The sequence below is a fragment of the Olsenella kribbiana genome (assembly GCF_036408795.1).
Taxonomy (GTDB): domain Bacteria; phylum Actinomycetota; class Coriobacteriia; order Coriobacteriales; family Atopobiaceae; genus Olsenella_L; species Olsenella_L kribbiana.
In genome coordinates, this window is sequence record NZ_JAZGJP010000002.1 from 107,268 (window position 1) to 222,610 (window position 115,343).

Annotated in this window: 99 protein-coding genes and 1 tRNA gene (1 of these 100 only partly in view); 61 read left to right on the plus strand and 39 right to left on the minus strand. The window is 59.9% G+C overall.

Translation table 11 applies throughout. The features are described 5' to 3' along the window. Positions 1 to 83: 83 nt before the first annotated feature. The 12 genes from VXJ24_RS02060 to VXJ24_RS02115 all read left to right on the plus strand — a co-directional run bounded on the left by VXJ24_RS02060 (position 84) and on the right by VXJ24_RS02115 (position 17,722). Positions 84 to 1,235 (plus strand): Mu transposase domain-containing protein, encoded by a 1,152-nt coding sequence (locus tag VXJ24_RS02060; RefSeq protein ID WP_330971252.1) that lies wholly within the window; start codon positions 84 to 86, stop codon positions 1,233 to 1,235. Continuing rightward, positions 1,219 to 1,989, plus strand: a complete 771-nt coding sequence (istB, locus tag VXJ24_RS02065) for an IS21-like element helper ATPase IstB (protein ID WP_330971253.1) — start codon at positions 1,219 to 1,221, stop codon at positions 1,987 to 1,989. The genes VXJ24_RS02060 and istB overlap by 17 nt, the downstream gene beginning before the upstream one ends. 616 nt (positions 1,990 to 2,605) lie before the next feature. Continuing rightward, positions 2,606 to 3,586, plus strand: a complete 981-nt coding sequence (locus VXJ24_RS02070; protein ID WP_330971254.1) for a 3-hydroxyacyl-CoA dehydrogenase — start codon at positions 2,606 to 2,608, stop codon at positions 3,584 to 3,586. A 493-nt stretch (positions 3,587 to 4,079) separates the two neighbouring features. Beyond that, positions 4,080 to 5,498: a glucuronate isomerase gene (gene uxaC / locus VXJ24_RS02075; RefSeq protein ID WP_330971255.1), complete on the plus strand. Its 1,419-nt coding sequence runs from the start codon at positions 4,080 to 4,082 to the stop codon at positions 5,496 to 5,498. A gap of 24 nt (positions 5,499 to 5,522) precedes the next feature. Continuing rightward, on the plus strand, positions 5,523 to 7,046 hold the full coding sequence (locus VXJ24_RS02080) for a tagaturonate reductase (RefSeq protein WP_330971256.1): 1,524 nt from the start codon (positions 5,523 to 5,525) through the stop codon (positions 7,044 to 7,046). A gap of 9 nt (positions 7,047 to 7,055) precedes the next feature. Then, positions 7,056 to 8,540, plus strand: coding sequence for a UxaA family hydrolase (locus VXJ24_RS02085; protein WP_330971257.1), 1,485 nt, complete (start codon positions 7,056 to 7,058; stop codon positions 8,538 to 8,540). Between the two features lie 70 nt (positions 8,541 to 8,610). Then, the gene (locus VXJ24_RS02090) at positions 8,611 to 10,203 is read left to right on the plus strand and encodes a glycoside hydrolase family 28 protein (RefSeq protein WP_330971258.1); all 1,593 of its coding nucleotides are present in this window, start codon (positions 8,611 to 8,613) and stop codon (positions 10,201 to 10,203) included. Between the two features lie 909 nt (positions 10,204 to 11,112). Further along, positions 11,113 to 12,666: an MFS transporter gene (locus VXJ24_RS02095; RefSeq protein WP_330971259.1), complete on the plus strand. Its 1,554-nt coding sequence runs from the start codon at positions 11,113 to 11,115 to the stop codon at positions 12,664 to 12,666. Between the two features lie 93 nt (positions 12,667 to 12,759). Continuing rightward, on the plus strand, positions 12,760 to 14,901 hold the full coding sequence (locus VXJ24_RS02100) for a pectinesterase family protein (protein WP_330971260.1): 2,142 nt from the start codon (positions 12,760 to 12,762) through the stop codon (positions 14,899 to 14,901). Next, positions 14,901 to 15,560 (plus strand): SGNH/GDSL hydrolase family protein, encoded by a 660-nt coding sequence (locus VXJ24_RS02105; RefSeq protein WP_330971261.1) that lies wholly within the window; start codon positions 14,901 to 14,903, stop codon positions 15,558 to 15,560. Before VXJ24_RS02100 ends, VXJ24_RS02105 begins: the two co-directional genes overlap by 1 nt. A gap of 42 nt (positions 15,561 to 15,602) precedes the next feature. After that, a complete protein-coding gene (locus VXJ24_RS02110) occupies positions 15,603 to 16,838 on the plus strand; it encodes a glycoside hydrolase family 88/105 protein (RefSeq protein ID WP_330971262.1) in 1,236 nt (411 codons plus the stop codon). After that, complete coding sequence (locus VXJ24_RS02115) at positions 16,835 to 17,722, plus strand: sugar phosphate isomerase/epimerase family protein (protein WP_330971263.1); 888 nt, start codon at positions 16,835 to 16,837, stop codon at positions 17,720 to 17,722. Before VXJ24_RS02110 ends, VXJ24_RS02115 begins: the two co-directional genes overlap by 4 nt. A gap of 94 nt (positions 17,723 to 17,816) precedes the next feature. Here the strand turns inward: VXJ24_RS02115 and VXJ24_RS02120 are convergent, their stop codons facing one another. The 4 genes from VXJ24_RS02120 to VXJ24_RS02135 all read right to left on the minus strand — a co-directional run bounded on the left by VXJ24_RS02120 (position 17,817) and on the right by VXJ24_RS02135 (position 20,347). Beyond that, on the minus strand, positions 17,817 to 18,188 hold the full coding sequence (locus VXJ24_RS02120) for a hypothetical protein (protein WP_330971264.1): 372 nt from the start codon (positions 18,186 to 18,188) through the stop codon (positions 17,817 to 17,819). 67 nt (positions 18,189 to 18,255) lie between these two features. Continuing rightward, entirely contained in the window at positions 18,256 to 19,437 is a 1,182-nt protein-coding gene (locus VXJ24_RS02125) for an RNA-guided endonuclease TnpB family protein (protein ID WP_330971265.1), read from the minus strand. A gap of 2 nt (positions 19,438 to 19,439) precedes the next feature. Further along, positions 19,440 to 19,832 (minus strand): IS200/IS605 family transposase, encoded by a 393-nt coding sequence (gene tnpA / locus VXJ24_RS02130; RefSeq protein WP_330971266.1) that lies wholly within the window; start codon positions 19,830 to 19,832, stop codon positions 19,440 to 19,442. A gap of 29 nt (positions 19,833 to 19,861) precedes the next feature. Beyond that, positions 19,862 to 20,347, minus strand: a complete 486-nt coding sequence (locus VXJ24_RS02135; protein ID WP_330971267.1) for a class I SAM-dependent methyltransferase — start codon at positions 20,345 to 20,347, stop codon at positions 19,862 to 19,864. A gap of 216 nt (positions 20,348 to 20,563) precedes the next feature. Between VXJ24_RS02135 and VXJ24_RS02140 the strand changes: the two genes are divergently transcribed. After that, complete coding sequence (locus VXJ24_RS02140; RefSeq protein ID WP_330971268.1) at positions 20,564 to 20,968, plus strand: arsenate reductase/protein-tyrosine-phosphatase family protein; 405 nt, start codon at positions 20,564 to 20,566, stop codon at positions 20,966 to 20,968. A 1,108-nt stretch (positions 20,969 to 22,076) separates the two neighbouring features. Beyond that, positions 22,077 to 23,465 (plus strand): MATE family efflux transporter, encoded by a 1,389-nt coding sequence (locus tag VXJ24_RS02145; RefSeq protein ID WP_330971269.1) that lies wholly within the window; start codon positions 22,077 to 22,079, stop codon positions 23,463 to 23,465. Between the two features lie 101 nt (positions 23,466 to 23,566). Here VXJ24_RS02145 and VXJ24_RS02150 read toward each other — a convergent pair whose 3' ends face one another. Beyond that, a complete protein-coding gene (locus VXJ24_RS02150) occupies positions 23,567 to 24,364 on the minus strand; it encodes a DUF1295 domain-containing protein (protein ID WP_330971270.1) in 798 nt (265 codons plus the stop codon). Positions 24,365 to 24,463: 99 nt separating this feature from the next. Between VXJ24_RS02150 and VXJ24_RS02155 the strand changes: the two genes are divergently transcribed. Together VXJ24_RS02155 and VXJ24_RS02160 are read left to right on the plus strand one after the other, a co-directional pair. After that, a complete protein-coding gene (locus tag VXJ24_RS02155) occupies positions 24,464 to 24,976 on the plus strand; it encodes a hypothetical protein (RefSeq protein WP_330971271.1) in 513 nt (170 codons plus the stop codon). 130 nt (positions 24,977 to 25,106) lie between these two features. Further along, the gene (locus VXJ24_RS02160; RefSeq protein ID WP_330971272.1) at positions 25,107 to 26,240 is read left to right on the plus strand and encodes a GNAT family N-acetyltransferase; all 1,134 of its coding nucleotides are present in this window, start codon (positions 25,107 to 25,109) and stop codon (positions 26,238 to 26,240) included. Here VXJ24_RS02160 and VXJ24_RS02165 read toward each other — a convergent pair. Both VXJ24_RS02165 and VXJ24_RS02170 read right to left on the minus strand, forming a co-directional pair. Next, positions 26,216 to 26,539: an AzlD domain-containing protein gene (locus tag VXJ24_RS02165; protein ID WP_330971273.1), complete on the minus strand. Its 324-nt coding sequence runs from the start codon at positions 26,537 to 26,539 to the stop codon at positions 26,216 to 26,218. The two genes, VXJ24_RS02160 and VXJ24_RS02165, sit on opposite strands and share 25 nt — an antisense overlap. Continuing rightward, positions 26,536 to 27,243: an AzlC family ABC transporter permease gene (locus VXJ24_RS02170; RefSeq protein ID WP_330971274.1), complete on the minus strand. Its 708-nt coding sequence runs from the start codon at positions 27,241 to 27,243 to the stop codon at positions 26,536 to 26,538. The genes VXJ24_RS02165 and VXJ24_RS02170 overlap by 4 nt, the downstream gene beginning before the upstream one ends. 168 nt (positions 27,244 to 27,411) lie before the next feature. Here VXJ24_RS02170 and VXJ24_RS02175 point away from each other — a divergent pair, with 168 nt between their 5' ends. After that, positions 27,412 to 28,185, plus strand: a complete 774-nt coding sequence (locus VXJ24_RS02175) for an energy-coupling factor ABC transporter ATP-binding protein (protein WP_330971275.1) — start codon at positions 27,412 to 27,414, stop codon at positions 28,183 to 28,185. Here the strand turns inward: VXJ24_RS02175 and VXJ24_RS02180 are convergent. Further along, on the minus strand, positions 28,182 to 28,694 hold the full coding sequence (locus tag VXJ24_RS02180; protein ID WP_330971276.1) for an NUDIX hydrolase: 513 nt from the start codon (positions 28,692 to 28,694) through the stop codon (positions 28,182 to 28,184). The genes VXJ24_RS02175 and VXJ24_RS02180 overlap by 4 nt on opposite strands. Next, positions 28,694 to 29,671 (minus strand): glycoside hydrolase family 25 protein, encoded by a 978-nt coding sequence (locus tag VXJ24_RS02185; RefSeq protein WP_330971277.1) that lies wholly within the window; start codon positions 29,669 to 29,671, stop codon positions 28,694 to 28,696. Before VXJ24_RS02185 ends, VXJ24_RS02180 begins: the two co-directional genes overlap by 1 nt. A 930-nt stretch (positions 29,672 to 30,601) precedes the next feature. Between VXJ24_RS02185 and VXJ24_RS02190 the strand changes: the two genes are divergently transcribed. Both VXJ24_RS02190 and VXJ24_RS02195 read left to right on the plus strand, forming a co-directional pair. After that, complete coding sequence (locus tag VXJ24_RS02190) at positions 30,602 to 31,711, plus strand: putative NPN-dependent ornithine cyclodeaminase (RefSeq protein WP_330971278.1); 1,110 nt, start codon at positions 30,602 to 30,604, stop codon at positions 31,709 to 31,711. A gap of 66 nt (positions 31,712 to 31,777) precedes the next feature. Further along, positions 31,778 to 32,554: a radical SAM protein gene (locus tag VXJ24_RS02195; protein WP_330971279.1), complete on the plus strand. Its 777-nt coding sequence runs from the start codon at positions 31,778 to 31,780 to the stop codon at positions 32,552 to 32,554. A 77-nt stretch (positions 32,555 to 32,631) separates the two neighbouring features. On the opposite strand, the gene VXJ24_RS02200 is transcribed toward VXJ24_RS02195, so the two are convergent. Next, a complete protein-coding gene (locus VXJ24_RS02200) occupies positions 32,632 to 33,780 on the minus strand; it encodes an NAD(P)-dependent malic enzyme (RefSeq protein WP_330971280.1) in 1,149 nt (382 codons plus the stop codon). Between the two features lie 4 nt (positions 33,781 to 33,784). Beyond that, positions 33,785 to 35,155: a class II fumarate hydratase gene (fumC, locus tag VXJ24_RS02205; protein WP_330971281.1), complete on the minus strand. Its 1,371-nt coding sequence runs from the start codon at positions 35,153 to 35,155 to the stop codon at positions 33,785 to 33,787. Positions 35,156 to 35,689: 534 nt separating this feature from the next. On the opposite strand from fumC, the gene VXJ24_RS02210 reads away from it, so the two are divergent. After that, on the plus strand, positions 35,690 to 36,400 hold the full coding sequence (locus VXJ24_RS02210) for a gamma-glutamyl-gamma-aminobutyrate hydrolase family protein (protein ID WP_330971282.1): 711 nt from the start codon (positions 35,690 to 35,692) through the stop codon (positions 36,398 to 36,400). Between the two features lie 181 nt (positions 36,401 to 36,581). Continuing rightward, the gene (asnS, locus tag VXJ24_RS02215) at positions 36,582 to 37,991 is read left to right on the plus strand and encodes an asparagine--tRNA ligase (RefSeq protein WP_330971283.1); all 1,410 of its coding nucleotides are present in this window, start codon (positions 36,582 to 36,584) and stop codon (positions 37,989 to 37,991) included. 80 nt (positions 37,992 to 38,071) lie between these two features. On the opposite strand, the gene pth2 is transcribed toward asnS, so the two are convergent. The 3 genes from pth2 to VXJ24_RS02230 all read right to left on the minus strand — a co-directional run bounded on the left by pth2 (position 38,072) and on the right by VXJ24_RS02230 (position 40,502). Beyond that, positions 38,072 to 38,524 (minus strand): aminoacyl-tRNA hydrolase, encoded by a 453-nt coding sequence (gene pth2, locus VXJ24_RS02220; RefSeq protein WP_330971284.1) that lies wholly within the window; start codon positions 38,522 to 38,524, stop codon positions 38,072 to 38,074. 23 nt (positions 38,525 to 38,547) lie between these two features. Next, complete coding sequence (locus VXJ24_RS02225; RefSeq protein ID WP_330971285.1) at positions 38,548 to 39,732, minus strand: cation diffusion facilitator family transporter; 1,185 nt, start codon at positions 39,730 to 39,732, stop codon at positions 38,548 to 38,550. Between the two features lie 167 nt (positions 39,733 to 39,899). After that, on the minus strand, positions 39,900 to 40,502 hold the full coding sequence (locus VXJ24_RS02230) for an MBL fold metallo-hydrolase (RefSeq protein WP_330971286.1): 603 nt from the start codon (positions 40,500 to 40,502) through the stop codon (positions 39,900 to 39,902). A gap of 199 nt (positions 40,503 to 40,701) precedes the next feature. On the opposite strand from VXJ24_RS02230, the gene VXJ24_RS02235 reads away from it, so the two are divergent. Then, positions 40,702 to 43,137, plus strand: coding sequence for an acyltransferase family protein (locus VXJ24_RS02235; protein WP_330971287.1), 2,436 nt, complete (start codon positions 40,702 to 40,704; stop codon positions 43,135 to 43,137). A gap of 78 nt (positions 43,138 to 43,215) precedes the next feature. Here VXJ24_RS02235 and VXJ24_RS02240 read toward each other — a convergent pair whose 3' ends face one another. Beyond that, positions 43,216 to 43,644 (minus strand): FKBP-type peptidyl-prolyl cis-trans isomerase, encoded by a 429-nt coding sequence (locus tag VXJ24_RS02240; RefSeq protein WP_330971288.1) that lies wholly within the window; start codon positions 43,642 to 43,644, stop codon positions 43,216 to 43,218. A gap of 155 nt (positions 43,645 to 43,799) precedes the next feature. Then, on the minus strand, positions 43,800 to 44,525 hold the full coding sequence (gene larD / locus VXJ24_RS02245) for a D/L-lactic acid transporter LarD (protein WP_330971289.1): 726 nt from the start codon (positions 44,523 to 44,525) through the stop codon (positions 43,800 to 43,802). Between the two features lie 586 nt (positions 44,526 to 45,111). Here larD and VXJ24_RS02250 point away from each other — a divergent pair. Beyond that, complete coding sequence (locus tag VXJ24_RS02250; protein WP_330971290.1) at positions 45,112 to 45,309, plus strand: hypothetical protein; 198 nt, start codon at positions 45,112 to 45,114, stop codon at positions 45,307 to 45,309. A 281-nt stretch (positions 45,310 to 45,590) separates the two neighbouring features. Here the strand turns inward: VXJ24_RS02250 and VXJ24_RS02255 are convergent, their stop codons facing one another. The 3 genes from VXJ24_RS02255 to VXJ24_RS02265 form a co-directional block, all read right to left on the minus strand. Then, on the minus strand, positions 45,591 to 46,577 hold the full coding sequence (locus VXJ24_RS02255; RefSeq protein ID WP_330971291.1) for an Abi family protein: 987 nt from the start codon (positions 46,575 to 46,577) through the stop codon (positions 45,591 to 45,593). Between the two features lie 747 nt (positions 46,578 to 47,324). Beyond that, complete coding sequence (locus tag VXJ24_RS02260; RefSeq protein WP_330971292.1) at positions 47,325 to 48,329, minus strand: GGGtGRT protein; 1,005 nt, start codon at positions 48,327 to 48,329, stop codon at positions 47,325 to 47,327. Positions 48,330 to 48,350: 21 nt separating this feature from the next. Next, positions 48,351 to 49,043: an iron-sulfur cluster assembly scaffold protein gene (locus tag VXJ24_RS02265; protein ID WP_330971293.1), complete on the minus strand. Its 693-nt coding sequence runs from the start codon at positions 49,041 to 49,043 to the stop codon at positions 48,351 to 48,353. Between the two features lie 206 nt (positions 49,044 to 49,249). Between VXJ24_RS02265 and VXJ24_RS02270 the strand changes: the two genes are divergently transcribed. After that, positions 49,250 to 49,831, plus strand: coding sequence for a DJ-1 family glyoxalase III (locus VXJ24_RS02270; protein ID WP_330971294.1), 582 nt, complete (start codon positions 49,250 to 49,252; stop codon positions 49,829 to 49,831). Between the two features lie 145 nt (positions 49,832 to 49,976). Continuing rightward, positions 49,977 to 50,909 carry a DMT family transporter gene (locus VXJ24_RS02275; protein ID WP_330971295.1) on the plus strand — a complete coding sequence of 311 codons (933 nt, stop codon included), beginning with the start codon at positions 49,977 to 49,979 and terminating at the stop codon, positions 50,907 to 50,909. Between the two features lie 49 nt (positions 50,910 to 50,958). On the opposite strand, the gene VXJ24_RS02280 is transcribed toward VXJ24_RS02275, so the two are convergent. Continuing rightward, the gene (locus VXJ24_RS02280) at positions 50,959 to 51,627 is read right to left on the minus strand and encodes an AAA family ATPase (RefSeq protein WP_330971296.1); all 669 of its coding nucleotides are present in this window, start codon (positions 51,625 to 51,627) and stop codon (positions 50,959 to 50,961) included. 722 nt (positions 51,628 to 52,349) lie between these two features. Beyond that, positions 52,350 to 52,787, minus strand: a complete 438-nt coding sequence (locus VXJ24_RS02285; protein ID WP_330971297.1) for a hypothetical protein — start codon at positions 52,785 to 52,787, stop codon at positions 52,350 to 52,352. Positions 52,788 to 52,947: 160 nt separating this feature from the next. Here VXJ24_RS02285 and VXJ24_RS02290 point away from each other — a divergent pair, with 160 nt between their 5' ends. Then, on the plus strand, positions 52,948 to 53,856 hold the full coding sequence (locus VXJ24_RS02290) for a DMT family transporter (RefSeq protein ID WP_330971298.1): 909 nt from the start codon (positions 52,948 to 52,950) through the stop codon (positions 53,854 to 53,856). A gap of 128 nt (positions 53,857 to 53,984) precedes the next feature. On the opposite strand, the gene VXJ24_RS02295 is transcribed toward VXJ24_RS02290, so the two are convergent. The 4 genes from VXJ24_RS02295 to larE all read right to left on the minus strand — a co-directional run bounded on the left by VXJ24_RS02295 (position 53,985) and on the right by larE (position 57,824). Continuing rightward, entirely contained in the window at positions 53,985 to 54,701 is a 717-nt protein-coding gene (locus VXJ24_RS02295) for a hypothetical protein (RefSeq protein WP_330971299.1), read from the minus strand. A gap of 139 nt (positions 54,702 to 54,840) precedes the next feature. Beyond that, positions 54,841 to 56,193: a nickel pincer cofactor biosynthesis protein LarC gene (gene larC, locus VXJ24_RS02300; RefSeq protein ID WP_330971300.1), complete on the minus strand. Its 1,353-nt coding sequence runs from the start codon at positions 56,191 to 56,193 to the stop codon at positions 54,841 to 54,843. Between the two features lie 8 nt (positions 56,194 to 56,201). Beyond that, positions 56,202 to 56,966: a nickel pincer cofactor biosynthesis protein LarB gene (gene larB / locus VXJ24_RS02305; RefSeq protein WP_330971301.1), complete on the minus strand. Its 765-nt coding sequence runs from the start codon at positions 56,964 to 56,966 to the stop codon at positions 56,202 to 56,204. A gap of 3 nt (positions 56,967 to 56,969) precedes the next feature. Further along, entirely contained in the window at positions 56,970 to 57,824 is an 855-nt protein-coding gene (gene larE, locus VXJ24_RS02310; protein WP_330971302.1) for an ATP-dependent sacrificial sulfur transferase LarE, read from the minus strand. 147 nt (positions 57,825 to 57,971) lie between these two features. Here larE and VXJ24_RS02315 point away from each other — a divergent pair, with 147 nt between their 5' ends. From VXJ24_RS02315 to nudC, 6 genes are read left to right on the plus strand one after another with little or no spacing between them, the layout of a single operon-like run. Then, a complete protein-coding gene (locus VXJ24_RS02315) occupies positions 57,972 to 59,927 on the plus strand; it encodes a BMP family ABC transporter substrate-binding protein (protein WP_330971303.1) in 1,956 nt (651 codons plus the stop codon). A 3-nt stretch (positions 59,928 to 59,930) separates the two neighbouring features. After that, positions 59,931 to 60,650 carry a metallophosphoesterase family protein gene (locus VXJ24_RS02320; protein WP_330971304.1) on the plus strand — a complete coding sequence of 240 codons (720 nt, stop codon included), beginning with the start codon at positions 59,931 to 59,933 and terminating at the stop codon, positions 60,648 to 60,650. 16 nt (positions 60,651 to 60,666) lie between these two features. Beyond that, positions 60,667 to 62,172 (plus strand): MBL fold metallo-hydrolase, encoded by a 1,506-nt coding sequence (locus VXJ24_RS02325; RefSeq protein WP_330971305.1) that lies wholly within the window; start codon positions 60,667 to 60,669, stop codon positions 62,170 to 62,172. 35 nt (positions 62,173 to 62,207) lie between these two features. Continuing rightward, positions 62,208 to 63,032, plus strand: a complete 825-nt coding sequence (locus tag VXJ24_RS02330; protein ID WP_330971306.1) for a Cof-type HAD-IIB family hydrolase — start codon at positions 62,208 to 62,210, stop codon at positions 63,030 to 63,032. Continuing rightward, on the plus strand, positions 63,029 to 63,754 hold the full coding sequence (locus VXJ24_RS02335) for a DUF554 domain-containing protein (RefSeq protein ID WP_330971307.1): 726 nt from the start codon (positions 63,029 to 63,031) through the stop codon (positions 63,752 to 63,754). Before VXJ24_RS02330 ends, VXJ24_RS02335 begins: the two co-directional genes overlap by 4 nt. Positions 63,755 to 63,774: 20 nt before the next feature. After that, entirely contained in the window at positions 63,775 to 64,659 is an 885-nt protein-coding gene (nudC, locus tag VXJ24_RS02340) for an NAD(+) diphosphatase (protein WP_330971308.1), read from the plus strand. Between the two features lie 83 nt (positions 64,660 to 64,742). On the opposite strand, the gene VXJ24_RS02345 is transcribed toward nudC, so the two are convergent. Next, on the minus strand, positions 64,743 to 66,443 hold the full coding sequence (locus VXJ24_RS02345; protein WP_330971309.1) for an OPT/YSL family transporter: 1,701 nt from the start codon (positions 66,441 to 66,443) through the stop codon (positions 64,743 to 64,745). Positions 66,444 to 66,577: 134 nt separating this feature from the next. On the opposite strand from VXJ24_RS02345, the gene VXJ24_RS02350 reads away from it, so the two are divergent. Beyond that, positions 66,578 to 67,417, plus strand: a complete 840-nt coding sequence (locus tag VXJ24_RS02350; RefSeq protein ID WP_330971310.1) for a type III pantothenate kinase — start codon at positions 66,578 to 66,580, stop codon at positions 67,415 to 67,417. A 51-nt stretch (positions 67,418 to 67,468) separates the two neighbouring features. On the opposite strand, the gene nrdG is transcribed toward VXJ24_RS02350, so the two are convergent. Both nrdG and nrdD read right to left on the minus strand, forming a co-directional pair. Next, entirely contained in the window at positions 67,469 to 68,038 is a 570-nt protein-coding gene (nrdG, locus tag VXJ24_RS02355; RefSeq protein WP_330971311.1) for an anaerobic ribonucleoside-triphosphate reductase activating protein, read from the minus strand. 140 nt (positions 68,039 to 68,178) lie between these two features. Then, on the minus strand, positions 68,179 to 70,401 hold the full coding sequence (gene nrdD / locus VXJ24_RS02360; protein ID WP_330971312.1) for an anaerobic ribonucleoside-triphosphate reductase: 2,223 nt from the start codon (positions 70,399 to 70,401) through the stop codon (positions 68,179 to 68,181). Between the two features lie 1,337 nt (positions 70,402 to 71,738). Here nrdD and VXJ24_RS02365 point away from each other — a divergent pair. The 17 genes from VXJ24_RS02365 (at position 71,739) to VXJ24_RS02445 (ending at position 93,179) form a co-directional block, all read left to right on the plus strand. After that, positions 71,739 to 72,077 (plus strand): hypothetical protein, encoded by a 339-nt coding sequence (locus VXJ24_RS02365; RefSeq protein WP_330971313.1) that lies wholly within the window; start codon positions 71,739 to 71,741, stop codon positions 72,075 to 72,077. Positions 72,078 to 72,758: 681 nt separating this feature from the next. After that, a complete protein-coding gene (locus VXJ24_RS02370; RefSeq protein WP_330971314.1) occupies positions 72,759 to 74,294 on the plus strand; it encodes a 2-isopropylmalate synthase in 1,536 nt (511 codons plus the stop codon). A gap of 47 nt (positions 74,295 to 74,341) precedes the next feature. Then, positions 74,342 to 76,030 (plus strand): biosynthetic-type acetolactate synthase large subunit, encoded by a 1,689-nt coding sequence (gene ilvB, locus VXJ24_RS02375; protein WP_330971417.1) that lies wholly within the window; start codon positions 74,342 to 74,344, stop codon positions 76,028 to 76,030. A gap of 4 nt (positions 76,031 to 76,034) precedes the next feature. Beyond that, a complete protein-coding gene (gene ilvN / locus VXJ24_RS02380; RefSeq protein WP_330971315.1) occupies positions 76,035 to 76,541 on the plus strand; it encodes an acetolactate synthase small subunit in 507 nt (168 codons plus the stop codon). Between the two features lie 155 nt (positions 76,542 to 76,696). Continuing rightward, positions 76,697 to 77,716 (plus strand): ketol-acid reductoisomerase, encoded by a 1,020-nt coding sequence (ilvC, locus tag VXJ24_RS02385; protein ID WP_330971316.1) that lies wholly within the window; start codon positions 76,697 to 76,699, stop codon positions 77,714 to 77,716. 169 nt (positions 77,717 to 77,885) lie between these two features. Continuing rightward, complete coding sequence (gene ilvB, locus VXJ24_RS02390) at positions 77,886 to 79,589, plus strand: biosynthetic-type acetolactate synthase large subunit (RefSeq protein WP_330971317.1); 1,704 nt, start codon at positions 77,886 to 77,888, stop codon at positions 79,587 to 79,589. A 10-nt stretch (positions 79,590 to 79,599) separates the two neighbouring features. Continuing rightward, complete coding sequence (ilvA, locus tag VXJ24_RS02395) at positions 79,600 to 80,799, plus strand: threonine ammonia-lyase (protein WP_330971318.1); 1,200 nt, start codon at positions 79,600 to 79,602, stop codon at positions 80,797 to 80,799. Between the two features lie 51 nt (positions 80,800 to 80,850). Beyond that, positions 80,851 to 82,506, plus strand: a complete 1,656-nt coding sequence (ilvD, locus tag VXJ24_RS02400) for a dihydroxy-acid dehydratase (protein WP_330971319.1) — start codon at positions 80,851 to 80,853, stop codon at positions 82,504 to 82,506. A 6-nt stretch (positions 82,507 to 82,512) separates the two neighbouring features. Further along, on the plus strand, positions 82,513 to 83,787 hold the full coding sequence (locus VXJ24_RS02405) for an ATP-binding protein (protein WP_330971320.1): 1,275 nt from the start codon (positions 82,513 to 82,515) through the stop codon (positions 83,785 to 83,787). A 20-nt stretch (positions 83,788 to 83,807) separates the two neighbouring features. Beyond that, a complete protein-coding gene (leuC, locus tag VXJ24_RS02410; RefSeq protein WP_330971321.1) occupies positions 83,808 to 85,073 on the plus strand; it encodes a 3-isopropylmalate dehydratase large subunit in 1,266 nt (421 codons plus the stop codon). An 18-nt stretch (positions 85,074 to 85,091) separates the two neighbouring features. After that, a complete protein-coding gene (gene leuD, locus VXJ24_RS02415) occupies positions 85,092 to 85,598 on the plus strand; it encodes a 3-isopropylmalate dehydratase small subunit (RefSeq protein WP_330971322.1) in 507 nt (168 codons plus the stop codon). A gap of 3 nt (positions 85,599 to 85,601) precedes the next feature. Next, a complete protein-coding gene (gene leuB, locus VXJ24_RS02420; protein ID WP_330971323.1) occupies positions 85,602 to 86,744 on the plus strand; it encodes a 3-isopropylmalate dehydrogenase in 1,143 nt (380 codons plus the stop codon). 308 nt (positions 86,745 to 87,052) lie between these two features. Further along, positions 87,053 to 88,876, plus strand: coding sequence for an NAD(P)-binding protein (locus VXJ24_RS02425; protein ID WP_330971324.1), 1,824 nt, complete (start codon positions 87,053 to 87,055; stop codon positions 88,874 to 88,876). After that, positions 88,870 to 90,603: an NADH-dependent [FeFe] hydrogenase, group A6 gene (locus VXJ24_RS02430; protein WP_330971325.1), complete on the plus strand. Its 1,734-nt coding sequence runs from the start codon at positions 88,870 to 88,872 to the stop codon at positions 90,601 to 90,603. Before VXJ24_RS02425 ends, VXJ24_RS02430 begins: the two co-directional genes overlap by 7 nt. A gap of 234 nt (positions 90,604 to 90,837) precedes the next feature. After that, positions 90,838 to 91,995 carry a pyridoxal phosphate-dependent aminotransferase gene (locus VXJ24_RS02435; protein ID WP_330971326.1) on the plus strand — a complete coding sequence of 386 codons (1,158 nt, stop codon included), beginning with the start codon at positions 90,838 to 90,840 and terminating at the stop codon, positions 91,993 to 91,995. 11 nt (positions 91,996 to 92,006) lie between these two features. Next, positions 92,007 to 92,591, plus strand: coding sequence for a nitroreductase family protein (locus VXJ24_RS02440; RefSeq protein ID WP_330971327.1), 585 nt, complete (start codon positions 92,007 to 92,009; stop codon positions 92,589 to 92,591). Between the two features lie 132 nt (positions 92,592 to 92,723). After that, complete coding sequence (locus VXJ24_RS02445) at positions 92,724 to 93,179, plus strand: PTS sugar transporter subunit IIA (RefSeq protein WP_330971328.1); 456 nt, start codon at positions 92,724 to 92,726, stop codon at positions 93,177 to 93,179. A gap of 54 nt (positions 93,180 to 93,233) precedes the next feature. Here the strand turns inward: VXJ24_RS02445 and VXJ24_RS02450 are convergent, their stop codons facing one another. Next, on the minus strand, positions 93,234 to 94,145 hold the full coding sequence (locus tag VXJ24_RS02450; protein ID WP_330971329.1) for an ROK family protein: 912 nt from the start codon (positions 94,143 to 94,145) through the stop codon (positions 93,234 to 93,236). Between the two features lie 199 nt (positions 94,146 to 94,344). Between VXJ24_RS02450 and VXJ24_RS02455 the strand changes: the two genes are divergently transcribed. The 9 genes from VXJ24_RS02455 to VXJ24_RS02490 all read left to right on the plus strand — a co-directional run bounded on the left by VXJ24_RS02455 (position 94,345) and on the right by VXJ24_RS02490 (position 101,128). Then, entirely contained in the window at positions 94,345 to 95,634 is a 1,290-nt protein-coding gene (locus VXJ24_RS02455; protein WP_330971330.1) for a coiled-coil domain-containing protein, read from the plus strand. A 98-nt stretch (positions 95,635 to 95,732) separates the two neighbouring features. After that, positions 95,733 to 95,808: transfer RNA gene (locus VXJ24_RS02460), tRNA-Phe, on the plus strand. Between the two features lie 565 nt (positions 95,809 to 96,373). Next, positions 96,374 to 96,874 carry a hypothetical protein gene (locus VXJ24_RS02465; protein WP_330971331.1) on the plus strand — a complete coding sequence of 167 codons (501 nt, stop codon included), beginning with the start codon at positions 96,374 to 96,376 and terminating at the stop codon, positions 96,872 to 96,874. A 232-nt stretch (positions 96,875 to 97,106) separates the two neighbouring features. Continuing rightward, positions 97,107 to 97,436, plus strand: coding sequence for a hypothetical protein (locus tag VXJ24_RS02470; RefSeq protein ID WP_330971332.1), 330 nt, complete (start codon positions 97,107 to 97,109; stop codon positions 97,434 to 97,436). A gap of 131 nt (positions 97,437 to 97,567) precedes the next feature. Beyond that, the gene (locus tag VXJ24_RS02475) at positions 97,568 to 98,527 is read left to right on the plus strand and encodes a 2-hydroxyacid dehydrogenase (RefSeq protein ID WP_330971333.1); all 960 of its coding nucleotides are present in this window, start codon (positions 97,568 to 97,570) and stop codon (positions 98,525 to 98,527) included. A gap of 519 nt (positions 98,528 to 99,046) precedes the next feature. Then, positions 99,047 to 99,256 (plus strand): CAT RNA binding domain-containing protein, encoded by a 210-nt coding sequence (locus VXJ24_RS11475; RefSeq protein ID WP_430623807.1) that lies wholly within the window; start codon positions 99,047 to 99,049, stop codon positions 99,254 to 99,256. Continuing rightward, on the plus strand, positions 99,192 to 99,890 hold the full coding sequence (locus VXJ24_RS02480; protein WP_330971334.1) for a PRD domain-containing protein: 699 nt from the start codon (positions 99,192 to 99,194) through the stop codon (positions 99,888 to 99,890). The genes VXJ24_RS11475 and VXJ24_RS02480 overlap by 65 nt, the downstream gene beginning before the upstream one ends. A gap of 111 nt (positions 99,891 to 100,001) precedes the next feature. Continuing rightward, a complete protein-coding gene (locus VXJ24_RS02485) occupies positions 100,002 to 100,631 on the plus strand; it encodes a PTS transporter subunit EIIB (RefSeq protein WP_330971335.1) in 630 nt (209 codons plus the stop codon). Then, complete coding sequence (locus VXJ24_RS02490) at positions 100,565 to 101,128, plus strand: PTS sugar transporter subunit IIC (RefSeq protein ID WP_330971336.1); 564 nt, start codon at positions 100,565 to 100,567, stop codon at positions 101,126 to 101,128. The genes VXJ24_RS02485 and VXJ24_RS02490 overlap by 67 nt, the downstream gene beginning before the upstream one ends. A 401-nt stretch (positions 101,129 to 101,529) precedes the next feature. Here the strand turns inward: VXJ24_RS02490 and VXJ24_RS02495 are convergent, their stop codons facing one another. The 7 genes from VXJ24_RS02495 to VXJ24_RS02525 form a co-directional block, all read right to left on the minus strand. Then, positions 101,530 to 102,492: a CPBP family intramembrane glutamic endopeptidase gene (locus VXJ24_RS02495; protein ID WP_330971337.1), complete on the minus strand. Its 963-nt coding sequence runs from the start codon at positions 102,490 to 102,492 to the stop codon at positions 101,530 to 101,532. Between the two features lie 410 nt (positions 102,493 to 102,902). Next, complete coding sequence (locus tag VXJ24_RS02500; protein ID WP_330971338.1) at positions 102,903 to 103,655, minus strand: tyrosine-protein phosphatase; 753 nt, start codon at positions 103,653 to 103,655, stop codon at positions 102,903 to 102,905. Between the two features lie 209 nt (positions 103,656 to 103,864). Continuing rightward, positions 103,865 to 105,160, minus strand: coding sequence for a solute carrier family 23 protein (locus tag VXJ24_RS02505; protein ID WP_330971339.1), 1,296 nt, complete (start codon positions 105,158 to 105,160; stop codon positions 103,865 to 103,867). A gap of 915 nt (positions 105,161 to 106,075) precedes the next feature. Beyond that, complete coding sequence (locus VXJ24_RS02510; RefSeq protein ID WP_330971340.1) at positions 106,076 to 108,151, minus strand: ABC transporter permease; 2,076 nt, start codon at positions 108,149 to 108,151, stop codon at positions 106,076 to 106,078. Continuing rightward, positions 108,141 to 108,953: an ABC transporter ATP-binding protein gene (locus VXJ24_RS02515; RefSeq protein ID WP_330971341.1), complete on the minus strand. Its 813-nt coding sequence runs from the start codon at positions 108,951 to 108,953 to the stop codon at positions 108,141 to 108,143. The genes VXJ24_RS02510 and VXJ24_RS02515 overlap by 11 nt, the downstream gene beginning before the upstream one ends. 87 nt (positions 108,954 to 109,040) lie before the next feature. Next, on the minus strand, positions 109,041 to 110,108 hold the full coding sequence (locus VXJ24_RS02520) for a sensor histidine kinase (protein ID WP_330971342.1): 1,068 nt from the start codon (positions 110,106 to 110,108) through the stop codon (positions 109,041 to 109,043). Then, on the minus strand, positions 110,105 to 110,785 hold the full coding sequence (locus VXJ24_RS02525) for a response regulator transcription factor (protein ID WP_330971343.1): 681 nt from the start codon (positions 110,783 to 110,785) through the stop codon (positions 110,105 to 110,107). The genes VXJ24_RS02520 and VXJ24_RS02525 overlap by 4 nt, the downstream gene beginning before the upstream one ends. A 211-nt stretch (positions 110,786 to 110,996) precedes the next feature. Between VXJ24_RS02525 and VXJ24_RS02530 the strand changes: the two genes are divergently transcribed. Then, the gene (locus tag VXJ24_RS02530; RefSeq protein WP_330971344.1) at positions 110,997 to 111,692 is read left to right on the plus strand and encodes a TetR/AcrR family transcriptional regulator; all 696 of its coding nucleotides are present in this window, start codon (positions 110,997 to 110,999) and stop codon (positions 111,690 to 111,692) included. Here VXJ24_RS02530 and VXJ24_RS02535 read toward each other — a convergent pair. Beyond that, positions 111,689 to 112,510: an alpha/beta hydrolase gene (locus VXJ24_RS02535; protein ID WP_330971345.1), complete on the minus strand. Its 822-nt coding sequence runs from the start codon at positions 112,508 to 112,510 to the stop codon at positions 111,689 to 111,691. The two genes, VXJ24_RS02530 and VXJ24_RS02535, sit on opposite strands and share 4 nt — an antisense overlap. After that, positions 112,507 to 113,295, minus strand: coding sequence for an SGNH/GDSL hydrolase family protein (locus VXJ24_RS02540; protein ID WP_330971346.1), 789 nt, complete (start codon positions 113,293 to 113,295; stop codon positions 112,507 to 112,509). The genes VXJ24_RS02535 and VXJ24_RS02540 overlap by 4 nt, the downstream gene beginning before the upstream one ends. 206 nt (positions 113,296 to 113,501) lie before the next feature. On the opposite strand from VXJ24_RS02540, the gene VXJ24_RS02545 reads away from it, so the two are divergent. Then, positions 113,502 to 114,176 carry a copper homeostasis protein CutC gene (locus VXJ24_RS02545; RefSeq protein ID WP_330971347.1) on the plus strand — a complete coding sequence of 225 codons (675 nt, stop codon included), beginning with the start codon at positions 113,502 to 113,504 and terminating at the stop codon, positions 114,174 to 114,176. A gap of 64 nt (positions 114,177 to 114,240) precedes the next feature. On the opposite strand, the gene VXJ24_RS02550 is transcribed toward VXJ24_RS02545, so the two are convergent. After that, a protein-coding gene (locus VXJ24_RS02550; RefSeq protein ID WP_330971348.1) for a cation diffusion facilitator family transporter crosses the window boundary here: on the minus strand, positions 114,241 to 115,343 show its 3' portion. It continues 31 nt past the right edge of the window; the window shows 1,103 of its 1,134 coding nt (coding positions 32-1,134); the start codon falls outside the window, past its right edge; its stop codon occupies positions 114,241 to 114,243.

Consider the following 115,343-nt stretch of genomic DNA (forward strand, 5'->3'; position numbering starts at 1 on the left):
CAGCTCGAGCTCCTTCGGCAGCGCACCCCTGACGAGGACGCGCTCGAAGGTAAGGGAGTGTTTCGCCGTGTGTGTGCCGCTTTGTGAGGGAATGGAAGCTCGCGCAGGAGCAGTCCCCACGCGACGGCTTCCTCGAGCTCGACTGGGCGCCGGGCACCATGCAGGCCGACTATGGCACCTTCATCGCCACCGTCGCAGGCGAGAGGCTCGAGCTGAAGCTCCTCGTCGCGACGTTCCCGCATTCGAACGTCCGCTTCTGCATCGCGATGATGTGCGAGAAGGCAGAGTGCTTCTGCGAGGGGCTCGTCGAGATATTCGAGATGGCAGGGCGCGTGCCGCGCCTCGTCGTGCTCGACAATGCCACCGAGGCGGGGCGGATGCTCTTCGGCAGGGTGACGGAGTCCAAGCTCTTCTCCCAGCTCAGGGCCCATTACCGCTTCGAGGCCAGGTTCTGCAACCCCGATTCCGGAAACGAGAAGGGATCGGTGGAGAATGCCGTGGGGTTCCTGCGCCGCAACCTCCTCGTCCCCGTGCCCTCCGTGCCGAGCCTCGATGCGCTGAACTCGATGCTGCTCTCCGGCTGCAGGAGGATCAACGCCACGGCGAAGAGCAGGCTGCACGGACCTGCGCCCAAGGCCTTCGCCGAGGACCTCGCGGCGATGATGGCCCTTCCGGGCGTGCGCTTCGACTCCGTGAGATGGGTGCATGTCCGCTCGGACAAGAGGGGCTACATACAGCTGGACGGCGTCTCCTACTGCGCAGGCCCTGCCTGGCACAGCCGCGACCTCCTTGCGGGCGCCAGAGCGCGCACGGTCGAGATCATGGACATGCACGGAAGGCATGTGGCATCCCTTCCGAGGTCGTGGAAGCAGGGAGAGCTCGTGAGGAATCCTGCATCGCTCGTGCCTGCGCTGGTGGCGAGGCCGAGGGCGTTCGGCGAGTCGGTCATACGCAGGGACATGCCGGAAGCGCTCCTCTCCCATATGGACCGGCTGGAGAAGGATGACCTCAGGCGTGCGCTCAGGGCCATAGGGAGGGCATCGGACGCATCCGGCTTCGATGCCGCATGCCAGGCCGCGGAGCGCCTCTTCGCAGAGGGCAGGGTCCCGGACGATGCCTCGTGCGACGTGCTTGCGAGGAGGATCGCCTCGGGCGGCGCGGAAGGCGCGGGGGTCGACCTTGCCGCATACGACCGCCTTGCAGGGAAGGGAGGCTCCCATGGGGAGCAGCGCTGAGGCCCTTGCCGAGCGCGTCGCCGCTGCCGGCGCGAGATGCTCGCTCACGAAGTCGCTCCTCGCCGACTGGGGCGTGCGCGGCACGCCGAGGCAGGTGGAATACCTTGCCGAATACCTCGAGGCAGAATGCGCGAGCAGGGATGCCTCGAGGAAGGCATCCCTGCTCAGGAGGTGCGCGCTTCCGCAGGCGAAGACGTTCGACGGCTACGACTGGACATCCGTCTCCTGGCCGGAAGGCTTCGGCCGGGCGGACCTGCTCTCGCTCTCGTTCCTCGGGAGGCGCGAGGACCTCGTGCTCATGGGCGATGTCGGCACCGGCAAGACCCACATGCTCGAGGCGATCTGCACGCTCTGCTGCCAGCAGATGCGCCCTGCAAGGTTCTTCACCGCATCGTCGCTGGTCATGCGCCTGAGGCGCGCACGCGATGCGGGATCGCTCGACCGCGAGCTCGCCCAGCTCGCGAAGGCCGACATCCTGGGGATAGACGAGCTCGGCTTCCTCCCCCTCGACACCGACGGGGCGAGGCTGCTCTTCCAGGTCATATCCGAGAGCTACGAGCGGCAGTCCCTCGTGATCACCACGAACCTCGAGTTCGCGCGCTGGGGCGCCGTCTTCGGGGACGACCAGATGGCTGCTGCCGTGATAGACCGCATCTGCCATCACGGGAGGCTTCTGAAGTTCAGCGGCGAGTCCTGGCGCATGAGGCATGCCCTCATATCGGGAGAGGGCGCGCCTGAAGGGCAGCTGGCCTAGCAGTCTCCATGCGGCGCATTCAGGCACAGGAATTGAACACCGGATGTCCGGTTCCCGTGCCTGCAGCGTTCAATTCCTGGTGATATTACCGTTCACTTCTGCTTGACAAAACACAACCCTACAGCTCGGAGAGAGGTCCTCAGGGGCCATCTCTGACTGTAATGGGCGGTCTCAAGCATCTCTTCCAGAGCTTCTATGGGAGCCTCGATAGCGAGGGCAGGATGGAGCTTAGAAACGGCCTCTGCTTCGCAGGGATTCTCCGGATGCACAAGCAGAGGATGCACAGGCACGCCAGTGCATCTTTGAGGAAGACTGCGACGGGAAGAGGGGACGAGTTCGCGCAAGCGGATCTCAGGCGCACGAGGGATGGGCCGGATTCGATGGCGGGGACCCTGTCTTATCGCAGGATTCGGCACGCACCCTTATGAAGTGCCTGAAGAGGCTCCAGGGACAGAGGGCTTTGCCCCATGCTCTGCCACGGCGGGAGGGCCGATAGGTGCCCCTCGCCGCTTTCTGCTGGATGGCGGCTTTGCGGGTCTCATATACTTGATGGCAGTATGCAGGAATTCCAGCCCCATGCAGGGGCATATGCCCCTGCGATGACAGGAGGTTCTACATGGCTGAAATCAAGAATGTCGTGGTTGCCGGAGGCGGCGTCCTGGGGTCGCAGATCGCATTCCAGTGCGCCTATACGGGACACAACGTGACCATCTGGCTCAGAAGCGAAGGCTCCATCGGGCGCTGCCAGCCGAAGCTCGATGCTCTGCACAAGAGCTACCATGAGGCAATCGAGGGCATGAAGAGTGCCAAGAGCGCAGCAGATCCTGCCTGGTGCCCGGGCATCGCAGACTTCGGCAGCTTCGATGCGGATGCCTGCGCAAAGCGCGTCGATGAGGCCTATGCGTCGCTTACGCTTGAGCTCGATCTCGGCAAGGCGGTAGCCGATGCCGATCTCGTGATCGAGTCCATGGCAGAGGTCGCAGACCAGAAGTCTGCCTTCTTCAAGAAGCTCGCTCCCTTGATGCCTGAGAAGACGATTGTCGTCACGAACTCCTCGAGCCTTCTGCCCTCGCAGTTCACGAAGGACGTGGGCAGACCCGACCGCTATCTTGCGCTCCACTTTGCCAATACGATCTGGAAGCACAATGTCTGCGAGGTCATGGTCCAGGAGAAGACGAGCACCGAGTCCTTCGATGCGGTCTTCGATTTCGCAAAGGCCATCCGCATGATTCCGCTTCCGGTGAACAAGGAGAAGGCAGGCTATCTCCTGAACTCCATGCTCATCCCTTGGATGCTTTCGGGCCTGGACCTTCTGGCCAATGGCATCTCCGACCCTGCTTCCATCGACCTTGCCTGGACGTCTGGCACGGGCGCCCCGAAAGGCCCCTTCCAGGTCTTCGATACCGTTGGCCTCACGACGGCCTACAACATTGTCGAGCAGTATCAGAAGGTGCCTGGCATCGCGACCCCGCTCCTCAAGAAGATGATGCTTCCCTACAACTTCAAGGGCATGGAGAAGGTACTCAAGAGCTACATCGACGCCGGCAAGCTGGGCATGGCGGCAGGAGAGGGCTTCTACAAGTATCCGAAGGACTAGTCGGCATACCTATATATGAGAGCGTCTTGGGCGGCCTTCCGCAGGGAGGGCCGCCCTGCTGCTATCTGGTGGCATTCTTGGTGCTTGCAGACATGCTAGTTTTCTGATTGGTCAGAGATGCTTGCGCAAGCATGGCTCTGAGGGGCCCCAGAGTACGGAATTCTTGGCCTTAGTGTCTGAGATGGGCATCCAAAGCTCTATCAGATAGCCTGTGACCTGCAAAGACTCTTTCTTGTGGGAACGTTAGCAGTGTGTCGGGATTGTGGTTGGGGTAACGTTCACCGAATCGTGAACGGTTCTCGTCCAGCTTTCGTGAAATTTCACTTGCGTGGGCTCCTGAAAAAGTAATACGCTCTTCACAGCTTGAAACTAACATGCTAGATTGAGGCATGGGACAGGGTGTCATTCGGTGTGCGTACCAGGAAGGGCACATATCGGATGACGCTTCCCACCCTGTCCTGTGTCCGGGATGTCCGAAGAAGGGATACAGCCGATGAAGAACTTTATGGACGACAAGGACTTCCTGCTCTCCACCCCCACGGGCGAGCAGCTCTTCCATGACTATGCAGAGAACATGCCTATTCTCGACTATCACTGCCACATCTCCCCGAAGGAGATCTGGGAGGACAAGTCCTTCTCTTCCATCACGGAGGTCTGGCTCGGCGGCGACCACTACAAGTGGCGCCTCATGCGTGCCAACGGCGTGGATGAGCGCTATGTCACCGGCGATGCTCCTGCCCGTGAGAAGTTCCAGAAGTGGGCAGAGACCCTGTCCCGCTGCGTCGGCAACCCGGTCTTCGAGTGGAGCCACCTCGAGCTCAAGCGCTTCTTCGGCTATGAGGGCGTGCTCAACGGCGATACCGCAGAAGAGGTCTGGCAGCTTGCCAACAGGAAGCTCGCCACGCCTGAGTTCTCCTGCAGGAATCTCATCCGCCGCTCCAACGTGCGCCTGATCTGCACCACAGACGATCCTGCCGACTCTCTTGAGTGGCACAAGAAGATTGCTGCAGATGACTCCTTCGATGTCCAGGTCATCCCGGCCATGCGTCCGGACAAGGCTCTCGGTATCGAGAAGGAGGGCTTCGGTGACTATGTGAAGAAGCTCTCTGAGGTCGCTGGCATGGAGATCAACTCCTTCAACGACTTCGAGCGTGCGCTCTCCAAGCGCTTCGACTTCTTCGCAGAGATGGGCTGCCGTGCCTCCGACCATGCCCTCGACTACGTCGTCGATGTTCCAGCAACGGACGACGAGCTCGAGCAGATCTTCCAGGCCCGTGTCGCAGGCAATCCGGTCTCTGCGGAGGACATCCTCAAGTACAAGACTGCATTCATGAAGTTCGCAGCAGCTGAGTATGTGCGCCTTGGCTGGGCCATGCAGATCCACTTCGGCTGCAAGCGCGACAACAACCAGACGATGTTTGCGAAGCTCGGCCCAGACACCGGCTATGACTGCATCAGGAACGGCCAGAAGGCCGCAGACCTTGCGGACTTCCTGAACGATGTGAACGAGACTTCTGGCCTCCCCAAGACGATTCTCTACAGCCTCGACCCGAACGACACGACCATGATCGATACCGTCATGCAGTGCTTCCAGGAGGCGCCATGCGCAGGCAAGCTCCAGAACGGCTCCGCCTGGTGGTTCAATGACTGCGAGACCGGCATGAGGGCACAGATGACGACACTTGCCAATGAGGGCGTCCTCGGCAACTTCATCGGCATGCTCACGGACTCCAGGAGCTTCCTGTCCTATCCGCGCCACGAGTACTTCCGCCGTGTCCTCTGCGGCCTTCTCGGCGAGTGGGTCGAGCAGGGCAAGTATCCGAACGATCCGAAGATGCTCGCAAAGCTCGTCCGCGACATCAGCTACAACAACGCAGTCCGCTACTTCGGCTTCGATCTCGACGAGCAGTAAGAGATATAGGGGAGATACATTCCAATGGAAAAGCTCAGCTACAAGACGCTTCAGGATATGGGCTACAAAGGCTACCTCGTGCCGAGGGATGCCCCAGAGAAGGTGCTCCAGTTCGGCGAGGGCAACTTCCTCCGCTCCTTCGTGGACCGCTACTTCGACTATGCAAACGAGAAGACGGGCTGGAATGGCAAGATCTGCATCCTGCAGCCAATCGATGATGCGGCACATGACTATGGCTTCATCAAGGGCCTGAATGCCCAGGACTGCCTCTACACCGTCCTCGAGCGCGGCAAGCTTGACGGCAAGACCTACGACGACGCAAGGCTCGTGAGCTCGGTTTCCCGCTGCCTCAACCCGTTCAGGGCAGAGGACCTCGAGGAGCTCAAGAAGGTCGCCACCTCTGACGACCTCGAGCTTGTCGTCTCCAATACGACTGAGGCTGGCATTGCCTACGATCCGACCTGCAAGGCAGAAGACGCCTGGCCCTCGAGCTTCCCGGCGAAGCTTGCCAAGACCCTGCGCTTCCGCTTCGATGCCGGCAAGGGCGGCCTTACGATCCTTTCCTGCGAGCTCATCGACCATAACGGCGCAGAGCTCGAGAAGATCGTGAAGCGCTACGCTTCCGACTGGGGCTGGGAGAAGGAGTTCACCGACTGGCTCGACAAAGAGTGCCTCTTCTGCACGACGCTTGTCGACACCATCGTTCCGGGCCGTATCCGCGACCCCAAGGAGGCAGCAAAGGTTGCAGAGCGCCTCGGCTATGAGGATCCATTCCTGGCCGTGCGTGAGCCGTTCCAGATGTGGGGCATCGAGGGCGACGACAAGCTTGCTGCCAAGCTGCCGTTCATCCAGTCCAAGGAGCCGGGTGTCTTCGTGACTCCGGATGTCACGCCGTACAAGAAGCGCAAGGTCCGCATCCTCAATGGTGCACACACGGGCTTTGTCCCGGGTGCCTGGCTTGCCGGGTTCAATATCGTCCGTGACTGCATGCACGACGACACGATCCGTGGCTTCATGAACACGATGCTCGAGTGTGAGGTCATCCCGACGCTCTCGAAGGAGCTCGACCGTGCCGACCTCGAGGCATTCGCTGCGGCTGTCGAGAACCGCTTCGACAACCCCTTCATCGATCACCAGCTGCTCTCGATCTGCCTGAACTCCACGTCCAAGTGGCGTGCCCGCGACCTGCCGTCCCTTCTAGACTATGTCGAGCAGGAAGGCAAGCTCCCGAAGTGCCTCACGATGAGCCTTGCTGCGCTCATGGCATTCTATACGACGGGCACCGAGGGCCTTGCAGACGATGGCCTACACCTCAAGCGTGCTGACGGCACCGAGTATGTCGCCCAGGACGATGCTTCCGCTCTTGCCTTCTTCGCAGAGCGCAAGGATGCCTCCACGGAGAAGCTTGTCGACGATGTCCTTGCCAACACCGACATGTGGGGTCAGGACCTGCATGAGGTGAAGGGCCTTCGTGACGCCGTCGTCGCAGACCTCGGTCTCATCCGCCGCGAGGGCACGAAGGCTGCCTTCGCAAGCTGCCTGAAGTAGGTATACGTTATGGCACCTATCGTACATATCAATCCGGAAGACAACGTCGTCGTGGCGCTCCGTCCCCTCAAGAAAGGGGAGACCTTCTCCTTCGAGGGCAGGGAAGTCACGGCCACAGAGGACATCCCGCAGGGTCACAAGATGGCCGTGGCAGAGCTCGGCGTAGGCTCCACGGTCGTGAAGTATGGCCAGGCTATCGGGCACGTGACGGCAGACGTCCATCCTGGCCAGTGGATCCATACCCACAACATGAAGACGAACCTTTCGGGCGAGGTGGAATACACCTACGAGCCGACGCATCCTGAGCTGGCTCCAGTTGAGCCCCAGACCTTCATGGGCTACCGCACGAAGGATGGCCGCGCCGCCACAAGGAATGAGATCTGGATCATCCCGACTGTGGGATGCGTCAATGGCATCGCGCAGACGCTCGAAGCGCAGTGCCAGGACCTCGTCCAGGGTACGGTAGAAGGCATACATGCCTTCACGCATCCTTTCGGCTGCTCCCAGACGGGAGCAGACCACGAGCAGACGAAGAAGCTGCTCGTCGCACTTTCACGCCACCCCAATGCAGCCGGTGTGCTGTTCCTTTCCCTGGGGTGCGAAAACTGCACGCACCAGCAGATACTGGATGAGCTGGGGGAGTACGACCCCCAGCGCGTGCGTTTCCTCACCTGTCAGGACGTCGAAGATGAGCTGGCCTCGGGCCGTGCCATCATCGAGGAGCTTGCCGAGCTGATCTCCCATAACAAGAGAGTCCCCATCCCAGTGTCCGAGCTTGTTGTCGGCATGAAGTGCGGCGGCTCTGATGGCCTCTCTGGCATCACGGCAAACCCGACAATCGGCCGTGTGAGCGACATGGTCGTGGCCCAGGGCGGCACGTCCGTCCTGACCGAGGTGCCCGAGATGTTCGGCGCCGAGAGCTTCCTTCTGGGACGCTGCGTCTCGAAGGAGGTCTTCGATGCAGCCGCTGGCATGCTCAATGGCTTCAAGGACTACTTCCTGAGACATCATGAGGTCGTCTACGACAACCCGAGCCCGGGCAACAAGCAGGGTGGCATCACGACGCTTGAGGACAAGAGCTGCGGCTGCGTCCAGAAGGGCGGCAAGGCTCCTATCGTCGATGTCCTGAAGTACGCCGACCAGGTGAAGAAGCAGGGCCTCAACCTCCTCTGCGCTCCTGGCAACGATATGGTCTCTTCGACCGCGCTTGCTGCTGCCGGCTGCCACGTGATCATGTTCTCGACCGGACGCGGCACGCCCTTCGGCGCTCCTGTGCCGACCATCAAGGTCTTCACGAACACGGCGCTCTCGAAGAGGAAGCCCAACTGGATGGACTTCAATGCTGGCGTGATTGCTGACGGCGATGCCACGATCGACGAGGCAGCGAAAGACCTCTTCGACCTCGTGCTCAAGGTTTCCTCGGGCGAGAAGACCTCGACTGAGCGCAGGAACTGCCACGAGATCAGCATCTGGAAAGACGGCGTCGTCCTCTAGGACGAACGCTTCAATGGGGCCCCTGGATACCTTTTTGTCCAGGGGTCCTCTCTATCGGGGAGGGATAGGCATGGATATCAAGACAGTCTGGCGCTGTGCCCGTGCTGCCGTGATCGAGCTCGATGACGGCGGACTCTACGACACATTCTTCAGCTGGGAAGTCTATGTGAATGGCCAGCGCCAGGGCACGACGAAGAAGGTCGAGACCTATGTGGATGGCCTCGTCCCAGGCCAGCGCAATGTCGTGAAGTTCGTGAACGGCGACGAGGTCTACGAGGCAGGCGTCACGACACCCCTGGAGTCTGCAACGATCGATGTGCGCGACTGCGGCGCCAAGGGCGACGGCAAGCACGACGATACCGTGAACATCCAGGCAGCGATTATGGCATGCCCGAAGGATGGCCGCGTGCTCGTGCCGGCAGGCAAGTACCTCGTGAAGTCGCTCTTCCTGAAGTCCGGGTGCTCGATCGAGCTCCAGGAAGGCTCACAGATTCTTGCCCGCCACGACCGCGACCAGCTTGCCTATATCCCAGGCACGCTCAAGGGCACAGAGGGCCTCGGCAAGGATGCGACGGACCTCTTCCCGCTGGGACGCTGGGAAGGCGAGTCCATCTCGACCTACTGCTCGCTCTTCACGGGCCTCTCTGTACATGATGTCAACATCTATGGCCGCGGCACGATCGATGGCCAGACGGACTTCGCCGATGACAACTGGTGGCACAACGTGAAGGACCTCTACCGTCCGGAAGAGGGAAGAGACATCGCCCGTCCGCGCATGGTCTTCCTCTCCGAGTGCTCCCATGTGTCTCTTGCCGGCATCACGGTCCAGAACTCGCCTGCCTGGAACATCCATCCGGTTCTGTGCGACCACTTCGATGCCCTGTGCCTCAAGATCTGCGGTCCCAAGAACTCCCACAACACGGATGGCTGCGATCCTGAGTCCTGCTCCTTCGTGCGCATCCTCGGCTGCGAGTTCTCGGTCGGCGACGACTGCATCGCCATCAAGTCCGGCAAGCTCGGCATCGAGCGCACGCTTCGTCCTGCCACGCACGACATGCTCGTGGCCCACTGCCTCATGCATGATGGACACGGCGCGGTCGTCTTGGGTTCTGAGGCGGCAGGCGGCATCAAGGACCTTGTGGTCCGTGACTGCGACTTCCGCCGTACGGACAGGGGCCTGCGCGTCAAGACGCGCCGCGGACGTGGCAATGACGCCGTGAACGAGGGCATCCTCTTCGAGAACATCCACATGGACCATGTGCTGACGCCCTTCGTCGTCAATGCCTTCTACTTCTGCGACAAGGATGGCAAGACAGACTATGTGCAGTCCAGAAAGCCGCTTCCGGTCGATGAGCGCACCCCGGGCTTCGGCATGCTCGAGTTCCGCGACATCGTGGCAGAGAACTGCCAGGTGGCTGCTGCCTGGATCACGGGCCTTCCTGAGCGCAAGATCTCCGAGCTTGTCTTCGACGACGTGAAGATCTCCTTCGACCCGGATGCCGAGCCAGGCGTGCCGGCTATGGCATCAGGCGTGGAAGCAATGGCACGAAAGGGCATCATTGCCCAGAACGTCGAGAGGCTCGTGCTCCGCGCGGTCACGATGGAGGGCCAGGACGGCGACGAGCTGGTGCTCGACAATGTCGACGAGGTTGTCCACCTCTAGCTTCCTTCCGGCAGCCTGCTCCTTTGCATATCGGCTGCCATTCCATAGAGCTCCTCTGCACCATCCCACCCAGCAGAAGAGAGCGTACACACGAGGCGCCAGATGCCTTCGGGCATCCAGCGCCTCTTTGCTGTCGCACTATAGAGGCTCAGAAAAGCCTGATGGCCGTCCTGCGCTGTTTTGGGCACAAGAAGATATGACGCGCACCCTCCATGCATCAGAAGGGTGCCAGGCAGTATGCCTGACGAACTTTCTCTGTCCGTACGATTGGCATCGGAAAAGCTCGGCCACGAACCATGCGGTGAGAGCCTCTATGCTCGAGGCGTCGCTGTAGCTCATGATGGGGCAGCATATAGAGCGAAAGCCCCGGAAGGTCACTCATGCAAAAGATCATGATGCCCCGGGGTTGCTTTTTGTCTGCGGCACCCAGCACTCGGCGTCAGCTCGCGTCTCCAGCTATTGGCCATCTCCGGACGTCTCTTCTGGCCTGAAGCTGCATGGGCGATCTGCAGGGAAACCAGTTTGCATCGATCTCTGGAAGCCAGCTCTGCGAAATTCAGAGTTGAAGACTGGCATATCAGAGAAATGCATACTTCTGCATAGACTGGCCGAAGAGTGTACGTTCACCCTGAAAAAGTAACCGTTCACCCGAACCTGAACGAAAAATAACTGACATGCCAGTGTAAGGGCTATGCAACGTGCTATAACTATTCGCGTCAGATAAACCTGTTTAGAGACGGCGAAATCGCAAAGAAGACAGGAAATGTGGCATGCCAGATGGTATTAAGGAACAGCAAACGAAGTTCCACACATTTTTTCTGAATCTTCGGCGCAGGGGAGCAGTTGCAGGTGCATCTGGAATGCACGCAGCCTATGGGGGATGGGACCCTTTGAGAGGAGTGAGACGGCGTGTCAAAGATAGGTAAGAAGCGCAAGATAAACTTCTGGACAAGGCTCGGTTTCGGTATGGGAGGCATGGCCAACTCTGGTGCTTTGACCTTCACGCACAGCTACATGGTCATGTTCCTGTCCACGCAGTGCGGCCTGTCTGCAACGGAAGCAGCACTCATTGCTTCTGCGGCCATCTACATCAATGCCTTCCTCTGCCCGATCATGGGATTTGTGGCAGACAACTTCTATGCCACGAAGGTCGGCCGCAAGTTCGGACGCAGGCGCTTCTGGATCCTGCTTGCCATTCCTATGATGCTTGCTGAGCCGTTCATCTTCCTCGTCACGCCGTTCGGCTTCGGCTACTACTTCGTGCTCTACATGATCTACAACATCGCCTACGCCTTCGTGACGACGAACCTCGTGCCGCTCACGATCGAGATGACGGACGACTACAAGGAGCGCAGCCTCCTTACCGGCTATAAGCACATCTTCGGCAATGTCTCCGGCTTCGTTATGGCTCTTCTCGTCGGCATCGGCTTTGGCTTCTTCGGCGAGGACAATGCATCGTCCTACTTCATCATCGCTACGACGAACTCCCTCATCATGGTCGCCTCCCTCATCGCCGTCTACTGCTCCACGTGGGAGCGCTCGCCTGAGGAAGTTGCCCAGGAGAAGATCGACAATGCCTGGGAAGCCATCAAGAAGCTCTTCATCGATGTCTTCTCCACGTTCCGCAACCGTTCGTTCCGCCGTGTTCTTTCTGTCTATCTGACCATGAAGTTCGCAGCAGCCTGCTGGTCTGCCTGCCTCTCCTTCTTCATCGTCTACTCTCTCGGCATCGCAAAGTCCTACGAGTCCGTGATGGAGATGCCGGGCAAGATCGTCGCAATCGTCTGCACGGCTGTCTGGGTTGCCTGGATGGCAAAGAAGGGCTTCCACACGCCTTGGTACGTGTCCACGATCGGCGCTGCCGCCTGCATCATTGCCTTCAACTTCTTTGCCTTTGGCCGCATCAACGGCGCGTTCGATGTCACGACCGCTATGATTGCCTACCCGATCATCTTCGCAATCTGGAAGTTCTTCTACGTCGGATTCCAGTATCTGCCTGATGTGCCTATGAACTATGTCCCTGATGTCGATGAGCTCATCACGCTCCGCCGCCGTGAGGGTGTCTACTCTGCAGCACAGCAGTTCGTCCAGCAGATTGCTTCCGCTCTTGCTGCAACGCTCTGGTCTGTCGCCCTTGCCATGTCCGGATTCATCTCCTCGACCGGCAACAGCGCCCAGGTCCAGCAGCCTGCTTCCGTGCCTATCACTATCTGCACCTACATGCTCATCGGCTGCGCCGGCTTCTTCATCCTTTCCTGCATCCTCGGCTCCCGTATCCACGTCGACAAGACCGAGTGCGACATGCTCTGCGCTGAGGTCAAGCGTGTCCGTGAGGGCGGCAAGATGGAGGATGTCAAGCCTGAGGTCAAGAAGGTCTGCGAGGATCTCTCCGGCTTCCCGTATGAGAAGTGCTTCGCCCACAACAACGTCGGCTACCAGGAAGACATCAAGGCAGCTGACTAGGGTCTCAAGAGCATCTTTGAGCTTGTGGGATCCACACCGCGCGCCATGAGCCCCAGAGCTCATGGCGCGCTTCTTTCAGAGGAGGGATATGCGATGGAGGCAAGAGTCGCAGAGGTTGCTGCCGACGGCACTGGTGCGTACTCCCGCATCCAGGATGCACTCGATGCACTGGGTGAGCTTGCACCTGATGAGACACAGGAGTGCATCATCCATATAGCCCCTGGCACCTACGAGGAGACGGTCGAGATCCGCCGTCCCCATGTGACGCTTCTGGGCGAGTGTGCAGACCAGGTCAAGATCAGGGGCACCCATGGCGCCTTCGAGGAGATGCCGGATGGCACCAAGAGGGGAACCTTTCGTACCTATGTCGTCTTCGTGGATGCTCCTGATTGCCGCCTCGAGAACCTGACGATCGAGAATGCGGCAGGGGATGGACGTGAGGTCGGCCAGGCGCTTGCGTTCTATGCAGACGGCGACCGCCTCGTCGTGGATTCCTGCCGCCTTCTGGGACATCAGGACACCGTCTTCCTGGGACCTCTTCCTCCGACCGAGGTGAAGCCCGGCGGCTTCCGTGGCCCCAAGGAGCACGCACCGAGGATGCCGACGAGGCAGTATTGGCGCCGCTGCTACATCGAGGGCGATGTCGACTTCATCTTCGGCGGTGCCACAGCCTTCTTCGAGAGCTGCGAGCTCCATTCGCTCAGCCGCGATATGGACGTGAATGGCTACGTGACGGCAGCCTCGACGCCTGAAGAGATGCCCTATGGCTTCGTCTTCCATGGGTGCTCGTTCACAGGGGAGTGCGCTGAGAAAACGGTCTATCTCGGCCGCCCCTGGCGCGAATATGCCAAGACGGCGCTTGTCGACTGCTGGCTCGGTCCCCATATCAGACGTGATGGCTTCTGGGACTGGAACAAGGAAAAGGCACGGGAGTGCGCAGAGTATAGGGGAGCGCTCCTTTCGGGACCTGGGGCCACAACCGATGAATGGGTGCCCTTTGCCTCGACCATCCAGGAAGATCAGCTCGTCAGGTATAGCCGCGAGAAGGTGCTGGCAGGAGAAGACGGGTGGGACCCTGAAGGCGGCGGCATAGCAGACACCGAGACCTCGAAGCTCTCGGAAAATGGCAGGACCGTCCATACGGATACGTACTGCGCAGACGACGAAGCATTCGCGAAGCGCTTCGACCGCGAGGCACGGCAGTGCAGGTTTGTAGGCCAGACGGCGGAGGACTTCCTCGCCTGGCAAAAGGTCGCCAGGCAGAAGCTCGCGGAGGCCCTCAAGCTCAATGCTATCGAGAAGGTGGAGCCTCGTGCCCGTCTTGTCGGGACCGCATCGGTGCCGGGCCATATCGAGCGCAGGAAGTATCTCCTCGAGGTCGAGCCTGATGTCTGGATGCCTGTCTATGTGCTGATGCCGGATGCGCCTTTGCGTGACGAGGAGGGACGCAGCTACACGTTCATCTGTCCGCATGGACACCAGGGGGCAGGAGCGGCGAGCGTCGCTGGCATCCTGGGCGTCCCTGCAGTCGATGAGGCGATTCGCCGCTTCAATTACGACTATGGCCTCCGCTTGGCCAGGCACGGCTATGTGGCCATCTGCCCTGAGGCAAGAGGCTGGGGAGAGCGCAGGAGCTGGAAGGGCCAGGGAGATACGGTTGACGCCTATGTGCGTGGCACCTGCTTGAACGAAGCACGGATGGCAGAGCCTTTAGGTCTCACGCTGCTGGGCCTTCTGGTATCCGATCTTCAGCGCCTCATCGACTGGATAGAGGCAGAGCCTGAGCTTTCGGCCAAGCATCTGGGATGCGTCGGCTTCTCCGGCGGCGGCATGCAGACGCTCTATCTTGCGGCTTTGGATGAGCGCGTGAAGTGTGCCTTCATCTCGGGCTACCTCTACGGCGTGAAGGATGCGCTCCTGCATCTCAATGGCAACTGCTCCTGCAACTATGTGCCGGACCTCTGGAAGCTCTTCGATATGGGAGATGTCGCCTCGCTCATTGCGGCGCGTCCGCTCCTTGTCCAGAGCGCAGACCATGACCACCTGATGGGGCCAAGGGGCCTTGCCAATGTCTTCGAGCAGACCGATATCGTGTGGCGTGCCTATGAGCTTCTGGGGAAGGAAGACCGCTTCAAGCACGAGGTGATACCAGGTGAGCACCATCTCGGCGTCCTCAGCTTTGCGGATGATATCGCATGGCTTCTCGCTGCCAGCACGGAAAGGAATGATGGCTGATGAGCCTTGAAGGAAAGACGATCGCCTGCTTCGGCGATTCCACGACCTGGGGAGACAACGGAACGGGGAAGGGCGGTCCTGCCATCTCCTGGACCTCGCATATGGCAGAGCTCACGGGCGCTGCCAAGGTCCTGAACTTCGGCGTCAAGGGCTCCCGCATCGCCGTCAAGGCCGACCGCGATGACTCGTTTGTCGAGCGCTTTGGTGAGTATGACATGGCATCAGATGTGATCTGTCTTTTCGGCGGCGTCAACGACTTCTGCCGCAATGTGCCGGTGGGTGCGCCGGAAGACAAAGATGTCCATACGTTCTATGGGGCGCTCACCTGGCTTGTGGAGCAGATTGCAGAGAAGTACCCTGAGTCCATCCTTGTCGGCATGACCCCGTGCAAGACGGCAGGCGTTCCCAGGAAGGGCCTTCCTGCCTACAACGCGGCAAACGATCTGGGGTTCGTGGAAGAGGACTACGCGGATGCCTTCCTCGATGTGATGCACCGCTTCGGCGTACCCACGATCGACCTCTTCCGTGAGAGCACGATCTCGCCGCTTCTGCCAGCTCATCGGGAGCGCTACATGCCGGATGGCCTGCACTACTCGCCTGCAGGATATGAGCGCCTTGCCAGAAGGATTGCAGCAGGACTTGCCGCTATCGTCGGATAGGATACTTGTGCCGGCCAGATGCCGGCAGTGAAGGAGGGGACAATGGCCTCAAATGCCATTCTCGACCGCTACATCCAGCAGCTCATGGAGACCTCGACGCCCGAGGCGCCGGCCTGGAACATCGAGAAGATCCGTGCCGGGAAGAAGAACACCTGGAACTACATCGATGGCTGCATGATCAAGGCCCTGATTGAGCTCTACGGCATCACGAAGGATGAGGGATACCTCGACTTCGCCGATGCCTTCATCGACCACTTCGTCGACGAGGAAGGCCACATCGAGGGCTACCGTCCCGAGGACTACAACCTCGACAACGTGAATGCCGGAAAGACGCTCTACAGGCTCTATGAGATCTTCGGCAAGCACAAGTACCGTCTTGCAATGGACACGATCTATGGGCAGCTCGAGCATCAGCCGCGCACCCGCGAGGGCAACTTCTGGCACAAGGCCATCTATCCGAACCAGGTCTGGCTCGACGGCATGTACATGGCGCAGCCGTTCTACATGCAGTACGAGCTTGCCTTCCATGACAGGCGGGCGTGCTCTGACTCCTTCCACCAGTTCGAGACCGTGCACAAGATCATGAGGAACCCGCTCAACGGCCTCTATTTCCATGCCTATGATGCCTCGAGGAAGCAGTTCTGGTGCGACCCGGTGACCGGCCTCTCCTCGAGCTTCTGGCTCCGTGCCGAGGGCTGGTTCGCAATGGCGGTCATCGATACCTGGGAGCTCATGCCGCCTTCGATGTCGGGGGAGAAGGATGCTCTGCGCCAGATGTTCCAGGAGCTCGTCGATGCGATGCTGCCGTATCAGGACAAGGAGACGGGCATGTGGCATCAGGTCATCAACCTGCCGAACATTGCCCCGAACTACCTCGAGGAGTCCGGCTCTGCCATCTTCGCGAACGCAATCATGAAGGGCGTGCGCTTGGGCGTCCTCGATTCTTCCTACTATCCGAAGGGCCGTGCTGCCTTTGACGGCATCTGCCGCACCTGCCTCTCCGAGGAGGATGGCAAGCTTGCCTTGAAGAACATCTGCCTCGTTGCAGGCCTCGGCAACAAGACGCACCGCGAGGGCACATTCGACTACTACATGAGGGAGCCCATCGTCGAAAACGATGCAAAGGGCGTGGCTCCCTTGATTCTGGCCTACATCGAGACCATGCAGCATGATGCACTGAAGGGAGCGGCAGACCCTGCTTCTCCCTGCGGCACCTGTTCGCTCGACGACCCCTTCGACGGCTATACGCCAGGCATCAACGGAAAGAAGGAGTCATGACGGGCAGGATTGTCCCTGGTGTGAGGCTCCACGATGTGGCGGGAGACACGCTCGAAGAGAAGGTCCAGAACGCAGCTGAGCTTGGCTTCAAGTGCGTCCACCTTGCCTCGAAGCTCCTCTGCAAGAGCTGGGATACCGATATCTTCGGGCTCACCGACGAGCGGGCCAAGCATCTCAAGGATCTCTTTGCAAAGGAAGGCCTGACGGTCACGGTCTTCGGCTGCTACAAGAACCTGCTCGAGCCCGATCTGGAGAAGCGCGAGGGGATCTTGAGGCAGTATGAAGCCTCAGGCCGCTTTGCCCGCGTGCTTGGCGCCTCTGTCGTCGGCACCGAATGCGGACGTCCCGATCCGAAGAACCAGATCACAGAGGCACGTACAACCGATGAGGCACTCCATGAGCTGGCACGTGAGGTCAAGCGTGCCGCAGCACTCGTCGAGGACGAAGGGTCGCGCCTTGCTATAGAGCCTGGCTGGAACGAGGCAGCCTCGACGCCTGAGCGTGCGCGCAAGGTGCTGGACGAGGCAGGAGATCCGGCTGTCTCTATCATCCTGGACCCCGTCTCGCTCCTGCATCCCACAATGCTCGAGGATGCTGCTGTCCAATCCGAGCGCGAGCTTGCGCTTCTGGGGGAGCGCATCTCTGTTCTCCATGCAAAGGACTTCCGCGTCATCGGGAACGAGGAGAAGGCAGGCTGGTGCGACGGGTCCGGAAGCAGGCTTGAATGCTATGGCGCTGGCGTTACGGGCAGCTTCGACTATGCTCCCTTCGTGCGCTGGGCCAAAGGCACCGGGCGAAGCATTCCCTGCATTGTCGAGAACGGAACGCCCGAGACGTTTGAGACATCTCTTGCCTATCTCGCGAGGCTGCAGGAGACGGCCTAAAGAGCCCGTTTCAGAGGTGCCAAAGAGCAGAAGGAGCTCTCTGCCAGAGTGTGTGGCAGAGAGCTCCTATTCGTACGCAGCGGCTTTCCGAAGACTATGCTGCGCCAGCTCCTGCAAGCGGCTTTGTGCTGAAGTTCGCGACGTAACCGAGCTCGTCCTTGTGGGAGTTGAAGAAGCGGAACATGTTCGAGAACATCTCATGGTTCTCCTGCTTCATCGCATTGAACATGATCTTCAAGGCGCCTTCCACGCCTTCGTCGCGGATCATGCCTTCCGGATCCATCACCGTCATGGCTCCCACCTTCTGCTCTGTCGCGAAGCCGTGCGACTCGATCCTGCTCTTCCGGCCATCGCTGGTGAGGGGCTCCACATTCACGTTGATGGCACGGCTGAGTCCTGCCCTGAGCTCCTTCTGCTCTGCTGTATCGTCGCAGCGGAAGCAGACATCCTGGTTGACACTCCCCACGGCTGAAGCTGGGGGATTCTCGCTTCGACGCAGATAGCCTTCCTCCGCCTTGCGGCGGAAGCTGGTCTTACGCCTGCTCCACGAGCGTTCGGGACGCTTTCGCGTCCCCGGTTCCCGCAAGCCCTGCGGTACCGTCTGCTTCATTTAGAAGCCGCGCTCCTTCCCGCGCGATGTTCAAGGCCGCATTGAGATCGCGGTCGTGGCGGCACCCGCATGCGGGGCAGGTCCATGCCTCCACGCCCAGCACGACCGCCTGATTGACCTGTCCGCAGGCAGAGCAGGTCTTGCTCGACGGGTAGAACCTGCTGACCTTCACGAACCTTCGCCCGTACCAGGAGCACTTGTACTCCAGCTGGCGGGCCATCTCGGACATGGAGGCATCCGCGACGGACTTGGCCAGGCGGCGGTTCTTCTCCATCCCCCTGACGTTCAGGTCCTCGACGGCGATGGCTTGGCTCTCGCGCACCGCCTCGGTCGTGGCCTTGTGCAGGGCGTCTTTTCTCTGGCTGGCTATCTTTTCGTGTACGCGGGCGACCCTTGCGCGCTGCTTGGCGCGTCTTCTGGAGCCCTTCTTCTTCCTCGAGAGCCTCCTCTGCGCCTGCGCCAGCTTCCTCTCCGATCTGGCAAGGCTCCTGGGATTTGCGATCGCATTCCCGTCCGAGCGGGCCATGAGGCAGCGGATGCCCACGTCCACGCCCAGGACCTCGATGCGCCCTTCGGGAATATCGGGCTTCGGACAGTCCGTGCACGTGAGCACGCAGAAGTACTTGCCGCTCGGCACGCGCTTCACGGTCGCGTTGAGGACGCGCCCCTCGACGGGGCGGCTCACTCGTGCCCTCACCAGGCCGAGCTTCGGAAGCCTCACGTGCCGGGCATCCGGCACCGAGATTCCCCAGTTGGTGCGGTAGGACTGCCTCGTGTCCCGCTTCGACTTGAAGCGCGGATATCCGGGCTTCCCGCCCGCCCTGCAGCAGCGGAAGAACCCATCGAAGGCCCTCCCCAGGTTCACGGCCGCCTGCTGGAGCGCGTGGGAGTCCACCTCGGCAAGCCAGGGTGCATCCGTCCTTTTCCAGGCCGTGACGAGCTTCTGGAGCTGGTGGACCGACGGCGATCTCCCGGTCCTCTCGTATTCGGCCTTCCTGGTCTCGAGGCACCTGTTGTAGACCCACCTGGCGCAGCCGAAGGTGCGCTCGACAAGCTCGCGCTGGGCGGCGTTGGGGTAGATGCGGATCTCGTAGGCCCTTTCCATGGCTACACGCTCTTCTGGTTCTCGATGCATTGCCTGACGACTGCCAAGGGCGCCCCTCCCACGGCGGAGACGGAATGGCTGCTGGTCCATAGCGCAGGGATGCGGGCCCCGAGCCAGGGGAACCCAGCCCTCAGGTCGTGGCTGGTCCTGCCCTTGATGCGCTTGACGGCCCTGTGGATCCCCAGCTGGGGGCCTGCCTCCAAGAGCATGTGGACGTGGCCGGGCATGGCCTCCATCTCGATGATGTCGAAGCCCATCTCGTCCGCCACCTCCAGCGATATCTCCTTGAGGCGCTCGTCCTCGCCGTCCACCAGCACCGGCCTGCGGTACTTCGGGAAGAAGACCACGTGGCACTTGCAGCTGTAGACGACGCTGTCGCTGCTCTTGCATTCCATGCGGGCATTATACCACTTGCAGATAGCTATCACCTGACGGCGATGCGCGGCTTGACCCCATGCCTGAAGGAAGGGGCTTGCGCCGCGCTTTTGGTCAGAAGGACGCCGCCGGGCTTGAGTACCCGCGCATACTCGGTAAGAGCCCTGTCCTTGCTGTCGCCTGTGAGCATCGTGAGCATGGCCTCATTGATAACAATGTCGAAGGAGGCATCCTCGAAGGGGAGCTCGAAGGCGCTGGCCTGAACGACCTGGAGGCTGTCTGCAAGGCCATTCTTCTCGATATTCTCCCTGGCCTTTGCGAGCGCCTTCTCGTCGAGATCGAGTCCGGTGACGCTGCACCCATACTTCTTTGCAAGCATGATCATGGTCGTGCCCATGTTGCAGGCCACTTCCAGAATCTTCGTATCGGGACCGATGCCAGCCTTCTCGACAAGCCAGTTCGTGGCGTCGATGCCGCCGGGACGGAGCTTCGTCTTGCCGAGACGTGCGAGAAATGTATGTCCAGCTTCATGCATGAGAGGCCTCCTGCCGATGAGTTAACTGTTGCTAATAAGCTGGCAGATGGCAGGAGGACTGATTGCTCATCAAGTAATATACGGCCAATTTGGCGCAGGCGTCCGTTCGGGAGAGCTGTCCCATGGCATGCAGATGCTCGGTATCATGGAGATCTGCGTTGCTAGGGCTTCACGAGTCGCCGAGACGGAAATCTGGAGAGGAAGCTGGTTCGTGCCATGGGAAAGCCGAAGGTAGCATTCATCTGCGTGCACAACGCATGCCGAAGCCAGATTGCAGAGGCACTGGGCAGGCTCCTTGCCTCTGATGTCTTCGAGAGCTGCTCGGCAGGAACAGAGACGAAATCCCATATCGACTCTGATGCGGCACGCATCATGAAGGAGCTTTATGGCATCGATATGGAAAAGACCCAGCATCCCAAGGCCATAGCGGAGATACCTGCGCCGGATATCGCGATATCCATGGGATGCAATGTAGGGTGCCCCTTCATTGGCAGGCCATTCGACGAGAATTGGGGGCTCGAAGACCCGACCGGGAAGTCGGACGAGACCTATGTCTCTGTCATCAAGGAGATAGAGACCAGAATACAGGCACTCAGATTGGAGCTGGCCAGAGATGATTGATGTGCCCTGCATGGGACCCCGCTCCGTGGCCGTTGTTCCCGGCCTTGCTGGCTGCATGCGATAAGCAGAGATGCCGGGTGCCTTGCGTGGGGATTGCTGCAGAAGGAAGGATCTGCGAGATAGGGAGATGCCTGCACGATGCAAAGCGAAGCGGAACAGCCAGCAAGAGAGGCCTCGCTCTATGATGCAGCATCTCGTGGCTGAGGATGACGGAGCTGTGTATCTTGATGCTGCATGCGAAACAGGGGATTTCTGGCTGTTTGAGGCGGCGCTGGGCGATGCGGCCCGTGCCCGCAGCAGAATGAGGCGGGTGTGTGATACGCAATACGCTGACGTATTGCCTGCGGATTCATGGCACGAGGCCTGAGCCTGAGGTGGGATTCTATGCAGCAGGCCCTGTGGCCTCTCTGTGATGCTCAACTGGCGGGCTTGACCTATCTGCAGGATTATTCCTCGGCATCGCATGGATGAAGCTGGCCAAGCTGGTTTTGAGATGGAGCGTTGCCAGAATCATCGGGCATATGCAGTAGAATAGGGGACGGACGGCACCCGTGGCAGCGGGCCCAAAGCCGCTCCTTGCACTTTTTTAGAGTTTGGAGAGTGGCCGTTTCCGCTTAAGCGGGGGCGGCTATTTTCCTCTTCGTCCGATATGGTAGCCCAACCAGATTCCGAGGTCTGTAGCTGCGATAAGGATTCCTGCGAGACGTATGACGGTTTCGATGTTCACCATGGCTTTTCCTTTCTTTCGATTGGAGCAGCCCCTGTCTGTCCCGCATGCTGCTGCATGATTGTCTAGGTACGAACAAGAACAAATGTTCTTGTCAATGAAATGATATTGCCTATGCAAATCTGACGGCAGGGGAAAGCCGTTTCATCTGCTTGAAGAGTACATATGTTCGACAAACGGCAGCCGTCGCTGCCGTCTGGCATCGGTTCGGGAAGTTCATCTGCAGCTCGCTCTCTTTATGGAGAGCAGTCCTCTGCCATATGTTCTCCTGCACGAGGACGATAATGGACTCATTCCATTTCCATAGCGCCACCCGGCCCTGGCTGTGCTCTGCACAGGATGGGGAAGGGGCGGGGCATGCATGTTGAGCGAAAGGATCCTATGGTAGCTTCTCGGGGAACGGCAAAGCCGATCGATATCCTTCATGGCAATCTCTGGACATCGGTCCTGCGTTTTGCCCTTCCGGTTGCAGCCACAGGCATCCTGGAGCAGCTCTCGAACCTGATTGACACGATGATGGTAGGAAGGCTCTCGGGCGATATGGGCACCCTCGGCATGGCTGCCGTCGGCTCGAACACGCCGATCTCTGGCCTCCTGATTGGCCTCTTTGTCGGCATTGCCCTTGGCTCCAACGTGACGATTGCCACTGCTATCGGCAGGCGCGACCAGGATGCGGTCACGAAGGCCGTGCATACCTCCATGCTCATGACCCTTGTGGGCGTTGCTATGACCATCGTTGGAGAGGTTGCCGCAGAGCCTCTGCTCAGGCTCCTGCTTGTGCCTGAAGAGACACTTGGCGAGGCAGTGCTGTTCCTGCGTGTCTATTTCCTCGCGCTTCCTGCCATCCTGCTCTACAATCTCGAAGCGGCCATCTTCCGCTCGGTGGGCATCACCCGTCTGCCGCTCCAGGCCCTTGCTATCGCAGCCCTTCTCAATGTGGCCTTCGGCTACCTCTTCATCGGCGTCTTCGGCTGGTTTGTTGTGGGATCTGCGCTTGCAACCGATCTCTGCTATCTTGCGAGTGCACTCATCCTGCTTGTGCGGCTCTTGAAAATCGACTCGCCCATCAGGGTGGAGCCTTCGAAGCTCCACTGGGACGGCCGCTCGGCTGCCCAGATCGTGCGCATCGGCCTTCCTGCAGGCATCCAGAGTGCCGTCTTCTCGCTTGCGAACATCGTGATCCAGTCTGCCATCAACAGTCTCGGCACCACCGTCATGGCAGCATCGAGCGCCGGCATCTCGATTGAGTCGGTCGTCTACAACCTCCTGAACTCCTTCAGCCAGGCCTGCACGACGTTCGTCGGCCAGAACAATGGCGCCCGCCAGCTTGCGCGCTGCCGCTCCGTCTTCAAGGTCTCGCTCGCCGAAGGCTTCATCGCAGACATCGCGGTCATCGTCCTTGTCCTCATCTTCGGCCATCAGATGATCGCCCTCTTCAACGGCGACCCGGAGGTCATAGAGCTCGGCTATACACGCATCTCGATCATCATCTCGTCCTACGTATTCTCGATGCTCTACGAGGTCACAAGTGGCTACCTCCGCGGCTTCGGCATCTCCGTCGTTCCTGCCATCATCACTTCTGTCGTTATCTGCGGCATCCGCTTCTTCTGGATTGCCTTCGTCTTCCCGGCAGATCCGACCTTCCGCACAATCATGCTTGTCTACCCGATCAGCCTGGCGGCGAATGCCGTCTGCATTGCAGCGCTCGCGCTTTTCCTCCATCCGTCACGCACGGACAAGAAGGCAGATGCTCCGAAGGCTCAGGCATAGCTGCCAGCTGTCCGAACAGGAAGCACGAGAGCACAGGTCCCGGCTGCAGGAAGATGCAGCCGGGACCTGTCTCATTCTTGGTGCATATCGGGGATGCGCAGCTAGCCCTTGAGCCACGTGACATTGGCCACGCTGTAGAGCGGGATGAAGGGGATAAGAATCGGCGTCTTCTTCACATAGGCCTGATACTCGGGGTCTTTGCCATAGTTCCTGTTCTGCCTGAGCTCGAGCCTGCGGGCGCCGCCGAACATCACGTAGACGATACCGAGATAGCCTGCAAGGGCAAAGATCCACTGGAATGGCCCTTCGAGTGCCGTGAGACCGGAGATGAGGACACCTGTCCAGGTCAGGACCTCGCCGAGATAGTTCGGGCAGCGCACGAAGGAGTAGAGCCCCTTGTCGCAGAAGCGCCTGGGGTTGACCTTCTTCTGGGCGCTCTTCTGGAGGTCGGCAGCAGACTCGAGGACGATGCCTGAGAGCATCAAGACAGCACCGATATAGGTCGAGACGTCGGCAGCTGCCCCATTCGCGATGCGGAAGAAGATAGGGGAGGCCTCGGCAGCATAGAGGAGCGCACAGACTGCCCAGATGAGGATACGGATGGGAAGCGAGAGCCCAGAGCCGTCATTCACCTGCGTCTTCATCACATGGTTATAGGCCTTGCTCCTGCGCTCTCGGATGAGGAGATAGAGGCCAAGCCTCATCCCATAGAACACCATGAGCCCTGCCATCAGGAAGAGGACAGGCGAGGTGGCAGGAGTGGCCGCTGCAAAGACGGTCAGCGCCACACCGATCGCTGCCATGGAGAAGCCGTAGCCAAGCGAGATGAACCAGACGAACTTGTGGAAGCCAATCGAGCTCACGACGAGGCCGATCAAGAAGAGTGTCCAGATGCTCATGGAGCCTCCTGATTTGAATCGGTTGCATGCCTTAACGAGCTATCAAGTATATGCTTGTTCCGTACCCGCAGATGCGTGTTTCAGGAAGGCGGAAGGGTTATGGAGCAGAAACAGGGAAAGGTGTTGCCGGACGCAGAGATGCCCGAGGGCTTCACGGTGACGCTTGCGCTTGAGGATGCCGTGCCGGTCGTGCTCTTCTGCCTGGCTACCATCTCCATGGGCCGTGCCATACAGAGCCCGCTCTTCGTCCTCGGCGCCTCTATTGCCTTCGCAGCAGGAGCCTTGAAGGTCGCCTGGAAGCTCGTGATGGCCTTGGGCCACAGGAATATCCTTCTTCTGTCCCGCCAGATGCGCTCTGTAATGCCTCTTAGCTTCCTGCTTATGGCAATCGGCCTCATCGTGCAGCGCGATGCAGCAGGTGCGCTGATACTGCGCATGCTCGAGCTCCCAAGCCTTCCCTTCACGCTTGTCTGGGCAGCCCTCATCTGCCTCATGGTCCATTTTGCCCGCACATCAGACCAGCTCGACAGCGCAAGCAACTGGAAGGAGCAGGGGACGAACAGCGCAGCACAGCTTGCCTTCCTTGTCTCCGTGCTGCTTGCGAGCATGTGAGACGTGGGAAGAAGGGAGCGCCCAGGCGCTGCATCGCTCTCTGTCATGATTTCCCTGCATTTCGGGTAGGCTGAGATTGTGACACTTCCGGCAGCTCTGCTGCCCTGATGCTTGAGGAGCCATGAGAGATATGATGTGGCCTGAACCGATCGTGACCGAACGCCTGACGCTTCGCCCCTGGAGGAAGGACGATGCCGATGCGCTCTTTGCTGCTGCCTCCGACCCTGCCATCGGCATCCCCTGCGGCTGGCCACCCCACAGAACGCCCGCGGATTCTGCGGCAGCGCTCGAGTCTGTCCTTATGAAGCCGGAGTGCTATGCGATATGCCTGCGTGCCTCCAGGACGCCGGATGCGCCCGTCGGTGCCATCAGCCTCAGGAAGGAGGACAAGGATGTCCCGATTGCGGCAGATGAGGCAGAGCTCGGCTACTGGATTGCAAAGCCCTACTGGAATGCCGGCTACATGACGGAGGCCGTCCAGGCTCTTGAGCGCCATGCCTTCCTGGACCTGGGCCTCTCTGCACTCTGGGCAGCCAGCTATACGGAGAACCCGGCAAGCGCTGCTGTGCAGAAGAAGGCGCATCTCACGTTCCATCACCACCAGGACTGCTCACTCGACCTTATGGGCAAGACACATGGCCTCGAGGTGAGCCGCATCACGCGCACGGAGTGGGAACGTGCTATCACCGCAGATCCGACGGGCAAGGACTACCGCGGCAAGCAGCAGGCAGAAGCATCGCGGGTCATAGCGAAGATGCCGCTCATCTCTCAGGTGCGCTCGGGAGGCCAGACCGGAGCCGACCGAGGAGGCCTTGATGCCGCACGCGAGGCTGGCGTCCCCATCTGCGGGTGGTGCCCGCCGGGTGGCTTGGCAGAGGACTTCCCCGAGGCACCAGGTCTCATGAAGCTCTACCCCGAGCTCCAGGAAGGCCATGCTCCCGGCTATGTGGAGCGTACGGCCTGGAATGTGCGCGACGCCCATGCGACCTTGATCGTCTCGCCGGGAGGGCTTGAGCCCCTGAGCGGGACGGAGATGACAAAGATCTTTGCAGAACGCTTCGGGCGTCCTGTGCTCGTGCTTGAAGGCGACAACATCGAGGACGAAGCAGCGGCCGCGCTTGGCTGGCTCCGTGGCCTCGATATGCTGGGCTTGACGCTCAATGTCGCAGGACCCCGCGAGTCGAAGATGCCAGGCACCTACCAGAAGACGAAGGACATCGTCGCAGCCCTTCTTGCAGCTCAGAGAAGCGACAGCGCGATATAGGCGGCGATGCCGCCGACGCAGCACCAGAGCATGGACTTCGTCTTGGCAGCGATAAGGCAGACGACAGCAGATGCCAGCAGCGGCATGAGGCCAGGCCAGACACCTGAGGCAAACATCGTGGGCGAGAGCAGGTCGTTTGCCACAAGGGCTGCAAAGACCGCGGTCGGAATATAGCTCAGCGCCTCCTCGACGCGGGGAGGAAGGCTCCTGCCCTGGAGGAGTGCCACGGGAAGCACGCGGCAGCAGAAGATGAAGGCAGAGCAGACAAGCCAGATGACCAGAAAGTCGGTCGTGCTCATGCCTGGTCCCTCCTTACAGCTGCTGCGATGAGGCCTGCGGCAACGCCGACGAGTGCCGCTATGGGCACGGCGGCGCCTGCTGCCCCTGCGGACTTTGCAAGGAAGACAGAAAGCGCTGCTGCCAGAGCCACGATGACGGAGGTCCTGTCCTTCAGCTGTCCCGACAGCAGATAGATGAAGAGGCCTGTCATTGCAAACGATGCGACCGCCGTAGGTATATTGGCGGCGCTTCCTATGACAGCACCGGCAGCGACAGATACTGACCAGGTCAGAAGCAGGATGATATCGAGTGTGAAGGCATGGCGGAAAGACCAGGTGTTGCCCTCTGCGAGCTTGCCCAGGGTGATGCCGTAAGCTTCCTCGGTATAGGTCGAGGCAATGGCCAGAGACTCGCGCTTCGAGAAGCGGGCCAAGGCAGGGGCGAGCGATGCCGAATAGAGGGCAAAGCGCGAGGAGACGGCACAGACGGAGATGGCAAGCGAGGCGATGGGCGTTCCCTGGAGCCAGAGGTTCGATATCATGAACTGCCCCGATCCCGAGAGATAGGTAGCGGAGAGCAGGAAGCACTCGAGTCCGTTCATGCCCGCCTGGTCGGCGAGCACGCCGCAGGCAAGGCCGACAGCGACATAGGAGAGCATGACAGGCCAGGCGACGGCGAGGATCTCTGGAAATACGGATGAGCGATTCTTTGAAGCAAAGACCATGGCATGGCTTTCAGAAGGGCGAATGTGCATAAAGTGCATGAAGCGTAGCATACGTGCGGGCGGGCAGGCTTCCAGGAAATGCCGATATCCAGATATCCAAGGGAGATATTGGCCGCTCTGACCGATCTGTGTCTGAGGTAAGATGGCTCAGAACCAGAAAGGATCTCAATGACCCATACCTCGAAGCATCCGCAAGTGCTCCACCATCCCCATGATCTGCATCCTGGCCATCCCCTCATGGTCTTCGATGACTTCTGCTTTGCCTATGAGAACAGACCGGTGCTCTCGCATATCGACCTCACGATCGATGCGGGGGATTCGGTCGTGCTGATGGGGGACAACGGCTCCGGCAAATCGACTCTTCTCAAAGCCATGTGCGGCCTCATCTTCCCGGCAGAAGGCACCTATCGCTTCGACGGCGAGGTCGTGGATAGCAAGAGCATGAAAGATCCGCTCTTCTCGAAGCGGCTCCACCAGAGGGTCGGCTTCATCTTTCAGGACTCGGACTCCCAGCTCTTCTGTGCAAGTGTCGAGGAGGAGATAGCCTTCGGACCCCGGCAGATGGGGCTTTCCAGCTCCGAGGTGGAGCAGCGCGTGAACGATGTGATGCATCTCCTCAAGATCGAGGACCTCAAGGAGCGCGCTCCCTGGACGCTTTCGGGAGGAGAGCAGAAGAAGGTCGCTATCGCCTCCGTGCTCTCGATGAACCCGGATGCCTACTGCTTCGATGAGCCGATGAGCGGACTTGACCAGAAGTCGCGCGAATGGCTGCTCGGGTTCCTCAAGAGTCTCAAGTCAGCAGGCAAGACCCTCATCGTCGCGACGCATGACCAGTCGCTTGCAGATGAGGTGGCAGACTATTTCGTCTATTTCGGGGACTATCACGGCTACGAGGACAGGCCCCATATCCATATCAACAGGTACCCTGAGAAGGAGGACTAGGCTTCCTTCTCTGCAGCAAGTGCCTGGCTCAGGCGCCTGTAGTGCAGGAAGATCCCCTCATCGGCGAGTGCCCTGATCTCGTCTCTTGTGGCAAGGCGGACCGCTGTGGCTTCGCGCTCCTGGAGCTTCACATCTGCGAGCGTGAAGTCGAGGTGCAGATGGTAGATGTCGACGATATAGGAGTCTCCGCGCTCGGCATCGTCGTTTTTATAGCGCCAGATGGGCGTGGCGTCCTGGGGCACATCGAGCCCGACCTCTTCCTTCACTTCGCGGGTCACGGCTTCAAGCGAGGTCTCGCCTGAGCGCACGCCGCCGCCCGTGACTTCCCACCAGCCGGCAGCCCACTTCTTGTCAAGCGCGCGCTGGGTGATGAGGATGCGGCCCGAAGGGTCTTCTATGAGGGCAAGGACATAGAGCATGTAGCGGCCCGGAGCCAGGAAGGTGCCACGAGAAGCCGTCTCGCCGGTCTTCGTGCCGTCTGCGTTATAGATGTCTATCGTCTCTGCCATCAGAGGTCCAACTCTCCTTCTGCCGCCTGGAGTGCCGGCGTGAGGTCGATGTTCAGATCCACGCTGCCCTGGATGCCATTGACGGTGCCGGTGTTCGTGTACTGCCACATCGTGAAGGCGACGCTTGTCGTCGGCGTGGCGGAGTACTGCGCCATCCAGAATCCGTACTGGGACAGTCTGTCGAGGTTGTACATGTTCGTGAGGTCGGAGGAGCTGCAGTAGATGGCAGCCTTGTAGCCGGCATCCTCGATCGTGCTGCAGAAGGCAGCAGCGATGCTCGTGCGCTCCTGGGTCGTCAGGCCAAAGGCACGGTCTCCCACGACCGGCTCGAAGTCGAAGATGACGGGGTAGGAGAGCTGGGCGCCATTCAGCTGCTCGAGCACGAACTTCGCCTCGGTCACGGCCTCGTCTTCTGTCGTTGCCTGGGAGTAGAAGTAGGCACCGACGCCGAGTCCTGCCTCCTTGGCACCGGCAAGGTTCCTCGAGAACGAGTCGTCGACGACGATTGCATCGTTCGCTGTGCCGTGGGCACCGATGCGGATGATTGCATAGTCGATGCCATCTGCCCTGACCTTCACCCAATCGATTGTGCCGTTGTGCTCGGAGACATCGATGCCTTCGCGCGAGAGCGTGACATCGGAGCCGTCAGATGCTGTCCCGACGTAGATGAAGTTGCCGTTGGCATCGGTCGTGAGATTCGACCAGTCATACGGATTGCTGTAGAGGAAGCGCGACTTGTCGACCGCCAGGCTCACGGTGCCAGAAATCGGATAGGAGCCATCGCCTGCTGCCGTCTGGATGTCGGAGGTGTCATCTGCATCCGTGTTTGTGACATCACTCACAGCATTCTCGACGATCTCTGCTGCCTTGAAGCTCGGGTCGGTGAAGACCACGACGATTGCGACGCCGATAACGATGAGGGCGATGAAGAGGGCAAACGGGAAGATGTGACGGCGCCTCTGTGCTGGGCGCCTCATATGCCTGTCATCGGGACGGGTGCCGCGCGGACGCGGTGCCGGACGTGCCTGCTGGAAGCCGGATGCGCTCCTCGACGTTGCGGCATAGCGGCTGCTGGAGCTCCGCGGAGCAGTGCTCCTGGCAGAAGAGGTGCTGCGTGCAGACGTCGCGCTGGTGCTTCCGTAAGGGCGGGGCGTGTAGGAGCCTCTAGCTGACGAGGTCCGGGCGCTTGCCTGGTATCTCTGGGACGCAGCAGAGGGCCTCTGGGCAGAGGGACGCGATGTGCGGGCATGCGGTTCTGCGGCATACGAAGGCCGCCCCGAAGCGGTGTACGGTTTCGGGGCATATGCGCGAGAGCTTGTGTCTGTTCGGTTATAGCTGCGGTTCGTGCTGCGTTGTGCTGTGTTTCTCGAGCTCTGGCGCGGTGTCGGTGTGGTGTGTCGTCTTCCTTGCACCTATGCTCCGTCGTGCCTGCCAAAATCCTGAGAATGAACTCGGAATATTCTAGAAGCTTGTCTGGGCCTTGCATAGAGCTATGGACGTTCTCGACAAAAAGGACAGCCATTAATTCTCATGGCTGAAACGCAGATGGCAGGCATGGAACTGCCTGGAGAATTTGGCAGCTGTTATCCAATATTTCTGTCTGAGGGAAATGGGGCATAGGGCAGATCGGAGAGACCTTGCCTTCTGGGGTGCAGGGGGCGCAGCTTGCCTGTCCGTCATCTGGCAGGCAGCCTCCATTCAGCTTCATGCTGCCTGGATGTCGGAAAATGGGGAGAATATTGCGGGCATGCGGCTTTGGTTACAGCTTGCGCATGGAAATGTTACAAGCCTGAGAGATGCTTGACCGTGCATTCGTTTGGCGGTTTCCTGTCAATGGCGCATCCCTTGCATATCCAATAATGGCAGGGAGCCCAAGCTACCATCCCAACTCTTCAAAGGAGCCAGCCATGTCCTTCGTCCTGCCTGCCTACCATGAGCCCGATTTCACAGATCCGAAGCTCCGCCAGGCACCCGATGCCACAACTGCCCGTGTCATGAAGGACGGCGTCGCTCCTGAAGGCTTCCACAGCACCTCGATGTATCCCGAGTACTTCAAGCTCGGCGGCAAATGGGTGCTTGCCCAGGAGAGCAGGATGGACTCTTCGGTCGTCGTCTGCCCGGATGGCTCGCTCGACGTCGTCGAAAACAGGAACCTCAAGGCAGGGCAGAAGATCGTGATTGGACGCACCGAGGATGGCTCTGAAGGCATCCTCGTGCATACGAAGGGCTTCTCGTCCGGAGAAGACGATGAGGACGCAGGCGAGTTCGTGTTCCGCCAGGGCAGGAGCCGCGAGACCTCCTATGCAAGGGACTACGACAAGCTGGTCGACCTTCTGCGCTATGAGCATGACCACGGCTTCGTGCTCTGGGTCATGGGTCCGGCCTTTGCCTTCGACTACGATGCCCGCCGTGCCATGCAGGCCATGATCGACGCGGGGTATGTGAACGGCGTGCTTGCAGGAAACGCGCTTGCGACCCATGACCTCGAGGCAGCGACCCTCCATACGGCGCTTGGCCAGGACATCTATACGCAGAAGTGCCAGCCCTCAGGACACCACAACCACCTCGATGTGATCAACCGCGTCAGGAGGTCCGGCTCCATTCCGCAGTTCATCGAGGACCAGCATGTCGATAACGGCATCATGTATGGCCTTGTGAAGAACAATGTCCCGTTCGTGCTCACAAGCTCGATCCGCGATGACGGACCGCTCCCTGAGGTCATTGCAGATGCCTATGAGGGCCAGACGCAGATGAGGAACCTCATCCGCCAATCCACGACGGTCATCTGTCTCGCGACGATGCTCCATACGATTGCGACGGGAAACATCACCCCGAGCTTCCGTGTGCTGCCGGATGGCACGGTGCGTCCCGTCTATCTCTACGCCGTCGATGCGGCCGAGTTCGTCCTGAACAAGCTGCAGGACAGAGGCTCCCTTTCTGCCACGACGATCGTCGCGAACGTCCAGGACTTCATCACGATCGTGTCGCGTGGCCTCGGGGTCTTCCCGAAGGACTAGCCTTAGCTCCTGAACGGACTAGACTGGAGCTGTCGCAGATCTATCCGCTTGAGGGGAGCGGCATATATGAGCACATTCCTGAACCGCACGCATGTCTATGGGCCGGTGCATAGCCGCAGGCTTGGCCTTTCGCTCGGCGTGAACATGAATCCGCTCGACGGCAAGCACTGCACGTTCGACTGCATCTACTGCGAGCTTGGCACGAACGAGCTGAGGCATACGGCAACGCCCTTCCCGAAGGCAGAAGAGATTGCGCGCGCCTTGGAGGAGCGCCTCGCCGAGCTTGCCTGTGACGGCACCGTGCCCGACGCAATCACGCTTGCCGGAAACGGCGAGCCGACGGAGAACCCCGAGTTCCCGGAGATGGTGGAGCGTGCGCGTGCGCTTCGCGACCGCTTCTGCCCGAAGGCAAAGATTGCCGTCCTCTCGAATGCGACGTTTGCTGCGGTGCCGAAGGTGCATGAGGCGCTCGAGCAGGTGGACATGAATATCTTGAAGCTCGACTCGGTCGACCCCGAGTTCATCCGCCTCGTCGACAGGCCGCACATCCCTTACGACGCGGAGGCTGTAATCGATGCAATCGCTTCCTTCAAAGGCCATGCCATCGTCCAGACGATCTTCCTCACAGGCGATGTGGACGGCGTGCACATCGACGACACGGTGCCCGAACTCGTAGATCCGTGGCTCGACGCGCTTGCCCGTATCAAGCCGGAGGAGGCCATGATCTACACGATCGCCCGCGAGACGGCGCTTCCAGGCCTTCAGAAGGCGGCGCCCGAGGTGCTTGATGCTATCGCTGCCAAGGTCGAGAAGCTTGGCATCCCCTGCGAAGTCGCGTACTAGAAGGCAGGACAGACAGAAAAGAGGGGAGCCCGGACCTGCGCGTCCGGGCTCCCCTCAGCATGTCTGGAGCTTCTTGCCTATGCGCGGTCGGCGACAGCCTTTGCGACGACATCTGCGACGCTCTTGTCGAGCGCAGACGGGATGATGTAGTCGGGAGCGAGCTTGTCCTCCGGCACAAGTCCTGCGATAGCCTCGGCAGCGGCGACCTCCATGTCCTCCGTGATCTGGGAGGCGCGGGCCTTGAGGGCGCCCTTGAAGATGCCCGGGAAGACGAGGACGTTGTTGATCTGGTTCGGGAAGTCGGAGCGGCCGGTTGCGACGACCTTGGCGCCAGCTGCGAGCGCCTCGTCTGGCATGATCTCAGGCGTCGGGTTCGCGCAGGCGAAGACGATGCCATTGTTCATGGAAGCGACCATGTCCTTCGTGAGAAGGCCCGGCTTCGAGACGCCGACGAAGATGTCGGCACCCTTGATGACATCAGCGAGCGTGCCCTCTTCATGATTCTTGTTCGAGATCTTGGCAATCTCTTCCTTGACGGGGTTCAGGTTGTCCCTGCCTTCATAGATGGCGCCATGGCGATCGGTCAGGATAACGTCGCCGAAGCCCATGTGGATGAGGAGCGTGGCGATAGCGATGCCTGCTGCGCCTGCACCGGACATGACGATCTTGAGGCTGCCCTTCTGCTTGCCCGTGACCTTGAGGGCGTTGATGAGGCCGGCGGCCGTGACGATGGCGGTGCCGTGCTGGTCATCATGGAAGACGGGGATGTCGCACATCTCCTTCAAGCGCTTCTCGATCTCGAAGCAGCGCGGTGCGGCAATGTCTTCGAGGTTGATGCCGCCGAAGGACTTGGAGATCAGATAGACGGTCTCGACGAACTTGTCCACATCGTGGGTATCGACGCACAGAGGAATGGCATCGACATCGCCGAACTCCTTGAAGAGGAGGCACTTGCCCTCCATGACGGGCATGCCGGCGGCAGGTCCGATGTCACCCAAGCCCAGCACTGCCGTGCCGTCGGTGATGACGGCGACGAGGTTGCCGCGGCGCGTGAGCTCCCACGACTTCTGGTAGTCTGCCTGGATCTGGCGGCAGGGCTCAGCGACACCCGGCGTATAGAGCAGCGCCAGATCCTCGTTGGTCTCAGCCTTGGCGCGGGCAACGACCTCGATCTTGCCATGGAGCTTCTCGTGGAGCTCCAGGCTCTTCCTGCTGGTTTCGTCCATGGTGCTAAACCATCTCCTCAGGTCTCATGACCTTGTCGAATTCCTCCGCCGTGAGATAGCCAAGCGCAAGGCAGGCATCCTTCAGCGAAGTCCCTTCTGCATACGCCTTGTGGGCCACTTTCGCAGCCCGCTCATATCCAATATAAGGGTTCAGGCACGTCACGAGCATCAGGGAATTATGCAAATTGCTCTGCATCTTGTCCCTGTTTGCAGCTATGCCTGAGACGCAGTGGATATCGAACGAATGGATTGCATCGGCCAGGAGCCTCACCGACTGGAGGTAGTTGTAGGCGATGACGGGCATGAAGACATTGAGCTCGAAATTGCCCTGGGAGGCCGCAAAGCCGATAGCGGCATCGTTGCCCATGACCTGGACGGCGACCATCGTGACTGCCTCGCACTGGGTCGGGTTCACCTTGCCAGGCATGATGGAGCTGCCGGGCTCGTTCGCAGGGATCGTGATCTCGCCCAAGCCAAGCCTGGGGCCCGAGGCAAGCCAGCGCACGTCGTTTGCGATCTTCATGAGGTTCGCAGCCAGAGCCTTCACGGCGCCGTGGCTGAAGACGATGGCATCCTTGCCGGTCAGGGCATGGAACTTGTTCGGATCGGTCACGAAGGGCTGGCCGGTCAGCGCTGCCACCTTCGAGGCAACGAGCTTGTCGAAGCCTTCTGGGGCATTGAGTCCGGTACCCACGGCGGTGCCGCCGAGCGCGAGCTTAAGAAGTCCTGGAAGCGAGGCCTCGATGTCCTCGATGCCTGCCTCGACCAGGCCGCGCCAGCCCGAGATCTCCTGGCTGAAGGCGATGGGCACGGCATCCTGGAGATGCGTACGTCCGCTCTTCACGATGCCTTCGTTCTCCTTCTCGAGGCGCTTCAAGGTCTCGACGAGGTTTCTGGCCTCTGGCAGGAGCTCCTCTTCGAGTGCCAGGACCGCAGCGATATGGAGTGCTGTCGGGAAGGTGTCGTTCGAGGACTGCGAGCGGTTCACGGAATCGTTCGGGTGGAGCACCTTCATGCCGGCAATCTGGTTGCCACGGTTTGCAAGCACCTCGTTCATGTTCATGTTGCTCTGGGTGCCAGAGCCTGTCTGCCAGACCTTGAGCGGGAACATGTCGTCGTGCTGGCCGGCCAGGACTTCATCTGCTGCCTGGCCGATGAGCGTGGCCTGCTCTTCTGTGAGGCAGCCGAGCTCGGCATTTGCCTGGGCTGCCGCCTTCTTGAGGAGGGCGAAGGCACGGATGATGCCCTTGGGCATCGTCTCCGTCCCGATCCTGAAGTTCTCGTAGGAGCGCTCGGTCTGCGCTCCCCAGAGGGCCCAGGCGGGAACCTCGACCTCTCCCATGGAATCGTGCTCGATGCGCGTGGCGCCGTCCATAGCTGCCTCCTTATGTAGGAAAACTCCTGCTACCTTAGCACGTAAGCGGTCTTCTGATGGGTGCATCCGGACAAGCAGATGGTGCCTGTTCTGTCTGCACTCTGCTTCAGGTCTCAAGAATGCATCGCTGCGCTGCAGCAGAATGGAGCTATGGGAACTTCGGCATCCGGAAGGCGGCTGCCATGGAACATGGAAAGGACGAAAGTGAAGGCCAGAGAATGAAGGTGCAGCTGCCTCCCGCACCGCGAGATATCGACTGCAGCAGGATGGGCGCAGAGGAGTTCCATGTACATATATGCCGTGGCTATGAGGACTATCTTGCAGGAAGGGTCCGGCCTGCGAAGAGGCCTTCGCAGAGTTCCGCGAACGCCTGAAGCGGAGGGGTGTCGAGCCGGCTTGCCAGCAGGAGCAGTGCCATCAAAAATGAGATGATTTCCGTGCCGATTATGAGCATGTTTCGCGTGCTCTGACGCTTCTGTGGAGATAAGTCCTGTTTGCTAGGATAGGTCCGTCCAATGCAAGGAGGCATGCACATTGAAACCGATCGTCTGCATCACACCGTCGCTCTTCCAGGGTCCCGACAAGGGCCATCAGCTCATCAACATGAAGTACGCGAAGATGGTGCGGCGCGCCGGTGCGCTTCCTGTCATGTGCGACTATCCAACGGATCCTGCTGAGGTGTCAGAGCTCCTTGACGGGTGCCAGGGACTGCTCCTTACCGGCGGCTACGATATCGATCCTGCCCGCTACGGCGAAGAGCGCCTCGAGTGCACGAATGAGCCGCATAAGGACCGCGATGACTCCGAGTTCGAGCTTGTGCGCCAGGCTGTCGAACGCGACATGCCGATCTTCGCTATCTGCCGTGGCATCCAGGTGCTCAATGTCGCCTTCGGCGGCATGCTCTGGCAGGATGTGAAAGTCCAGGGTGCGACCGATTTCAACCATGCCCAGTTCGAGACGCCGGAGAAGCTTGTCCACAGCGTGAAGCTCGTGGAGGGGACGCCAATCCAGGCTGCGATGGGGAAGACGGAGATTGAGGTCAACTCCTGCCACCATCAGGCCATCAAGGAGCTTGCCCCTGCCTTCGAGGTTGCTGGCACCTCGCCTGATGGCATCATCGAGGCAGCTTGGATGCCGGAAAAGCGTTTCGTCTGGGGCGTGCAGTGGCATCCCGAGTCGCTCTTCTGCACCTATCCGGAAGAGATGGCGCTCTCTGACGCCTTCGTGGCAGCCTGCGAAAAGTAGACAGGCTCCCTTCTCAGAACAGCATAGATTCCCTCAGGCAGCCTGTCTTTTGTGCGGCAGGCTCTGTGCAGCTGACGTCTCAGCGTGCAGGATGGTTCAATTTGCGATAGGCTTTGCAGGGTATGAATGCACTTCTATGTGTCTTCGGGATAACGTCCCGGAGCCCTGAGGAGGATTTCCGTTGAACCGTACGAAGATCGCCCAGCTCTACAAGGAGCCGGACACATTCGGTGGCAGCTCTGTCACCTGCGCAGGCTGGGTCCGTTCCATCCGCGACATGAAGAACTTCGGCTTCGTCGTCCTGAACGACGGCAGCTGCTTCAAGGACCTGCAGGTCGTCCTCAACAAGGACGCACTCGGCGAGGATGTCTATCAGAACATCGTGTCCCAGAATGTGGGAGCAGCGCTTATCGTCACCGGCACGCTCGCGCTCACGCCAGACCGTCCACAGCCCTTCGAGCTCCAGGCTGCCGAGATCACGGTCGAAGGCACGTCTGCTCCTGACTACCCGATGCAGAAGAAGCGTGCGACGCGCGAGTTCCTGCGCACGCAGCAGCACCTCCGTTCCCGCACGAACCTCTTCCGTGCCGTCTTCCGCGTCCGCTCTGTCGCAGCCTATGCCATCCACACGTTCTTCCAGGAGCGCGGCTTCGTCTATGTGAACACGCCGATCATCACGGCATCCGATGCAGAGGGTGCCGGCGAGATGTTCCGTGTCACGACGCTCGACCTCGCGAATGTTCCGAAGAACCCTGATGGCACGGTCGATTGGTCGAAGGACTTCTTCGGCAAGCCGACGAACCTCACGGTCTCCGGCCAGCTCCAGGCAGAGAACTTCGCAATGAGCTTCGGCGATGTCTACACGTTCGGACCGACGTTCCGTGCCGAGAACTCGAATACGAGAAGGCATGCTGCCGAGTTCTGGATGGTCGAGCCGGAGATGGCATTCTGCGACCTCGAGGGCGACATGGAGTGCGCCGAGGCCATGCTCAAGTTCGTGATCCGTACGGTCATGGACCAGTGCCCGGATGAGCTCGACATGTTCAACCGCTTCGTCGACAAGGGTCTCAAAGACCGTCTCGAGCATGTTGCCAGCTCCGACTTTGCCCGCGTGAGCTACACCGACGCAATCAAGATCCTCGAGGATGCCGTGAAGGAAGGCCACAAGTTCGAGTACCCCGTAAGCTGGGGCATCGACCTCCAGACCGAGCACGAGCGCTACCTCACGGAGCAGCACTTCAAGCGCCCGACCTTCGTCACGGACTACCCGAAGGAGATCAAGGCCTTCTACATGCGCGCAAACGACGATGGCAAGACCGTCGCTGCGGTCGACTGCCTCGTGCCGGGCATCGGCGAGATCATCGGTGGCTCCCAGCGCGAGGAGCGCTACGACCTGCTCCGTGCGCGCATCGAGGAGCTCGGCATGGACGAGAGCCAGTACCGCTACTACCTCGACCTCAGGAAGTATGGCGGGTGCCGCCACGCCGGCTTCGGCCTCGGCTTCGAGCGTCTCGTGATGTATCTCACGGGTGTCGACAACATCCGCGACGTGCTTCCGCACCCGCGTACTGTGGGCAACGCAGACTTCTGATCCAGAACCTTCGATAGCTGCAGAAGGGGACGCAGTTCACTTGGAGCTGCGTCCCCTTCGTCTGTCTGGATGAATTGCTTCTAGTAGAGCGGAAGCTTCCCTGTGAGCGGATCGATCTCTTCGGCTGAGAGCGGCTCGAAGGCAAGGCAGGTATAGGTCGGCTCGCCGTGGAACTCCGTGAAGCCGGCATCCCTGATGAGGGCGACGATGAAGCCAAGTTCGCGTCCCTTGGCGGCAAGGTCCAGGAGCTCTTCTTCTGAGTCCACATAGACGCAGACCTTTGCGACACCGGCGTCGAACCAGTCGGAAAGCGGTGTATGGTCGCTCTCCGGATGGTCGAGCGCCACCCAGGAGGGGGCGCCGTCCTCATCTCTTAGCACGCGCACCTCATCGAGCCTGCCTTCGCGTGCCAGCGCCATGAGCGTGGCCTCGACGCAGGCATGCCCTGCCTGTGCAGCGATCTTTCCCTTGCGCATCTTGAGGTCGCGGCGCATCACGATCATCTGCTTTGCCTTGTAGGACGTGCTTCCCATGGATGGACTCCTTCTGCTGGTTTCTATTGGCGGGCCGATACGTAGCTGTGGTCGACGGTGATCTTTGGCACCGCATCCTTCTTGTGGGACTTGACGATAGCGGAGATCTCGCGCTTGAGCTCTTCGTCAGACATCTCGAGCGAGAACGGCTTCACGACGTCGAAGATCACGTTCGTGTGGGTAGGGCCGGGGACGCATCTCAGGTCGTGGACCGTGATGGCAGGATCGATCGTTTTCACGTGCTCGGCAATCCAGTTCCTCAGGTCCTTGACCTCAGGGTCGTCGGTCACGATCGGGTCGAGGTGGAGGGAGATGATGAGGCCCTCCTTGTCCTTGAAGTCCTGCTCGATGTTGTCGAGCGTGTCGTGGCTCTCCATGACAGACTCTTCTGCCGGCATTTCGACATGGGCGCTGGCAAACTGCCTGCCCGGGCCGTAGTCGTGGACCATCAGGTCATGCGTTCCCAGGACCCCCGGATAGCTCATGATCGTGTCGTGGATGTGCTGGACATACTCGGCCGAAGGAGCCTGGCCCAGAAGCGGGCTGATCGTATCTTTCACAAGCTGGGCGCCGGAGACGAGGATGAAGACGCCGACAGCGCAGCCGCATATGCCGTCCAGGTCCACACCCCAGAGGTAGGAGATGAGAGACGAGGCAAGGACGGCAGATGTCGTTATCACATCGTTTCTGGCGTCGACAGAGGTTGCCTGCAGGGTCTCGGAGTCGATCTTCCTGCCGACGAGCTTGTTGAAGTGTGCCATCCAGAGCTTCACGGCAATCGATCCCAGAAGCACGACGACAATGGCCCAGCCGAACTCGACAGGCTCGGGGTCCAGGATCTTCCTCACCGAGGAATTGATGAGCTCGAGGCCGACGGCGCAGACCATGACAGCGACGACAAGGCCCGCAAGGTACTCGAAGCGGCCATGGCCATAGGGGTGGCCTTCATCTGCCGGCCTGCTTGCAAGCTTGAAGCCGATCAAGGACACGATGCTGCTTGCCGCATCGGAGAAGTTGTTCACGGAGTCGGCGACGATGGAGACAGAGCCTGCGATGAAGCCGACCATGCCCTTGCCGAGAGCAAGCATGATGTTGAGGACGATGCCTATGAGCGAGGCAGTGTTTCCGGCATGCGTCCTTTCCTCTGGTGTGGGATTCTCAGGAATGGATGCTGCGATATGGGAAGCAATGAAGGGTGTCATTGCCATTTTCTCCTTTCAGGGACTCGACGTCCGAAGAGTTGACTATAGGGCCTTTGGTCACCTCTTTGTCACACAAGTGCAGATAATTGGCGAAATATGCATCCGGCATGCAGGAAGGGCAGGAGCGGCACGCCCGCTCCTGCCCTTCCAGACACTCGCGCTGCAGTTTCCTGTCAGAGCTCTATCTCCTCGCCAGGCTTCAGGAGCAGGGCGCTCGAGACGAGCTTCGCAAAGCGCAAAGCAAGCTCTTCTGAGTAGAGCTTGCCAGGATTCAGATGGATCGGCGTCACATGGCGGGCCTTCAGGATATTGGCACAGCGTGCTGCCTCGTCGATGTTCATGTTGAAGATGCCATCGCCAGGAAGGAAGGCATAGTCGATATGCATCTTCGAGAGCTCATCCTTCATCTGGTCTGTGTAGGAGGTGTCGCCCGAGAACCAGAGCGTCTTGCCATCGACCTTCACGAGGAAGCCGACACACTCATCCTTCGGATGGTTCGCATTCTCGGCGATGGTGGCTTCGACCGTGAAGGGGCCGAAGGTCTTCGCAACATAGGTATCAGGGTCGGGGTGGGCATCCATGTTCTGCCAGACGACGCATCCCGGCTTTCTGGCGGGAAGATCGAGCGCGTTGTGGTCGTAGTGCTGATGCGTCACGAGGATGAGGTCTGCCGGCTTGTCGTAGCCCTCTCCGGCATAGGGGTCGATATAGCAGACGGCTCCCGAATCCGAGGTGAGCCTCAGGCTTCCGTGTCCCTGATACAGCAGCTTTCCCATACGTGCCCCTTTCTGCGATGCCTCACTGAACTCGTATGTACCAACATTTCAGCACATTCATTCTTCAAGGCGACTTTTGGCATTTGGCCTGAAGAGGCAGGAAGCGCTTGCGCTACAGGCTACAATTGGAATGTCTTGCATTTTCGGGGGTAGCACCCTCTTATTTGTGCCTGCTTGGCAGGCAATTCCTGGAGGATAAGTGTCTCAACAGATGAAGCCAGCTGCTGCTCAGGCAGGTGCCGGCAGAGCTTCTGCCTCTAAGAAGCCCTATGTCGCCTCGCTTGATGGTCTCAGGGCCCTCTGCGCCCTGGGCGTCGTCTTCTACCATATGGGCCTTGGCTGGTGTCAGGGCGGCCTTCTCGGCGTCACGGTGCTCTTCGTGCTCTCAGGGTATCTTGCGATGGGCGGCCTTCTCCATGAGTTCGAGAAGACCGGCACGATTGCATCGGGCAAGTACTATCTCAAGAGGATCAAGCGCCTCTTGCCGACGTCTGTCGTCTACGTCGTCGTGTGTGCAGCTGCCTGCACGCTCCTGTCCCATCAGCTCCTGACGAAGATGCGGCCCGATATCGTGCCGTCGCTTCTCATGGTGCTCAACTGGTACAAGATCTTCTCGAACCAGTCCTACTTCGCAGCTGCAGGAGCGCCGTCGCCCCTGACGCACTTCTGGTCGCTTGCAATCGAGTTCCAGTTCTATCTCATCCTGCCGCCTGTGCTGTGCCTTCTTCTCAGGAAGAAGGTCCAGAAGAAGCACCTTGCCATCGGCTTGGGCGTCCTCACCGTCGCCTCTGCTGTCGCAATGGCGCTTCTCTTCGTGCCTGGCGCAGACCCCTCGCGTGCCTACTACGGCACGGATACGAGGGCGCAGAGCCTCCTTCTCGGCTGCCTTCTTGCCATCATCTGGCCCTTCGACAAGATGAGCGCCAAGGCGGCGGGCGATTTCGGCCAGAAGAAGCGCCTCGGCATCGAGCTGGCAGGTGCGGCCTCCGTCGTCGTCCTTCTCCTTATGATGCGCTTCACGGAGGGCTATACGTCCTTCACCTACTACGGCGGCACGCTCCTGATCTCTGCCATTGCCGCCGTCGCGATCGCTGCCTTGACGCCTTCTGGGACTGCAGTCGCCAAGGTCCTCTCCTGGGGACCTCTTGCGTGGATCGGCAAGAGGAGCTTTGCCATCTATGTCTGGCACTACCTGATCGTGCAGCTCATGGCCTCGCATAACGCGGCCTTGTCGCTTCCGTGGTGGCAGGTCGTGGTCGAGCTTCTGTTCACGTTCATTGCAGCAGAGCTCTCCTATGCGCTTGTCGAGATGCCGCTCCGCCGCCATACGCTCCGCGCGGTCATCCGCCGCGACTTCGTCCGCAGGAAGAAGGACCGCGAGCGCGCCGTGCGAGGGCAGAAGCCCTGCCGTGGCGTGTCGCGCAAGGTCCACGCTGCGCTCCTCAAGAGTCCCGTGAAGGTGCCCCAGACCGTCTGCGCCGCTGCCGTCATCGCAATTGCCGTCTTCGGCCTCATCCTCGTCCCGCCCGAGAATGCGATGGGCGGCACGAATGGCGCCCAGCAGGTGAGCGCTGCGACCCTGAAGAAGCCGCTTGTCGACGGCGTCTACGATGTCGTCTTCATAGGAGATTCGGTCTCACTTGGTGCCTCGACGGAGCTCAATGCCTCCTTCCCGCACGGCGTGGTCGACTCTGCTGTGGGCAGGCAGGCATCGGAAGCCCTCGATGTCTATAACAGCTATGCCAGCACCGGCGTTGTCGGGAATACCGTGATCTTCTCGATCGGCTCGAACGGCTACCTCGATGAGGATACGCTCGAGGCAATCTATGAGGCGGTGGGCACTGACAAGGAGCTCTGGTTCGTGAACGACAGGACACCGCGCGACTGGTGCACAGCAAACAACGACCTCCTTGCCTCCTTTGCAGCCGAGCACGAGAACGTCGGCGTGATCGACTGGTACGGCACCTCTGCCAATGAGTCTGGCTGGTTCTGGGACGATGGCACGCACCTTCGCCCGGAAGCTGCCCAGAACTTTGCAGACCTCGTCGTCAGCACGATCGGCTATGAGATTCCGACAGAAGAGAACACGACCTATTCCGTGCTCTTCCTCGGCGATGCCACGAGCATGCAGGCAGCAGACAAGCTTGCTGCCGCCTGGCCGCAGGGCATGGTCGACTGTGCCGCAGGCAGGACCGTCGATGCGCTGAAGGGCGACTGGGAAGGCTATGTGGGTGCCGGTACCGCAGGAAGCAGGGTCGTCGTGGCGCTTCCGACCGATGTGCCTCTCACGAAAGAGGGAGTGGATGCACTCCTTGACAGCATCGGATCTGAGCGTCAGATCTGGCTCGTGAACGGCAGGAGCAATGCTGCCTTCTGCGACTCGAACAACCAGATCATCGCCGATGAAGCTTCCTCTCGTTCCAATGTCCAGCTCATCGACTGGTACAGCGCATCCGAAGGCCAGAGCGGCTGGTTCACGTCAGACGGCGCAAGCCTCACGGATGAAGGTGTCGCTGCCTATGCCCAGACCGTCATCGACGCCGTAGGCGATGTCTCAGGCACGGATGAAGCGGCAGATGCTGCCAAGACCGCAACTGAGGGGACAGATGCCACAGCAGCGGGCGCAGCTGCCTAGACGGAGGTCCTGATAGCTACAAGAATGCGGCCGCACCGGGTGTCCGGTACGGCCGCATCTGCTATCTGGAAGAAGCTTTTACTCAGCGCTCAGGAGCGTGATCTCGAAGTTCAGGGCCTTGCCTGCCATCTCGTGGTTCAAGTCCACAAAGATCGAGCTCGGCGTGACCTTGGAGACGACAGCCGGGATAGGCTGGCCCATCGGGCCCTGGAGCATCACATGCTCGCCGACCTTGAGGGAGCGCATGTCCTCGGGCACCTGCTCCATCGGGAACTCGTAGATGAGGTCCTCACGGCGCTCGCCGTAGGCCTCGGAGGGCTCGAGATGGATGTTCACAGTCTGGCCGACCTCCATGTCGCGCACGGCCTCGTCGAAGCCCTTGATCATCTGGCCTGCCATGCAGGTGAACTCGAGCGGCTGGTTCCTGTCATAGGAGGAGTCGAACTTCGTTCCGTCATCAAGCGTGCCGGTGTAGTGGACGCTGACCTTCTTGCCTTCATTGCTCATGTGGGTATATCCAATCCTTCTCCGGTGAATACATGGGTCTAAGTGTACCCGGCTCTCGGCGCCACATGCCATCTCCATAGGAGAGGGGAGCGGCAGATGAAAAGAGCCAGCCTTGCGGCTGGCTCTGGGTTTCGCGCTTCTTGGGAATATCAGGATCAGAAGATGCCGAGGAAGAAGTGGACGAAGAGGGCTGCGATGGCAGCGCCGACGAAGGGGGCGATGCCCGGAACGGTCAGGCCGTACTTCCAGTTGTTGTCGCACTTGTCCTTGATCGGGAGCAGCTGATAGGCCATGCGGGGACCGAGGTCGCGGGCCTGGTTCATTGCGAAGCCCGTGATGCCGCCCATGCCCATGCCGATGGCCCAGACAAGGAGGCCGACGCAGATGGCAAGCAGGAGCAGATTGTCGCCTGCATAGTGGGCAATAGCGAGGATGCCGGTGATGAAGAAGAAGGTGCAGAAGGCCTCGCAGAAGAAGTCATGGGAGAGGTTGTTGCGCGTTGGGTTCGTAGAGAAGATGTTGCGCTGGGCAATAGGATCGACCTTGCCGACAGACTCCTCGAACTCATCCTTGTACATGAACCAGGCAGCGACAGCGCCGACGAAGCCGCCAAGCATCTCGGCAATGACATAGGGGATGAACATGGACCAGGGCACGAGGCCGAGGATGCACTGTGCCAGTGCCATGGCGGGATTCATGCAGATGGAGCCGCCGAAGATGAAGAGGCACACAGAGATGCCGAAAGACCAGGTCGTGATTGCGAACATATGGCCAGAACCCTGATACTTCGTGCCTTTGAGCACCGTATCGCAGTGCACGCCGACACCGAAGATGATCATGAGGGCCGTGCTGCCGAACTCCGCCAGAATGTTATAGGGCATCTTTTCTCCTTGGTCTCGTAGCCCACCCAATGACTCTCGCGGGCAATATACTACCGTTCACAGAAAATCATCGAATTGTGAAATACACAAACACATTGATGTTCCACTGAAACGTGTATGAATGCGGCTCTGACCTGCCAAGACAGCATGAATGCGGCATCTCTTGAAATGGATGGCAGAGTGTTGCCCATCGGTCTGAATGGAGCGAGGAGGCGCCATCCTCATGTGAGAGCAGGAAGGCGAGGCGTGACAGAAGATATGGGCAGATGGGCGTGGGTCTTCTGCCTGGCAGCACAGGATCGTCCTGAGAAAAGATGCGGCGGACAGAGAAGTTTGGCCAAGACAGCAGCATCAGGCATCGAACGAAAAAGGCGGGGATGCAATCAGAATAAAAACAGGCAGAACTGCTTCTGCAGTCCCGCCTTGCGAGGCCCAAAGGCTTTGCTGCCCGAACTATAGCGGCCAGAACCACGAACATGAAGGCCGCCAGGGAATCTGGAAGAAACTGGCGAAAACCAAGAGGGCACCAGAGCGGTCTGTGCTGCCCTGAAGTAACAGGCTGGGCAGACACAAGCCCATTATCGGCTTGAAGCAGCAGATTCTCTGTGTCGCATCGTTCGTGCTTGGCTACTTCTATCCTCTTGCCGGTGTCGTGCTCTACTTCGTGCAGAAGAAGCGCGGATCTGAGCCAGTCTGGCGCTTCTTCTCTCTTGCAGGGCCGATCTTTGCTGCAGCCATCTTCACTGCGAACTTCATCTTCTACAGCATCAATGGGTTTGCATAAGGCAGCCAGTCAAGATTTGCATTGAGGCGGTATCGGAGCACAAATCCGATGCCGCTTTTCTCTTTGGGGCTGATTATGGATAACGTATCGGTGGTCTCTCGAGAAGAGTCTATCTGCAGGAAACAAATGATGCTTGTCAGACAGAGAAGCCAAGCGATTTGCAGCAGATGTCTTGCCAGCACATTATCGTCTGTCTCGAGATAAAAAAGTAGGCAGGACCGCTTTCGCAACCCTGCCTTATAAAACCCGAAGGTTTTGTTGTCTGGCACTATTATGCCCAATCAGAACCATGAGTCAATGAGAACCATGAGGAAATCGAGAGATGAGCGTATTGTGTCGTTGCTCAACATCTGATTGGAGGCCGTCACCATATCGTCTTCGAGATGCTGCATGTCTGAGATAGCTCGCAACCTGCTTGTTCCCTCCTGTACCATTTGGCTATGCAGATATAGAAGCGTAGCAATCGCTTTCAAGCATGGATTTGACATTCGTGCTGTTCTTACACGATGTGAGAGGCCTGTCGAGGCAAGCGCATTTTGTAATGAAGGCGTTGCCTGAAATCTATTGTCATGCGTACGGAGGCCATTGAGCATATCTGAAGAATGGGTGCAGGCATTTCGGACGTATTGTGCCTGACGAAGCATGTAATGTTCGACTTTTAGGTCTTTGTCGCCCCAGCGGTCAGCGCAGTAGAGATAGAGGCTTGCGAAGCTGCCGAACGAGAGGACCTCCATCAATACCCAGAGTGGCATCTCGTTCAGATCACCGTACTTTCGCACAAGGTCCCCGACGAAGGTATCGCGGGAAAGCATCGCAATCTCTCTTTCTCTTCTGTGTCGTTCGCTTGCGCTAAGCTGTGCAACGTAATCGGCTGAAATCGAATAGCCATCCTCGTCTTCCTGCGCAGTTGCTATGCGCATCAGCTTTGTCCGGGCGGCATGCTCGACATCAAGTGTGAGCGGAAGAAGCGCATAGCGGAGGTTTCGGTCCAGAGAGGCAAGAGACTTCAGATATCCGAAGTCGAGATCGATGTACTGCCCATCGCGCGTGCCACCTACCCGCTTCTGGAAGAGCACACGGTATGCCGCAATCTTGAAGAAATAGGTCCGGTCCGTGAGATAGGCTGCAGCCTCTTCCTCAGAACAGAGACGGAAGGTCACACCCTTGCTCTTCAGATGATTGATCTGCTCATCGATGCTGAGCATTGGCTTGGCTGGATGATGCTGGCCACTTGCTGGTGTGCCAATTTTGATGCGCTGTTCCTCCATGATGGCTCCTTTCTCAGGGGCCATATCATACGCTCGAAGCCGATATAACTGCAGGGATATCTGTGAACATAAACGCAGGTAGATAGCTATGTTTTGTTAGATTGCTGATAGATAAGAGATGATGTGGCTGCGCAGCGAAGATATCAAGGCATCCATGGCATGAATGCAGGGATTTCTTGGACGGCAAAATGGTGAAATGCATATGGCAAGGAGAAATCTGCCTGATATGAGGCAGGCGTACGGGTGCGTAATATAAGGCAGCCTTGCAGGGATGAGCGCTGCGCTATACGGAGATGCTTCAACGTTGAGGCTGAGCTTGCTTTGCAGGGATCGAACGACATCCTGCCTGGCAGAGTGGATTCCAAGCGCTATGCGTCGGTAGACGACCTATTTGCAGATTTGGAACGCATTGAAGAGCGGATGGACGAGCTGAATGTCCTTATCGAGGCCTGTAAAAGAAAGGTTCCTGACAGTAATTGACTGTCTCGAGGCAAAAAATGAGGCAAGCCCGCTTTCGCGACCCTGCCTTGCAAAACCCGAAGGTTTTTCTGTCTGAGGACATGCTCTCAGATTCAAACAGGAAATCAAGTGCCGGCGAAAGACGGGCGAGGGTTCTGTAACCGACTTGGAATTTCCAGACGAATTGCTGCGGGGGAGTGTCACTGCACTTTGCTTCTCTGCATGAAAAAGCCGGCTCCCACAGAAGTGGAAGCCGGCTTGCAGTTCGAAGGAATAGCCTCCGAAGCCTTACTTGTTCAGTGCCTCTTCGACAGCGACAGCGCAGGCAACGGTGCAGCCAACCATCGGGTTGTTGCCCATGCCGATAAGGCCCATCATGTCGACGTGTGCCGGCACGGAGGAGGAGCCAGCGAACTGGGCGTCAGAGTGCATACGGCCCATGGTGTCGGTCATGCCATAGGATGCAGGACCAGCGGCCATGTTGTCCGGGTGCAGGGTACGGCCAGTGCCGCCACCGGAAGCGACGGAGAAGTACTTCTTGCCGGCAGCGAGGCGCTCCTTCTTGTAGGTGCCCGCAACGGGGTGCTGGAAGCGCGTCGGGTTCGTGGAGTTGCCGGTGATCGAGATGTCGACGTTCTCGTGCCACATGATGGCAACGCCCTCGCGGACGTCGTCAGCGCCATAGCACTTGACCGCAGCACGCGGGCCGTTGGAATACGGAATCTCGCGGACGATCTCGAGCTTGGAGGTGTAGTAATCGAACTTGGTCTGGACGTAGGTGAAGCCGTTGATACGGCTGATGATCTGTGCTGCGTCCTTGCCGAGGCCGTTCAGGATGACGCGGAGCGGCTTCTTGCGGGCCTTGTTGGCGTTGTTGGCAATGCCGATTGCGCCCTCAGCGGCTGCGAAGGACTCGTGGCCTGCGAGGAAGCAGAAGCACTCGGTGTCCTCGCCGAGAAGCATTGCGCCCAGGTTGCCGTGGCCAAGGCCGACCTTGCGCTCGTCTGCAACGGAGCCAGGGACGCAGAATGCCTGCAGGCCCTCGCCGATTGCGGAAGCTGCCTCAGCAGCGGTCTTGCAGCCCTTCTTCACAGCGATAGCGCAGCCGAGGGTGTAGGCCCACTTTGCGTTCTCGAATGCGATGGACTGAATGCCGGTCGTGATGTCATACGGATCGAATCCGAGGTCGGTGCAGATCTTGCGGGCGTCCTCGAGGTCCTTGATGCCATACTGCTCGCATGCCTTGTTGATCTGGGCGATGCGGCGCTCATAGCCTTCGAACGTAACTGCCATGTTTATCAGCTCCTTTCCTGGTTACTCGACACGCGGATCGATGACCTTGGCGGGGTTGTCCCACTGACCGTAGCGGCCCATTGCGTCGTCTACAGCCTTCTGGGCGTCGACGCCCTTCTTCAGGGCATCGGTGAACTTGCCGAGGTTCAGGAACTCGAAGCCGATGATCTCATCGTTCTCGTTGAGTGCCAGATGCGTGATGTAGCCCTGCGTGAGCTCGAGGTAGCGGGCACCCTTGGCCTTCGTGCCGTACGTGGTGCCGACCATGGAGCGGAGGCCCTTGCCGAGGTCGTCGAGGCCGGTGCCGATAGGCAGACCACCCTCGGAGAATGCGGTCTGGGAGCGGCCGTAGACGATCTGGAGGAACAGCTCGCGCATAGCGACATTGATAGCATCGCAGACGAGGTCGGTGTTGAGGCACTCGAGAATCGTCTTGCCCGGAAGGATCTCAGCTGCCATTGCAGCGGAGTGCGTCATGCCGGAGCAGCCGATGGTCTCGATCAGGCACTCCTCGACGACACCTTCCTTGATGTTGAGGCTAAGCTTGCAGGCACCCTGCTGCGGTGCGCACCAGCCTACACCGTGCGTGTAGCCGGAGATGTCGCTGATCTCCTTGGCCTGGACCCACTTCCCCTCCTCGGGAATTGGTGCAGGTCCGTGGTATGCGCCCTTGGTGACGGGGCACATCCTCTCCACTTCTGCGGAATACTGCATGGATTCTCCTCTCCAAACGCAATCGGCCTCAGACCCCCTATGAGCCAAGGCACAGCTTGCTAAACCGATAATACCGCGAACGCGGATATGCGCCATTCTGAATTTGCAGATGGTGATTGTCCTCAGAAAATGGCCAGATAGGGGCCAGAAGGCTCAAGGGTACAATTGATGGGAATAGCAAGTTGCTCAACGAAAGGAGCAGAGCTGTGACATTCAGGCAGACATCTGACAAGAAGGTTGCGGTCTTCCTTGCCAATGGCCTCGAGGAGATCGAAGGCCTCACGGTGTGCGACCTTCTCTATCGTGCTGGCATCCCTTCCGATACGGTCTCCATCACGGGCACGAAGGACGTGACCTCGTCTCATCAGATCCATATCGTGGCAGACAAGAGGATCGAAGATCTCGACTTCGACGAGTACGACATGCTCGTGCTTCCGGGCGGCATGCCGGGAACCTTGAATCTCGGTGACTGCAAGATGCTGACGGACAAGGTCGTGGAGTTCGCCCAGACCGGCAAGGAGATTGCTGCCATCTGCGCTGCTCCTTCCGTCTTTGCAAAGCTTGGCCTTCTCAAGGGCAGGCATGCGACGTCGAACCCGAACTTCAAGGATGCCTGCGTCGAGGGTGGCGCCATCTACTCCGAGGCACCAGTCGTCGTTGATGGCAACATCATCACTTCCCGTGGCATGGGCACGGCCATCGACTTCGGCTTTGCTATCGTCGAGCACTATCTCGGCGAGGCAGGGGTCGAGGACCTGAAGCCGAGGATCGTCTGGCAGGGAAAGTAGCCCTGCTTGCATGAGCGTCCCATTCCGGCTACCATGGCGCTGCAAACAATTCGTGGTCGTTTCCGGGCTCTGCCATCTTTGCGCTGCGCAGCTACTTCAGCTGTGCGGCGCTTTTTTGTGCGCAGATGCCGGACAGGGAGGTTTCATGGCAGAAGAGAAAGGCGCCAGGCAGAGCCTTGCCGCCTTCGAGATGCTTCTCGGGGGAGCAAGCTATGGGTTCATGGCAACAACGTACAAGCTGGCCTATGCAGCAGGCTATAGCTGGCAGGAAGTCGTGGCAGCGCAGGCCTGGACAGGATGCGGCCTCTTCGTGCTCCTGGCGCTCATCGAGGCTCTCAGAGGGACGAAGCTCGTGCGACTGCCTCTCCGCGAGGCAGCCAAGCTCATGGGGCTCGGTGCGCTCTCGGCCGTGACTTCGTCCTTCTACTGCTTCTCGATGACAAGGCTCGAAGCGTCCGTGGCCTTGACGCTCCTCTTCCAGTATTCCTGGCTTGGCATTCCGGTGCAGCTTGTGCTCGATGGCAGGAAGCCGACGCGCAGGGAAGCCATCTCTGCAGCGTTGATCGTGGCGGCGACGCCCATAGCAAGCGGTGTCTGGCGGCATGGGCTTTCGGGGCTCGATCCTGCCGGTGTTGCCGCAGCTCTTGTTGCAGCTCTGAGCTGTGCCACGTTCCTTGTGCTTTCGGGGCGCGTGAGCCCCGCATGCGGAACAGGGGAGCGCGGCACCCTCATCTGCCTTGGGCTGGGATTGGCATCGCTTCTGGTCTGCCCTGCCTATATTCCTTCGGGTGTCTTCTTCTCTGGCATGGCGCCCTTTGCCCTCATGGCGGGGCTTTTCGGGATGTTTCTGCCGGTGCTTCTCTTCGGGCTTGGAGGTCCTCATCTGAGTGCCGCTTCGGCAACGGTCCTTGCCTCGGCAGAGCTTCCGGCGGGCCTCTTCGTGTCTGCGCTTGTACTCAAGGACAGCGCCGAGCCGCTCCAGTGGGCAGCGGTGGCGCTCATCCTCGGAGCGATTGCCTTCTCGCAATATCAGGGAAAGGAGCACGGTTCAAGACGAAGGACGATCCAGGAGGTCTGAATCTGCAGTCGCGCCATTCATTCCGAAACGCGTACGCGCACTTTTCAGGCTACGAGCGGCAAGCCCGATAGAAGGCAGCTCCGATTTCGGTCTCGCTCGTCGGCTCGTATACCTGCTCTTTCTGTCCGCCAAGATTGATGGCGCGGAGATATTGGCTGCGCAGGTTGTTCGATGCGCCTGAACCGCGGAATTTGATATAGCGGTTGTCCGGATTCGTTGTGGTGAAGACAAGGCAGCTGGATGGCAGACATTCCAGCGGTCTGAGATTGTGCGCTGTGAAGATGAGCTGGCCTTTGCCGTGGTCAGAGATTGCTTGGAGAATCTTGCCGAGGAGGAATTCGAAGATTCCCGAATCGAGCTCATCTATGACCAGACAGACATTTTCGTCGCTATAGACGTCAATCAGACGTCCGAGAATGGAGACGATTTTCTTGACGCCTTCAGATTCGCAGTGGAAGGGAACATGGATATCCCCTCTGCGCGAGAGCAGCTCGACACGCTTTCCGGTCTTCCCATTATCCAGCGTCTCTTCGTTGAGCTCTTTGAGCTCCGGAGATAGCCCCGGAATGATAGCGCCTAGAACTTCGTTTTCCATCTTGATGGTTGCATGAAGCTCAGGACAGATTGATGCTGGCACAACAGATGATCTGTCTGATCGGAGCAAAAAATCTCTGAAGTATCTGCTATCGCCATCCGGTGTGAAATCCGATTTTTCCATCAGGCGTTTCAAGCCATCTGGGGCAGGGAAAGGAAGCAAATTGAAGGCAAACGAGGCTCGGCGGGTAGTGCTGAAGACTTCCAGCTTTGCTGATGCATAAGCTGAGAGGAGATGATGCCAGAAAGGGGAAGGAGCGTGCGCTTGAAGGCTTCTTCGCCGGCATGCGAGATGGTCCCCTCCTGCATGCGGTCGGCGCAGCCTTTTCTGACAGCATCGACGAATCCTCCGAATGCCTTCGAGAAGGTTTTAGAGGCGCTTGCCTGCTCGGATGAACGCTGCGAGACCGTCAGCTCAAGGCTGGCTTCCGGTCCTGCCAGATTTCTGAGAGCACGCCAGCGAATCTCCGGAGCGAGCGCAAAATCTTTTCCTGTATCGCCGAGGCCATAGGCAATAAGGGTGCGTTTTGGCAAGCCCCTCTGCTCCAGCAGGCAGGGAGCGTCCGCGCATCAGCTGCTTCAGGCATGAGAAAGCGTCGACGACTGCTGTCTTGCCCGAACCGTTCTGTCCCTAGATGCCGGCAATGCATGACCAGAAATCGCTGTCGCGGAATTCTATGGATCCAAGATGGGCGTTTTTGATGCTCGAGCCCGATCTTTCGTGCGCGAATCACGGCAATCCCTTTCCTTGGTTGCGTGATACGTTAATAGGAAAGGAAAATCGCCAATTAAAACGGTATATCGCAATGTATTCACGTCTATAGGGCTTATCGAAGGAACTGATTGCTAACAGGGCATGACCAGCATGCCGAAGAGGTAGAGGTCGATTGCCCCGAGCCCTGCTCCGATGAGGAGAGAGACGATGCCGAGCATGATGGCGGAGGAGCGGCTTGTCTTGATGAAGGTCGGGTCCTTCTTGCGGTAATAGATGTGCTGCGGCTTCTCATTGTCGAAGCGCTTCTGCACAGCATGCTCGTCGTAGGTGTCCCTTGTCGTGCTCTCATAGGGCTCACCGTCGATCTCATAGGCAAAGCTCACATGATAGATGTGGGGTGCTGCGGGCAGATGGTCTGCTGCCACGAACGTGGCATCGGTCTTCTTGAAGGCTATGAGCGGAAAGAGGATTTCGCGGATGCCGAGGACGAGAAAGAGGATCGTCAGGGGAGCCAGTGCATAGCTCAGGATGGCAAGCTCCTGGTCGGTCAGGTACGAAAGAAAGTTCACGGAGATCCTCATCCTTCCCAGGACGTTTCCTCATCATCACCTTCGCTCTGGCATGGAGCCGAAGGTGCGGCATCTACCGTATACTACAACGGAATGAACAAGCCATATGCTGTCTGGTTGTGATGAAATGCCGACTACTTCCCGCCGCGAGCTTCCTCCCGTGGTCTACAAGCTCCTGATTCTTTCCGCTGCACTCTTCTGGGGAGGCTCGTTTGTCGTCCTGAAGGATGCCATCAATGCGGTAACGCCCTCCTGGCTCCTTGCCATCCGTTTCTCCCTTGCCGCTCTTGTCCTGGGCTTCATCTGCAGGAAGAGGATTGCCCAGAACTTCGACAGGAGCCATCTTTTCGTAGGGGGCGTGACCGGCCTTCTCAATGGCCTCGGCTATCTCGTGCAGAACATCGGCCTTCTGGGCACGACGCCGGGACGCAATGCCTTCATTACGGCCATCTATTGCGTGATGACGCCGTTCTTCTACTGGGCCTTCGCAAAGAAGAGGCCTGCCATCCACAATGTGGTCGCGGCAGTGCTCTGCGTGACGGGTCTTGGCTTCCTCTCGCTGGGAGACGATTTTTCGCTCTCGCTTTCCTGGGGCGATATCCTGACGCTTGTCTCTGCCGGCTTCTTTGCCGCAGAGATTGCCTCCTATGCCTGCTTGGCAAAGGATGAGGATCCCATCACGCTCACGGTCGTCCAGTTCTGCGCCTATGCGATCGTCTGCGCTATCGGCGGCCTTCTGACGGAGCCCCTGCCTCCTGCCTCTGCCTTCACGCAGGACTTCTGGCTCCAGATGGCCTATCTCGTGATTGCTTCGAGCTGCCTTGCTACGGTCGCCCAGAATATCGGCCAGAAGCATGTGCCTGCTGCAGAGGCGGCGCTCTTCCTTTCCTTCGAGAGTGTCTTCGGTGTCCTCTTCTCGGTGCTCTTCGGCTATGAGGCGCTGACGCTCACGCTCTTTGTGGGCTTTGCCTTCATCTTCGTCTCGATGCTCATCACCGAGCTCATGCCGTCGCCCGAGGCACGGGCTGTCGAGGCCGAGCTTGCGGCAGGGGGAAAGCCGGAGCTGTAGGAGCTCTGGCCCCACAAGAGAGACAGAGCAGACCCTCCGCCATGAAAAAGCTGCCGGGTACCGCATCAAGCGGACCCGGCAGCTTCATGTTCAGATACCTACCGCGTCAGGCTTGAGAAGTCCAAGGGCTACTCGGCGTGAGGACGGCGACGCAGGAAGTCGAAGATGGCGGCGATACCGAGAGCGGCTGCTGCACCGGCGCCTGCCATATCGTTCGTGTCGGAGATGTTCGGCAGGGCCTCTGCGCTTGCTGCGGCAGCAGGCTGGGCTGCAGTCGTGCTTGCTGTCTTTGCAGAGGCCATGTGCTTCGGCGCGTAGGCGTCGCTCATGGTGCCCCCAGGCTGTTGCGCGTTGTCGATCTGCTTTACGGCATCGTCGATTGCCTTCTGGGAATCGTGGTCAGCCTGTGCCTTCTTGAGGTCATCGGCGGTCTTCTGCTCGTTTTCGGCAGCGGCGTCGTAGGCGTCCTGGTCTTTCTGGGCCTGGGCATCCGCGAGGTTCTGCTTCGCGGTGGCAGCATCTGCTGCTGCCTTGTCGTGCGCTGCCGTTGCCTCATCGAGTGTCTGCTTGGCAGACTCGGTCGTGGTGGCAGCCGTCTCGGTCTGAGCTGTATCCTTCGCAGGCGCGGTTTCAGATGCGGACTCCTCTGCGAGAGCCGGCGTCGCCGTCATGATCAGTGCGCCTGCAGATGCAGCAACGGTTGCTGCTGCCAGGATGTTCTTCGGTGCCTTCGGCTTATCGGTCTCTTTCAGATGCTTTGGCTCTGCGCTTCTCCTTATGATTTCCCCTTTCTGAGCAGGATGTGACGGATGCGGCTGGCCGGGAATGGTGTGGCCTCGCCCCATCCTTGCTCCCATCATTGTTCAAGGAGGCTTCAGGATGCTGCGCAGCATTTGACAGCCTGAGGGTCTCCTGCAGAAAGAAGAGAGCCGGAAGAGCGAAGATGCTCTCCCGGCTCGTGTGAGCGCTTCTGAGAAGATCGCCTCAGGCGTCGAGGCTCTTGAGCGCAAGCCTCCATGCCATCTGGAATGGCAGCCCCTGTGCCTTTGCCAGCGCGGCGACAGAATCGTATTCGGGATAGGCGCGCTCGGTGCCGTCCGGCATCGTCACGATTTTGATGCTGACCGGGCCGATCTCGGCCTGGATGGTCTCGATGCGGCGGGGGAGGGTCGTCCTCTGATAGGGATAGCGGCGGATGCCTATAGTCGTCGTGTCCTCGAAGAGGATGCGCTCGAGGGCTTCCCGCTTCTCCTCGGTGCAGAGGACCTGGATCTGCCAGCCGGGCCTTTCCTTCTTCATGAACACGGGCAGGAAGTGCGCATCGAGGGCGCCGGCATCGAAGAGATGCTCCATCGCGTAGCCAAGGGCCTCTCCTGTCGCATCGTCGACCTCGCACTCGAGCTTCCAGACCGTGCCAGCACCACCGCAGGCATTCTCTGTCGCGGCCTTCTGCTTCGGGGCATCTTGAGACTCGATGAGGTAGGCACGTACGGTGCTCACGGGGTGGTAGTCGCGCTTGCCAGATCCTATGCCGGAAGCAAGGATCTTCCAGGAGGAGGGGAGCGCCTCTTCGGTCTTCAAGGCTGCTGCGATCGCGGCGCCAGTCGGCGTCACGAGCTCGCCTTTGCGCTCTGTCGTGGCAAGTGCGAGCCTGTGGCTCTCGCAGATATTTGCGACAGCAGGCACCGGAATCGAGAGGACACCGTGCTGCGTGCGGATGCGTCCTGTGCCCTCGGCAAGCGGCCCCACATACGTCCGCTCGATATCAAGGTCGTCGACACAGACGGCTGCTGCCACGGTGTCGACGATGGAGTCGACAGCACCGACCTCGTGGAAATGGACCTCCTCGACGGGCACGCCGTGGGCATGAGATTCTGCCTCGGCGACGATGCGGAAGATCTTCTTTGCAAGCTCGTTTGCACGCGGCGTGAGCTCGCCCGCATCGATGACGGACTCGATCTCGGCGAGGCCACGGTGCATGTGGTGATGCTCATGATCGTGTTCATGTTCGTGGTCGTGATGGTGGTCGTGACCATGCTCGTGTTCGTGCTCATGATCGTGGTGATGGTGATGCTCGTGCCCGTCTTCGCCGTCGAGCCCGCCATAGAGCCATGCCATGTCGTGGTCGTGGTTCTCCTCGTCGAGCTCGACATCGAAGTCGGTGGCCACGATGCCTGAGACCTGCTTCTTCGAGATCTTCACCTTATAGCCATCGAGCGGCAGGCTCGAGAGTGCCTGCTCGAGCTTTTCCTGGTTTGCGCCCAGATCGAGGAGGGCGCCTACGACCATGTCTGCGGAGATTCCTGTCTCGCAGGACAGATACAGCATGTTGCTCATAGCTCAGCCTACTTCCCTACATGATTGATGAGGTTCGCCTGATAGCCTGCCCCGAATCCGTTGTCGATATTCACGACCGAGACGCCGCTTGCGCAGGAGTTGAGCATGGAGAGAAGCGCTGCCACGCCGCCGAAGGAGGCGCCGTAGCCGACGCTTGTGGGAACGGCGATGACGGGGCAGGCGGCAAGGCCGCCCACGACGGAGGCAAGCGCCCCTTCCATGCCGGCAACGCAGATGATTGCCGCTGCATGCTGGATATCGTCGGTGTGGGCAAGGAGGCGGTGTATTCCGGCAACGCCGACATCGTAGACGCGCCTGACCTCGCTTCCGAGCATCTCGGCTGTCACGGCTGCCTCCTCTGCACAGTAGAGGTCGCTCGTGCCGGCAGCAAGGACAAGGACGGTGCCTTGGCCGTCAGGCGCAGGCGGGTTGCCGATGATGCCGAGACGTGGGATGGGCTCATAGCGGAATGCGCTGCTGTCGTGCAGGAGCTTCTTCGCAGCTTCGGCCTTCTCCTCGTCGAGCCGGGTGATCAGGATGCGCTTCTCGCCGGCATCCATGAGGGCGTCCGCGATGCCTGCAATCTGTGGGGCAGTCTTTCCGGCACCGTAGATGACCTCGGCCGCTCCCTGGCGGATGCCGCGGGAAAGGTCGGGCACGGCGTAGCCGAGGTCGACAAGCGGTGCCTCCCCGATCCTGGCGGTTGCATCGTCTATCGAGACGGTGCCTTCCTGGACCTCGGCCAGAAGGGCCTTGAGCTCTGCACGTTCCATCCCTTACGCCTTCTCTTCTGCAGCGAGCGTCTCGTTCATGGATCCTGTGCGGTATCCCAGAAGGTCCATCGTCACATAGGAGAAGCCGATCTTCTTGAGCTCATCTGCCACCTCGAGCCTCAAGTCAAGGAGCTTCTGGAGCTCATCGGGTGCAACCTCGATGCGGGCGATGGCGCCGGTCTTTCCCTCCTGATGGATCCTCACGCGGAGCTGGTGGAAGCCGAGGTCGAGCAGGAACTGCTCGGATTTGTCCACCATGGCAAGCTTCTGGCGCGTGATCTCCTCGCCGTAGACGAAGCGGGAGGAGAGGCAGGCAAAGGACTGCTTCTGCCAGGTCGGAAGGCCCATCTCGTGGCTGAGGTCTCGGATTTCCTGCTTCCAGAGATTGGAATGGCGGAGAGGCGACTTCACGCCGAGCTCGGCCACGGCCTTGAGGCCGGGGCGGTAGTCTCCCTCATCGTCCATGTTCGAGCCTTCGAGGAGATAGGAGAAGCCTTCCTCGTCCTTCTTCTGAAGGATCTCCGAGAAGAACTCCTTCTTGCAGAGATAGCAGCGGTTCGTCGGGTTGTGGCTGAAGCCGGGGATATCGAGCTCCTCCGAGGCGACAGAGATATGGCGGATGCCTTCCTTCTGGCAGAAGTCCTCTGCCTCGTGGAATTCCCTTATCGGGAAGGATTCGGAGCGGGCGGTGATAGCGATTGCGTTGTCGCCGAGCGTGTCATGGGCGACCTTCAGAAGGAACGTCGAGTCGACGCCTCCGGAGAAGGCGACGGCGACCGATCCGAGCTCCTGAAGATATTGCTTGAGGGCATCGAGCTTTGCGTGCTCTTCTGCAGAAGCGGTGAATTCATCTGGCATGTAGATCCTTCCGTACGTGGCTGTCACTCAAAGGGTAGCAAATAGGCAGGGTTTGCATGAGACTCTGTAACGTTCCGGACAGAAGAAATAGCGGGGCCTTAAAACCTTATAGTATAAGGGCTATGAGAACGTGCGTGAGGTGATAGCGTGGACGAGAACTACCGCAAGGCGATGAAGCAGGGCGAGCGCGACTGCAGGAGGGCGCAGGCGCAGGGCCGCCATCCCTATCTGACAGCGCTCGATTCGATCACGGGCGAGGAGTCGTTTGCCGGCGAGAAGCCGCTCGGCACGTTCGAGATTCCGCTCTCGCAGGTCGTGGGCACCCGTACGGAAGGCCGCCAGGTCGCGTTCTCGCGCACGTTCCTTCCGATCCTGCCCCAGAACTCCGAGTTCGCGATGAAGTGGTCGCACCTCTACGACATACAGGTCACAGAAGGCTTCCGCGATCCGATCAAGGTCTATGAGTTCCTGCACCGCTTCTATGTGCTCGAAGGCAACAAGCGCACTTCTGTCATGAAGTACCTCGGTGCCAAGACGATCGAGGCTGAGGTCACACGCCTGGTCCCGAGCGAGGCCGATGGCACCTACAACGAGTTCCTTGCCTTCTTCAAGGTATGTCCGCTCTTCGAGATCGACTTCACCCGCGAAGGCTCCTATGCGAAGCTTGCTGCCTGTTTCGGCGAGGACCTCGAGCATCCCTGGCCCGATGAGCGTGTGCACTATCTGAGGAGCACCTACTACTTCTTCGAGGAGATGTTCCTGCGTGCTGGCGGCTGGCACCTCGATGTCACGGCGTCGGATGCCCTCCTCATCTATCTCTCCTTCTTCGGCCAGGACAATCTCCTCGAGACGCCGTCCCAGATCGTGCTCGAGCGCATCCAGAGGATCTGGAAGGAGCTTGTCTTCCAGGGCTCCACGCTCGACGGCGAGGAAGGTCCGGTCGTGCTCGTGGACGGGCCGAAGGTGGCTCCCCGGAGCCTCATCTCCCATGTCCTCGGGCGCCTGCCGCAAGGCAGCCAGAAGCCCGTCATCGCTGCCTTCATCCACGAGGAGACAGCAGCGGAGTCTGCCTGGGTGCGTGCGCATGAGGAAGGCAGGAAGGAGATGGCAGAGCGCCTCTCCGGCGTCGTCGAGACGCTTGCCTATGAGGGCTGCTCGGACGATACGGCAGTCGCCGGAGCCATCCAGGACGCCGTTGCCCAGGGAGCGAGCATCGTCTTCACGACGTCTCCTACCCTCATGCAGGCAACCGTGAAGGAAGCGGTCATGCACCCCGAGGTCCGCTTCCTGAACTGCTCGATTACGCTGCCGCACCAGTCGGTGCGCTCCTACTATGGGCGCATGTATGAGGCGAAGTTCGTGCTCGGTGCGCTTGCGGCAAGCCTCTCCGAGGATCACAGGCTCCTCTACCATGCCCATGTCCCGATCTTCGGCACAGTATCGGAGATCGATGCCTTCGCGCTCGGAGCAGCCCTTGTCGACCCTGCAGCAGAGGTCCTGCTTTCCTGGTCGAAGCGCGGCGAGCAGACAGAGTTCTTCCAGGCAGACCTCGAGAAATGGCAGGGGGCTCCGCTCATCTCCGGAAACGATGTGACAGCCCCTGTCGGCGAGCCCTCTGCCTTCGGCCTCTTCACGCTCGAGGAGGGCCACGTCCACAACCTCGCCGTGCCGGTCTGGCACTGGGGCCGCTACTACGAGCTCATCATGAGGAGCATGCTGCAGGGGGCGCTTCCGCCGGCACTCCAGGATGGAGACGGCAGGCTCGAGCTGCCGAAGCCGACAGGAGATGCCCAGGCTGTGAGCTACTGGTATGGCCTTTCTTCCGGCGTGATCGATATCGTGCTCGCGCCGGGACTTCCTGAGTCCTCGAAGCGCCTTGTCGGGCTCCTCGAGCACGATATCAAGGCCCGGACCCTCGAGCCCTTTGCAGGCGAGATCGCGCTCCAGGATGGCAGGACGATCGACGGCACGAAGCTTGCACCGTCCGACATCGTCTCCTGCGACTGGCTCTGCCAGAATGTGCGGGGCGGCCTTCCTGGGGATTGGAAGCCGGCCGAAAGCTCGCTTCCCGAAGTGCCTCAGAACACCCAGAAAGGTGCGTGAGGGATGCGCATCCTTGCTATTGCCGACGTCGAAGAGAAGCTGCTCTGGGGCTCCTTCAACAGGCGCCGCTTCGAGGGCATAGACCTCATCCTTGCTGCAGGAGACCTCGATCCCGACTACCTCGAGTTCCTTGTTACGATGCTGAACAGGCCGCTTCTCTATGTGCATGGCAACCACGATGACAAGTTCAGGAAGTCGGCACCGGGAGGCTGCATCTGCCTCGACGGCTCCGTCTATGTCTACCAGGGCATCCGCATTGCAGGTCTTGCCGGCTCCCGGAAATACCGGGACGGCAAGTATATGTATACGGAGCGCGAGATGGCACGGCAGATCCGGCGCATTGACCCCCAGATCAGGCTTCTGGGAGGGCTCGATATCCTGCTCACGCATGCGCCGGAGCGCGGCGTCGGCGACCTCGAGGACCTGCCGCATCAGGGATTCGAGTGCTTCGATGAGTTCGTCGAGCGCTGGCATCCCCGCTACCACATTCATGGGCACGTGCATGCGAATTATATCCCGGACTTCAAGAGGGAGCGTGTGCTTGCATCCGGCACCCATGTGATCAATGCCTATGGCTATACGACGATCGATGTGCCTCCAGCGTCCCAGCTCTCCTATGGATGGAAGGAGTCCTGGGTGAACAGGCGCTGCCTCAAGAAGAGCGACGGGCTCACGGCCCAGGAGGCAGGCGTGCTCGGCGCCGGCCACACGTATTTCGGCTGACCGGGAGGATCTCAGCATGCATCGTTCATTCGTGCTCGCGCTCAACGACAGGCCTGGGTCCTTCCTGGCGCAGGAGCGGCTCTTCGCGGCCCATGGTCTCGATATCAAGCGTGTGAGCTACAACAAGGTCATCGATGTCCATACCCTCTTCATCGAGGCGGAGGGGGAGGAAGAGGCCCTCGATGCAGCAGAAGCCGAGCTCAGGGAGCGCAGGGTGCTTGCCGGCCAGCGGCTCTGGGGTAGGGTCGTACTCCTCGAGTTCGAGCTGCCCGATGCAGAGGGGGCGCTGACACCCTTCCTCGAGCTCTGCGAGCGCTACGGCTTCTCGCTCACCTATCTCAATGCCCGTGCGAAGGACTACCACGTGGGTGCCGCCTTGGATGCCCTTGTATCTGAGCCTGAGCTGCCGGGTGCAGAGATCGTGCGCGCCGGCCTCTATGTGGAGGATCCGGCACGTCTCCAGGTCTTCCTCGACGAGGTACAGAGGATCTGCCCCTGCCGGCAGCTGCCGTTCGGGCGCGAAGGCTACCTGATCGACAACACGCTCTTCTACGAGCCATTCGCGAAGGACATCTCGAAGATCTGCGGCTTCACGGAGGCGCAGGCAAAACGGGTCATGGTGAACGCAAACAGGCTCATCCAGGTCCTCGAGACGACGAGTGCAGACCCGTTCAAGCCGTTCGACTACATGCGCCAGTTCGCAGAAAGGATCGAGCGCTACCGGGGAGACGGGTACGCCGAGGCGGTGCGCACGACGCGCTTTACGGCGCCAGGCGGAGCCCAGTGCGCCCTGATTGAGCCGCCCTGCGGCTCTGATACCTGGATCCTCTTCGGCGACGAAGGCCTGCTCTTCGTCGATACTGGCTTTGCGGTCTACAGAGACGAGCTGGCGCGCGAGATCGAGGCGCTCTGCCCGGGCTGGAAGCCGGGCGAGGGCACCGTCCTTCTGAGCCACGGAGATGCGGACCATTCGGGTGCCATCAATCTTTTTGCCCATGCCCTTGCCTCGGAGCATGTGATCGAGAACTATGCACGGCAGCGCGAGGGACGTCCCGACTGGCGCGAGCGCGACCCGCGCGGCCTTGCCTATTCGAGGCTTGCAAACCTCTTCAGCCGCTATGAGCCGCCCGCGGCGGAGCTCTTCGAGAGCCTCGGCAAGCGTCCCGAAGGGGCAGATGAGCCTATTGCCCGCTGCGTCGATGCAGACGGAGACCCTGTGACGCTCGACTTCGCCCCCTTCTCCTTCGAGGTCTATGAGGGGAAGGGCGGGCATGTGAAGGGCGAGACCGTCCTCATCGACCGGACGCAGCATCTCTGCGTCTCGGGCGACATCCTCATCAACATCCACGGAGAGACGCGTCCCCAGTCCGAGTTCAACCGCCTGGCACCGTTCCTGCTCACCCGTGTGGATGCGGTCCCCGATCTTGCCCGTGCCGAGCGCAAGTATCTGATCCGCCTTCTTGGTCCGGGGGTTTGGCAGATTCTCGGTGGTCACGGCGCTGTGCTCACAAGGCAGTCGTAGGATTTCTGGGAGACCACGAGAGACAAGGGGAGACCATGCCAAGCTGGACGAGGACAGAGCCGGTAGAGGCAGCATTCTTCGATGCAGACGGAACGCTCCTGTCGTTTGCGACGCACCAGATACCGGAATCGACGAAGCAGGCGCTGCACGAGCTCAAGCGGGCAGGTGTCAAGTGCTTCCTTGCGACAGGACGCCCTCCCTATCAGGTCGATATGATCGATATCGAGGACATGGAGGCCTTCATCCTCTTCAATGGCCAGTTCGTCCTGAACCGCTACGGCGTGATCTTCCAGCAGCCGATCGACCCCGACGATATCAGGGTCGTCGTCGACCAGGTGCACCAGGGCCTCTACAACTGCGCCTTCATGGAGGCGACGAAGTGCTATGTGAGCGGACGCGATGAGCTCCTCGAGCGTGCCTTCGAGGCAGCCAATATCGATATGCCGACAGAGGATATCGACCAGGCGCTCGACCACGATATCATCCAGCTCAACATCTTCCTGGGACCCGGCAAGACCGACATCGTGACCAAGAACACGAAGCATCTGAAGCTCACGCGCTGGAGCCCGAACTTCGTCGATGCATTCCCGCTCGGCGGCGGCAAGGCCAGGGCGGTGGCCCGCATGCTCAGACACTACGAAATACCTCCCGAGCATGCCATCTGCTTCGGAGACGGCGGCAACGACCTCGAGATGTTCGGCGTCGTCGGCACCTCCATCGCTATGGGCAATGGCAACCCCGAGGTGAAGGAGTTTGCCGACTACGTGACAGACGATGTGGACCACGATGGCATCTGGAATGCCTGCGTGCGCCTCGGCCTCATTCCCGGCAAGCTCGGAGGGAATGGCGCGAACCAGTGAATCTCTTCGGTGCGCTCGTGAATGGCCTTGCGGCATCAGGCGGGGCATTTGTCGGCCTCACATTCCGGAGCCGGATCTCCGAGGACCTCGGCACCTTCCTGATGAAGGGCATGGGGCTCTGCGTGATCCTGGTCGCCGTGGAAGGGATGATGAGAGACGCATCGGTCGTGACGATCACGCTCTCGGTTGCCTTGGGCGGCGCTCTTGGCCATGCGCTCGACCTCGACGCTCTGATCTCGCGCTTCGGCTCCTGGGTGGAGCAAAAGCTCGGCCCGGCGGCACCTGCCGAGCAGAAGGCAGCAAGCCCCGGCTTTGCCCGAGGCTTCGTCTCCTCGACGCTCTTCATCTGCGTGGGGTCGATGGCAATTGTGGGATCGCTCGAGGCGGGCCTTGAAGGCGATGCATCGACGCTCTTCGCGAAGTCCTTGATTGACTGCGTCGTCTGCATGCTCATGGCGGCGACGCTCGGCTCGGGCACCGTGGCCTCAGGCCTCTGCGTCTTTGCCTATGAGGCTGTGCTCACGATCCTTGCAGGAGCGGTGGCGCCGTATCTCTCGGATGCGACCATCTCCCAGATGCTTGTCACAGGATCGCTCCTCCTTCTTGCCATTGCCTTCGATATGATGGACATCTGCCATATCAAGACAGCCAATCTCCTGCCGGCAGCCTTCCTGCCGCTTGTCCTCTATCCCCTGATATCGCTCGTGCCGGCGCTTGCCTGAGGCACAGAAAAGAAGCATCCATGATTCAGGAAATCGCTCCGTACGTCTTCGACAATGCCTTCAAGGCGCTCGATCCCGAACCAGGAGACTATGTCCTCCACTATGCTGCCAATGCGTCCTGGACAGGGGCAGACAGCATGCGGGTGCACGGCAAGGGTATGCTTGCGCAGGAACGTGATGGAGAGCTCGTGCTGCCGAAGCTTGCGGACTACGCACGGAAGCCTTCCTGTGTCTATCTCTTCTCGATCGACGACAAGCGATTCTTCCTTGCGACCGATGTGCTCGTCGAGGTCAAGGGATCCTTCCGCTACCTCTCCGTCTCAGGCTGCCGGTTCTATGAGCCACGCTGGCTGGCATTCGCTGCCATCACGGGCTACCAGCTCTGGGACTGGCGGCAGCACAACCGCTACTGCGGTGCGTGCGCCGCCCCTCTTGTCCATGCACCGCGTTCCCGCGAGCTTGTCTGTCCGTCCTGCGGAAACATCGTCTATCCCCGCATTAACATCGGCGTGATCGTCGCAATCGTGGACGGCGAGAGGCTCCTCCTCACGAAGTATGCCGGAAGACGCATCACGCACTATGCGCTTGTCGCCGGCTATACTGAGGTTGGAGAGACGCTCGAGGAGTGCTGCCGGCGCGAGATCGCAGAGGAGGTCGGCCTTTCCGTCAAGGACCTCACCTATGTCACGGACCAGCCCTGGTCCTTCTCGGATACCCTGCTTGTCGGCTTCTTCGCCAGGCTCGACGGCTCGGACGAGCTCACGGTCGACGAAGGGGAGCTCAGCCTCGCCGAGTGGGTCGAGAGGAAAGATCTTCCGAAGACGCATGAGGACACCTCGAGCATGACAAACTGGATGATCGAGCTCTTCGCGAAAGGGGAGGACCCGTTCAGCAGGAAGGCTTAGGCCATTGGAAGCAAGCCATACAGAATGAAGCCCCGGAGCATATGCGCTTCGGGGCTTCCTGCATGGTGCGTGTGCCGATTGCCCTAGCCGGCAAGGCCTGCGGCAACGGCGATGAAGGCGATGATGACACCGACGATGGACTCGCCACCAAGGACGCCCGAGGCAACGACAAGTCCTGCCTCGTCTGCCTCCTTCTGGGCCTCCTGAGCTTCTGCTTCAGGCATGCCCGTCCTGCGGGCACGCTGGATACGATCGTAGACCTGCTTTGCGAGAGCGCCGAGGAAGGCTGTGAAGCTCATGTAGAAGGGAAGATACACGCCAAGCCCTATGAGCATGGCAGGAAGGCCTGCCCAGTAGAGCGCGATACCGGAAATGAGCCCCACCCAGAAGGCAGGCAGGCTCGGGATTCCTGACACCATGGTCGCAACGACCGATGCCTGGGCAGAGACGAACTCCTTGCCAGGGCCGAAGGCATCAGGCCCATAGGCAGAGACGAGCGCGACCATCACGGCTGCAGCGACGATGGCACCGATGATGCCGCCCAGAGCCTGCCCCAGCCATTGGGCCCTCGGATCGGTGCCGAGGATGGCGCCAGCCTTGAAGTCATTCATGACGTCTCCTGCAAGGCCGCAGGCGACAGCGACGATGCCGGCCACGAAGAAGAGCTTCACCTGGGCCACGCCGGAGAGGGCAGCGACGGCGAGAAGGGCCATGAGGCCGAAGATCTCCATCGGGTCGATGCCGGTCTGGCCGCATGACTGTGCACTCATGATCGTTGCGACGAAGGCAAAGAGCACGACGACGATGGCGGGAAGAGGGCCCAAGCCGAGGGCAAAGCAGACAAGGAGTGCCACGGCGGCCGCGGCGATGCCGAAGATGCCCGCATCGAGGCGGAGAGACCCTGTCGCAAGGGAATAGGGGGAGTCCTTCTCCTCGGTGGCTTCATGCCTGAGTCCTGAGACGATCGTCTTCGCTTCGGGCAGGATGTCCTTCGCGACGGTCGCTGTGCCAGAGCCCATCATGAGGCCCATGCCGAGGGAGGAGACGATGCCCCGGGCCGTGGCGATATCCCAGAGTCCTGCTGCAGAGCCGCCGACGATGAGGCCGAAGTTCGAGAAGAGGGCTCCTGCAAACCAGAAGAGGACCGGCACCCAGCCGACGAGGAAGCCGACGGAGAGCATCATCGGCGAGTTGTAGATGCCGAAGGTGATGCCGGGAATGGGGAGTGCGGCGAGCATCGTGGGCAGGGCGCCCACGCCGTCGCGCAGGACGCTCCAGAGGCCGGCCACACCCATCGAGCAGAAGAGCTCGCGTCCCGTGGCACCTCCTGCCTCGGTCGCGCGCAGCGTCTCTGCGGCAGCCGTGCCGGTCGGGAATTCGAGCGCGGCATCGACGATGAAGTGGCGATGGATGAGCGCAGTGGAGATGAGGCCCAGGATGGTGCCGGCAAGGGCGACGAGGAAGATCTCGGTCCAGCCGATCTGGTCTCCCAGCCCCAGCATCCAGGCACCGGGGATCGTGAAGGCAAGGCCGCCTGCGACCATAGCGCCAGCGCTCATGATCGTGTGCGTGACATTCGCTTCATTCAAGGTCGTATGGCCCAGAAGCTTCAGGAAGAAGAGGGAGATGACGGCCGCGAAGACGATGGGCCAGGGAAGGGCTCCGAGCTTCAGCGCCGTGTAGACGGACGAGGCCGTGATGATGACACAGCCGATGCAGCCGATAAGGGCACCCCTGAGGGTGAGCTGCCCCTGCCATGAGGCAGAATGCGTAGCGTTCTTCAATTGATGCTCCTTGAGGTATATCCGCTCTCCCTCAGCGGAGAGTCGGGTTACGCTGACAGAACGGCTACAGTATACAGGCAGGACCCCGGATATCCGGGTGCATTCTGAAAATGGTCTCAATAAGGAGAGGTCCCATGCAGGTACAAGATCCCCTCGCTGTCCTGACAGTCGACGTCGGCAATACAGAGACCTCCTTCGGCCTGTTTGCAGCGGGTGTAACAGCAGATGCGGAGCCGCTCTCGTCCTTCACGCTCACGACGGCAGCCCATCTCACGGCAGATGAAGTCAGGCTCAGCGCGCGGGAAGCCTTGAAGCTCATGGCAGAGGATGCAGGCATCGAGGTGCCTCACAGCTTCGGCACGGTTCTTTCCTGTGTCGTTCCCTGCCTTGCAGAAGCCTGGCGCGAAGGTCTGGGCGCTTCTTCGGGTCTGCGTCCCCTCGTCGTGGGGCCGGGCATCAGAAGCGGCATGCGCCTTGCCTACAAAGATCCGGCAGAGATTGGTCCCGATCGCCTGGCAGATGCCGTCGCTGTGCGCACGCGCTACGGAGCGCCATCTGTCGCCGTGGACTTCGGCACGACTCTGAACATCGAGGCGGTCGGAAAAGATGGCGCCTTCTTGGGTGGCATCATAGCGCCGGGGCTTTCGCTTGGGGCAAAGGCCCTGCGCGAGTCAGCTGCACGCCTGCCTGAGATCGAGCTCTCGGTACCGGCACATGCCATCGGCACGACGACCGCAGATGCGATGCGCTCAGGCCTCGTCCTGGGAGAGCTTGCGAAGGTCGACGGCCTCATCGATCTTGTCTTCGAAGAGCTGGGAAGCGCGGCTCCGGTCGCTGTCACGGGAAGCCAGGCAGAAGAGCTTGCCGCACATATGCGCCACAAGGTCACGGCCGATGCGACGCTCACGCTCCGGGGCCTTCATGAGATCTATGGCGCGAACCCCAAGCTCCAGGGCAGGACTGTTTCGAGATAGAAGAAGAGGGCGCCTGCGGGCGCCCTCTTGGTGTGCGTGCTGCTCTGTGCCCTACATCGTATGGGTCTCGAAGATGGGGTCGTCGTGCCAGATGGTCGGCGTGCCCGACTCAAGCGTCTTCGGCATATCGAGGAGGCGCTGGTTCGAGGAGCCGCGGAAGCGGAGCGAGATGTCCTTCAAGTCCTGGACAAAAGGGCCATCTACCAGGACGGAGAGGGTCTGGAGAATTCGGTCTGTGACCTCGGTGCGGGGAGACTCCGTATAGGGAGCATGCACGGGCTCTGTGCCTGCAAGCTCCTCATAGGTGAAGCCGGAGTAGAGCCAGATCGGCTTTTCCGGATAGGTCTTCTTCACACGCTCGAGGAAGTCCACAAGGCCGCGCTGGTTCTCGGGCTCCATCGGCTCGCCGCCCAAGACCGAGAGGCCATCCACATAGAAGGGCTCCATGCTCTCGATGATGGCATCCTCGACGTCTTTCGTGAAAGGCTTTCCGGCTGTGAACTTCCAGGCAACCTCATTGAAGCAGAACGGGCAGTGCCTCCTGCATCCTGAGACGAAAAGCGTCGTCCTGACACCGGCACCGTTCGCGATGTCGCAGTATTTGATCTCGGAGTAGTTCATCCGACAGCCTCTCCTCTGGACTTTCTTATGGTCTCAACCTTAGCAGGCTCTGCCGACAGGAACGCGTACAGATGGCAGAGCACAAGAAGAGCGGGGACAGGCCTTCCGGCCCATCCCCGCTTGCAGTATGCAGACGGCTCTTACAGGTGCAGGACGCGGTCCTTGATCTCCTGCGTGCGGCCCTGGTTCCAGAACTGGGTGCCGATGTAGCCGCAGGTGCGCCTGGCGACATTGAGCTTGTTCTGGTCGCGGTTGCCGCAGTTCGGGCACTCCCAGACGAGCTTGCCGTCGTCCTCGACGATCTTGATCTCGCCGTCGTAGCCGCAGACCTGGCAGTAGTCGGACTTCGTGTTGAGCTCTGCGTACATGATGTTCTCATAGATGAACTGCATGACACGCACAACTGCCTCGAGGTTGTCCTGCATGTTCGGGACCTCGACGTAGGAGATGGCGCCACCGGGGGAGAGGCGCTGGAACTCGCTCTCGAACTTGAGCTTCGTGAAGGCGTCGATCTTCTCGGTCACATGGACGTGGTAGGAGTTCGTGATGTAGTTCTTGTCCGTGATGCCCGGGATGATGCCGAAGCGGCGCTGGAGGCACTTCGCGAACTTGTAGGTCGTGGACTCGAGCGGCGTGCCGTAGAGGGAGTAGTCGATGTTCTCGGCTGCTTTCCACTCGGCGCACTTGTCGTTCATGTGCTGCATGACGGAAAGCGCGAAGGGCGTAGCCTCCTTGTCGGTGTGGCTGTGGCCGGTCATGAACTTCGTGCACTCATAGAGGCCGGCATAGCCGAGGCTGATCGTGGAGTAGCCGCCGTAGAGGAGCTTGTCGATCTTCTCGCCCTTGTCGAGGCGTGCAAGAGCTCCGTACTGCCAGAGGATCGGGGCTGCGTCGGACGTCGTGCCGAGCAGGCGATCGTGGCGGCAGCGCAGGGCCTTGTGGCAGAGCTCGAGGCGCTCGTCGAAAATCTTCCAGAACTCGTCCATGTTGCCATTGGAGGAAAGGGCGACATCGGGCAGGTTGATCGTCACGACGCCCTGGTTGAAGCGGCCGTAGTACTTCGGCTTGCCCGGCTCGTAGTTCTTTGCCTTTGCGACATTGTCGTAGCCGTTGCCGGAGCGGTCAGGCGTCAGGAAGGAGCGGCAGCCCATGCAGGTGTACACGTCGCCGTGGCCCTCGGTCTCGCCCTTGGAGAGCTTGTACTCGCGCATCTTCTTCTCGGAGATGTAGTCAGGCACCATGCGCTTGGCCGTGCACTTGGCAGCAAGCTTCGTGAGGTAGAAATAGGGATCGTCCGGATGGATGTTGTCCTCTTCGAGCACATAGATGAGCTTCGGGAAGGCCGGCGTGATCCAGACGCCCTTCTCGTTCTTCACGCCCTGGTAGCGCTGGCGCAGCATCTCCTCGATGCACATGGCGAGGTCGTGCTTCTCCTGCTCGCTCTGTGCCTCGTTGAGGTACATGAACACCGTGATGAACGGCGCCTGGCCGTTTGTCGTCATCAGCGTCACGACCTGGTACTGGATGGTCTGGATGCCGCGGGCGATCTCGTCGCGCAGACGCTTCTCGACCATCTCGTGGATCTTGTCCTCAGAAGGGTGCGCATCGATCGCATCGAGCTCTGCTGCGACCTGGCGGCGGATCTTCTTCCTCGAGACATCGACGAACTTTGAGAGATGGTAGAGGGAGATGGACTGGCCGCCGTACTGGCAGGAGGCCACCTGGGCGATGATCTGCGTCGCGATGTTGCAGGCCGTCGAGAACGAATGCGGCTTCTCGATGAGGGTGCCGGAGATGACGGTACCGTTCTGGAGCATATCGTCGAGGTTCACGAGGTCGCAGTTGTGCATGTGCTGCGCATAGTAGTCCGCGTCATGGAAGTGGATGATGCCTTCCTGGTGGGCACGCACGACATCGGGCGGAAGCAGCATGCGGCAGGCCAGGTCCTTCGAGACCTCGCCGGCCATGTAGTCGCGCTGGACGGAGACGACGGTCGGGTTCTTGTTCGAGTTCTCCTGCTTGACTTCCTCGTTGTTGCACTCGATGAGGGACAGGATCTTGTCGTCTGTCGTGTTCTTCTGGCGCTTCAGAGACTGGACATAGCGGTAGATGATGTACTTGCGGGCTACCTCGTAACGGTCCAGTGCCATGATCTCATCCTCGACCATGTCCTGGATCTCCTCGACCGAGACCGTGTGTCCTGCTGCCTCGCAGCGGTCGCGCACATTCTCGGCGGCGTAGACGATCTGGCGGTCGGTCAGACGCTCGTCTTCGGCTGCCTCGCGGTTCGCGCCCCTGATCGCGTTCTCGATCTTCGAGATATCGAAGGAAACTTCAGATCCGTTGCGCTTGATAATCTTCATTTCCGCTCTCCTTGATGGTTGTCGCCAGCGCCTTGCCCGCCGGCCTTTCGCGTAGCTGTCTTCTGGGTGCAATGCGAGAGGCGTCTGCGTTGGTGCATATCAGCTGTGGCTACCACAGCCTCTTGCGCTGCATGATGTACTATGCCACAACTCATGGTGGTCTGCAGCGCTGAAATATACAAGATATTGTTGAAAGAGTGTCGAAGACCTGTCGACAACATGTAGAAAAGCGACTCCGGCGCAGGTAGCAAAACTGCGCCCGGGAAAGCATTTTCGCACGGTTGGCCAAAGGATTTTTTCGGCAGACGCAAAAGCACACAAAGCGTTCGATAGCGTCGCATTTCTGCCAGAAATCTGGCGGCACCGCACAGGCCGCTGACGTGTGCGTATGCCTCTGGTGCATGGAACGGAGGCAGAACAGACCTCGAGTGCATGGATGAAGGGGCTGTGATGCCAGAAAGAGTGCGAGACAGCTTCAGGACGCGGCCGTTCCGCACCGCGCGGGGAATGAAGCCGGCACGGTCTGGAACGGCAAACTGTGCGGGTGTGCAGGGACAATGCTTTGTCGTTCTCCTGGAGCAGGTACACGAAGGCTCCGATGGTTCCCCATGGACCATTTCTTTGCAATGAGAGGGCTGCATACGATTGGTCGGGAAGCCAGTTTCAGCACGCTATGAGCAATGGCCTTTGCAGGGATGCATGGGTGGGGGTTCCATCGTTGAACAAGGGTAGTCTTTATATCGTAGCCAAGCTGCATCTGTATCATGGGCATCCCTGATTATGCGTTATGCTCGGACATCGAAGAAACCGGCAGGAGAGTTCAGCATGGTGAATTCGGTATGGTTCCAATTCATGGTGAGATCCAAGCCATGAGAATCGAGACCGATGGAGGTATGCAGGAGCGTTCTTCTGTGGCATAGGTATTTTGGTGGTTGGTTTCCGCTGCCTCCAAGTGCCGGGGCCTATCCCCGGCTTCTTCTGTCTCCAGGGGCTGTTTCATGGCAAGAGGGCAGAGCATCTTTGCGGACGAAAGCGGGGATATGGGAGGAGTATCTCGCACTGCCTGCTGACGCCTGTCTTCCATGACCAGGCGAATGATATTCGCGAGCAGGTCATGCGCTACGAGCAGGCGCTTTCTAGGGCAGGTCTTCCCAACATTCCCTTCCGCTCAGAGCCGCTGCTGAATGGTCATGGCACCTATGAGGGCCTGGAGCCATCGCAAAGGAAACAACTACTGTGGTCTTTCAACGTGCTGGTCCAGCGCCTGCCGATTAGCTACGCTACCTTTTTTCTATCGTCGCAGCGAGTACCCGAATCCAGAGGGCCTCTCGAGGCGCATGGAGCGCGACATCGAAACTTTCATGTCGGACAGCCTGGATTTCTTTCAGACCTTCGACGATATGAAGGTCTGCTACGACGGTGGACAGAGCATCGTGGAGCGTGCTCTGTACGGAGCAGCGGGAGGCATTTTGTCCCGCAATGTCGTCGTGCGTCGAAAGACTGCCATGAGCGTCTATCGGCTGGAGCAGGTAGCTGACTACCTGTGCACCATTGAGCTTGCTGCCGTTAAATATGCTGTCCACGAGGAGTGTGAGACGTACAGCAAGTTCTTTGGCGGCGTGGGTGCCTTCAAGCGCAACTGGCTGAAGCAAGCCCGCCGTAAGCGCATGAACTAGCAGCCTGAGCGACAGCCTCCAGAGCGGCTGGCGTATCCATCGATAGGCTCTGGAAAATCAGGCGTGCCTGCATGCAGTGATGTCCCTGCGCTATGCCACCCAGACAGATATGGTCCGTATGCAAGCAGGCGGGGAAGGCCACAACGAAGGCATTCGACGAATGTGAAGGCGCTGTGGCGCCCCGCATCTTCCACGACCGCTCCCGGATTCAGGAAGCGCACAGGGCAGGGCTAGCTTTCAGGCATGATGGCGGCTGCATCTATATTTAGAAGAAGCGGTCAGAGAGGTAGCTGAAAGCTTGCTTGGGTGCTTTGTTTCCGTTTCGCTACGTAACAGATTCAGAGCCTGTCCAAGCTGTTTCGAGTGTGTCATCCTGCTACCAACGCACCGGGAGGTGCCAAGTCCAAGGGAGTATCCAGAGTGTCTCAGATTAAGACATACATTGGTTCTGAAGCTGCGCAGAGCGTAGCCATCAGCTCCATTGCGGTACTCCTACTAGCGAGCGCGCGCTAGGCGTATAGACATATACAGCCAGCGCGTTAGATCCTGTCTTCCTAGAAAGCTAGGCATCGGCGCTCGCACACACCACCCTTACATAGAACTCTCTGCGACGCCTGCCAGGTTTCCTGGGCCAGGCGTTTTGTGTATCAATGTGCATCCGCACACGAGAGGAGCCATCCTATGACCCGCAAGATTGCAATCTTCGACACCACCCTCCGCGACGGCGAGCAGTCCCCCGGCGCATCCATGAACACGGAAGAGAAGCTTGTGATTGCCCAGGAGCTCATCCGCATGCATGTCGATGTCATCGAGGCCGGCTTCCCGATTTCGAGTCCGGGCGACTTCAAGTCCGTACAGGAGATCGGCCGCCTCGCAGGCGATGACTGCGTCGTATGCGGCCTCACGCGCGCTGTCAACAAGGATATCGACCGTGCCGCAGAGGCCCTGAAGACCGCCAAGCGCCCCCGCATCCACACCGGCCTCGGCGTCTCGCCGCAGCACCTCGCAGAGAAGCTCCGCATCACGGAGGACGAGTGCATCGAGCGTGCCATCCACTGCGTCAAGTATGCAAAGCAGTATGTGGACGACGTCGAGTTCTATGCAGAGGATGCTGGCCGTGCCGACCAGGACTTCCTGATCCGTGTCATCCAGGCAGCAGTCGATGCCGGCGCCACGGTCGTGAACATTCCGGATACGACGGGCTACAACATGCCGGATGACTTCGGTGCCCGCATCAAGAGCCTCTCCGACAATGTCCGCGGCATCGAGAACGTCACGATCTCCGTGCACACGCACAACGACCTGGGCATGGCAACAGCGCTGGCGCTCGCTGGCGTCAAGAACGGCGCCACGCAGGTCGAGTGCACGATCAATGGCCTCGGCGAGCGTGCCGGCAACACCGCCCTCGAAGAGGTTGTCATGGCGCTCAAGATGCACGGCGACGAGCTCGATGGCCACACGGACATCGTGACGCAGGAGCTCACGCGTGCAAGTCATCTGGTGTCCCGCATCACAGGCATGAATGTCCAGGCAAACAAGGCCATCGTCGGCGCCAATGCCTTTGCGCACTCCTCCGGCATCCACCAGGACGGCGTGCTCAAGGCCCGCGATACCTACGAGATCATCAACCCCGAGGATGTGGGTGCCGCAGGATCGGAGATCATCCTCTCTGCGAGGAGCGGGCACGCAGCGCTGAAGCATCGTCTCGCCGAGCTCGGCTACACATTTGCGCCTGAGGAGTTCGATGACATCTACCAGCGCTTCCTCGAGATCGCAGACCAGAAGAAGGAAGTCTACGACGAGGACCTCGAGTCCATGGTCCAGGAGCGCGACCGCGACATCAAGGCTGTCTACACGCTCGATGCACTGCAGGTGAGCTGCGGCGACCCGCTGGTGCCTACCGCCACGGCCACGATCATGGACGAAGCAGGGGAGAAGCACGTCGTCTGCGCCACGGGCACAGGCCCGGTCGATGCCGCCTACAAGGCAATCGACATGGTCGTCTCGATGCACGGCGACCTCCAGGAGTTCGTCGTCAAGGCCGTCACGCGCGGCATCGATGCTATCGGCGAGGTCACGGTCCGCATCCAGTCCGAGTCCGGCAAGATCTACACGGGCCGTGGCGCCGACAACGATATCGTCGTGTCCTCGGCAAAGGCCTATGTCAATGCGATCAACCGCATGATCCAGACGGCACGCGCCAACGAAGGCAAGTAGTTCATATCAGCAAGACAAGCGGGAAGGAGGGCGAGAACGTGGAGAAGATGACGGGAGCGGAGCTCCTCATCGAGACGCTCATCGAGGAGGGCGTGAATACCGTATTCGGCTATCCCGGCGGCACTGTGCTTGATATATATGATGCACTCTACGACAGGCGCGACCGCATCCGCCACATCGAGACGACGCACGAGCAGCATGCCACGCATGCTGCCGATGGCTATGCCAGGGCGACAGGACGCTGCGGTGTCGTTATCGCCACGTCAGGTCCGGGCGCCACGAATCTCGTGACCGGCATCGCCACGGCCTACCTCGACTCCATCCCGCTTGTCGCAATCACCGGCAACGTGAGCAACCAGATGATCGGCACGGACGCCTTCCAGGAGCTCGATATCACAGGCGTCACGCTGCCCATAACGAAGCACAACTACTTCGTGCGCTCGGCAGACAGGCTCGAGCACATCGTGCACGAGGCCTTCGCGCTCGCAAACTCCGGGAGGAAGGGTCCTGTCCTTGTGGACATCCCTTCCGATGTCCAGCGCCAGCTCGTAGAGCCTCTGGAGCACGACGAGGTGAAGCTCAGGCCGCAGCAGATGGTGCCCGATGCGGCTGACCTCGAGGCAGCAGCTCGTGCCATCAACAGCGCCGAGCGCCCCTTCATCTACTTTGGCGGAGGCGTCGTCGCAGATGGAGCGGGGGATGAGGTCGTAGAGCTTGCCAAGAGGATCTCTGCTCCCATCGGCTGCTCGCTCATGGGTGTCTCCGGCATCCCGACGAGGACTCCCAATTTCCTCGGCATGCAGGGCATGCATGGCCACTTTGCAAGCACGAAGGCCCTCAATGCGTCTGACTGCCTGATCGCCCTCGGCGTGCGCTTCAACGACCGCGCGACGGGGGACCGCACGAAGTTCGGTCCCTCCGGCAAGGTCGTGCGCATCGATATCGACTCCTCGGAGCTCTCGAAGACCCTGGACGACAAGGTCGAGCTTCTGGGGGATGTGGAGGAGACCTTGCGTGCGCTCCTGCCGCTCATCGAGCCCAACACGCACGAGGCGTGGGGGCGCCATGTGCGCGAGCTCAGGGCAGAGGAGAAGGGCTACGACGACTACCGTGACGGCATGACCCCGAAGAACCTCATGATTGCTATCGACAGGATCCGTCCGCACGAGTCTGCCGTCGTGACCGACGTGGGGCAGCATCAGATGTGGGCCGCGCAGTACCTCACGTTCGTGCATCCCCGGGAGCTCATCACCTCAGGAGGCCTGGGGACCATGGGCTTCGGCTTCGGCGCCGCAATCGGCGCCGCTCTCGGCACCGGGTGCCGCTCGGTTCTCATCACGGGCGATGGCTCCTTTGCGATGGACATGGCGGAGACCATCACAGCCGCCGACCATGACATTCCGGTCACGGTCGTGCTCCTGAACAACGGGACCTTGGGCATGGTGCGACAGATGCAGTCGCTCTTCAGGCACCAGCGCTACTCCGAGACGACGCTTTCCCACAAGGGAACAGACTTCTGCGCCATTGCCCGCGGCATGGGTGCCAAGGCAACGCGCACGGAGACCCTTGAGGACTTCTCCCGTGCCTTCGAGGCTTCCTTCTCCGAGGCAGGACCCGTCCTCATCGAGTGCCCGATAGGGATCGACGAGTTCGTGACGCCGGTGCTCCAGATCGGTGCCTCGATGGACGAGCTCATCGTGAACATGGACGACGTAAAGCAGAGGATGGGGCGATAGCATCATGAAGACCTACAGCATTGCCATCATGGTGCGCAACGAGTACGGCGTGCTCAACCGTGTCACGAGCATGTTCCGCCGCCGCCAGTTCAACATCACCTGCCTCACGGTCTCCGAGACCGAGACAGAAGATCTTTCCCGCATCACCGTGCAGTTCGAGGGCGAGGACAGGGCCAAGCGCCAGCTTGTCGCCCAGCTCGCGAAGCTCCCCGATGTCGTCTCCTTCAAGGAGTTCGACCCGGAGGATTCCATCAGCTGCGAGCTTCTGCTTCTGAAGGTCGCAAACGACAATGCGACCCGCCAGCAGGTGCTCGATGCCGGCGAGGCATTCCGTGCCAAGATCGTCGACTACACCCGCGATTCCATCGTGTTCCGCATTGCCGGGGGCACCCGGCGCATAGACAACTTCATCGACCTCATGCGTGATTTCGAGATCCTGGAGGTGTGCCGCACAGGCGTCATATCGCTCGAGCGGGGCTCCTCCGTGATGCGGGAGAACGCGAATCTATAGGAACTCTCGAGACCTGAAAGCCGGTGGAAAACGAACGAACATGCATCGGTTGCCGCGTGCTAACAGGTAGTTAACGGATAGCCCAGCCAGCCTCCCGGATGAAGGCAGGCAGCTATATTGAACGGACCCAAACCAGGATTGAAAGGGGATTGGACATGGCGTTCAAGATGTACCACGAGCAGGACTGCGACATGAGCAAGCTGGATGGCAAGAAGGTCGCCATCATCGGCTACGGCTCCCAGGGCCACGCACACGCACTGAACCTCAAGGATTCCGGCGTGGACGTGAAGGTGGGCCTCTATGAGGGCTCCAAGTCCAAGGCCAGGGCGGAGAAGCAGGGCCTGGAGGTCCTGACCACTGCCGAGGCAGCCAAGTGGGCTGACATCATCATGATCCTCATCAACGATGAGTATCAGGCATCCATGTACAAGAAGGACATCGAGCCGAACCTGGCGCCGGGCAAGACGATCGCCTTCGCCCATGGCTTCAACATCCACTACGGCTGCATCGAGGTGCGTCCTGACTGCAACGTCATCATGGTCGCCCCGAAGGCTCCGGGCCACACCGTGCGTTCCACCTACCTCGAGGGCAAGGGCACGCCCTGCCTCGTCTGCGCACACCAGGATGCCACCGGCGACGCCTTCGATATCGCCCTTGCCTACGGCGCAGCCATCGGCGGAGCCCGTGCAGCACTGCTCGAGACCGACTTCAGGACCGAGACCGAGACCGACCTCTTCGGCGAGCAGAACGTCCTCTGCGGCGGCGTGACCGACCTCATGGAGGCAGGCTTCAACACGCTCGTCGAGGCTGGCTACGATCCGCGCAATGCCTACTTCGAGTGCATCCACGAGATGAAGCTCATCGTCGACCTGATCTACGAGAGCGGCTTCTCTGGCATGCGTTCCTCGATCTCCAACACCGCTGAGTACGGCGACTACACCGCCGGCCCGCACGTGATCACCGAGGCCGCCAAGGAGGGCATGCGCTACAACCTGAAGCGCATCCAGAACGGCGAGTTCGCCAAGGAGTTCCTGCTCGACATGTCCGATGAGTCCCACCAGGTCCACTTCAAGGCCATGCGCCGCCAGCAGGCCGAGACCCTGATGGAGAAGACGGGCAAGGAGATCCGTGCTCTCTACGCCTGGAACGACGAGGACAAGCTCCTCAACAACTAGTTCCGGCACCTGATTTCGGCTGGACGCCCGGATGCATCCCGTATCCGGGCGTCCTGCACACGGAGTGCCCCTCGCACGAGGGACCCACCGTCTGCAGGACAGGCCGCTGCCATAAGGCAGCTCGAGGCATATCCTTCAATCAAGGATTGCCGCCATAGGGGGAGGATGCATGGAGCTCACAGGTGCCCAGATACTCATCGAGTGTCTCAAGGAGCAGGGATGCGATACCATCTTCGGATATCCCGGAGGAACGATTCTCGACGTCTACGACGTCTTGTACCAGACGCCCGAGATTCACCACTATCTCGTGAGCCACGAGCAGGGTGCCGTGCATGCCGCTGACGGCTATGCCCGTGCGACCGGCAAGGTCGGCGTGTGCTTCGCGACATCGGGCCCCGGCTGCACGAACTTCACGACCGGCATCGCCACGGCCTATATGGACTCTTCTCCTATCGTTGCTATCACCTGCAACGTCTCGTCCAAGCTTCTCGGCAAGGACTCCTTCCAGGAAGTCGATATCACGGGCATAACGAAGCCGATCACGGAGTGGAACCGTGTCGTGAAGGATGTCCATGAGCTCGCAGATGTCGTGCGCCAGGCCTTCCTGATTGCCCGCACGGGACGTCCGGGTCCGGTCCTCATCGATATCACGAAGGATGTCACACAGGCGAAGTGCGACTACGAGTATGTGCCGGTCGAGGAGCATCGCATCTTCGAGTTCCCGAACCAGCTCTCGAAGCGTCTCATGGGCGGCATCGAGACCCGTGAGCCTGAGACGGCTGCGGTCGAGCGCCTGGCGCAGATGGTCGAGGAAGCGGAGCGTCCGCTTCTTATCTGTGGTGGCGGCGTCGTGCGCGGACGCGCGAACAAGGAGTTCAACGAGTTCGCGAACAGGATCGATTCTCCTGTCGCCATCACCGTGATGGGTGGCGGCGGCTTTGTCGGAAACGATCCGCTCTCGACCGGCATGATCGGCATGCATGGATCTCAGGCCTCGAACATGGCCGTCGACAACTGCGACCTCCTGATTGCCGTGGGCTGCCGCTTCTCCGACCGTGTGGCACTCCAGCCTTCCTCCTTTGCAAGCCAGGCCAAGATCGTCCAGGTCGACATCGACTCGACGGAGATCGGCAAGAACGTGCGCTGCGACCACTATGTGCTCGGCGATGCGAAGCGCGTGCTCGAGCTCCTGAACGAGATGGTCCCGCAGCAGAGCCACAAGGTCTGGAAGGAGTTCGTATTCTCGTTCCCGACGGAGACCCAGTACGAAGAGGGCGGAGACCACCTGACGCCGAAGCAGATCGACGACACGATTGCGCGCCTGTGCCCCGAAGACACGATGGTCGCCACGGACGTGGGCCAGCACCAGATGTGGGCCATCCAGCATATGCACTACTCCTATCCCGGACAGCTCATCACATCGGGCGGCTTCGGTGCCATGGGGTTCGGCCTCGGCGCTGCCATCGGTGCCCAGGTTGGCAACCCCGACAAGCGCGTCGTGCATATCACGGGCGATGGCTCGTTCCGCATGAACTGCATCGAGCTTGCAACTGTCGAGCACTACCACCTGCCGATCATCTCGGTCGTCTTCGACAACACCGTCCTCGGCATGGTCCATCAGTGGCAGACGCTGATCTATGACCAGCACTACTCCGAGACGACGCTCGACAGAGGACCTGACTGGGTGAAGCTCGCCGAGGCCTACCGCCTTCCCGGCTGGCGCGTGAGCACGGTCACGGAGCTCGAAGACGCGCTCCAGAAAGCCCTCGATGGCGGCACCGGTGCGGTCATCGACTGCGTCCTCGATCCCGACGAGATGGTCCGCCCGATGGTTCCGGCAGGCCAGCACATCACGAACTTCCTTGCCATCTAAGGAGATGCCCATGCTATCGCTCGACAAGATCTACCACGCAGCCTATGTCCTCAAGGGCGTCGCCAGAAAGACCGACCTCATCGCTGCTCCGCAGCTTGTGCCGGGACTCGACGAGCTCTATCTCAAGACAGAGAACCTCCAGGTCACCGGCTCCTTCAAGCTGAGGGGTGCCTACTACAAGATCTCGCAGCTGCCGAAGGAGGCGCTCGACAAGGGCATCATCGCCTGCTCTGCCGGAAACCATGCCCAGGGCGTGGCCTTGGCTGCCACCCACATGGGCGTCAAGAGCATCGTCTGCATGCCTGACGGCGCGCCGATCATGAAGGTCGAGAACACCCGCCGCCTCGGTGCCGAGGTGAGGCTCGTTCCTGGCACCTACGACGATGCCCACGACGAGGCAGTGCGTCTCCAGGAGGAGACGGGCGCCACGTTCATCCATCCCTACGACGACGAGGATGTCATCGCTGGCCAGGGCACGATCGGCCTCGAGATCATGGATACGCTCGACGATGTGGATGCCGTGATCGTGCCGGTCGGTGGCGGCGGCCTCATCTCCGGCGTCGCCTGTGCCGTCAAGAACCTGAAGCCGTCGTGCAAGGTCTACGGCGTCCAGGCCAAGGGCGCCTCTGCCATGGTCGATGCCTTCCATGCAGGCAAGTGGGGAGCATCCGATACGGCGGTCACGTTCGCCGACGGCATCGCCGTCAAGAACCCGGGCGATCTCACGTTCAAGATGGCGCAGAAGTACGTGGACGATATGGTCACGGTCTCAGACGACGAGATTGCAGCCGCAATCTTGAACCTCATGGAGCGCCAGAAGCTCGTGAGCGAAGGCGCAGGAGCTGCTCCTGTGGCTGCTGCCATGTTCGGTAAGCTACCGCTTCAGGGCAAGCGCACCGTCTGCGTCATCTCTGGCGGCAACATCGACGTGAACATCCTGTCCCGCGTCATCAACCGCGGCCTTGCCATGAGCGGCAGGAAGGCGACGCTTGCGATCAAGCTTACAGACAAGCCGGGCCAGCTCGAGCAGGTCTCCCGCATCATCGCCTCGCTCGGCGCAAATGTGGTCTCGGTCGACTACGATCTGTCCGATCCGGACCTGCCGATCTCTGCCTGCACCCTGCGTGTCGGCATGGAGACCCGCGACCAGGCCCAGATCGATGCGATCAAGGAGCGCCTCGTCGACGAAGGCTTCCAGATTGTCGGCTAGCGCAAAACATGTTAAGGAAGGGCGCACCTGCGCCTGAGAGAGGATATCCCTATGAAGAGCGACGCATTGAAGTTCGGGCCTGAAGCTGCGGCCCACCGTTCCCTCTACAACGCGCTCGGCTGGACCGAAGAAGAGATCAGGAAGCCCCTTGTCGGCATCGTCTCGTCCTACAACGAGATCGTGCCGGGACACATGAACATCGACAAGATCGTCGAGGCTGTCAAGATGGGTGTCGCCGAAGCAGGCGGCATGCCGGTGGTGTTTCCGGCCATCGCGGTCTGCGACGGCATCGCAATGGGACATGCGGGCATGAAGTACTCGCTCGTGACCCGCGACCTCATCGCCGACTCCACGGAGTGCATGGCGCTCGCACATGGCTTCGATGCCCTTGTGATGGTCCCGAACTGCGACAAGAATGTCCCGGGCCTCCTCATGGCAGCAGCGCGTCTCGATCTGCCTACGACCTTCGTCTCCGGCGGCCCCATGCTCGCAGGCCATATCGATGGCCACAAGACGAGCCTCTCCTCCATGTTCGAGGCCATGGGCGCCTACACGGCAGGAAAGATCGATGAGGACAAGCTTCATGAGTTCGAGTGCAAGGCATGCCCGACCTGCGGCTCCTGCTCTGGCATGTACACGGCAAACTCGATGAACTGCCTCACTGAGGTCATCGGGATGGGCCTTCGTGGCAACGGCACGATCCCTGCTGTCTATTCCCGCCGCCTCCAGCTTGCCAAGCACGCCGGCATGACCGTCATGGAGCTCCTCAAGAAGGGCATCACCGCGAGGCAGATCATGACAAAGGAAGCGCTCATGAATGCGCTTACCGTGGATATGGCGCTCGGCTGCTCGACGAACACGATGCTCCACCTTCCTGCCATCGCCCATGAGTGCGGCGTCGACCTCTCGCTCGATATTGCAAACGAGATCTCTGCACGTACGCCGAACCTCTGCCACCTGGCACCGGCAGGCCCGACCTACATCGAGGATCTCGACGAGGCGGGCGGCATCTACGCTGTCATGTCCGAGCTTGCAGAGGCAGGTCTCATCGATACGTCCTGCCTTACCGTCACCGGCAAGACCGTCGCAGAGAACCTCGAGGGCGCCCGCGTCCTCGACCACGACGTGATCCGTCCGCTCGACAACCCGTTCTCCAAGACCGGTGGCATCGCCGTCCTTCATGGCAACCTTGCCCCTGAAGGCTCTGTCGTCAAACGCTCTGCTGTTGCTCCTGAGATGCTCGTGCACGAAGGGCCGGCACGTGTCTTCGAGAGCGAGGAAGAGGCGCAGGCTGCCATCGACGGCGGCAAGATCAATCCGGGCGATGTCGTCGTGATCCGCTACGAGGGTCCGAAGGGCGGCCCTGGCATGCGCGAGATGCTGACGCCGACCTCTGCCATCCAGGGCATGGGCCTCGGCTCCTCTGTCGCCCTCATCACGGATGGCCGCTTCTCCGGCGCCACCCGCGGTGCCTGCATCGGCCATGTCTCGCCTGAGGCAGCCTCCGGCGGACCTATCGGCATCATCCAGGAAGGCGACATCATCTCGATCGATATCCCGAACTGCACGCTCGACCTCAAGATTTCCGATGAGGAGTTCGAGCGGCGCATGACAGCGTTCACGCCCAAGACGAAGCCGCTCTCTGGCTACCTCAGGCGCTACGCCCAGCTTGTCTCGAGCGGCGCCAAGGGTGCCGTCCTCAACTAGGAAGCTGTGGTAGACGCAATGAATGCAGAAAGGCTCATGAGCCTCTCGTTCTCGCTCGATACGCTCACGGTCTTCCGGAGCCTCGAAGAAGATCCTGTCATCGCGGCTCTGGGAGATGCGCTCCATAAGGCAGCGGCGCTCGCATCGGATGCGGAGGAAGGCAACAGCACTTCAGGCGATGCAATGGCGCTTGCCCGTGCCTATGCCACCTTCGTGGCAGCGCTCTTCGACTCCGAGGCGGAAGGCCTCGGGTCCTACATCTTGGACGCTACGGTCGACGACGAGAATGTGTATCTTCGGACCATCGGCGCCGGGAGGGTGCCTGGTGCCTCGCTTGCAGCTGCTGCCGAGGCAGAGCTCTCGGTCCTCCAGGAGCTTGCCGACCTCGAGCCCCAGGACTTCCTCGAGCTTCTGCCGGGAGCTGCAGACCGTCTTCCTGCCTTCGATACGCAGAAGGTCGATATCGCAGGCACCTACCATGAGCGCATCGCGAACATCGGCAAGTATGGCTACGGCATGTATGCCCGCTACCATGTGTTCCGCGTGGATGCTCAGGGTCAGATCGTGCCGGTCAAGCATCCCGATCCGCAGAGGCTCGAAGATCTTGTCGACTACGAGCGCGAGAAGAAGGTCATCCTCGACAACACCCGCGCGCTCGTGAAGAGGCTTCCTGCTGCCAATATCCTCCTCACCGGAGATGCCGGCACAGGCAAGAGCTCGACCGTCAAGGCCGTCGCCAATGCGCTTGCGGGCGCGGGCGTGCGCATCCTCGAGGTCCGGAAGGAGCAGCTCCGCGACATTCCGGGCATCCTCGATACGCTCACGCACAACCCCTGCACGTTCATCATCTTCATCGATGACCTCTCGTTCGCAGCAGACGACGACAACTTCGCAGCCTTGAAGGCAATCCTCGAGGGCTCGGTCTCGGCGAAGTCGTCCAATGTCGCGATCTATGCAACATCGAACCGCCGCCATCTCGTACGGGAGACGTTCAGCGAGCGCGAGGGCGATGAGGTGCATCTGAATGACACGCTCCAGGAGATCGTGTCGCTCTCCGACCGCTTCGGCATCCATCTCTCGTTCACGAAGCCGAACAAGCAGACCTACCTCGATATCGTGCACAAGCTTGCCCAGGAGCGCGGCATTGCGCTCGACGAGCAGGAGCTCGACCTTGAAGCAGAACGTTTCGCGACGAGGCGCGGCGGCAGGTCGGCACGAGGTGCCCGCCAGTTTGTCGATTCGCTTCTCTCGAAAGAGGCCAGCTCTGAGGAGCAGGCATAAGCCAGAAAGGAAGGCAGACCATGCCACAGGGAATGACGATGGCAGAGAAGATCCTGGCCGCGCATGCCGGCCTCGACCGTGTCGTGCCAGGACAGCTCATCGAGTGCGACCTCGACGGCGTGCTCGCAAATGACATCACGGCACCGATCGCGATCAAGACCGTGCGCGAGATCGGCGCCGGCATCTTCGATAGGACCAAGATCTTCCTCGTACCTGACCACTACAGCCCGAACAAGGACATCAAGAGCGCCGAGCAGACGAAGATCACGCGCGACTTCGCGCATGAGATGGGGATCACCCACTACTTCGAGCAGGGCTGCATGGGCATCGAGCATGCCCTGCTGCCCGAGAAGGGCATCGTCGGCCCGGGAGACCTCATCATCGGCGCCGACTCCCATACCTGCACCTACGGCGGCATCGGTGCCTTCTCGACAGGCGTCGGCTCTACGGATGCCGGTGTCGGCATGGCAACAGGCAGGGCCTGGTTCAAGGTGCCTGAGACCATCCGCTTCGAGATCGAGGGCGAGCTTCCTGAAGGTGCCTCTGCCAAGGACATCATCCTCTACATCATCGGCCAGATCGGCGTCGACGGCGCGCTCTACTGCGCGATGGAGTTTGCTGGCTCCACGATCCGGAACCTCTCGGTCGAGGGCAGGCTCACGATTGCGAACATGGCCATCGAGGCAGGCGGCAAGGCTGGCCTCTTCGAGGTCGACGATATGGCACGTACCTGGCTCGAAGGCAGGACGGAGCGCTCCTGGAAGGAATACCATGCAGACCCCGATGCCGCATACAAGCAGGTCATCAGGATCGATGCGAAGGATATCGTGCCGACGGTCTCCTGGCCGCATCTGCCCTCCAACACGCATCCTGTGGCAGAGTCCCGCCATATCGCGATCGACCAGGCGGTCATCGGCTCCTGCACGAACGGCCGCATCGAAGACATGCGCGCAGCTGCAGCAGTCCTCAAGGGCCGCACGGTCAATTCGAACGTGCGCTGCATCGTGATTCCTGCCACGCAGGCCGTCTGGCTCCAGTGCGTGCATGAAGGCCTCATGGACATCTTCATCAATGCCCACTGCGTCGTCTCGACCCCGACCTGCGGACCCTGCCTCGGCGGCTACATGGGCATCCTGGCAGCAGGGGAGCGCTGCGTCTCCTCGACGAACAGGAACTTCGTCGGCCGCATGGGAGACCCGACCTCAGAGGTCTACCTTGCAAGCCCCGCCGTCGCTGCAGCTTCTGCCGTCGCCGGCCACATCGCGCTGCCGTCCGATCTCGACTAGCCTGAAGGAGGCTCACCTATGGAATTCGAAGGCACGGTCTTCCGCTACGGGCGCGACATCGACACTGATGTCATCATCCCTGCCCGCTACCTCAATACATCCGACCCGGCAGAGCTTGCAAAGCACTGCCTCGAGGACCTCGACACGACGTTCGTGAAGCGCGTGAAGCCGGGCGACATCATCGTCGCAGACGAGAACTTCGGCTGCGGCTCCTCGCGCGAGCATGCTCCTGTCGCTATCAAAGCCGCTGGCGTCTCTGTCGTCATTGCCAAGTCCTTTGCCCGCATCTTCTACCGCAATGCCATCAACATCGGCCTTCCGATCATGGAGTGCCCCGAGGCCTGCGATGCGATCTCTGACGGCGATGTCGTGAAGGTCAATGCCGACACCGGCCTCATCACGGACGAGACGACGGGCAAGACCTTCCAGGCGCAGCCATTCCCGCCCTTCATCCAAGAGATCATCAACGAGGGCGGCCTTGTCGCAAGGACGAAGAATCTGCTCGCCCAGAAGAAGGAGGCATAGACGATGGGGAAGAAGACCTACCGTATCTGCACCCTGCCGGGTGACGGCATCGGCCCTGAGATCATGGCAGAGGCAAAGCGCCTCCTTGCGGCTATCGGCCAGGCAGAAGATGTCGAGTTCGTCTGCGAAGACCATCTGATCGGCGGCGCTGCCATCGATGCGACGCGTGCGGCAGGCGAGCCCGTGAGCGCCCTTCCGCCCGAGACGCTCGACGCCGCCAAGGCGTCTGACGCGGTCCTTCTGGCAGCGGTCGGCGGCCCGAAGTGGAATGACACGACGCCTGGCGCTGTCCGCCCTGAACAGGGCCTTCTTGCCATCCGCAAGAATCTGGGGCTCTTCCTGAACCTGCGTCCGGTGCACATCTACAAGGCGCTCGCAGGAGCATCCACCCTTCGTCCTGAGTTCCTCGAAGGTGTCGATATCCTGATCGTCCGCGAGCTTACAGGCGGCCTCTACTTCGGCGAGCACAGGCGCGAGAAGGATGTCGCAGGTGCCGGCGTCGACGGCGCTTCAGGCGAGCGTGCGGTCGATACGATGGAATACTCCGAGTACGAGATCGAGCGTGTCGTGCGCTGGGCCTATGAGGCTGCCAAGCGCCGCCGTGGCAAGGTCACGTCGGTCGACAAGGCCAACGTGCTCGAGACATCCCGTCTCTGGCGCGAAGTGAACCACAGGATGATGGACGAGTTCAAAGATGTCGAGGGCGGAGACATGCTCGTCGACAACTGCGCCATGCAGCTCGTCGCGAATCCTGCCCAGTTCGATGTCCTCGTGACCGAGAATACGTTCGGCGACATCCTCTCCGACGAGGCGTCGATGCTCACGGGCTCTCTTGGCATGCTTGCCTCCGCCTCTCTGGGCTCCGGCACGGCACTCTACGAGCCGAGCCATGGGTCTGCTCCTGACATCGCGGGCAAGGGCATCGCAAACCCGATTGCACAGATGCTCTCGGTCGAGCTGATGCTTCGCTACAGCTTCCAGATGGACCACGCAGCGGATGCCGTGAAGGCAGCCGTCGAGGACGTGCTCGATGAAGGCTGGAGGACGCCTGACCTTGCAGACGAGATGACGCCTGAAGACAGGAAGCTCGGCACGCGCGACATGGGCACGAAGGTCATCGAGGCCTTCAAGCACGAGATTGCCTAGCGCACCAGCATAGAAGCATGACCATCAAGGCACCTGTCCGGAAAGCCGGGCAGGTGCCTTTTCCATGCAGGACCTATGCGTTCTGCTGCAGAACAGCCATCTGCCCTGCAATATGCTTCATTCACCGCAAATCGTAAGGCTCCTATGCTTCCGGCTGCTATGCTCAAGCTTCAGGCATGGCAGGCCGACGAGGGGAAGCGCCGGCGTGCAGGCTCATGGCACAGGGGGCGGTGCGGAAAGCCGTCTTCCGGGGAAGGAGCTGCCGAGCGTGCCTCTGCCGTGCGGAAAGCACGAGGAGAGGAAACTGAATGGCTAGATTGCATGTGGTCGAGCGCAGCGAGGCCCAGGCAGTCATGGATGGACTGCATGAAGCGGTAGAGAAGCGGCTCTCGGTGAGCTCGCTTGCTCCATGTCCGGTCGAATTCACGGCTGCCTTCGTCGGCATGTGCGCAACGCAGAGCTGCGGAAAATGTACGCCCTGCCGTGTAGGCCTGGGCGTCCTGAAGGAGCTCATGGACCAGGTCCTCGAAGGCAAGGCAGATGAGCATACGCTCGAGCTCATCGAGAAGACGGCGCGTACGATCTATCTCTCGAGCGACTGCGCGATCGGATATGAAGCGGGAAGCATGGCGCTGACAGCGATCCGGGGCTTCCGCGACGATTTCGAGCACCATATCAAGTACCACGCCTGCGGCTTCAAGCAGTCGGAGCTTGTCCCCTGCGTCTCGGGCTGCCCGGCAGGAGTCGATATCCCGGGCTACATCGCGCTCGTCGAGGCAGGACGCTACACGGATGCCGTGAAGCTCATCAGGAAGGACAATCCGCTTCCTGTCGTCTGCGGCCTTGTCTGCGAGCATCCCTGCGAGATGCACTGCCGCCGCGGCATGGTGGACGATCCGATGAACATCCGCGGCCTCAAGCGCTTCGCGACAGAGCACATGGAGGCAGACTACAAGCCGAAGAAGGCTCCGTCCACGGGCAAGCGCATTGCTATCATCGGTGGCGGTCCGGCAGGACTTTCCTGTGCCTACTATCTTGCCTGCATGGGGCATGAGCCCACGATCTTCGAGGCAAGGCATCACCTGGGTGGCATGCTCCGTTACGGCATCCCCAACTATCGTCTTCCGAGGAAGCGCCTCGACGAGGAGATCCAGTGGCTCCTTGACTGCGGCATAAACGTAGAGCTCGATACGCCTGTCACCGAGAACCTGCCTGAAATCAGGAAAGAGTATGACGCGGTCTATCTGGCAATCGGCGCCCATGCGGACCGGAAGCTCGGCCTTCCGGGCGAGGATGCAGAAGGCGTCGAGTCTGCCGTCAAGATGCTGCGTGCCATCGGCGACGAGGAGATTCCCGACTTCACGGGCGAGCGCATCTGTGTCATCGGCGGCGGCAACGTGGCAATGGATGTCGCCCGCTCAGCCGTAAGGTGCCATGCAAAGAAGGTCACGATCGTCTACAGGCGCCGTGTCGCGGACATGACGGCACAGGATGAAGAGATTGCAGGAGCGAGGGCCGAAGGCTGCGAGCTCCTGGAGCTCCATGCCCCGCTTGCGATTGAGGCTGAAGGCGGCCATGTCACGGGACTCCGTGTCCAGAAGCAGATCATCGGCGGCCCCAAGAACGGGCGTCCGGCACCGCGTGCTGCAGAGGCTCCCGAGGAGGTCATTCCCTGCGAGCGCGTGCTTGTGGCAATCGGCCAGGCCATAGAGTCCAGGCCCTTCGAAGAACTGGGCATGAAATGCAATCGCGGCCGCATCGTGACCGATACAGATGGTGCCGTGCCAGGCTTTGACGGCGTGTTCTCGGGCGGCGACTGCCAGAGCGGCCCTGCCACGGTGATCCGTGCCATCAATGCCGGCAAGGTCGCAGCAGCAAACATCGACCACTGCCTCGGCTTCGACCACCAGATCGTGGCAGATGTCGAGATACCGACGGTCCAGTTCAAGGGCAAGAACATGTGCGCCCGCTGCGAGATGACATCACGTGAGGCGTCGGAGCGCGTCGGCGACTTCGATATCGTCGAGCACGGCCTCACGCCTGAAGAGGCGCATCAGGAGGCATCGAGGTGTCTGAGGTGCGACCACTTCGGCTATGGCGCATTCCGCGGAGGGAGGATCATGCAATGGTAGACGTGACCGTCGATGGGGTGCGTGTCCAGGTGGACGACCACGCCACCATACTCGAGGCAGCAGAAGCTGCAGGCGTCCATATTCCGACGCTCTGCTATCTCAAGGATCTGAACGAGATCGGTGCCTGCCGTGTCTGCGTCGTCGAGATCGAAGGGACCGACCAGCTCGTCGCTTCCTGCAACAACTATGTCCTGGACGGCATGAAGGTCTTCACGAACAGCCCGAAGGTCAGGAAGGCCAGAAAGACGAACGTCGAGTTTTTGCTCTCGCAGCATGACTCGGAGTGCACGAGCTGCGTGAGGAGCGGCAACTGCTCGCTCCAGAGCCTTGCAAACGACCTCGATATCTTCGAGCTGCCCTATGAGAAGCACCTGCCGCATATGCCGTGGGACAAGACGTTCCCTCTGATCCGCAACAACGACAAGTGCATCAACTGCCTCAGGTGCATTCAGATATGCAGCAAGGTGCAGGCATCGGATGTGTGGGACCTCACGAACAGAGGCGCCCACACCGCCGTGAATGTCCAAGCAGGCCGCCCGATCGCGGAGGCTCCCTGCACGCTCTGCGGCCAGTGCATCACGCACTGCCCGACAGGAGCCCTGCGCGAGCGCGACGATACGGGACGCGTCTACGATGCGCTTGCCGACCCGAAGAAGGTCACGATTGTCCAGATCGCGCCCTCGGTACGCACGGCCTGGGGCGACCACTGGAAGCTCTCGCCCGAGGAGTCGACAATCGGGCACCTTGTCTCGGCGCTCAGGAAGATGGGCTTCGACTACATCGTGAATACCGACTTCTCGGCCGACCTCACGATCATGGAAGAGGGCACAGAGCTCCTGCACCGCCTCTCTGACGGCACAGAGCATGAGTATCCGATGTTCACGTCGTGCTGTCCGGGCTGGGTCCGCTTCGTGAAGGCCCACTATCCTGAGCTTGTGGACGATGTCTCGACCTCGAAGTCGCCGCAGCAGATGTTCGGCGCGATCGTGAAGAGCTACTACGCAGAATACCTGGGCATCGATCCGCACGATATCTTCTCGGTCTCTGTCATGCCCTGCGTCGCGAAGAAGGCGGAGTGTGCGCTGCCGACCATGAAGGATGCCTGCGGAGATCCGGATGTCGACTGCGTGCTTACGGTCCGCGAGATAGATCGCATGATCCGCGCCGACCATATCGATGTGCATGCGCTTGAAGAGGAGCCCTTCGACGAGCCCCTTGGCGAAGGCACGGGCGCCGGCATCATCTTCGGTGCGACCGGTGGCGTCATGGAAGCAGCGCTGCGTACGGCCTATCACCTGGCGACAGGGGAGACGCCTGCCAATGACGCATTCAGGAACGTCCGCGGCCTCACCGGCTGGAAGGAAGCGGAGTTCGACCTTGCAGGCAGAAAGCTCGGTGTCGCTGTCGCAAGCGGTCTTGGCAATGCGAAGCGTCTCTGCGACGCGATCCTTGCAGGCACCGTGTCCTATGACTTCGTCGAGGTAATGGCCTGCCCGGGAGGCTGCGTCGGTGGCGGCGGGCAGCCGATCCACGACGGACAGGAGCTGGCAGGGGCACGCGGCCAGATGCTCTATGGGCTCGACCGCATCTCGGAGTATAGGAACTCCTATGAGAATCCGGATATCGTGCGGGTCTACGAGAAGTATCTCGGCGAGCCGCTCTCCGAGCGTGCCGAGCGGCTCCTCCATACCGACCAGCACGGCTGGAAGATGCCACAGGAGAAGTAGACAGACAAGCAGCCAGGGGCCTGCCGTAAGGCAGGCCCTTCTCCACTCATGGGGACTGAAAATCCCCATGTCAGGGATTCGCCTGACATGCGCTCTGGCATGTGTCCCATCAGGCAAACATCGTGTTGCGTAGGCGGCATTTCAGGAGGCAGGCAGCTCGTCGAATAATAGAATGGAATCTTGCCTATAGATATGCAGGAAGCGGCGCCTGGCCGCTGGGGAGCGTGAGAGCCGATGCAGTTTTCGAAGCGTCTCGATCTTTTCGGAGACGAGGTCTTTGCCAGTCTGAACCAGAAGCGCCGCGAGCTTGAAGCTGCGGGACGTCCTGTCTGGGACCTGTCGGTCGGCACGCCCGATTTCCCGACGCCTGACTACATCAAGAAGGCACTTGTCGACTCCTGCGCAGATGATGCGAACTGGAAGTATGCCCTGCATGACAAGGAAGAGCTCAAGCAGGCGGTCTGCGACTACTACAAGCGCCGCTTCGATGTGGATGGCCTCGAGCCCGATCAGGTCATGAGCTGCCGCGGCACGCAGGAAGGCATGCAGTATGTCTGTGCAGCCCTGGCAGATCCGGGCGACATCGCCCTCATCCCCGATCCCTGCTATCCGGTCTTCCGTTCCGGCACGCAGCTTGCAGGAGCAACCCCTTACTACTACCAGCTGACAGCAGAGCATGGGTTCCTCCCGCATGTGGCAGACATTCCCGACGATGTGGCGGACAAGGCCAAGTACATGATCGTCTCGCTTCCGGCTAACCCGGTGGGGTCGGTCGGCACGCCTGAGGTCTACGAGGAGATCATCGCCTTCGCAAAGAAGCACGATATCGTGATCGTGCACGACAATGCCTACGCCGACGTCGTGTTCGAAGGCGTCTCGAGCTCCTTCTTCAACTATCCCGGCGCTATGGATGTGGGTGTCGAGTTCCTGTCGCTCTCGAAGTCCTTCGATGTCACCGGTGTCAGGCTCTCCTTCCTCGTCGGCAGGAAGGACATCGTCCAGGCCACCTACAAGCTCAGGAGCCAGGTCGACTTCGGCATGTTCTTCGCCGAGCAGAATGTCGCGATTGCCTGTCTCAAGGGCCCGCTTGACGGCGTCGAGCGCCAGCGCCTTGCCTACAAGGAGAGAAGAGATGCCCTCTGCGACGGCCTCGAGGCCATCGGCTGGGAGCGTCCGAACTGCCATGGCACGCTCTTCGTCTGGGCACGCCTGCCGCACGGCAGGACAGACTCTCTTGCCTTCACGCTCGAGCTCATGGAGAAGACAGGCGTCATCGTGACACCGGGTGCAAGCTTCGGACCTGCGGGTGAGGGCTACGTGCGCTTCGCGCTCGTGCTGCCGCCGGAGAAGATCAAGGAAGCCGTTGCCCAGATCGGCAAGGCAGACCTTTAAGAGAGACAGGCATGGAAGAGAAGGATTTTGCTGCCCTCGTGCGCTCCTCGAGGACGAAGAGACGCTTCGACGAGTCGAAGCCGGTGTCGGAGGAGACGCTTCGAGCTCTCATCGACGTCGTGCGCTTTGCTCCGACCGGCAACAACACGCAGATGCTGCGTTTACATCTTGTGAGCGGCGCTGATGCCTGCGCGAAGGCCTTTGCACATCTCAAGTGGGCAGCGCTCCTCAGGGACTGGGCAGGACCTGCAGAGGGGGAGCGACCCGGTGGCTACATCTTCATCATGGTTCCTGCTGCAGCCGTGAACAATCCGATCAGGTGCTACGACGCAGGCATCGCGGCACAGACGATCATGCTCGCTGCGGCAGCAGAAGGCCTTGGCGGCTGCATCCTCAAGAACTTCGACAAGGGCCTCATCTCCGACTTCGGTCTCGAGGACACAGGCCTTGCCATCTCCCTTGTGCTGGCGCTTGGCACGCCTGCAGAGGAGGTCGTGCTCGAGCCAGCGACGACAGAGCACGGAATAGCCTACTGGCATGAGGCGGATGGCTCGCATCATGTGCCGAAGCTCGAGGCTGCAGACCTTCTGGTCTAGGAGCTTCCAGGGCCTTCCAAAGCCTGCATCTGCTCCTCATCCCATCCATTTGAAATATTGATGGCGGAAAAGTGGGGAAATGGTGTAGAATAGGAAAGCTTATGTGGAGGAAGGTCCTGTCGGAGGTCGTACATGGTTCTGGATGAGCGTCTCGTGCTTCTCGGTCTTGAAGCAGATACTGCCGAAGAAGCGCTGCGTGCGCTTGCGGGAAAGCTCGTAGAGCTGCACAAGGTCAAGAGCAGCTATCCCGATGCAGTCGTCGCGCGCGAGAAGATCTATCCGACGGGCCTCGAGGCCAAGCCGGTCAATGCCGCGGTGCCGCACTGCTCGAACGACTACACGCTCTCCGATGCAATTGCTGTCGCCGTGCTTGCGCACCCGGTCGAGTTTGCACTCATGGGATCGCCGGAAAAGCCGCTGCCGGTGCAGGTCCTCGTGATGCTTGCGGTCGTCGATCCGGCCAAGCAGGTGCCGACCCTGGTCGATGTGATGGAGCTTCTGGACGATGAGAAGACGATGTCTGCCATCGTCTCGGCAAAGACGCCTCAAGAGGTCATCTCTGCCATCACGCCTGCGCTCAGCGAGTAGCAGCACAGAGCAAGATGAGAAGAAGGGGAGCTGGCATGCCAGCTCCCCTTTGCCTTACCTGTCCTTCCTGCTCTCGAGGAAGAGAGCCAGGGCACCCAGCTGGTTTGCCTCTGCTCCGTAGCGGCAGGATACGACTTCGGGCAATGTAATGGTCTGGCCGAAGATGTGCGGGAGCTTCTCCGAGACCTTTGCAAGCGCTGTCTTGATGCCTCCGAGCACGTGCGGATTTGCAGAGATGCCGCCGCCTATCGCGCAGCGCTCGATATCGAGCATGGCAGCAAGGTCGAAGATGACTGTAGCGACTGCCATGCACCAGGACTTGAAGGCCTGGCTGGCTGCCGGATCTCCGCTCTCGAGGAGCCTGAAGCATGCCTTGCCATCAGGCAGCTCCTCGGCTGTCTTTCCGCATGCCGATTTCATGGCGCGGATGAGGCCAGAGGTGCTTGCGTCCATGCCGGCGCAGGAGCCGATCGTGCCATCAGGCCCGAAGCCGAACGAGAGCAGGCTGAGCTCGCCTGCAGAGCCATGAGGGCCAGCCAGGACCTTTCCGTCGACGACGAGGCCGCCTCCAAGGCCGGTGCCCAGGATCAGCGCACAGGAGTTCTGCGTGCCCTTAAGAGCGCCTGAGGAAAGCTCTGCGAGCGCTGCACACTTGCCGTCGTTGCCGATCGTGACAGGCAGTCCCGAGAGCTTCTCGAGGCGATCTGCAAGCGGAAGCCCATAGGCATAGGTGAGAGCGCCTCCCGTGCGCATGAAGCGGTGATGCTCTATGACGCCTGGAGCGCTTATAGCGATGCCGGAAGCCTGCAATCCATGGAGCTTCACGATTTCCATGAGGGAGGAGAGAAGGGCGTCTGCCGAGTCCTTGGGGGTAGGGAAGACGTCCTGCTTGAGGGCCTTGCCAGCTTCATCCCTGAGAGACCATTTGATGGCGGTGCCGCCGATATCGAAGACGAGGATCTGCAACTCAATCCTTTCTGCTGCGCTGCTACAAGACGGGATTCTACCGTCTTGTAGCAGCAGTCAGGCGTTACATACAGGAGCCGGCCGAAATATGGGAAACGGCCTTATCTGTGTGGGGTACCCTAAAACAGGATGGATTGGATCTGTCGATGGATGACACGCTTCTGCTGCTGTACAGCAGGCTCACGTGAAAGGTTGTTCCATGAAGCAGGAAGAGAGCGCGCTCGATTCTGAGAGCCGCAAGAAGGCAAAGAAGAAGCATCGCAAGGACGAGGAGGCGCGTATCGCTGCTCCGTCTGAGGGTGGACGCGGACTTGAAGCGACGAGAGTCGTCGATCTTCTCCGTGATGCCTTGAACGAGAATTCGCGGCTCCAGGACGAGATGGAGAGCCTCCGCGAGGAGGCGCATAGCGCATCTGAGGAGGCTGAGCGCTCCCGGAGCGACAAGACGGCAGCAGAGGCCCGGCTCGCTGAGACGAAGGCCCAGAAGGCGCTTCTCGAGGAATCGCTCAGAGAGGCGAAAGCAGAGCTCGAGAAGGCAAAGCGTGCCTGCGCTGAAGCGCAGAATGTCCGCGAGCGCACCGAAGCGCAGAAGTCCCAGGAATACGAAGCGCTGCGGCAGCAGCTTGCAGCAGAGCAGAAGCGCCAGGCTGCCCTCAAGGAGGAGCTCGCAGGAGCCGAGGAGCGCTGCCAGCATCTGACAGCTGCACTTGCGCAGGCACAGACGAGGAAGACCGAGCCGGAGCTCACGCAGGAAGAGATCGCAGGACGCCTTGCCCACCTCGAGTCGCTCCAGCGCCAGATTCAGGAGACGCTCCTGAAGACGGCGACCGGCGAGGGAGAGCTTGCCCGCATGAGGGCTGAGCTTGTCCAGGCCCGGCATGAGAAGGCACGTGCCGAAGCGCATGCACAGGAGCTCTCAGAGAAGCTTGCAGCAGCGGAGAAGGAGCTCTCTGACCGCCATATCGCAATCTCCAAGTCCGGTTCTCTTGCCGAGGCTTCGCTTCGGCTTGCAGGCGTCTTCTCTGCAGCAGAGCATGCCATCGACCTCTATGGCTACAACGCAGGGACGAAGGCGGCAAAGGGCGCAAAGCCTTCCCAGGTCATGCCGTTCTCCTCGAAGGGAGAGGCGGCTTCTGCTGCCAAGACATCTGAGGCTCTGAAGCCCCGGAAGGCAGCGGAGGTTCCTGCATCCGCGCCTAAGGCTAAGCCTGCATCGGTTCCTGCTCCCGAAAAGAAGGCAGAGACACCCGAGCCTGCAGCACCTGAAGCACCGAAGCCGGCACCTGCTGCACCAGAGCCCAAGGCAAGCGTCCCTGAGCCTTCCCAGGCAAAGGCAGAACCCAAGCCAGCAGCACCGGCCAAGGCCGAAGAGAAGCAGGAGGCTCCTGCCAAGGAGGAGACGTCGGGTCTCAGTGCCATCTTCAAGGGCATGCCGCTTCGCCGCTCCCGTACCGTGGCTCCTCGTCACATATCGGATGATGACAAGTAAGCAGGCGATTTCTCCTCAGAGCAAAGAAAATAAAAAAAGTTCTTTGACTTGGGGAAGCAGTCTGTTACTATAAACAAGCGCGCAAGAGAGCGCATTTCGGCTGGGTAGCTCAGTTGGTAGAGCAGGGGACTGAAAATCCCCGTGTCAGGGGTTCGATTCCCTTCCCCGCCACCATGAAAGATACAGGCCAGAGCATTTGTTGCTCTGGCCTGTTTTCTTGTGGAATTGCCTTTCAGCATCGTCGGGACGAAAGACGGCCTGGCTGCATTAAGTGGCGCTTCACCGAGCTGATTCTTCTCTATGATTTTGTCTAACGATATTGCTGGCTGCGAAGAGCTTTTGCAGAGGATCAGAAGAGGGGGCATGTCGTTTCTGCAGGCATGGATACGCAGATTGTGCTGAAGACACCAGAGTTAGTCGAGATGTTCTTGAATGCATCGGAAGAATCGGAGCGGCTGGATAGATATGTGTCAGCTCCGCATCCCTAGCCATTTGCGGATGACCCTGAAGGGCTGCACCGCTTTCTTGCCAAGCGCGAGGCGCGCAAGCAATTAAGATCTGAAGAATCCCGAACAGAATGCAGGAACAGGCAGATGCCTGACTGACGCTGTGCCTTTCAGCATTGTCGGGACGAAAGACGGCCTGGCTGTACCGAATAGCGCATCTTAAAGCTCTCTCCATCTCTCTTGCGCTATCCTTTTGTTCCAGCTGCCATGAAGCTGTGTGCAAGGAGGAGACTGTGAGCAAGAAGAAGCGTGCAAAGATCGTCGAGCCGAGCAAGAGCCAGAATGCGGTGCTCTTCATCTCTATCGCTGAGATTGCAGCTGCCTCCTTCACGCTGATCATGGCAATCATGGCGCTGATGGGGCTCCAGAATGCAGAGGTGCAGACGGCGCTTGCAGATGCCTTGGCCCAATCGAGCTCGACGCTCTCCTTCGACGATATGGTCGCGATGATCACGACAGCGTCAGTGGTAGAGGTTGTCTGCGGCATCGGCTGCGTTATCACGGGCATCTTCGGCATCAGGATCTCCCAGGACAAGAGCCTCGCCGTGACCTACAGCAAGCTCTGTCTCTTCACGCTTGTCCTGGCAGGAGTCGGTACTGTCGCCAGCATCCAGGCAGACACGATCTTCATCAGCTTCGTCCTTCTTGCTGTCACGGCACTTCTCTACTTCTACGTGAAGAAGGTCCGCTTCGAAGCTGAATCCCAGGCCTCAAAGAAGCGGAAGAAACGTTAAGCAGACGTTTCTGCTCGTGCATCCAGATTGTCAATACAATCCGTTCATATCATTCAGTATTTGAATGAATCCGCGGAGCTTGACCGAAAAGTCTGGCGAACAAGGAGCAATCTGCTAGACTTTTTGCCTAAAGAATCTTACAGAAATCTGCCAATGAGCTGATAAGAGGTACCGAGTGCTTTCTGCATGCCGGAGGCTGAGCATTCCCCGAAGTAGCAGAAGAGAGGCTGGCTTGAGCAATCAGGACTATGCCGCTCCGAAGATGGGCAAGCTGATCTTTGTCACAGTTCTCTGCGCTATCGCCGTGTCGGTCCTGCTCTGGCTTGCGCTGAGCCTCACGAACCTGCTTCCGGTTGGCATGCATGACATGAAGCCGCATGACAGGGAGCGTCGTCCTCCGAAGAACGAGCAGCTTGTCCTTATGGACGTCAGCAGCGTGAGCGATGGCGCAGCTGAATCAGAACCGCTCGACGAGCTCCTGCCGTACCTCTACTCCCAGAACAGCCAGTACTGCTGCTCCAATCTGCTTCCGCAGGATGGGAGCGCCACTTCGGACAATTGATAGCCAGACAATCCGGCCCCCGATGTCACTGGAAGTCGGAGGGCTGTCTTTCTTCTTCACCAGGCTTCCGAGCAGGCTGCAGTGCCTGGCTATAATGGACCCAGGAAATCTGATGATATGGGAGGTATGCTATGCGCATTGCATTGCTGGAACCTTTGGGAGTGCCTGCAGAAACCATCGAAGAGCTTGCAGCTCCTATCCGCGAACGTGGTTACGAGTTCGTGTACTTCGATACAAAGACAGCCGATGCTTCCGAGCTTGCCAAGAGGAGCGAAGGCGCCGATATAGTGATGATTGCGAACAATCCCTATCCTGCCTCTGCTGTCGAGTCAGATGCAGCGCTCAAGATGATTGCTGTCGCGTTCACGGGTATCGACCATGTGGCGCTCGATGCCTGCAGGGAAAAGGGCGTTGCGGTCTGCAACTGCGCAGGCTACTCCGATGTGAGCGTCGCCGAGCTGACGATTGGCCTCACGATCGATGTGCTCCGCAAGGTCGCGGAAGGGGATGCTGCAGCACGTTCTGGCAGGACCTCTCAGGGTCTTGCGGGCAGAGAGATCTGCGGTCGCACCGTCGGCATCGTCGGCACGGGACACATCGGCACACAGGCGGGACGTCTCTTCGATGCCTTTGGCGCCCATGTCCTGGGCTACGCCCGCCACGAGAATCCTGAGGCAACGGCAGCAGGCATCGAGTATGTGGATGACCTCGATGAGCTGCTCGCAGCAAGCGATATCGTGAGCCTGCACCTTCCGAACAACGCTTCGACGAGGAAGATGTTCACAGCAGAGAAGTTCGCCGAGATGCCTGAAGGCTCTGTCTTCATCAACTGCGCCCGTGGTGCCATCGTCGACAACGATGCTCTGGCAGATGCCCTGAACTCGGGCCATCTTGCTGGCGCCGGTGTCGATGTCTTCGATATGGAGCCGCCTCTGCCCGAGGACTACAAGCTCATTCATGCAAAGAATGTCGTGCTGACGCCGCATGTGGGCTTCCTCACCGAGGAGGCCATGCAGCGCCGTGCTGCCATTGAGTTCGGCAATGTCTATGCCTGGCTTGATGGAAAGCCGAAAAACGTCTGCGAGCTTTAAGCAGATAGACGAGCACAAATAAATTAGGAGGCTGCTGGAACAACCGGCAGCCTTCTTCCATGGTCTGGCATCTCTGATGAAAGGATCGTATCAGGAGACTGGAATCTGGCAGGGCAGGAATGCCGGCGCTGCCGCTGGGCTGCCTGATTCCGCCATCCTCATCGGGAAGCAGGACATGCCTGCCTGGGAAGCACGCCTTCTTGAAAACCAGAAGACTCTTCCAGTGCCGCATCGCATCAGCGCTCCAGCTTCTCCCGTTTCAGGCAGCGAGGCTGCCTGTGCCCATCCAGCCAGGTCCAGATAGGCACAGAAAGGGTTCCTATGGCGTCTGGATTCGAGCTTTGGATGGCCAATCGGCAACCATTGGTTTTCAGGGCAGGGCTCTCCTGCCTCCGGTGTCCTATACTGGCTCTCACGCAGGATTAGTTACTCTGGACTTATCTTGGAGATTTGTTCCTGCACCGGAAGATGCCAGGACCGTATGCCCTGGCATTGCATGAGAGTGGATGCTCGTCTCCTATGCAGGCTGTATGCAACATCAACAGCAATGTCGCGCTCTGTCTCGATTCCCAAGGCAATGAGCTCGTGGCCTTCGGCCGCGGCATCGGCTTCAGGAAGCCGCCCTATGAGGTGGAGCTTTCGCGCATAGAGCACCTTCTATGGGGTGGACCCGAAGCTGATCTCCGCTATCGAGGATATCCCGTCAGTTCTGGTGCTCATTGCCGATGAGGTGGTGCAGGGCTTTATGGCCGCAACCGGCAAGGCCCTGAATCCGCAGGTCGCCTTCACGCTGGCAGACCATCTTGCCTTCGCTATCCAGCGTCAGCACAGACGTCTCGTCTTCGAGGTTCCGGTCAAGCAGGATGTGCGCGACCTCTATGCGGACGAGGTTGCGGCAGGACATAGGGCTCTGGCTCTGGTCCTGGAGCGCATGCATGAATGGCTGCCTGCAGAAGAGGAAGCGCTGGTCGCTCTCCACCTGGTGGATGCCGAAGAGGGAAGCGTCCAGGATGACGCGCCCATCAGCCGCGAGGTGATATCCCACATCGCCGCGATCGTCGGACAGGATGTGGGGGCAGAGATCGACCGGACAGGCTTCGACTTCACCCGCTTCTCTTCCCATATGCAGCACCTGATCAGGAGAAGCGCAGAGGGGGCTTTTCTCGATACGAAGAACCAGCAGCTCTATCAGGTGCTCGTGGACTCCTATCCCGACACCTACCGCTGTGTCGAGCATATCTGCGCCTATCTCAGGTGCGTGCGCGGACGAAGGCTTCCGGACGAGGAGAGGATGTATCTGATTCTTCATGTGAACAGGCTCTGTGCGAGAGGGGAGACGCCAAACAGCCCGGCATCAAAGTAATGCCACACAACCGATACCTGAAGGCTTGTTACCGCGCAAGCGGGCTTTGCCTCTCTGATTCTCCGGATGCCGTCCGGAGCAGGGAGGCATATTTCTTGAAAGGGGACGGCGATGGGAAAGAGCCAGAAATTCGAGGAGCTTGCAGAGCAGGTGATGCCGCTTCTGGGAGGCAGGGACAACATCACTTGGTTTTCGCACTGCGTGACGCGTCTGCGCTTCACCGTGAAGGACCATGGCCTGGTGGACAAGGACGGCATCGACGCCCTGAAAGGCGCGATCGGCTCCCAGTGGGCAGGGGACCAGTACCAGATCATCGTCGGCCCCGATGTGGAGGAGGCCTACTCTGCCATCCTTGCCAGAGGAGAGATATCGGGCGATATGGCGCCTGCGGCAGGAGATGCTGCAAAGCCCCGCAAGCGTACGGTGGGCTCTGTGGCCAGTGCCATCATCGATGCGATCTCAGGCTGCATCACGCCGATCCTTCCCATGCTGGTCGGTACCGGCATGCTCCGTGTCGTGCTTGTCCTTCTGGTCCAGCTCGGCCTCATCACGAGCGACAATCCGACCTATGTGACCCTTGCCTTTGCGGCCGATGCCGGACTCTACTTCCTGGCAATCGCTATCGGCGTGACCGGATCCAGGAAGTTCGGCGTCAAGCTCGGCATCGGCATCATGTGGGTCATGACACGATCGGCTTTGTCGGCGTCGCTATCGTCTGCTGCCTCTATCCGATTCTGGTGATGACCGGCATGCATACGACGCTCCTGCCGTTTCTGACCCAGTCCTTTGCGACGCTTGGCTACGATTCCTTTGTCGGTGCCGCACAGCTTGTCTCGAACATGACACAGGGCGTGGCGGCGCTTGCGGTTACTATCAAGACGAAAGGCGATGAAGACCTCAAGGCAGAAGCCTCGACCTGTGCCTTCACGGCACTGGTGGGCGGCGTCACCGAGCCGGCCCTTTACGGCATCAACCTCAAGTTCAAGACGCCGCTTGCGGCGGCGATGATCGGAAACCTGGCAGGCGGCCTCTGGGTAGGCATCGCCCAGGTCTTCCGCTATTCGCTCGGCGGAACCAATCTCTGGGGCATCGCGGTCTTTGTCGGCAAGGAAGGAAACGTCGTGAACATGCTGATCGGGGTCGCAATCGGCGTGGCAGTTGCCTTCGTTGCTGCCATGGTTCTCTACCGTCCGGAAAAGGAGAAGCCTGGCACGGCCTCGGAGAAGGCAGCTGCCTGAGTCGGGCAGTGCATCTTTCGGGAAGCCCCGCTGCATGTCGCGGGCAGCAGGATTGCCGCACCGTGCTCGCGAGTTCCAGAAGATGCAGCATGCAGGCAGAGACTGGCGGCAGCAGGATGGTTTCCTGCCGGCATGGCCCAAGGTGCCCGGGGACTGCCAGACCAGGGTGCAGACAGGCTGTCCGACCGAGGCATCTGCGTCGAGAGTTCAGGGAAGACGGCTGTAGATCTGTCAAAGGACGGACTGGCAATCGAGCCTGATGGAGTCATCGTCACGGCTGCTGAAAGCGACGGCGAGGAGGCGCCTGCCAGATGGCACAAGACGTCCCATGCGCAAGGAGGCCTTCCGCGCCTGATACGGGAGGCCTCCTTCTGTCTGCCTGCGTGTCTCTCGAAGAGGAGCTACCTGTCCTTCATATGCTTCGGTGCAAGCTCGGCAGCAGCGGTCTTGTCCAGGGCGTCTTTCCCGAGCAGCCAGCCTTCCTTCTTTGCGATATGGAGGATTATGAAGAAGACAATGAGGTCGAGCGCTATCGAGAGGGCCATATCGAGGATAGTGGCCTCTGCTGCCATCGCATTGGCGCCGACAGCTGCCGAGACGAGGAAGGCACAGATATTGTTCATGGCATGGAAGACGATCGAAGTCTCCAGGCCGCCTGTCTTGAGTGCCAGGATGCCTGCGATGAGGCCGAAGGCCAGGATGGAGATGAGTCCCCATACGTTATAGGTGTGCGACCCCATGAAGATGAGTGCCTGGAGGAGGAGCGGTATGGCCGTCACAGGGATCCAGCTGCCGAAGGACTGCATGAGAAAGCCGCGGTAGGCATATTCCTCTGCTGCAGACTGGAAGGGCACGAGGATGAGGATAGCGAGGATATAGGAAAGGCTCGGAAGCGAGAAGGCGGGCATCTCGCCCGAGAGGATCGAAGCTATTGCAAGCTCTGCCAAGTTGCCCACCGCAAAGATGAGGAAGGCAGGAACGATGAGGCGTCCGATTCTCTTCCAGCGCAGATGTCCTTCGACAGAGCTCAGCGTCTTGAGGCCGCCGAGCCGCGTGGCATTCATGGCAATCCAGATGGCAGGGAGGAGAAGGATGACAGAGCCGAGAAGAAGGGAGATGCCAAGTCCGCTCTCCGCAAGGGACTCCAGGCCTTGCTGCATGAGCTCGTCTGCCGTGAGGGTCTCCGACTGTTCGAGAAGGGCTCCGATGGGGGAGGGAGCTCCCGAGAAGCCGATGGCAAAGAACGCGATGCCCGTGAAGAGGACAAAGAGGAGGCAAGCCAGAAGGAAAGCCACAATCGGTTTCCACCAGCGGTAGCGTTCCTGTTCCTTCATGCGGACGAGGTAGGTCTTGGGCAGCAGCATGGGCCATTCCCTTCTCCGGAAACATATAGTGGGATTCTTCCTCATGCCAGCCTACTTGATGCTGTTTTTCAGGCACATATCGGCGAAAGTGCCGAATCGTGGCCGGTAACTTACAGTGGGCAAGGCAGAGACCTGGGTCGTATGCCCGAAGATGCAGCGATGACGTTGTTTCTGCTGTTCAGGCTGCAGGCACTGCGGAGGGTGTCTGTCGCAGATGCCCCCCTGATGAGGAAGCGCTGCTTCAGGCATTCTCTTCCGGCTGGCCAGGATGTCCCGGCGGATGGAAAGCGCGCCTTGCCGGCGTGCCCAATGGGCCGTGGGTCCTTGCCTTCTGTCTCTGCGCATATGCATGAAGAGGGCAAGCGGGGCTCTTTCGGTATCGAAGGATGGGCTTTCTGGCCAGTCCCGCTTCAGGCAGAGACGACGAGACGCTTTCTGAGTGCAGCGATAGCGGCATCCGAGACGCCGCAGGCGTGGAAGTAGCCTTCTGCCGAGCCATAGCGCTGCATCACGAAATCGTAGGTCACGGCTATCGTATCGGGGTCCGACCCCATGAGCTTCTGGCGGGATCCTGCCTGCGCAAAGTCATGGGCATAGTAGGGCTTGCGCAGGATGTTCTCGCGCGTTATCTCGTAGTTCGCGATGCAGTCGTTGCGATCGACGCCGGCAAGCGAGAGCAGAAGCATTGCCAGGATGCCGGTCCGGTCCTTGCCTTCCGTGCAGTGGAAGAGGACGCAGGCATCTTTCGGCGTCTCGAGGATGGCATGGACGACCTTCCGGAATCCCTCCGTATTCTCGAGGATCGTGCCATAGAAATCGAGTGCCTGGGGCTCACGGTCCGATTTCATGAGCTCGTCGAGCCTGGAGTCGGCGATATTGAGGTCGAGGAGCGTGATGTGGCGGTAGGCCACATCGTCTGAGATGGGAATATCGGGATGCTCTGCTATCTCCTGGCTGCCGCGCAGGTCGATGACGGTACGGACGCCGTAGCCGTAGAGGAACTCCCTCTCATCGTCGTCGAGGAAAGACAGGCGGTCCGATCTCACAAAGCGGTGCCAGGCAGTCTGGCTTCCGTCGGCTGTGGGATAGCCGCCCAGCTCGCGGGCATTGGCACAGGTATGGAGCGGCAGGCGCTGCCACATCATCTCGTAGCTTTTCATCATGTCTCCTGTTTGTCGCATCATCCCTTCAAGTATGCCTTATCAGGGCGGTGCGACGGGATGAGGGCATGCGTTTAGTTGAGAGATGAAGAGAGATGGATGTCTCCGATCTGAAGCATGCGGATATCCATCAGAGATTGCGCCTCCTTATGAAAAGAGGCCCGCATGCTTTGGGACATACGGGCCTGATCGTTCTCGTGGGAGGGAGACTCTTACGCCTTTGCGGCGTTCTCCTTCTCTTCCTCCTTCTCCTTTTCGGGCATCGGAAGAATCAGGTTCATGATGATGCCGACAAGGGTCGATGTTGCCATGCCCGGCAGGGCATAGTCGCCGATAGGGATGGAGATGCCGGAAGTCTCCATGCCGACACCCAGGATCACGACGACCGAGGCGATCATGAGGTTGCGGTTGAGGCCGAAGTCGACCTTGTTCGTAACGTACATACGAAGGCCGTTCGAGGCGATGAGGCCGAAGAGCAGAAGGCTCACGCCGCCCATGACAGGCGAGGGGATGGAGCGGATGACGGCGGCAAGCTTCGGGCAGAGGCCGCCGATGATGAGAGCAAAGCCTGCCGCATACCAGAAGACCTGGGTCGAGTAGACGCGGGTCACGGACATGACGCCGATGTTCTCGGCATAGGTCGTGGTCGGAGGACCGCCGAGGAAGCCGGAGATCACGGTCGAGATGCCGTCACCGGCAAGGGAGCGCGGAAGCATCGGACGGTAGTCCTTGCCGACAATCTCGCCGACAGCAAGAAGGTGACCGATGTGCTCGATTACGACGACGAGGGCAACAGGGCCGATGAGGGCGACAGCGCCCCAGTCCCAGACGGGATGATGCAAGGTCGGAAGGCCCACCCAGGCAGCTTCCAGGACAGGCTGGAAATCGACCATGCCGAGCATGAGGGCAATGACATAGCCGACGATGATAGCGAGAAGGACGGGAATCGTGCCGATGAGGCCGCCCATGCTCGAGAAGATGACGGCTGCGAAGAGCGTGATGGCGGCGACGATGGCACCTTCCTGATAGAAGATTGTAGAGCCGTCGGCGGCAGTCGTCTGGAATGCCATCTTCGCTGCTGTCGCAGAGAGGCCGACGCCGATGACGACCATGACAGAGGCAACGAGGACAGGAGGGAGCAGACGGTCAAGCCAGCCGGTGCCGACAAGCTTGATGATGCCTGCGACGAGCAGGAAGACGCAGCCTGCAACGACTACGCCGGAAAGCGCTGCATCGAGGCCCTTGCTTGCACCGATGATCACGATCGGGCTGATGAAGGCAAAGGAGCTGCCGAGGTAGCTCGGAATCTTGTTGCGGGTCACGAGCAGGTAGCAGATCGTGCCGATGCCGGAGCACATGATTGCGAGGTTCGGATCCAGGCCGGTGAGCACCGGAACGAGCACCGTGGAGCCGAACATGCTCATCATGTGCTGGATGCCGAGGGGGATTGCACGGCTGACGGACACGCGGTCGTCTACGCCGATGATCTCCCTTTCATGGTGTGCCATGAGTCTCCTTTCGAGGGGAGGGAATACGGTCCCTACCACTATAGGGAGCAAGAAGACAGAATGCAGGCAAAGTGTCGCGCTTTTTACCAAGGAAGGACAATGAAGGACATGCCGCTTGCCGAAGGCGAACGGAAATTCCGGTGATGTTCCCAGAAGTAGAGCAATTCCTGTCAGATGCCGTATCAGCGCTTATTGCGTGGCTTGTCTGATTGCTGCAAGTTCTTCGCTTATCGATGCAAGGCTCTGATCTGCTGCTAGATGGCCTTCCGTGGTAGCTTGCAAAATGCATCAGCAGTGTCCGGATGCGGGTGGCGCTTCAAGAGATTGGAGCAAAGCCTATGGACCTAGTCCTTGAAATCCTGCAAGCCCTCGCGCTCTCTGCGGGGATCCTCAAGACCGTCCTCGAGATCGTGGAGGAGGTGGAGAGGATCAGAAGGGAACATAAAGCATCATAAGGATGACGTACGGAGATGAATAGAGCCCGGAAGGCGACCGGGCTCCATAAGTCGTAACACCTGCGCCGCCCGCGACCATCAACCCAATCGGGCATTGCTGGTGCACCTGTATTGTACCCGCTTGCGCCATCTAACAGCAACGGTGTTGGCATTGCTGCAAGGAATCTTTCGATGTGGTCGCAGGAAACCCGAAACAAGCCTTCAGGAGAACGGGGGAAGCTTGTTCTGTGAGCAGATATGAATGAAGCCCGTAGGCTACCGGGCTTCATTCATATCTGCGCCGTCCACGCCTGCAAACGTGGCTGCGCTGAGATTGGAGTCCAACCAGTGTATCAGCTGGGATAGCTAGCCGCAATGAAGCCTTCTGGGTTCTGCGAATACATGGGGTGAAGGCAGCAGAAGAAAATGCCTGGATGCAGCGTGTACTGTATCCAGGCATCTGTATGGTTCTGGAGCGTTCCTACAGGGCGTGGCGTGCGCTTCTGATGGCGCCCTTCACGACGCCGTGTGCCATGCGGTAGGTCAGTGCCAGGTATCCGCCATAGACGAGCGCGAAGATTGCGATGCCGAGGCCGACATTCTCGATGATGCTTGACTGACCGAACATGAGGAGGAGCTTGTTCACAGCGGCAGTGGCACAGATGCTGTGGGCGATACCGACAATGAGAGGCAGCGCGAAGGCAAAGATGACCTGGGTCCTGAGGGAGGAGAAGATCGTCTTCTCCGGGCAGCCGAGCTCAGAGAGCGTGCGGTAGCCCATGGCAGAGTCGGAGGCGTTCGAGAGCTGCTGGATTGCAAGGATGGCAGCACAGGCAATGACAAGGACAAAGCCGATGTAGATTGCCATGTAGGAGATGAGGCCCGTTGTCGTGGTGCCTTCAAGGGCTGCATTGGTCTTGGTCTCTGAGCCGACGTAGAGCTCGTCGTTCGAGGCAGCAATCGTATCAGCGAGGTCCTTCACGGCCAGGTCGCCGTTTTCGGTGGAGACGCGGTAGTTGATGTCGAGTGCCCAGCGGTAGTTCGGGAGCTCTTCAGCGATGTCGTCTGCGACGACGTAGATGCCGGGGGTCTTGCCGATGGCATCGTTCTGGAGGATGCAGGAGTCATCGTCGATCACGGAGCTGCGGGCAGGGGTGAGCGTTTGTCCTGCTGCGGTGATCGTGAAGCCCTGCTCGAGTGCCGTGTTCACGAAGCTCTCGAGCGTATCCATGTTGCAGAGATAGAGGTACTGGTCCTCATCGAGCGAGACCGGGTCGAGTCCCTTGAAGGTGCGCAGTGCATTGTAGTCGGAAAGGGAGATGGCTTCCCAGGCAACGGCCTTCTCGTATCCCTGCGGGATGCTCTTGCCGGTGAAGGCAGACATCTCATTCAGAGAATCGATAGTGAGGTTTCCCTCGCCGTTTGTCATGTATCCGACGCGGAAGGAGACGGTATCGCCGACAGCATCGAGGTCGACTCCAGCCTGCTTTGCATAAGCTTTCCAGTCGAGCGTCTTCTCCTCAAGGGAGCTTCCGACGACGCCGATCGATGCATCGAAGGGGACGCCTGCCTCATAGGACTTGTTGAGCGTCGCGCAGATGCTCATGCCTGATGTCATTGCCGTCATCGCGAAGAAGAGGATGAGAGCGATAAGTCCCATGGATGCAGCTGCCGTATTGATGCGGGAGGCGATCTGGCGGGTCGTGAACATGTGGAGGCCTGACCAGTAGTGCTTCTTCATGCGCTGGAGGATGAGCGTGATGCCGCCTGCAAAGCCATAGAAGAAGATGAACGTGCCAGCAACGACAAGTGCGGTCGTGACAAGGAAGTCATTGGTCGTCGTCTGTCCCGGCTCGGGGTTGGAGCCGCCGAGAGGGAAGCCCTGGGTCGTGAGGCGCCAGTAGGCGTATCCCATGAGCACAAGGCCAAGTGCGGTGAGGACGAAGGAGAGCGGCAGATGCCTTACGAACTGCTTCTCGTTCTTCCTGCCTGCGCTCATGAGGTCGATGAGATGCACGCGGGAGAGCGTGATGGAGTTCATGACCATCATGACGAGGAAGGTGATGGCAAAGCAGAAGAACGTGAGTGCCAGCGCATCGGGGGAGAAGAAGAAACGGAAGTTGTCGACCTTCGTCGCGAACATGTCTGCCGTGACGAAGAGGAGGAGCTGGGAGATGAGGGCACCGAGTGCGATGCCGACAATGAAGGAGATGAGGGCGACCATAAGGGTCTCGAGCGTGAGGATGGCGTTTACCTGTCCGGCACGCATGCCGAGGACCTGGTAGAGGCCGAGCTCCTTCTTCCTTCTGCGCATCAGGAAGTTGTTTGCATAGACCATGAGGAAGCCCATGATGACAGCGAGGAAGACTGTGAGGCCGTGCATGATCTCGCCTACCTGCTTCAGGACATCGGAGAGCGAGTTCGACAGGAAGTCTGCCTGCACGGAGATCGTGTTGAATGCATAGAAGACGGCGACGCCCATGACGAGCGTCAGGAAGTACACGGCATAGTCATGCATGAGCTTGCGCATGTTGCCGAAGGCAAGCTTAGCGAGCATCGTCGACCCCTCCCTGGACTGCTACGACCTGCATGATCTTCTCGAAGAACTCGCGGCGGGTATCTGCTCCGCGCACGAGCTCGCAGAAGACCTTGCCGTCACGGATGAAGAGGACCCTCCTGCAGAACGAGGCTGCCGTCTCGTCGTGTGTCACCATGAGCACTGTTGCCTTCTGGGCGCGGTTGATGGCGTCGAGGCTCTCGAGCAGGAGCTTCGCGTTCTTGGAATCGAGGGCTCCTGTCGGCTCGTCTGCAAGCACGAGCTGGGGGCGTGTCACAAGCGCACGGGCGCAGGCGATGCGCTGGCGCTGGCCGCCGGACATCTGGTAGGGATACTTGTCGAGGACCTCGGCAACACCCAAGGACTTTGCAATGGCCTCGACGGATTTCAGGATCTGGTCTGCCGGTACATGCCCGATCGTGAGCGGCAGCGCGATGTTCTCGCGGGCTGTGAGCGTGTCGAGCAGGTTCGAGTCCTGGAAGATGAAGCCGAGCTGGGTGCGGCGGAAGTCGGCAAGACCTGAGCGGGAGATGCGTGCCGTATCGGTGCCTGCGATGCGGATTGTGCCCGAGGTCGGCGTATCGATCGTGGCAATGCAGTTCAGAAGCGTCGACTTGCCGGAACCGGACGGGCCCATGATTGCGACGAGGTCGCCGCGCTGCACCGTGAGGCTGACGCCGTTCAGAGCCTTCGTCGAGGCATTCTTGCCGCCGTAGACCTTCGTGAGGGCAGAGATCTCGAGGACAGGCGATGTGCTGTCGTGGACAAAGGCGGATCTGGCTCCCTGGAGATGGCGAGGCATGGTGGACTCCTTCTTTCGTGTTGCTTTCTGTCGCAATCATATTCGCCGAAAGAAGCTTGGACTGCCATCGAAGCCACTTACACTGCCTTACAGTTCTGTAAGCTTGGTTCCTTCCTCGAAACGGGAGCGCTCCTGCGGGAAGACAATCTCGAAGGCCGTACCCTTTCCTTCCCTCGAGCGCACAGAGACGGAAAGGCCCATCTTTTGGCAGAGAGTTCTGACGAGGTAGAGCCCCATGCCGGTTGCCTTGCCGTGGCTGCGTCCGTTCTCGCCGGTAAATCCCCGCTCGAAGATGCGGGGAAGATCTGCCTCGGATATGCCGCAGCCATTGTCGGCCACCTTGAGCACCGCATGCTCGTTCGCCGTTCCTGCTTCCTCGATGCGTGCAGAGAACGAGATCTGGGGATTCTTTGCCTGCCGGTACTTCACGGCGTTGTCGATGAGCTGGCCCAGGATGAAGTCCATCCACTTCGGGTCGCAGATGAGGACAGGGGAGGTGCCGTCTTGAACGATGAGCCCTGACATATCCACAGCCATATGGGCCTCGATGAGCGTGCGGGCACGGGAGCGTACGGCCTCCTTCACGAGGCTGTCTGCCGGTACGCTCCTGACGAGATAGTCCTTCTCGACAGAGGTGCTCCTCGCATAGTAGAGTGCCTGCTCGACATAGGAATCGATCCGGGCGATCTCGCGGGATACGGCTGCGGTATCGGGGGCGTCGGCATTGGCAAGCATGAGGCGCACTGCTGCAAGCGGCGTCTTGATTTCGTGCACCCAGGTCTCGACGTACTGGCGGTATTCCTCGACCGCAGCCTCTGCCTCATGGCTATCTGCCTGGGCAGCTCTGGCCAGGCTCTGCATGGCCTGCCAGGAGAGCTCGCCTTCAGGATATGAGGGCTCCTCGATGCTTCTGGCATAGGCAAGGGTATCGGGGCCTTCGTCTGCAAGCACTTCGAGATCGTGCATATACCGGCGGCTTCGCGCGTAGCCCCAGAGGAAAGGCACGGCTTCGAGGATGACGGCAATGATGAGGATGAGGATCGTGCCATCGGTGCTGACGCCGAGAGGCAGAAGCAGGGCTCCCAGAGCAGCGAGCAGGATGAGGCTTGCAGCAAGGCGCAGGGCATGGCTTCTCATGTAGGCAGCAAAGTTCATGCCTGCTCCAGCCTGAGCGCGTAGCCCTGGCCACGGAATGTGACAACGGCAGACTTGAGCCCCAGGCGCGAGAGCGTCTGGCGGAGCCTGTTCACGTTCACGGTCAGCGTGTTGTCGTCGACGAAGGCATCGCTTGTCCAGAGGGCTTCCATGAGGTCCTCGCGGGAGCAGATGCCGCCCTTCTTCCTCATGAGCTGTTCCAGAATCCTGAGCTCGTTCCGCGAGAGCTCGACGGTCTTGCCAGCGTAGCTTGCCTCGGAGCGTACGGTGTCGAGTGCAAGTCCTCCCTCCGAGAGCACAGCAGACGGCGCCTGGCTCTTGCCACGGCGAAGAAGCGCATCAAGGTGTGCGAGGATGAGCTGCGGATTGGCAGACTTCTGGACGAAGTTGTCTGCTCCCATCGTGAGCGCCATGAGCTCGTCGAGCTCTGAAGTGCGGCTTGTGAGCACCATGAGGGGAACCTGACTCTGCTGGCGGAGCGCCCTTGCCACATACTGGCCATCGGTGCCCGGAAGGCCGAGGTCCAGGACCACGGCATCAGGCTCTGCGGCGAGGATGTCTTCCGGCAGGTGGTCGAAGCACTCGAGCGCCGTGACCTCATGTCCTGCGTGCTCGAGCAGGAGCGCGAGCTGGGCGCGTACGGCAGGGTCGTCCTCGACCAGGCAGATTTTTGCCATCTCTCCTCCTAGGCGTCGTCTCTTTCTCCATACCTTAGCGCAAGAGGGCAGATATGGTGAGCCAGCAGAAGGCAGGTGCTGTTCTCTTCGTTCTGCCACGTATCAAACAGCTGTTTTTGGGAAAAACGACACTAGGTGAAATTGCGACAGGTGCTACCCCTCATGTCTTAAGGCTGCCCTGTCGCCATATGCGGTCTGGAAGGAGAGCCAGATGGCTGATGTGCCGGAAGAGGAAACGCCCAAAGAGACGGCTGAAGCAAAACCGAAGCGTCAGGTGAAGAGGAGCCCTGAGGGCAGCAACAGGAACTCTCTGCGCTCCCTCCATCTTCTCGAGCAGAGCTACCTCTCTCTCATCATGAAGAAGCCGTCTGACAAGATCACGGTCGCAGACATCACGCGCGAGGCAGGCCTCAACAGAGGCACGTTCTACGCCCACTTCAGCTCGGTCTCAGAGCTCGAAGCCTATGTCCTCCAGGAGCTCGTGGACCGCTTCATGAGCATCGGCACAAGCTGGTTCGATATCTCCTTCGTGCAGGATCCCGAGCCCCTCTTGAAGAAGGTCGGCGCCTTCGTCGAGGAGCACCGCGAGCTCATCCAGACGATCCGCCAGAACTCGGCCACGAACCCCTTCACCGTGGCGCTCGAGCAGAACCTGAAGCGCCGCATCCGCGATGAGATCGTGCATGCCTATGCAGATGACAAGGAAGCGCTGACGCTTGCCCTCATCTCGACCGACTATGTGATGCACGGAATACTCAGCGTCTATGACTCCTGGCTCTTCGGTTCCTATACTGACCAGACGCTCGATGAGGTGAACGAGATGCTCGAGCGCCTCATCAAGGGCACCGGCGTCATGATCCAGCAGCGTGCTCAGATGGACACCCAGGACGCAGGACGCAGATGCTAGCTGACTGAGAGCGTTCCAGCGAAATCGGCAATCGCCGAAGCTGCAAAGTCGAGCTGCTCTGCGTTCGTAATCTCAGGCATGCCGTCTCCCTCCTGCAGGCCATAGCTTCCGAAGTAGGAGTGGATGCCACCAGGAATGATGAGCTCGGTATAGCCTGAAGGCAGGTTCTCAAGGCATTCCTCGTATTTCGTCCTGTTGAGGACACCATCATGCTCTCCGTACATGAGGAGCACGGAAAGACTGCTGCTGCTTATGTCTGAAGTCTCGTAGGCGCCCAGGAGCACGAGCCCCCGATAGCTCTCCTCATGCCCTGCAACATAGGAGCCTGCCATGGCACCACCAAGCGAATGGCCGCCGATGAGCCAAGGGAGTGCCGAGGAATCCTCTCCTGCGTCCGAGAGCGCCTCTTCGAGCTCGGGCCTGGCGTGGTCTGCGGCATTGGGTGCGAGCACGGCAAGGTTTTCCGGCATCTTCACGAGCACGCAGGCAACGCCTCGATCGGCAAGACGTGCGAGGAGCGGTGCATAGGCGGTCGCCTCGACCTTGCCGCCTGGGTAGAAGACGAAGGCAGCATCTGCGTTCTTGGGCACGAAAAACACGTCGCCGCTGTCGAGCGTCGTCACCGTGACATCTGTGGTGGAGGCAAGTGCCTCCTGTGCCTCGGGTTCCGCATGATAGTAGCCCGAGGCATAGATATGGATGCCGAGGGCTAAAGCCATAGCGACAGCTGCAAGGACAATGAGGATGGTCCTGAGTATATGGCGGCGAGGCTTCTTCGATGCCTTCTTCTCTGCCTTGTCCTTTCCAGACCACTTCATCGTGCATCCTTCCTCATGGCCTCCGAGAGCCCTTCCTCGATCTTCGGTGTCCACCACTTGAGATAGCCTGCCTGGGTGGGATGTATGGCATCGGCCATATAGAGCTTCCGCTCTTCCGGCGTGATGACATTGAATCCCTCATCGTCCCAGAGTTCGATGATGGAGATGTCCCACTTGCTTGCTATCTCTTTGAGGAGTGTGACCATCTCTCCGTAGGCAGCGCTCTCATAGCGCGGATTCGTATAGAACACGATAGGGCAGCCCCATCTGTTCCCGGCATAGGCAATGATATGCTCGATGGCGCCCGCTACGGTTGCTGTATCGAAGCCTTCTCTCTGGCTGGGTGGCGTGACCTGCCCCAGCGGCTTTCCCTGCGTCGCGTCATTCGTGGAGAGCTGGCAGACAAAGAGGTCGGCGTGGTCTGCATCGAGGCGCTCAAGACGCCTGATATAGGAGCTCTTCCCCGTATCTGCGAGCGTTGTCCCGCTCACAGCTTCCTTGATGGCAGTGCAGCCATCCCTCTTCGCGATATAGTCCACGAAGGATATGCCCTTCGATGCTGCTCCATAGGTGACGGAGGAGCCAAGGAAGATGATGGTTGTGCCCTTGAGTGCACTTCCGGCAAGCGGCTCCACCCGCTCGATGCTATACGCAGCTGCATTGCCGGGAAGGCGTCCGGCATCGAGTGGGTGGAGCTTGGCGAAAGGTCTCCAGCCCCATGTATAGCCGCAGAATGCAATCCAGAGGAGGGCTAGGAGCAGAAGGACGAGAACGATGGCGGGCATCTTATACCTGTTTCGGGATAGGGACGGGACAGTGCTGCTCAGCTCTCCAGTTCAAGGCGATGCCGTGCGCTTGTCAAGCAGGAGCAGGCTATGAGAGATGTAGCTGGATTGTGCCGGAAACCATCTTCTCCTCCAGGCGCTTTTCCGCCATCATCTGATGCATATGCATGAAGCTGTGCCAGATTTCCTCCAGAAAGGATGCCCCTTTGCTCTACGAGTTCTGTGCCGAGAACTTCACGCTCGTGCCGAAGGCAATAGCCGCTGGCGCAGGCAGGATCGAGCTCTGCGACAACCTGGCAGCTGGCGGCACGACACCTTCTCTCGGCGTGCTTGACCACACGCTTGCCTATGCGCATGAGCACGGTGCCAGGGTCATGTGCATGGTGCGGCCTCGGGGAGGAAACTTCGTCTACACCTCAGACGAGCTTTCCATCATGGAAGAGGATGCTCGCATTGCGGCTGAGCACGGAGCGGATGGCATCGTCCTTGGCTGCCTGGCAGGTTCACCGGGAAGCTATTGCATCGATCTTGCTGTAACAGAGCGCATCATTGAAGCAGCCAGAAAGGCAGCAGGCGGACGCAGGCTCGATGTCACGTTTCACATGGCATTCGATGAGCTCGATGTACATGAGCAGCTCGACGCGCCGTCAGAGCTCGCGGCAATGGGAGTCACGCGTGTGCTTACGCATGGTGGGATAGCAGGTACTGCTATCCTCGGCAATGTTGCGCATCTGAAGGCTCTCATCGAAGCGGCAGGAGATGGGCTCATAATCCTTCCGGGCGGCGGCATCACCTGGAAGAACAGGGATGAAGTGGCAGCAGCCGCGGGAGCCTCGGAGCTCCATGGAACGAAGATCGTGGATCTGGAGAGCATGGCCTAGAGACAAGAAGAGCGCCTGTCCTTCCGGGCAGGCGCTCTGAGGCATATGGGTTGATGCCAGGCAATCAGTCGCTTGTGTCGCTGTCAAGCGTGATCACGATATCGTATGCCGGATATTCTGCACGGATCTTCTTGAGGACATCGGCGCGCACGGCTTCGCGGTCGGGAGCATCGAAGTCCACGACGATATCGAATGTCATGAGCTGCCGCTCCTCGTCAAGATGGAAGCCATGGACCTGCTTCACATGGTCTTCTGCCAGAGCGATGCCGTAGGCCTTCTTCTGGATGCAGGCAGCCTTGTGGTTGAGGCTCTTCGAGTAGATGCCGACCGTGGCCAAGATGACCTTGCCATCCGTATCCCGGAAGACCTGCTGCTGGATTCTTCTTGTCATCTCGTCGATCTTGCCGGCGTTCATATTGCCGGGCACTTCCACATGAATATCGCCGACGAGATGCTCGGGACCATAGGAATGGAGCAGAAGGTCGTAGGCGCCGAGGACCTCGGGATCCTTTCTGACCGATTCCTTTACTGTATGGGCAAGGTCTGCATCGATGCGTTCGCCCAGAATCTCTGAGAGAGCATCGCGCATCATATCGATGCCGGCCTTCACGATCACGACGGAGATGATGGCGCCGACCCAGGCCTCGATCGAGATATGGCAGAGGATGTAGACAAGCGCTGCCGCCAGGGTCGAGGCAGAAAGGATCGCGTCGAAGAGGGCATCAGAGCCTGATGCCACAAGGGCGTCGGAGTTGTGCTTCTCGCCCTGCTTCTTCACGTACCTGCCGAGGATGAGCTTCACGACGACAGCTGCACCCACAAGGATGAGCGTTATGGCAGAGTAGTCTGCGACCTCGGGGGAGATGATCTTCTCCACGGACTCTATGAGGGACGTGATGCCGGCATAGAGCACGATCATTGCGATGATCGTGGCAGTCAGATACTCGATGCGGCCGTATCCCAGAGGGTGCTTCTTGTCTGGCTGCTTGTGGGCAAGCTTCGTGCCTGCAATCGTGATGATCGAGGACAGGGCATCCGAGAGGTTGTTCACCGCATCGAGCACGATTGCAATGGAGTTCGAGGCAAGGCCTATGGCTGCCTTCATGGCAGCGAGCGCCACGTTGGCAGCGATGCCGACGACGCTCGTGCGGACAATGGCTGCCTCTC

What these genes read in the sequence shown, in the direction of transcription:
- istB (WP_330971253.1), top strand. Translation starts at nt 1,219, where the DNA reads ATGGGGAGCAGCGCTGAGGCCCTTGCCGAGCGCGTCGCCGCTGCCGGC.
- VXJ24_RS02070 (WP_330971254.1), top strand. Translation starts at nt 2,606, where the DNA reads ATGGCTGAAATCAAGAATGTCGTGGTTGCCGGAGGCGGCGTCCTGGGG.
- uxaC (WP_330971255.1), top strand. Translation starts at nt 4,080, where the DNA reads ATGAAGAACTTTATGGACGACAAGGACTTCCTGCTCTCCACCCCCACG.
- VXJ24_RS02080 (WP_330971256.1), top strand. Translation starts at nt 5,523, where the DNA reads ATGGAAAAGCTCAGCTACAAGACGCTTCAGGATATGGGCTACAAAGGC.
- VXJ24_RS02085 (WP_330971257.1), top strand. Translation starts at nt 7,056, where the DNA reads ATGGCACCTATCGTACATATCAATCCGGAAGACAACGTCGTCGTGGCG.
- VXJ24_RS02090 (WP_330971258.1), top strand. Translation starts at nt 8,611, where the DNA reads ATGGATATCAAGACAGTCTGGCGCTGTGCCCGTGCTGCCGTGATCGAG.
- VXJ24_RS02100 (WP_330971260.1), top strand. Translation starts at nt 12,760, where the DNA reads ATGGAGGCAAGAGTCGCAGAGGTTGCTGCCGACGGCACTGGTGCGTAC.
- VXJ24_RS02105 (WP_330971261.1), top strand. Translation starts at nt 14,901, where the DNA reads ATGAGCCTTGAAGGAAAGACGATCGCCTGCTTCGGCGATTCCACGACC.
- VXJ24_RS02110 (WP_330971262.1), top strand. Translation starts at nt 15,603, where the DNA reads ATGGCCTCAAATGCCATTCTCGACCGCTACATCCAGCAGCTCATGGAG.
- VXJ24_RS02115 (WP_330971263.1), top strand. Translation starts at nt 16,835, where the DNA reads ATGACGGGCAGGATTGTCCCTGGTGTGAGGCTCCACGATGTGGCGGGA.
- VXJ24_RS02125 (WP_330971265.1), bottom strand. Translation starts at nt 19,437, where the DNA reads ATGGAAAGGGCCTACGAGATCCGCATCTACCCCAACGCCGCCCAGCGC.
- tnpA (WP_330971266.1), bottom strand. Translation starts at nt 19,832, where the DNA reads ATGGAATGCAAGAGCAGCGACAGCGTCGTCTACAGCTGCAAGTGCCAC.
- VXJ24_RS02135 (WP_330971267.1), bottom strand. Translation starts at nt 20,347, where the DNA reads ATGCATGAAGCTGGACATACATTTCTCGCACGTCTCGGCAAGACGAAG.
- VXJ24_RS02140 (WP_330971268.1), top strand. Translation starts at nt 20,564, where the DNA reads ATGGGAAAGCCGAAGGTAGCATTCATCTGCGTGCACAACGCATGCCGA.
- VXJ24_RS02145 (WP_330971269.1), top strand. Translation starts at nt 22,077, where the DNA reads ATGGTAGCTTCTCGGGGAACGGCAAAGCCGATCGATATCCTTCATGGC.
- VXJ24_RS02150 (WP_330971270.1), bottom strand. Translation starts at nt 24,364, where the DNA reads ATGAGCATCTGGACACTCTTCTTGATCGGCCTCGTCGTGAGCTCGATT.
- VXJ24_RS02155 (WP_330971271.1), top strand. Translation starts at nt 24,464, where the DNA reads ATGGAGCAGAAACAGGGAAAGGTGTTGCCGGACGCAGAGATGCCCGAG.
- VXJ24_RS02160 (WP_330971272.1), top strand. Translation starts at nt 25,107, where the DNA reads ATGATGTGGCCTGAACCGATCGTGACCGAACGCCTGACGCTTCGCCCC.
- VXJ24_RS02165 (WP_330971273.1), bottom strand. Translation starts at nt 26,539, where the DNA reads ATGAGCACGACCGACTTTCTGGTCATCTGGCTTGTCTGCTCTGCCTTC.
- VXJ24_RS02170 (WP_330971274.1), bottom strand. Translation starts at nt 27,243, where the DNA reads ATGGTCTTTGCTTCAAAGAATCGCTCATCCGTATTTCCAGAGATCCTC.
- VXJ24_RS02175 (WP_330971275.1), top strand. Translation starts at nt 27,412, where the DNA reads ATGACCCATACCTCGAAGCATCCGCAAGTGCTCCACCATCCCCATGAT.
- VXJ24_RS02180 (WP_330971276.1), bottom strand. Translation starts at nt 28,694, where the DNA reads ATGGCAGAGACGATAGACATCTATAACGCAGACGGCACGAAGACCGGC.
- VXJ24_RS02185 (WP_330971277.1), bottom strand. Translation starts at nt 29,671, where the DNA reads ATGAGGCGCCCAGCACAGAGGCGCCGTCACATCTTCCCGTTTGCCCTC.
- VXJ24_RS02190 (WP_330971278.1), top strand. Translation starts at nt 30,602, where the DNA reads ATGTCCTTCGTCCTGCCTGCCTACCATGAGCCCGATTTCACAGATCCG.
- VXJ24_RS02195 (WP_330971279.1), top strand. Translation starts at nt 31,778, where the DNA reads ATGAGCACATTCCTGAACCGCACGCATGTCTATGGGCCGGTGCATAGC.
- VXJ24_RS02200 (WP_330971280.1), bottom strand. Translation starts at nt 33,780, where the DNA reads ATGGACGAAACCAGCAGGAAGAGCCTGGAGCTCCACGAGAAGCTCCAT.
- fumC (WP_330971281.1), bottom strand. Translation starts at nt 35,155, where the DNA reads ATGGACGGCGCCACGCGCATCGAGCACGATTCCATGGGAGAGGTCGAG.
- pth2 (WP_330971284.1), bottom strand. Translation starts at nt 38,524, where the DNA reads ATGGGAAGCACGTCCTACAAGGCAAAGCAGATGATCGTGATGCGCCGC.
- VXJ24_RS02225 (WP_330971285.1), bottom strand. Translation starts at nt 39,732, where the DNA reads ATGGCAATGACACCCTTCATTGCTTCCCATATCGCAGCATCCATTCCT.
- VXJ24_RS02230 (WP_330971286.1), bottom strand. Translation starts at nt 40,502, where the DNA reads ATGGGAAAGCTGCTGTATCAGGGACACGGAAGCCTGAGGCTCACCTCG.
- VXJ24_RS02240 (WP_330971288.1), bottom strand. Translation starts at nt 43,644, where the DNA reads ATGAGCAATGAAGGCAAGAAGGTCAGCGTCCACTACACCGGCACGCTT.
- larD (WP_330971289.1), bottom strand. Translation starts at nt 44,525, where the DNA reads ATGCCCTATAACATTCTGGCGGAGTTCGGCAGCACGGCCCTCATGATC.
- VXJ24_RS02255 (WP_330971291.1), bottom strand. Translation starts at nt 46,577, where the DNA reads ATGGAGGAACAGCGCATCAAAATTGGCACACCAGCAAGTGGCCAGCAT.
- VXJ24_RS02260 (WP_330971292.1), bottom strand. Translation starts at nt 48,329, where the DNA reads ATGGCAGTTACGTTCGAAGGCTATGAGCGCCGCATCGCCCAGATCAAC.
- VXJ24_RS02265 (WP_330971293.1), bottom strand. Translation starts at nt 49,043, where the DNA reads ATGCAGTATTCCGCAGAAGTGGAGAGGATGTGCCCCGTCACCAAGGGC.
- VXJ24_RS02275 (WP_330971295.1), top strand. Translation starts at nt 49,977, where the DNA reads ATGGCAGAAGAGAAAGGCGCCAGGCAGAGCCTTGCCGCCTTCGAGATG.
- VXJ24_RS02280 (WP_330971296.1), bottom strand. Translation starts at nt 51,627, where the DNA reads ATGGAAAAATCGGATTTCACACCGGATGGCGATAGCAGATACTTCAGA.
- VXJ24_RS02295 (WP_330971299.1), bottom strand. Translation starts at nt 54,701, where the DNA reads ATGGGGCGAGGCCACACCATTCCCGGCCAGCCGCATCCGTCACATCCT.
- larC (WP_330971300.1), bottom strand. Translation starts at nt 56,193, where the DNA reads ATGAGCAACATGCTGTATCTGTCCTGCGAGACAGGAATCTCCGCAGAC.
- larB (WP_330971301.1), bottom strand. Translation starts at nt 56,966, where the DNA reads ATGGAACGTGCAGAGCTCAAGGCCCTTCTGGCCGAGGTCCAGGAAGGC.
- larE (WP_330971302.1), bottom strand. Translation starts at nt 57,824, where the DNA reads ATGCCAGATGAATTCACCGCTTCTGCAGAAGAGCACGCAAAGCTCGAT.
- VXJ24_RS02320 (WP_330971304.1), top strand. Translation starts at nt 59,931, where the DNA reads ATGCGCATCCTTGCTATTGCCGACGTCGAAGAGAAGCTGCTCTGGGGC.
- VXJ24_RS02325 (WP_330971305.1), top strand. Translation starts at nt 60,667, where the DNA reads ATGCATCGTTCATTCGTGCTCGCGCTCAACGACAGGCCTGGGTCCTTC.
- VXJ24_RS02330 (WP_330971306.1), top strand. Translation starts at nt 62,208, where the DNA reads ATGCCAAGCTGGACGAGGACAGAGCCGGTAGAGGCAGCATTCTTCGAT.
- nudC (WP_330971308.1), top strand. Translation starts at nt 63,775, where the DNA reads ATGATTCAGGAAATCGCTCCGTACGTCTTCGACAATGCCTTCAAGGCG.
- VXJ24_RS02350 (WP_330971310.1), top strand. Translation starts at nt 66,578, where the DNA reads ATGCAGGTACAAGATCCCCTCGCTGTCCTGACAGTCGACGTCGGCAAT.
- nrdG (WP_330971311.1), bottom strand. Translation starts at nt 68,038, where the DNA reads ATGAACTACTCCGAGATCAAATACTGCGACATCGCGAACGGTGCCGGT.
- nrdD (WP_330971312.1), bottom strand. Translation starts at nt 70,401, where the DNA reads ATGAAGATTATCAAGCGCAACGGATCTGAAGTTTCCTTCGATATCTCG.
- VXJ24_RS02365 (WP_330971313.1), top strand. Translation starts at nt 71,739, where the DNA reads ATGGAGCGCGACATCGAAACTTTCATGTCGGACAGCCTGGATTTCTTT.
- VXJ24_RS02370 (WP_330971314.1), top strand. Translation starts at nt 72,759, where the DNA reads ATGACCCGCAAGATTGCAATCTTCGACACCACCCTCCGCGACGGCGAG.
- ilvB (WP_330971417.1), top strand. Translation starts at nt 74,342, where the DNA reads ATGACGGGAGCGGAGCTCCTCATCGAGACGCTCATCGAGGAGGGCGTG.
- ilvN (WP_330971315.1), top strand. Translation starts at nt 76,035, where the DNA reads ATGAAGACCTACAGCATTGCCATCATGGTGCGCAACGAGTACGGCGTG.
- ilvC (WP_330971316.1), top strand. Translation starts at nt 76,697, where the DNA reads ATGGCGTTCAAGATGTACCACGAGCAGGACTGCGACATGAGCAAGCTG.
- ilvB (WP_330971317.1), top strand. Translation starts at nt 77,886, where the DNA reads ATGGAGCTCACAGGTGCCCAGATACTCATCGAGTGTCTCAAGGAGCAG.
- ilvA (WP_330971318.1), top strand. Translation starts at nt 79,600, where the DNA reads ATGCTATCGCTCGACAAGATCTACCACGCAGCCTATGTCCTCAAGGGC.
- ilvD (WP_330971319.1), top strand. Translation starts at nt 80,851, where the DNA reads ATGAAGAGCGACGCATTGAAGTTCGGGCCTGAAGCTGCGGCCCACCGT.
- leuC (WP_330971321.1), top strand. Translation starts at nt 83,808, where the DNA reads ATGCCACAGGGAATGACGATGGCAGAGAAGATCCTGGCCGCGCATGCC.
- leuD (WP_330971322.1), top strand. Translation starts at nt 85,092, where the DNA reads ATGGAATTCGAAGGCACGGTCTTCCGCTACGGGCGCGACATCGACACT.
- leuB (WP_330971323.1), top strand. Translation starts at nt 85,602, where the DNA reads ATGGGGAAGAAGACCTACCGTATCTGCACCCTGCCGGGTGACGGCATC.
- VXJ24_RS02425 (WP_330971324.1), top strand. Translation starts at nt 87,053, where the DNA reads ATGGCTAGATTGCATGTGGTCGAGCGCAGCGAGGCCCAGGCAGTCATG.
- VXJ24_RS02430 (WP_330971325.1), top strand. Translation starts at nt 88,870, where the DNA reads ATGGTAGACGTGACCGTCGATGGGGTGCGTGTCCAGGTGGACGACCAC.
- VXJ24_RS02435 (WP_330971326.1), top strand. Translation starts at nt 90,838, where the DNA reads ATGCAGTTTTCGAAGCGTCTCGATCTTTTCGGAGACGAGGTCTTTGCC.
- VXJ24_RS02440 (WP_330971327.1), top strand. Translation starts at nt 92,007, where the DNA reads ATGGAAGAGAAGGATTTTGCTGCCCTCGTGCGCTCCTCGAGGACGAAG.
- VXJ24_RS02445 (WP_330971328.1), top strand. Translation starts at nt 92,724, where the DNA reads ATGGTTCTGGATGAGCGTCTCGTGCTTCTCGGTCTTGAAGCAGATACT.
- VXJ24_RS02455 (WP_330971330.1), top strand. Translation starts at nt 94,345, where the DNA reads ATGAAGCAGGAAGAGAGCGCGCTCGATTCTGAGAGCCGCAAGAAGGCA.
- VXJ24_RS02475 (WP_330971333.1), top strand. Translation starts at nt 97,568, where the DNA reads ATGCGCATTGCATTGCTGGAACCTTTGGGAGTGCCTGCAGAAACCATC.
- VXJ24_RS11475 (WP_430623807.1), top strand. Translation starts at nt 99,047, where the DNA reads ATGCAGGCTGTATGCAACATCAACAGCAATGTCGCGCTCTGTCTCGAT.
- VXJ24_RS02485 (WP_330971335.1), top strand. Translation starts at nt 100,002, where the DNA reads ATGGGAAAGAGCCAGAAATTCGAGGAGCTTGCAGAGCAGGTGATGCCG.
- VXJ24_RS02495 (WP_330971337.1), bottom strand. Translation starts at nt 102,492, where the DNA reads ATGCTGCTGCCCAAGACCTACCTCGTCCGCATGAAGGAACAGGAACGC.
- VXJ24_RS02500 (WP_330971338.1), bottom strand. Translation starts at nt 103,655, where the DNA reads ATGATGAAAAGCTACGAGATGATGTGGCAGCGCCTGCCGCTCCATACC.
- VXJ24_RS02505 (WP_330971339.1), bottom strand. Translation starts at nt 105,160, where the DNA reads ATGGCACACCATGAAAGGGAGATCATCGGCGTAGACGACCGCGTGTCC.
- VXJ24_RS02510 (WP_330971340.1), bottom strand. Translation starts at nt 108,151, where the DNA reads ATGCTCGCTAAGCTTGCCTTCGGCAACATGCGCAAGCTCATGCATGAC.
- VXJ24_RS02515 (WP_330971341.1), bottom strand. Translation starts at nt 108,953, where the DNA reads ATGCCTCGCCATCTCCAGGGAGCCAGATCCGCCTTTGTCCACGACAGC.
- VXJ24_RS02520 (WP_330971342.1), bottom strand. Translation starts at nt 110,108, where the DNA reads ATGAACTTTGCTGCCTACATGAGAAGCCATGCCCTGCGCCTTGCTGCA.
- VXJ24_RS02525 (WP_330971343.1), bottom strand. Translation starts at nt 110,785, where the DNA reads ATGGCAAAAATCTGCCTGGTCGAGGACGACCCTGCCGTACGCGCCCAG.
- VXJ24_RS02530 (WP_330971344.1), top strand. Translation starts at nt 110,997, where the DNA reads ATGGCTGATGTGCCGGAAGAGGAAACGCCCAAAGAGACGGCTGAAGCA.
- VXJ24_RS02535 (WP_330971345.1), bottom strand. Translation starts at nt 112,510, where the DNA reads ATGAAGTGGTCTGGAAAGGACAAGGCAGAGAAGAAGGCATCGAAGAAG.
- VXJ24_RS02540 (WP_330971346.1), bottom strand. Translation starts at nt 113,295, where the DNA reads ATGCCCGCCATCGTTCTCGTCCTTCTGCTCCTAGCCCTCCTCTGGATT.